The following is a 105947-nucleotide window of genomic DNA, read 5'->3' on the forward strand; positions in this document are numbered from 1 at the left end:
TGTGTTCTTGCGTTTCCGACTCTATCAGACTCTCTCGGGCCCGATTTCCTCGGTGCTTTCCAGGTCCTGCGCTTTCGCGCTTTTCCTTTCCGGCGGTTCCGACTCTATCAGCGCTTTTCCGTCTCTCCGACCACTCTCCGTTTTGCCGAATGGGCGCACGGAAGAACAGGGAGTTCTGGATCTTTGCTGCTGAGGGGGAATCCCGTCCATCGGATGTTCGCGAGATGTTCACGCGGCACGTCCTGGCGGGAGTCACGACAGTACAGGGCTGCCCCTGCACAGGCAAATCGTTTCACGCGTATGGTCTAGTCCACCGGTCTAGTCCACTAGTCTCCCTGCCAAAGGTCCGTCCGAGTCAGGACCAACATCGGGCGAACCGGTACAGCCCTTGACATATCCTTCTGAAGAGTATGCCGTTCGCGACAGGTAGTGACGGCGACACGATGAAGCCCCACCCCTGGGAGGCCCCCATGACCAGCGTGACGTCCCCACTTGCCGGGACCGCCATCGGACTCGCGGCAGTGCCCGATCCGGTGTTCTCCGGCGCGATGGTGGGACCGGGCACGGCCATTGATCCCGTGCGCGAGCCCTCGGAGGCGGTGTCCCCCGTAGACGGTGTGGTCGTCTCCTTGCACCCGCACGCGTACGTGGTCGTCGACGGCGAGGGCCACGGTGTGCTCACGCACCTCGGCATCGACACCGTCCAGCTCAACGGCGAGGGCTTCGAGCTGCTCGTGAACAAGGGCGACACCGTGACGCGCGGCCAGGGCGTCATCCGTTGGAATCCGGCCGCCGTCGAGCAGGCCGGCAAGTCGCCGATCTGTCCCGTCGTGGCTCTTGAGGCGACTGCCGACTCCCTCTCCGACGTCGTCGAGTCCGGCGACGTGAAGGCCGACGACGCGCTCTTCAGCTGGCGGTAAGCGTCCCCTGCACGGCGGGTCGGACATCCATCGCGGCGGCTGGGGCCGCCGCTCAATCGGAGACGGTGAAATGGAGACAACGCTGCGAGGCGTCGGCGTGAGCCACGGTGTGGCGATCGGCGAGGTCCGGCACATGGGCACGGCGGTCCTCGAACCGCCGGCCAGGCAGATCACCGCGGACGAGGCGGAGCGCGAACAGGGGCGCGCCCGTCAGGCCGTGGAGGCTGTTTCGGCGGACCTGATCGCACGCGGTCAGCTGGCCGGTGGCGAGGCACAGCACGTGCTGGAGGCCCAGGCGATGATCGCCACGGACCCCGAGCTGATGGCTGACGTGGACCGGCGGATCGCCGTCGGCAGCACCGCCGAGCGCGGCATCTACGACGCGTTCGCCGCCTACCGCGTCCTGCTGGCCGGGGCCGGCGAGTACATGGCGGGCCGGGTCGCCGACCTGGACGACGTGCGCAACCGGATCGTCGCGCGTCTTCTGGGCGTGCCGATGCCGGGCGTTCCGGACAGCGACGAGCCTTACGTGCTGATCGCCCGGGACCTGGCGCCCGCGGACACCGCGCTGCTGGACCCGGCTCTGGTCCTGGGCTTCGTGACCGAGGAGGGCGGGCCGACCAGCCACAGCGCGATCCTCGCGCGGGCGCTCGGCGTGCCGGCCATCGTGGCGCTGCCGGGTGCCGGTGAGATCGCCGAGGGCACCCTGATCGCCGTGGACGGCAGCACGGGTGACCTGTTCGTGGACCCGACCGCCGAGAAGCGGGCCGAGCTGGAGGCGTCGGCCGCCGAGCGCAAGGCGGCTCTCGCCGCCTCGTCCGGTCCGGGTGCGACCTCCGACGGTCACAAGGTGCCGCTGCTCGCCAACGTCGGCGGCCCGGGTGACGTGCCGGCGGCCGTCGAGGCCGGGGCCGAGGGTGTGGGTCTGTTCCGCACCGAGTTCCTGTTCCTGGACGACAGCAAGAAGGCGCCGTCCGAGGAGAAACAGATCGAGTCCTACCGCAAGGTGCTCGAAGCCTTCCCCGAGGGTCGGGTCGTCGTGCGCGTCCTGGACGCCGGCGCCGACAAGCCGCTGGACTTCCTGACCCCGGCCGACGAGCCGAACCCGGCGCTCGGTGTCCGCGGGCTGCGGGCGCTGCTCGACCACCCGGACGTGCTGCGCACGCAGCTCACCGCGCTGGCCAAGGCCGCCGAGGGGCTGCCGGTCTACCTTGAGGTCATGGCGCCGATGGTGGCCGACCGGACCGACGCCAAGGCGTTCGCGGACGCGTGCCGCGAGGCCGGTCTGCGGGCGAAGTTCGGCGCGATGGTGGAGATCCCCTCCGCCGCGCTCCGGGCGCGTTCGATCCTGCAGGAGGTCGAGTTCCTGTCGCTGGGCACGAACGACCTCGCGCAGTACGCCTTCGCCGCCGACCGTCAGGTCGGCGCCGTCTCGCGGCTCCAGGACCCCTGGCAGCCCGCGCTGCTCGACCTGATCGCGATGTCCGCGGACGCCGCGAAGGCCGAGGGCAAGAGCTGTGGTGTCTGTGGCGAGGCCGCCGCCGACCCGCTGCTGGCCTGTGTGCTGACCGGTCTGGGTGTCACCTCCCTTTCGATGGGCGCCGCGTCCATTCCGTACGTGCGGGCGACGCTGGCCAAGTACACGCTGGCGCAGTGCGAGCGTGCCGCGGCCGCCGCGCGGGCCGCGGACAGTGCCGAGGAGGCCCGTGTGGCCGCCCAGGCGGTGCTGTCCGGGGAGTAGCCGGACGGTTGGATCGGAGTCGAGGGGCCTTCGCCGGTGGCGAGGGCCCCTCGGCCGTTCAGTGGTGGGGGCCCGGTACGTCGGCCTCGTAGCCCGGGCAGTACTCGACGCCCGGTTCGGGGGCTACGGGCTCGCCCGTGTCGGCGTCCGTGCAGTAGGCGTCGAAGACGGCGGCCGCCGTGAGGGCGACGAGGCGGCCCCGGTCGAGGCGCCAGCCGTGGACGCGGTCGCGGAAGCCGTCGGTGGTGCTGCGGAGCACGAGTCCCCCGGCGCCGCCGAGGGCCAGTCCGGCGGCGAGTACGGTCACGAAGTCCAGGCTGTCGCGGGCCTGCGTCCGGATCGGGCCCGGTGGGTCGCCGGGGATCTCCGCGTGCAGCACGACGACGAGCTGTTCCTGTTCGGTGGGGACGCTGCAGACGAGGTGGTGGTGGCCCGGTCCGGCGCCGGTGAGGAGGCGGTCGACGATGCCGGCGGCCCGTTCGAACGAGGCCTGCCCGATGTCCTGGCCGCAGTCCGCGCAGGTGCCGATGCCGGTGAGCAGCATGGTGGCGCACTCCCAGGTCGCCTGCCGGACGGCCTCGTCCACGAGGAGGGGTACGAGTTCCTCGACGGGTTGGCCGGTGTACGGCAGGGCCGGTCCGCCGCCGGCGAGTTCGGCGGTGAAGCGGGTACGGGTCCGTGCGGTGTCGGGGTCGAGTGCGTGCTCGGCGCAGTAGTCGGCGTACTCCTCGGGGTCGAAGAGGGCGACGGTGGTGTGGATGCCCTGGGCGGCGAGTGACTTCAGGAGCGCTTCGACCTGTCGGAGGTAGTCGCCGTAGTCGTCATGGTGGTCGAAGTCGAAGCTGCGGTACCGCCGCATGGCCGCGAAGTCCCCGGCGTCGGCGAGGAGGCCGACGGTGCTGGGGACCTCGCGGCGCAGGCTGCGGCGGCGGGAGATCCGTTTGCGGGGCGGAGTGCCCGACGTGGTGTCCGGTGTGGCGCCCGATGTGGTGTCCGATGGTCCGGTGTGGTGCGTGCCCGACATGGTTTCCCCCTGAGTGGCGTGACGAATGCTCACTCAGCGTAATCACGGGCACTGACATCGGGCTCCGGTCAGCCGCGGGTGCGGGCGAGGTCCTCGTAGAAGGCGAGGAGCTCGGGGCGGTCGACGGAACCCGGGTTGACGGCCTTGGCGAGGGGGGTGCCCTGGAGGAGGCGCTTGACGGGGACCTCGATGCGCTTGCCGGTGAGGGTGTGGGGGACGGCGGGGACCTCGATGATCTCGTCGGGCACGTGGCGCGGGGAGAGTTGCTCACGGATGGTGGTGGCGATCTTCTTCCGCAGGGCCTCGTCGAGGGTGGCTCCGGGCGCGAGGTGGACGAAGAGCGGCATCCAGTAGCCGCCGTTCGGCTCTTCCAGGCCGATGACCAGGGATTCCTTGATCTCGGGGAGGCGTTCGACAGCTTCGTAGATGTCCGCGGAGCCCATGCGGACGCCCTGCCGGTTCAGGGTGGAGTCGGAGCGGCCGTGGATGACGACCGATCCGTGGTCGGTGAGGGTGATCCAGTCCCCGTGGCGCCAGACGCCGGGGAACATCTCGAAGTAGCTGTCGCGGTAGCGGCTGCCGTCGGGGTCGTTCCAGAAGTGGATCGGCATGGACGGCATGGGGCCCGCGACTACGAGCTCGCCGACCTCCCCGGTGACGGGCTTGCCGGAGGGGTCCCAGGCCTGGAGGTCGGTGCCCAGGCAGGCGGCCTGGAGTTCGCCGATGTGGACGGGCAGGGTGGGGACGGCGCCCGCGAAGCAGCTGCAGACGTCGGTGCCGCCGCTGACGGAGGCGATCCACAGGTCCTCGGCCACCTCGTCGTGGAGCCAGCGGAACCCGTCGGGCGGCAGGGGCGAGCCGGTGGTGGCGACGCACTTGACGGCGGAGAGGTCGAAGTCCCGGGCGGGGTGCACCTCGGCCTTCTTGCAGGCCATGACGTAGGCGGCGGAGGTGCCGTACAGGGTGGCCCGGGTGCGTTCGGCGATCCGCCACTGGGCGCCGGTGTCGGGGAAGCCGGGGCTGCCGTCGTAGAGGACGACGGTGGTTCCCGTGAGCAGGCCGGAGACGAGGAAGTTCCACATCATCCAGCCGGTGGAGGTGTACCAGAAGAAGCGGTCCTCGGGGCCGAGGTCGCAGTGCAGGCCCAGCTGCTTGAGGTGTTCGAGGAGGATCCCGCCCTGGGACTGGACGATGGCCTTGGGGGCGCCGGTCGTGCCGGAGGAGTAGAGGATCCACAGCGGGTGGTCGAAGGGGACGGGCTCGAAGACGGGTTCGGCGTCGCCCGAGGTGAGGTCGGCCCAGGCGAGGGTGGAGTCGGGGGCCGGCGTGCCGAGCAGGGGGATGTGGACGACGGCGCGCAGGGAGGGGAGTTCGGCGCGCAGTTCGGCGACGGTGTCGCGGCGGTCGTGCTGCTTGCCGCCGTAGCGGTAGCCGTCGACGGTGAAGAGCACGACGGGTTCGACCTGCTGGAAGCGGTCGAGGACGCTGCGGGCGCCGAAGTCGGGGGCGCAGGAGGTCCAGACCCCGCCGACCGCGGCGGTGGCGAGGAAGGCGACGACCGCTTCGGGGATGTTGGGGAGGTAGCCGCTGACGCGGTCGCCGGGGCGGACTCCGAGGGCGCGCAGTTCGGCGGCGAGGGATCCGACCTGGCGGCGGAGCTCGGCCCAGGTGAGGGGGACGGCCTCGTGGGTCTCGTCCACGGAGAGCAGGGCCGGGTCCGCGGCGCGGGCGGGGTCCTCGGCGGCGCGCAGGGCGTGCTCGGCGTAGTTGAGGGTGGATCCGGTGAACCATCGGGCGCCCGGCATGGAGCGGTCGGCGAGGACCTGCTCGTAGGGGGTGGTGAACCGTACGTCGAACCATTCGGCGACGGCCTGCCAGAAGACGTCGAGCTCGTCGACGGACCAACGGTGCAGGGCGGGGTAGCCGCCGTCGGTTGGGGCGCCGAACCGTTCGGCCGCCCAGGCCTGGAAGGCGGTGATCCGGGCCTTCGCGATCCGGTCGGGGGCCGGGGACCAGAGGGGTTCCGGCTGGGTGGCTGAGGTCATGGGTCGGCTCCCGGTCAAGTCTGTGGCTCGCGCTTCGTGTGCGTACGGTGCCACCGCGGCGTGGGTGTTCGCGCGACGGCTCACAGGGACGATGCCATGTGATCGACATACGCACCAGAGCTGTCCTGTGCGGTCGGGGTCGGTCCCCGTCGCGGGTGAACGGCAGCTGAACGCCGCCCGCTCGGACCGGGGCCGGTGGCAGGGTGATCCGCATGGACGGTAGTGATCTGGTGCGTGCGGTGAAAGAGATCGGTACGGCGCGCGGGCGGCGCTCCTGGCGCGCGGCCCTGCGCCACCGCCGGGCCGACGCGGTGGCCCTGCCGCGGCGGGGTGCGGAGCGGGCGCGGGTGCCGGGGCTGCTGGTGGGGACGCGGGCGCTGCCGGGCGGGGGCGTGCTGCGGTTCGCGCGGTCCGAGCTGCTGGTACGGGTGACCGTGGGCGGGGCGGTGTTCTGGGGCTGGGACGGGGCGGAGCCGGGGCCGTCGTACGCGGTGGTGGGCGGTGGGCCCGAACCCGATCCCCGGGCGGTGCTGGAGCCGGACACCGGGGGCGGCTGGCGGGTGGTGTCGGAGCGGGTGACGGTGGCGGTGTCCCGGCACGGGGCGCTGGAGGTGCGGACCCCGGGCGGGGCGGTGCTGCGGCGGGAGTTGCCGCCGCGCTGGTGGGACCCGGTGGGGCCGGGCGGGCGCGGGGAGGTCGACCCGGGCGGGCGGGAGGACGACGGGCCGGGAGGGGTCGGGGGCGACGGGCCGGGCGGCGCGGAGGCGGGCGGCGCGGGAGGGAGCGGGGGTGGGGGCGCCGAGGGGCCGCGCAGGCTCCAGCGGTCGGAGGTGTCGGCGGACGCCCGGTTCTTCGGGCTGGGCGGGCGGGCGTCGGGGCCCCGGCTGCGCGACGGGACGTACCGGTTGTGGAACACGGATCCGCGGGGCGGCTTCGGGCCGGGCGACGACCCGCTGTACGTCACGATGCCCGTCCAGGTGGTGGTCGCGGACGTGGGCACGCACCTGGCGTTCTACGACAACTCGTGGGACGGGCGGATGGTGTTGCGGGAGGGCGAGGAGGGCGCGGGTTCCGGCGTGGACCGGCCCGGGACGAGCGAGCTGCGGCTGGAGGGCGGGCCGGCCCGGTGCTGGGTGCTGACGGGGACCCCGGCGCGGGTGCTCCAGGGGTGGTCGGGGCTGACGGGAGCGGCGGCGGTGCCGCCCGAGTGGGCGTTGGGGTACCAGCACGCGCGGTGGGGGTTCGGGAGCGCGGCCGAGGTGCGGCGGGTGGTGGCGGGGTACCGGGAGCGCGGGTTGGCGTTGTCGGCGGTGCACCTGGACATCGACCACTACGACGCGCACCGGGTGTTCACGGTGGACCGGGAGGCGTTCCCCGACCTTCCGGGTCTGGCCGGGGAGCTGGCGGCACAGGGGGTGCGGCTGGTGTCGATCGTGGATCCGGCGGTGAAGGCGGGGGACGCCGTGCACGCGTCGGGACTCGCGGTGGGGGCGCGGGGGGCGTTCGTGCGGGACGCGCGGGGCGAGGAGGTCCGGGGCGAGGTGTGGCCGGGTGAGTGCGCGTACCCGGACTTCACGGATCCGGAGGTGCGCCGGTGGTGGGGCGGGCTGTACGAGGAGCGGCTCGCGCAGGGGTTCTCGGGTTTCTGGCACGACATGAACGAGCCGGTCTCCTTCGCGCCGTGGGGGGACGCGACGTTGCCGAGGTCGGCCCGGCACGCGATGGACGGGGCGGGCGGGGACCACCGGTCCGGGCACAACGTGTACGCGCTGGGGATGGCGCGGGCCGGCTGGGAGGGGCTGGTGCGGCTGCGGCCGGACGAGCGGCCGTTCCTGTTCTCGCGGTCGGGTTGGGCGGGGATGCAGCGGTACGGGGGCTCTTGGTCCGGGGACGTGGAGAGCAGTTGGGAGGGGCTGCGGGCTTCGCTGGCGCTGGTGTTGGGGCTCGGGCTGTGCGGGGTGCCGTACTCGGGTCCCGATGTCGGGGGCTTCGGGGGTTCGCCGTCGCCGGAGTTGTACCTGCGGTGGTTCCAACTGGGGTCGTACCTGCCGCTGTTCCGTACGCATTCGGCGCTCTGGGCGGGGCGGCGGGAGCCGTGGGAGTTCGGTCCGGAGGTGGCGGAGGCGGCCGCGGAGGTGCTGGCGGAACGGGAGCGGCTGCGGCCGTACTTCGTGACGCTGGCGCACCTGGCGCGCCGGACGGGGGCTCCGTACGTGCGGCCGCTGTGGTGGGGGAACCCGGAGGACCGGGTGCTGCGCGACTGCGAGGACGCGTTCCTGCTGGGGGACGCGTTGTTGGTGGCGCCGGTGCTGGAGTGCGGGGCGGACCGGCGGGCGGTCCGGCTGCCGCGGGGGCGCTGGTACGACACGGTGACGGGGGCGGCGTACGAGGGACCGGGGCAGGTGCTGCTGGATGCTCCGCCGGGCCGGGTGCCGGTGCTGGCGCGGGCGGGGTCGGTCCTGCCGGTACGGGGTGCGGACGGGTCGGTGGTGCTGGAGGCGTGGGCGCCGGCGCGGGGGCGGACGGGGGGCGGGGTGGTGATCCGGGACGCGGGGCCGGGCTTCGGGGCGGGCACGGTGGAGCGGTACGCGGTGCGGTGGGCCGGGGAGTCGGTGGTGGTGGAGGACGAGGCGGGCGGGCTCGTGCGGGACGTGACGGTACGCGGCCTGTGAGGTGGGTGGGGGGATTGCTGGGTTCGGGGCTGTGGCCGCGCTGTGGCGGGACTTCAGGGGGACGCGCCACGGTGGTTCGAACGGGGCGCGGACCGGGGACGGGACAGGGGCGGGAAGGAGGCCGGCGATGGTCTGGACGAGCCCGGTGAGGGTGGTGGGGCCGGTGGGTCGACGGTGGCGGCGGGCGGGGTGGCCGCGGGTGGGGTGGCCGGGGTGGGACGCGGCTGCGGGAGCCGAGGCCGTCGGTGCCTGGCAGGGGCTGACGGTGTGGGCGCTGCTGCTGGTGCTCGGGGACCCCGCCGGGTTCACGGCCGGGTCCCTGCTGGAGCCGGCCGTGGAGGCGGCGGCTGCGGGCGGGGCCGGGTTCCTGCACGGGCTGCTGCTGGTGCGGCCGGTGGCCGCGCTGGGGAGGTGGGGCGCAGGGCGCGGCGGCGGGCCGGAGCCGGTCGTCGTCGGCGTGCTGCTCGCCCCGGCGTCGGCGGCGGTGGCCGTGCCGGTGTGCTGGGGTCTGGGGTCCTGGGCGGGCGGGGCCGCCGGTGCGGGGCCGGGGTTCGGTGCGGTGTGGGCGTGGACGGCGGCGGCCGCCGTGCTGCCGCTGCTCGTGGGGGCGTTCCTACGGTCCTGGCCGGTGGCGACGGGCGCGGTGTGGCGCGGGGGTGCGGTGGCGGCGGGGACGGTGGTCGGGGTGGTGACGCTGGCGGGGGCACTGACGGAACTGCGGTTCTAGGCGGTCCCGCTCGGATCCGGCGGTGCGGTACGGGTCGGCGCGGGTCGGCGGGCGGCCGGGCGGATCGGGCAGGCGCGGGGCCGGCGGTAGGGGTCGGGCGGGCTGCGCGGTCGGGGATGCGGACCGCAACGGCCCCGGGGCTGTTGCGGTCCCGGAGGCGGACACGCGCGCGCCGCCGGGGCTGCGGTGGACCGCCGCACGCGGGGTCGGGCGGACTCAGGAGGGCTCCCCCGCTCTGTGCGCGTCGCAGGCCGTTCCCTCGCGGGACGGCCGAGGCGGTGGGGACAGCAGGCTCCCATGCCTTGGGCGGCTGGGGCGGGCGAGACCGCAGGCTCCCGCCCCGTGCGGCCAAGGCGGTGGAGACTCCCGACTCCCCGTGCTCCGGGCGGCCGGAACGGAGGAATCGCCCGGACTCCCGCCCCGAGCGAGCCGGGCAACGGAGGTGTACCCGTGGAGCCGGAGCGAAAGAAGCAGGCAAGGCCGCTCCCACCCGGAGCGGCCGGGGCGGAGAAACCGCCCGGCTCCCGGCAAGGGGCAGAGGGGACGGCAGGCTCCCGCCCGTGCCACCGGCCGTACGGGCGCGCCGGCCTCCCGTGCCCCATCCGGCCCGGGGCGGAGGGCACCCCGGACTCCCCGGCCCCGGGCGAAGGGGATGCGCCCGTACGGCCGGAGCGCAGAGGCCGGGCAAGGGCGTTCACGCCCCGGGCGGCCGGGACCGCGCGAACCTCGGCTCCCCCGCCTCATGCAGCCCGGGCGGAGGGCGGGTCAGGGTTCGTGCCGCGGGCTGCCGGGGTGGAGGGGGCGGCGGGCTCGCGGTCCGGGTGGTGGGCACGGCAGGGTCCTGCTCTGCCGCTCGGGCGGGTTGCGGCCGGTCAGGTGTATTGGCCGGCGAACCAGTTGGCGGTCGCGCGGGTGTGGAGGGGGAACGCCAGTTCCGAGGGGGTGCGCAGGACGTGCCACCCGGTCGTCTCGTCGGTCGGGGCGGACGGCGGGAGTGCGGCGACGGGGCGCGGCGGCAGGAGGCCGAACACCAGCAGGTGGCCGTGCGGGGAGGACATCACGTCGGCGAGCGCGACGTCGGAGGCCGGGGCCTCGATGCCGGTCTCCTCGCGGAGTTCGCGGGCGACCGCCTCGCGCCAGTCCTCGCCGAAGTCCACGAACCCGCCGGGCAGGGCGACGCCGCCGAGGGCCGGTTCGATGGTGCGGGTGATGACCACGAGGCCGGTCCCGGACTCGTCCTCGACGGGGAGGAGGACGATGGCCACCGGGAGCGGGTTGCGGTAGGTGGTCGTTCCGCAGCCTGCGCACTTGCGGGGCCAGTCTGACGTGTCGAACGGGGCTCCGCAGGTGGAGCAGTGCGAGTCCCTCAGGTGTTCCGGCATGCGGCGATGGTATGCCAAGGGGCATGAGGATGCGGTGGGTTGCTGCGGTGCGGGTGGTGGCGGCGGTGTTGGTGGCGCGGGCGGTCCTCGTGGTGCCGGCGGACGCGATCGGGGCGGTGCACGCTGCCGGTGCGGCGGGCCCGGGCGGTACGGTGCACGCTGCCGGGGCGTCGGGCCCGGTCGGTGCGGTGCACGCTGCCGGGGCGTCGGGGGCGTCGGGTTCCGTGGCGCGGCTCGCCGGGTTCGTGGCGTTGCGGGACATCGATCCGAGCGTCGTCGAGGACATCCGGTACGCCGGTGCGCGGAACTTCACGGGTGCGGTGGTGGACGGGTACGAGGAGCCCGTGTGCCTGCTCGCCCGGCCGGCCGCCGAGGCGTTGCGGCGGGCGCAGCGGGAGTTGTTGCGGTCGGGGTACTCGCTGAAGGTGTTCGACTGCTACCGGCCGCAGCGGGCGGTGGACCGGTTCGTGCGCTGGGCCGGGGACGCGGCGGACCAGTCCACGAAGGCCGAGTTCCATCCGGGGGTGGACAAGTCGCGGCTGATCCCGGAGGGGTACATCGCCGCGCGGTCGGGGCACAGCCGCGGGAGCACGGTCGACGTGACGGTGGTGCGGCTGCCGGCGCGGCGGGAGTTGGACATGGGGACCGCGTTCGACTTCTTCGACTCCCTGTCGCACACCGACGATCCGCGGGTGTCGGGGACCGTGCGGGAGAACCGGGGGATGTTGAAGGGGGTGCTGGGGGCGCAGGGGTTCGTGAACCTGCCGGAGGAGTGGTGGCACTTCACGTACCGGCCCGAGCCGCATCCGGACACGTACTTCGATTTCCCGGTCGCTGTCGCCACGGTCCGCCCGTGAGTACCGTGCCCGCATGACTTTCAGCTCGTACGAGGAATTCTGGCCGTACTACGTCGCGATGCACTCCCGCGCCGCCACCCGCTGGGTCCATCTCACCGGCACGCTCACCGGGCTCGCGCTGAGCGTCTACGGGGTGGCTCGGGGTCGCGGGCGCTACCTCGCCGCGCTCCCCCTGATCGGGTACGGGACCGCCTGGCCGGCGCACTTCCTGATCGAGGGGAACAATCCGGCGACCTTCGGTCATCCGGTGTGGTCGCTGCGCGGGGACGCGCAGATGATCCGGATGATGCTGGCCGGTCGGGACGCGGAACTGGGCGTGATCGCCCGGAAGTGGCTCGCCGAGAACCCGTGCCAGGGACGGCCTCCCGTGACAGACTTCTGACGATCCGTCAGAAATCATATCGGGGAGGGGCCTTGGAACGCACACGCACGCCCGTCGTGAACGGGTGGTTCACCGAGGACGGTCCGGACGGCGGCTTCCGCCTGCTCGGCACCCGCTGTTCGGCCTGCGCCGCCGTGTTCTTCCCGCGCGAGGACGCGTACTGCCGCAATCCGCACTGCGCGGGGGACGGCGAGCTCGTCGAGGTGCCGCTGTCCCCCCGGGGCCGGGTCTGGTCCTGCACGGACGGGCGCTACCGGCCACCCGCACCGTACGTGTCCGACCCCGACGTGCCCTGGGAGCCGTACACCCTGGTCGCGGTGGAGTTGGAGGCCGAGGGGATGGTCGTGCTGGGGCAGGCCGCGCCCGGTGTGGGGGTCGCCGATCTGGCGGTCGGCACGGAGGTGGAGGTCGTGGTCGGCGTACTGGACGAGGACGCCGAGGGCGTGCGCACCACCTGGCGGTTCAGGCCCGTGGGAGGGGACGCGTGAGCGCCGACGTCGCCGTCCTCGGGGCCGGCATGCACCCGTGGGGCAAGTGGGGCCGCAGCTTCGTCGAGTACGGGCGGGCGGCCGCCGTCGCGGCGCTCGCCGACGCGGGCCTGGAGTGGACGGACGTCCGGTCGATCGTCGGCGCCGACACGGTCCGCTCCGGCTACCCGGGCTACGTCGCCGGCGCCACCTTCGCACAGGCCCTCGGCTGGCAGGGCGCCCGGGTGACCAGCGTGTACGCGGCCTGCGCCTCCGGGGCGCAGGCGATCGGGGCGGCCCGCGCCCAGATCCTCGCGGGGCTGGCGGACGTGGTGCTCGTGGTGGGCGCCGATGCCGCGCCCAAGGGGTTCTTCGCCCCGGCGGGCGGCGAGCGGCCGGACGATCCGGACTGGCTGCGGTTCCGGCTGCTGGGCGCCACGAACCCGGCGTACTTCGGGCTGTACGCCCGCCGGCGGATGGCCCTGTACGGGGACACCGGCGAGGACTTCGCGTTGGTCAAGGTGAAGAACGCGGCGGCGGGGGCGCTCAACCCGAACGCCCGCTACCGCAAGGAGGTGACCGTCGAGGAGGTGGCGGCCTCGGCGGTGGTGGCCGATCCGCTGCGGCTGCTCGACATCTGCGCGACCTCGGACGGGGGCGCGGCCCTGGTGTTGAGCAGCATGGAGTTCGCCCGGGCGCGGGGGGTCGCGGAGCCGGTGCGGATCCGGGCCGTCTCCACGGTGACGCCCACGTATCCGCGTACGGTGCTGGACCTGCCCGACATCGCCACCGACTCCACGGTCGCCGTTTCGCCGTCCGGGGAGTCCTTCCGGGCGTCGATCGCACGGGCCGCCTACGAGGAGGCGGGGATCGGCCCCGGCGACCTGTCGCTCGCCGAGGTGTACGACCTCTCCACCGCGCTGGAGTTGCAGTGGTACGAGGACATCGGGCTGTGCGGTGAGGGCGAGGGGGCCAAGCTCGTGCGCGACGGGGTGACGGCGCTCGGCGGGCGGGTCCCGGTCAACGCGAGCGGGGGTTTGGCCTCCTTCGGGGAGGCGGTGCCGGCCCAGGCCATCGCCCAGGTGTGCGAGCTGACGTGGCAGTTGCGGGGGACGGCCGGGGCGCGGCAGGTGCCGGGGGCGCGGGTCGGGGTCACCGCGAACCAGGGGTTGTTCGGCCACGGTTCGGCGGTCGTGGCCGTGCGGTGAGGCGCGGGGCGGTCCGTGAACAGGGTGTGTTGTCGGAACGCTTGACGACCCCGGATGGCGGGTTCACACTCTCCCCACGGTCCCGCGCCGCGACCGGGACCTCCTCGATCCCCCCATGAGAGCTGCGGTCCGTACCCCAGTCGGCGGGGGTACGGGCCGCCTCCATGTCGGGCGCCCGCCGGGGCGCCCCGGTCGTCGGACTCCTCCGTCGGACTCCCCCGTCGGACTCCCCCGTCAGGCTCGCGCCGTCAGGCCGCGTCGGCGTTCCCGGGCGAGGGACATGGCGTGTTCCACGACTCCGACCAGGACGTCCTTGACGGACTCCCGGTCGCGGGCGTCGCAGAGCAGCACCGGCACTCCCGGGTCGAGGTCGAGCGCGTCGCGGACGGTGACCACCGGGTGGCGGGCGGCGCCGTCGAAGCAGTTGACCGCGACGACGAAGGGAATGCCGCGCCGTTCGAAGTAGTCGATCGCCGCGAAGCAGTCGGCGAGCCGGCGGGTGTCGGCGAGGACCACGGCGCCGAGCGAGCCGTGCGCCAGCTCGTCCCACAGGAACCAGAAGCGGTCCTGTCCGGGCGTGCCGAAGAGGTAGAGCACGAGGTCCTCGCGCAGGGTGATGCGGCCGAAGTCCATGGCCACGGTGGTGGTGCTCTTGCCCTCCACCCCTTGCGTGTCGTCGATGCCGACGCCCGGCTCGGAGAGGCGTTCCTCCGTGCGCAGGGGTCGGATTTCGCTCACCGCACCCACCAGGGTGGTTTTCCCCACCCCGAAACCGCCCGCGACCAGGATCTTCAGGGTCAGCGGCTCGACCGGCGACACGGCGTGCATCGCGCCGGTGCGGCTAGAGCGCCCGAAGGCCATTGATCACCTCACGCAGTATGGATTCGTCGGGGAGTTCGGCCGGTGGGACCGGCCGGGTCACGTGGACCAGTTCTTCGTCGACGAGGTCCCCGATGAGGACCCGGACCACGCCGATGGCGAGGTCGAGGTCCGCGGCGAGTTCCGCGACCGACTGGGGGCGTTCCCGGCACAGCCCGAGGATGTGGGCGTGTTCCGGGGCCAGGGTCTGGTCCCAGATCGGATCGTCGGCCGCCGGTTCGGCGATGACGAGCGCGATCAGGTCGAGCCGGTGCCGGCCGGAGTGGCTGGTCCGACCCCTGGTCATGGCGTAGGGACGTACGACGGGACCCGCGTCGTCGTCGAACCAGTGGGGATGGCCGGGCTCGGACGGAGCGTCGGGGTTCCCCGGGGTGCTCAGGGCGTCGGTGGGGTGGTCCTGTCCTGAATCGCTCATCCGGTCCGACTCACCCTCCGGCTGGCAGTCCGGTGCGCGGGGCGGTCGCCAGGTGGTCGCCGACGCGCTTCACCATGAGGGTCATCTCGTAGGCGACCTGACCGACGTCGGATTCGGAGTCGGCCAGGACGGCCAGGCAGCTGCCGTCGCCGGCGGCCATCACGAACAGGAAGGCCTCGTCGAGTTCGACGACGGTCTGGCGGACCCGGCCGGAGTCGAAGTGCCGGCCGACGCCCTTGGCGAGGCTGTGGAAACCGGACGCGACAGCGGCCAGGTGCTCGCTGTCCTCCCGGGTGAGGTCCTTGGAACTGCCCGTCGGCAGGCCGTCCCCGGAGAGGACGACCGCCTTGCGGATGCTGGCCACCTTGTCGACGAGCTCGTCGAGGAGCCAGTTGAGCGGGCCGCGGCCCCTGCTGTCGTTTCCGGTCTGCGGTGCGGTCATCGACCGTCCCCTTCGTTCTCGTGCGCGGGACCGGTGGCGGCGGGGGTGCCTGTCCCGGTCTCGGACTGCTGCTGCGCGTGCTGGTTGCGGCCCGCGGTCCAGCCCCGTTGGAGGGCGGACATGCGGGTGCGTACGTCTTCCGCGTCGCGGTCGATCACCTGGTCGGTGGTGGCCTCGGCGGCGGCGGCTCCGGGTCCGTTCCTGAGCTGGGGCGCCAGGTTGGCCTGGCGGACCCGGCGGGGCAGGCCGCCGGGGTCCGCGGCGGGCTGCGTACGGCCGGCCTCGGGTCCGGCGCCGGTTCCGGCGGCCGGATCCGCGCGTACCGCACGGGGTTCCACGCGGCGGCCGTGCTCGGCGACGAGGGTCGGGGTGGGCCGGCGGCGGGGCAGGGGGACGGTTCCGTCGGGGCGGGCGGTGTCGGGGCGGGTGCGCTCCATGCGGACCGGGCCGGTCGAGGCCGGTACCGCCCGCTCCGCGGCGGCGCCCCGCGAGCGGTTGCGGCCGCCGTCGGCCTCCGGATAGGGGCCGTCGCCGCGGTCGCGGTGCCGGTCGGCGCTGCGGTCACCGATCCGGTCGCCCTTCCAGGCGGAGCCGCGCTCCGGGTGCCGGTCGCCGTGCGGCCGGTCGGCCGAGCGCAGGCCGAGCAGGGCGCTGCGGGGGATGCCGCCGGGCGGGGTCTCGTCGTCGAGGGTGGCCATGGGCGGGCGGGCGCCGGCCGCGGCGAGGTCGTCGGCGGCGCCCGGGCCGTCGAGTGCCTCCAGGCCGAGGACGCCGAGCGGGCCCTCCAGCTCGACCGGGCCGTTGAGCACGCCGGCGGGCAGCGGGTGGGGCGGCACGGCCCGGTCGACGGCCAGGGGCGCCGGACGGCGGGGGCCCTTGCCGACGGGGCCGCCCTTGACGCCCTTGGCGGTCTTTCCGCCGCCCACTCCCCCGAGGCCGTTGAGGCGGATGCCGGTGCCGTTGGTGTCGGGGGCCTCGGTGAGGAGTTCGGCCGGGAGGAAGACCACCGCGGTGGTGCCCCCGTACGGGCTGGGCTGGAGGACGACCTTCACACCGTGGCGGCGGGCCAGCCGGCTGACCACGAACAGGCCCAGGCGGTCGGTGTCGGAAAGCTCGAACTCGGGGGTCTCGGCGAGCCGGAGGTTCGCGTCGAGGAGGGCCTCGGGGTTCATGCCGAGGCCGCGGTCGTGGATCTCCAGGGTGAAGCCGTTGGCCACCCGCTCGCCGTGGACCTGGACGGCGGTGTGCGGGGGTGAGAACACGGTGGCGTTCTCCAGGAGTTCCGCGATGAGGTGGGTGGCGTCGGCGACGGCCGGACCCTCGATGCCGAGGCGCGGCAGGCGGCGCACCTCGATGCGCTCGTAGTCCTCGACCTCGGCCACGGCGGCCCGGACGACGTCCATCAGCTGCACGGGCTTGCGCCACTGGCGGGAGGGTGCGGCGCCGGAGAGGATCACCAGGCCCTCGGCGTGGCGGCGCATGCGGGTGGTCATGTGGTCGAGGCGGAACAGGTCGGCGAGTTCGTCGGTGTCCTCGGTGCGCCGTTCCATGGTGTCGAGGAGGGTCAGCTGGCGGTGCAGGAGGACCTGGTTGCGGCGGGCCAGGTTCACGAACACCTCGGAGACGCCTCGGCGCAGTTCGGCCTGCTTGACGGCGGCTTCGACGGCGGCCCGCTGGAGCGAGTTGAGGGCGAGGGCCACCTGGCCGACCTCGTCCTTCTCGAACTCCAGCCGGGGCGCCTCGGTCTCCACGTCGACGGTCTCGCCGGCCGCCAGGCGGCGCATGACGCCGGGCAGGCGGACGCCGGACGCCTCGTGGGCGTCCTTGCGGAGCCGGGACAGGTCGCGGATCAGGTCGCGGCCGATGCGGACGGACAGGACGAGGGAGACGGCCAGGGCGATGAACCCGAGGACACCGGCGACGGCGGCCTGGACCAGGACGCCCATCGCGACCGGTTCGACGCGCTCCTGGTAGCGGTCGCCCGCCGCGGTGCCCATCCGGGCGAGGTCGTCGAGGACCTTGCCGGAGGCCTCGTCCCACTGGGCGGCGGTGACGGTGCGCGGGGGCTTGACGGCGCCCCCGACGATGAACCGTTCCTCCACGTCACGCAGGGCCTTGGTCTCGGGGCCCTGCCAGTACTGCTCGAAGAGGCCGCGGTCCTCGGCCGGGAGGATCGCGAGGTTGGACTCGTACAGCAGGGTGCGGTTCGCGGCGAAGCCGGACACCCGACGGACGTCCTCGGCGGTGACCCGGCCGGCCGCGAGGGCGGAGGCGATGACCGCGTCCTCGCGGGAGAGGGCCTCGCGGGCGCGGGTGATGCCGACGAGGGCGCGGCCCTGCTTGTCCATTTCCACGTCCTCCAGGGCGTGGAGGTTCATCAGGAAGGCGTAGCAGGGGTCGACGAGCCGGCTGTACAGCTCCAGTGCCTGGCCCGGGTCGAGGGCGTTGCGGTCGACGGAGTTGCGCAGCGCCGAGATGCCGTGGAAGGCGTCGAGGATCGAGCGCAGTCGCTCGGCGGACCGGGGGGCGAGTTCGTCGGTCACCTCGGGGTCCGCGGCGTTCTCGGCGAGGCGGCGGAACATCGCGTCGGTGGCCGCCCGGCTCTTGGTGAGTTCGGTCGTGGCGGTGGACGCGCGGGGGTCGCCGATGACGACGAGGCTCTGCCGGCGCTCCTTCTGGAGGACCCGTGCGACGTCCTCGGCGGGGTAGCCGACCTTCTCGATCACGTAGGCGACGTCGAGCAGTTGCACGGCCTGCCGGCCGGTGATGACCGTCGCGAAGCCCCAGAGGGCGGTCAGGGAGACGAGCGGCACCAGGAGCAACGCCACGATCTTCCGGCGGATGGATTTCCCGCGAAAGCGCATGGCCTCCCCAGCCTCCCCCAGCTCAACCCGCTTTTCGGGGGTCGGTGTTCCGTCATTTAAACGGCGTGAGCCTACTACTGACAGGGAGCCGCCCCGAAGGCATGTCCGGACGTTTTCGGCCTGACCTCCTTGCAAAGATCACCAGTTATCCGATACTTCCGGTCAAGTCAGGCCCGATTTGTGGCAGATGACACTCCATGGGGTGTCGGTTCCCTTCACACGACGGATGGCTGGAATTCTTCGTTCCGGGTGGATGGGCGGCGACGACCGTGTCCGGGATGCGGGAATCTCCTGGCGACCCCGTACGTCAGACAGACGTGTGGGCGCGGGTGTGGCGGGCAGGCGTGGGAGCAGGCTTGGCAGACCGCGCGGTGGGGAGTGGGCGGACCATGAGGATGTACGAAGAGGACGGCGCGACGACCGACGCGCCCGGACGCGGCCTGTGGGTGGAGGAACCCGCGCGGCGCCCCCGGATGCCCGATCCCGTCCGGGCCTCCGCGGTCCGGGCGGTGCTGATAGTGGCGGTCACCCTGACCGAGGCCACGATCACGTTCTTCCTCGCGCTGACGGGCTCCTGGCTGGCCTTCCCGATGGTGATCTGCGGCGTCGCCGGGACCGTCGTGGCCACCTGGGGCGTGCTGGACGTGTGGATCACCCGGCAGATGTGGCACCAGCGGCACGGGGTGGTGTCCGCGCCGAGCAGCGCCGCCTCACCGGGCCGGAGCTGGGGCGAGGGCCGGGGCCCGGTGCGGGTCGCGCGTCCGCGGTAGGGCGGCGGGGATCGTGCCCCGGTGCGCGGCGGAGCCCGCACCGGGGCTCCGCCGCGCTCGCGGGGGTCTCAGGAGGAGGCGCGGGGGTCTCAGGCGGAGGCGCCGCGGCGGAACATGCGGGTCGCCGTGATCTCCCCGTGGATCGTCTCCCCGTCCGGTGACTGCTGGGGCAGTCCCGGGCGCAGGTGTTCCTCGACGCTGATGTACTTCAGGCCCGCCCTCAGGTCGGCATCGTTGCGCAGCCGGATGACCAGCGGGAACTCGGCGAGGGCCGTGGTGTCGAAGAGACCCGTGGTGTACAGCAGCTGGACTCCGAGGGCGTCGGAGACGGCCCGCTGGAGCTCCAGCAGGTAGGTCGCGTTGGCGCGCCCGATCGGGTTGTCGAGGAAGAGCGTGCCCGCGTGGCGGTGCTTGTCGCGGCCCCGGTCGTTGCTGCGCAGCGCGGCCATCGTGCAGTAGAGGGCGATGGCGGCGGTCAGGAGCTGTCCGCCGGAGAACACGTCGCCCATCTGACCGACCGGGACCCGCTCGGCGCGCAGGACCGCGTCCGGCTTCAGGATCTCCACGGCGATGCCCTTGGGTTCCAGGGCCGCCTGGACGCCGCGCAGGAGCAGGGACATGCCGTCGCGGCGGCCCTCCCCGAAGGAAGCGGTGCTGTTCTTCTTGACGGCGGCCCGGGTGGCCTCGTCGATGACCTCGCCGAGCCGATCGGTCAGGACGGCCTGGTCGGGCTCCTCGAAGCGGATCCTCAGGAACTCCTGGCCCGACCACTCCCCCAGGCCCTCGGGCAGCTGGGACAGGCGCTGCGCCGAGCGCAGGGTGGCCAGGGCCGACTCCACGAGGCCGCGCAGCCGGTCGACGATGCTGTCGCGGTTGCGTTCCAGCTGGGCGAGTTCGTCGGTCAGCACGCGCAGCCGGGGCGCGAAGGCGGTGGCCCAGGCGGCGGCGTGCTCCGGCAGGGCGGAGGCGGGCAGTTCACGGATCTGCTGGCGCGCGGGGGTGCGCACCTGCTCGTAGCGGTTGGCGTTGGCGTGCCGGACGAGTACGTCGCTCGCCTCGCGGACGGCGGCCTCGGCGGCCGAGAGGTCCGCCGAGCAGGCGCGCAGGGAACGGCGGGCCTCGGCGGCGGACTGCCGGGCCTCCTCCAGGGTGCCCGGGTGGGGCACCGGCTCCTGCTCGTCGTCGGGGTGGGTGTGGTCGCGCAGCAGGTCCCGCAGCAGGGCGGCCGTCTCGTCGAAGCCGCCGGCGCCGTCCTCCGCGGCGCGGTGGGAGCGCAGCAGGTCGGAGTGGGCGGAGCGGGCTCCGTCGACCGCGGCGCTGTGGGCGGCGAGCTGGGCGGTGGCGGTGCGCAGGAGGCCCTGCGCCTGCTCGACGTCGGCCGGGATCAGTTCGTCGGGGAGCTCGGTGTGCGCCTCGCCCTCGGCGGGGGCGTGCCGTTCGGCCTCGCCGCGCAGCCGGCCGAGCTGCTCGCTCGCGGTGGACGCGCGCGTCTCCAGCATCTGTACGAGGGCTTCGGCGCGGGCGGCGGCGGCCTGGCGGGAGGGGCCGTCGGCGCCGTCGGTGCCTTCGAGGAGCTGGGCGGCGCGGGTGCGCACCTTGTTGGTGAGCCGGTCGAGTTCGGCGAGCGCGCCGCTCTCGTCGCTCTCGGCGCGGGCCTGTTCGGCACGCAGGTCGGCGCCGACGCCGACCTTCTCGTAGAGCCGGGAGGCGGCGCGGTAGGCCTCGCGGAGCTCGGGCAGCGGGGCCTTGGCTGCGCCCTCCGCCTCCTCGGGGAGGGGTTCGGGGGCGCCGGCGATCTCGGCGCGTTCGGCGCGCAGCGCGCGGGCGGTGCGGCGGGCGTCGTCGGCGGCGCGCTGGGCGGCGCGACGGTCCTCGTCGGCGGCGCGGGCCCGGTCCAGGCAGACCTCGGCGCGGGCCTCGGACTCCGCTGCCTCGTCGGCGAGTTCGCGCAGCCGGGCCTGCCAGCCGGCGCGCTCGCGCAGGCGGTGGGCGAGGCCGGACAGGACGTCGGCGACGCGGCGGGCGCGCTGGGCGCTCTCCTGGCGGTCGTCGCGCACGCGGGTGGCGTCCGCGGCGGCCTCGTCGGCCTCCGCCCGGGCGGTACGGGCCTCCGCGAGTTCGGCGTCGGCCTCCTCGGCGAACGTCCGGGCGGCGGCCGCCTGCCCGGCGAGCTCGGCGAGCCGGCCGGGCGGGCAGCCGGTGCGCCAGGAGGCGAGGCGGGCGGCGAGCTCCCGGTCGCCGGAGAGGCGGGCGGCGAACCCGCGGATCTCGGTGTCGCGGGCGCTGGCGCGGGCGCGGAGTGCCTGGCGTTCCTCGTCGGCGGCGTGCTCGTCGTGCATGGCCGGGTTCGGCGGGACCAGGAAGACGTCCGGGTCGCCCGCGGGGCCGGCGGCCGGCGGGACGGGTGCCAGCAGGGCGGCGGCGGTGCCGACGGCCACGGTGGAACGGGGCAGGAGGGCCGCGCCGGTGAGGACCTCGCGGGCCCTTGAGTGCGTGTCGGGGTCGGTGATCACGACGCCGTCGACGAGTTCGGGGCGGGCCGCGAGGACGGCCGCGTGGTCGGCGGGGTCCACGGACTGGGCGAGGTAGCGCCAGCCGGGAAGCGCGGGGATGCCGTGTTCGCCGAGGTACTCGACGGTCGCGAGGACGTCCGGTCCGGGCGGCAGCAGGCCGCCGTCGCCGAGGGCGCCCAGGATGCGGGCGTCGTCGGCGGCCGCGGTGCGCAGCTCGAACAGGTGGCGTTCGGCGGCGGCCACCCCGTCGGTGAGGAGGCGGTGCAGCTCGTCGGCGTTGCGGTCGAGGTCGGCGACCGTGAGCGCCCCCTCGCCGGCCGGGCGGCCCGGGCCGTCCCCCGCGTCGGTGGTCTCGGAGGCGCGGGGGTCCGGCACGGTGGCCGGGCCGGGGTGCGCCGGCAGGCCCAGCAGTTCGGCGAGGCGGGGCGAACCGGCGAGGGAGGCGGCGGCGCGTTCCTCGGCCCCGTGGGCGGCCTCGGCGGCGTCCGCGGCGTCCGCGGCCCGGGCGGCGGTCAGTTCGGCGCGGGATTCCGTGGCCGCGGCCTCGCGGGCGGCGTCGGACGCGCCGCGGGCGGCCTCGCGGGCCTCGTCCCAGGCGGCGACGGCGGTCTTCTCGGCGTCGCTGGCGGCGAGGGCGGCGCGCGCCGGGTCGGCGTCGGGAGCGGAGTCGTCGAGCCAGCCGGCCCGGACGGCCTCGGCGGTCTCCTGCTGGACCTCGGCGAGCCGGGCCCGCAGGTGTTCGGCCTCGCTGCGGGCCCGCTGGGCGGACGTGGCGGCGGACGTGGCGTCGCGGTGGGCGCCCTCACCGAGGCGCTGGAGCTCGGCGGAACGCTCCTCCTCCTCGTTGGCGGCCCGCTCGCCGTGCTCGGCGGCGGTGTGCAGGGCCCGTACGAGGGCGGTGGCGGCCGTGGCGCGCGCGGCCAGTGCCGGGGCGGCGTCCCGCTCGGCCTCCAGGATGGCGGCGGCGACGCGCGTGGAGCGGTCGGCGGCGGCCCGGTGGCGCAGGACGGTTTCGGCGGCCTGCCAGGCGGCGTGCAGGGTACGGGCTTCGAGGAGCTCTCGACGTTGGGCGGCGGCGGCCTTGTCGGCGACGGTCAGGGCCAGCGAGGCGTGCCGGTAGGCGAGTTCGGCGGAGACTGCGGCGCTGCGGGCCCGCGCGGACTCGGCGGCGGTGACCTCGTGGGCGGCCGCGGTGACCCGCTGCGCGAGGTCGGCGGCGCGGACGCGTTCCCCCGTCGCGCGGGCGGACAGCCTCCGGGCGAGGGTGCGCGTACGGCGCTCGGCGCCGGCGTGGACGTCGCGGAGCCGGGAGCGGGCGGCGGCGGCCTCGACGATGCGGGTGAGCAGGTCGACGGAGCCGGCGGTGAAGTCGCGTTCGGCCATCAGCTCGGCGCGGCGGCCCAGTTTGTTGCCGAAGCCGTGGACGAGGTCGGCGAGGCCATCGGTGTCGCGGGTGTCGGTGACGGCGCGCAGCAGCAGGTCGGTGAAGTCGGAGTCCTTCTTGACCGCGAAGAGGCCGGCGGCCTCACCCTCGTCGGCGTTCATCTCGCGCTGGTAGCGGAAGAGTTCGGGGTCGAGGCCGACTTCGGTGAGGTGTTCGTTCCAGCGGTCGTGGATCTCCTCCCAGTACACCTCCAGGTGCGGGTACGCCTTCCCGGCCTCGGTGAGGGCGTCGCGGAAGCCCTTCATGGTGCGGCGGCGGCCCTGGGCGCCGGAGACGCCCTCGACGGGCGGGCGCACCGAAGTGGCCTCGGCGACCGGGAGGTTGTCCAGGCTCAGGCCCGGTCCGGGGCGGAAGGAGTACCAGGCCTCGGCGAACTTGCGGGGGTCGTTGGAGACCTGGCGACCGCGCCATTCGCTGACCTTGCCGACGACCACGCACTCGCCGGTGCGGGTGTGCTGCCATTCCAGGGCGACGTGGCCGCAGTCGTCGGCGAGCAGGAACTTGCGCAGCACGCCGGAGCTGGCGCCGCCGAGGGTGTTGCGGTGGCCGGGGAGCATCACCGAGAAGATCAGCTTCAGCAGGACGGACTTGCCGCCGCCGTTCTCCAGGAAGAGCACGCCCGCCGGCGCGGGTCGCCGGGGCGGGCCGGTGGGCTCCTCCTCGAAGAACTCCGCCTGGGCGGGCGCCGGGTGGGGCACCGGTTCGCCGACTCCGCGCAGGTCGAGCACGGTGTCGGCGTAGCGCGCGCCGGCGGGCCCGATGGAGTAGAGGCGGATCCGGGACAGCTCGTACATTTCGGCGGACTCTCGTGGTCTCTGGTGGGTCGTACGGAGGGCGGGGTGGGGCCTGGGGGCGGCTCAGGCGTGGAAGGGGAGTCCGGCGTCGGCGGCGAGGTCCAGGTCGTCGCCCTCGGGCGGCGGCAGGAGGGTGGGCGAACCGTCGCCGACGGGGACCACGCCGAGTTCCAGGAGCTCGGCCATGGCCGAGCTGCCCGCCATGTCGCGGACCTGGAGCTGGTAGCGGGGTGTGGTGCGGTAGGTGCCGCCGGAGTCGTCGCCGGTGCGCTGGAGGAAGCCGGATTCGGTGAGGAACGCGGCGGCCTTGCCGACGATGCCGGTGGTGGAACCGGCGAGGCGGCGGGCGTCCTTGGTGGCTCCGGTCGCGCTGCGGCGGGTGTAGACGCGCCAGGCCGCCTCCAGGCCCGGGGCGTCGGAGGCCGGGTCGGTGTTCTCGCCGAGTTCTCCGGCGCGTTCCTCCAGGCGGCGGCAGGTCTGCCGGACGAAGGAGTCGACCCCGTTGACGGTGATGCGGCCGATGTAGCCGTCGTCGGCGAGGTCCTCGGGACGGGGGAAGGCGAGGGCGGCCACGGCGAGGTGTGCGAGGCCGTGCAGGAAGCGGTCGCCGCCGTCGGCGGCGGTGCGGCGGGCGTAGTCGCCCATGCGGACCGCGAACACGGAGTCCTCGCCGGCGGCGACGGCCATGCCGGCGCGCGGGGACACCTCCAGGACGACGAGTCCCAGTCCGGTGGCGACGGCATCGGCGAGGCGGCCGAAGCCGGGGTCCTCGCGGTAGCGGCGCAGCAGTTCCGCGTACTCGGCGTCACGGGCGGGCAGCAGCTTGGGCTGCAGCCCGAAGGCGACGAGCCGGGCCGCGTCCGCGGCGTCGGCGGGGGTGAGGGCCCCGGAGGAGACGGCCGCGACGGGCGCCGACGCCGCGTCGGGCTCGGTCCACGCGGGGTGCTCGGCGTGGTGGTCGCTCACGGGTGGGTCTCCTCGGCGGTGCGGTGGTGGATCCGTGCGGTGGCTGCGTGCCCGGTCGTCCGGCCCGTACGGGGCTCCGGGACGGCGGGCCGCAACGGTGCGGCCGTGGCGGCGTTCCGAACCGGTGCGGCCGGTGCGGTCCGGCCCCCGTGCGACGGGCCCGACCGGGACCGGGCGGCCACCGCCGGCCGCCGCGGCGCGGCGGGGGGCACGTGAGGCGCGTACGCCGTGTGAGGCGCGTGCGCGACGTGTGCCGCGTGCCGCCCGTGCGACGCGTGAAGCCGGCGCACCACGTGAAGCCCATGCACGACACGCGCCGCGTGGGGCCCGTGCATCGCCTGCGGCCCGTGCGCCGTGTCCCGGTCGGACCCGGAGGCCGGGTCGGCGGCGCGGGGGGTCCGGTCGGTCGGGGTGGGGGTCATGCCGCCTCCGAGCGGTCCGCGGCCATTCCGGCGGCGTCCAGGAGGGCGGTGCCGACGATGAGGTCGGCGCCGCCGAACTCCGGGTCGTCGAGGACGGTCCCGTCGTCCACGGCGAACAGCAGTCGCTCCTCGCCCTGCCGGTACGCCGTCCCCACCGCGGGACTCGCCGCGTGGACGGCCAGCAGGGCGACCAGGTACGGCAGGTCCGGGTCGCTGCGGCGGGCCTCGGCCAGGAGTCCGGACAGGCGGCGCGGGGCGTCGTGGGGCAGGTCCAGGAGCCGGGTCGCGGCGGCGAGCTGCTCCTCGCTGAAGCGGCTGTCGTCCGGGGTGGCGATGAGGTCGGGCTCCGGCATCTCCACGCCGAGGTGCTCCCGCTCCTGGGGCGGGGTCAGCAGGATCTCGACGAGGTCGGCGACGCGGACGGAGACGGGCGTGCGCAGACCGGTGCCCGCCGCGAAGAAGGCGTCGGTGACGCGGACGGCCTGTTCGAGCGGCAGGGGCAGCAGGGGGGCCACCAGCTGGCCGTACAGGTCGATCCCGGAGCGCGGCGCGGGTGCCGCGAAGGCCTGCCGGTCCTGCTCGGCGCGGAACAGCGGGCCGGCGTCCAGGAGTCGGGACTGGAGCTGGGTGTGGCGGCGGATGCAGTCCTTGACGATGTCGACCAGCTCGGCGGCGCGCCGCTTGTTGTCGGGGTCCTCGGCCTCGTCGCGGGCCTTGCGGATGTTGGTGAGGATCGCGTTCTCGTGGCGGTAGCGGTCGGCCACGTGGTCGAGGGCCTCGGCGATCATGTCGGGAACGGCCTGGAGCCAGTCGACGGCCCGGACGTTGCGCCGCGTCGCGTCGAGCGTGCGGCGCAGGGTCTCCGCGTACTGGACGGTCCGGTAGCGGGCCTGCTCGGCGGCGAGCTGGGCGTCGGCGAGCCGGCCGCGGCTGATCAGCACCTCCAGCTTGACCTCGGCGGCGATCTGCGCGCTGGTGACATCGGTGTCGAGTGCTCCGACCAGGACGTTGACCGCCTCGTCCGTGGTGCGCAGGTACACCGCGCCGCCGTAGCCGGGCACCTCCTCGATCAGCTTGAAGTCGTAGTCGCGGCGGACGTAGACGCCGTCGGGTCCGAAGGTGCCGTAGATCGCGCGGAACCCGCGGTCCACACTGCCGACGTTGATCAGGTTCTCCAGCACCCAGCGGGCGACCCGCTCGTGCTCGGCCGCCGGGCGGGACGGCGCCTGGGCCGCGACCCGCGGCAGCAGCCTGGCCACTATCTGCTCGGCGTCCGCGCCCGTGTCGAAGTCCATGTTCAGCGTGACCAGGTCGATCGCGGACAGCGCGACCTCCGCCATCGCGTAGACCCCGTACTCGCCCGCCAGATTGGCCTTGCGGACGTCGAGGTCGTGGAGCGGGGCGGTGCAGGCGAGGGCGCGCAGCCGCCGGGCCAGGCCCTCGTCGGCGGCCGGGCCCGGCGCCGGGGACGGAAGGGTCTTCGCCGGGGCGGGGAGAGTCACGACGGAAAGACTAGGCGGTGACACGGACAACATCCCAAACGGCATGGTTCGGCCGGATCGTCCCCGGCGCCGTGGAGGGTCGGGGGTGCGCTGTTCTACGCTCGCGGCATGGCTTCCATGATCACACCCTCAGCGGCCGCGATCGACCTCAACGCCGACCTCGGCGAGGGCTTCGGGAGGTGGACGCTGACCGACGACGAGGCCCTGTTGTCCGTGGTGACGAGCGCGAACGTGGCCTGCGGCTTCCACGCCGGCGATCCGTCGATCATGCGCCGGGTGTGCGAACTGGCCGCCGAGCGGGGCGTGCGGATCGGCGCGCAGGTCTCCTACCGCGACCTGGCCGGCTTCGGGCGCCGGTCGATGGACGTGCCGCCGGGCGAACTGGCGGACGAGGTGGCGTACCAGATCGGGGCCCTGGAGGTGTTCGCGCGGGCCGCCGGTTCCCGGGTGTCGTACGTGAAACCCCACGGCGCGCTGTACAACCGCACCGTCCACGACGCGGGCCAGGCGGGCGCCGTCGTCGCGGGGGTCCGCCTCGCGGCCGGAGCCGCGGGCCTGCCCGTCCTGGGCCTGCCGGGCTCGCTGCTGCTGGCCGCCGCCCGCGACGCCGGTCTGGACGCCGTCGCGGAGGCCTTCGCCGACCGGGCGTACACGCCCCTCGGCACCCTGCTCCCGCGCGGCGAGCCGGGCGCGGTGCTCCACGACCCGGACGCGGTGGTGGCCCGGGCCGTCCGGATGGCCGCCGAGGGCGCGGTGACGGCCGCCGACGGGACCCCGGTCGCGGTGGCGGCCCGCTCGCTGTGCCTGCACGGCGACACCCCGGGCGCCGCCGACCTGGCCCGCCGGGTGCGCGAGGCCCTGGCCGGCGCCGGGGTCGCGGTGGAGGCCTTCGCATGAGGATCGACGTGCTGCCGGTCGGGAACTCCGCCCTGCTGATCGAGGTGGAGTCGGCGGCGGACGTGGCCGCGCTGCACGCCGAGGTGCTGCGCCGCCGGGACGCGGGCGAGCTGGAGGGCGTACGGGACGTGGTGCCCGCCGCCCGGACCGTGCTGCTCGACGGGGTGCGCGACCCCGTGCGGCTGGCCGGGCGGATCGCCCGCTGGCGGGTCCCGCCGCTCGCGGGGACCGACGGGCCGCTGGTCACCGTCCCCGTCCGGTACGACGGCCCGGACCTGACGGAGGTGGCCGCCGGGTGGGGGGTGTCGCCGGACGAGGTCCCCGGGCTGGTCGGCGGCATCGTCTTCCGGGTGGCCTTCTGCGGGTTCGCCCCCGGCTTCGGCTATCTGACCGGGCTGCCCCCGCACCTGCGCCCGCCCCGGCGCGCCACGCCCCGTACGGCCGTCCCGGCGGGCTCGCTCGCGCTGGCCGGCGAGTACGCGGGCGTCTACCCCCGCTCCTCCCCCGGCGGCTGGCAGCTGATCGGCTCCACCGACGCGGTGCTCTGGGACCCCGCACGGGAACCGGCGGCCCTGTTCGCACCCGGGGTACGGGTCCGGTTCACGGAGGTCGGCGCATGAGCGGGCTGCTGGTGCTGCGCCCGGGGGCGCTGACCACCGTCCAGGACCTCGGCCGGCCCGGGTACGCCCACCTCGGGGTGCCCCGGTCCGGCGCGCTCGATTCCGGGGCCCGCGACCTGGCCAACCGGCTGCTGGGCAACCCGCCGGACGCGGCGGTCCTGGAGACCACCCTGGACGGCGTCGCCCTGCGCGCCCTGGCACCGGTGACGGTGGCGGTGACGGGCGCGCCCTGCGCGGTACGGGTCTGCGGGCGCCCGGCGGCCTGGGGTGCGCCGGTCCGGCTGCGTGCGGGGGCGGAGCTGGACGTGGGCCGGGCGGAGTCGGGAGTGCGCGGCTACGTCGCGGTGCGGGGAGGGTTCCGCGTCCCGCCGGTGCTGGGCAGTCGCTCGACGGACCTGCTCTCCGGGCTGGGCCCGGCCGTCCTGACGGCCGGCGCGGAGCTCCCGGTGGGCACCCCGGGCCCGGATCCGGTCCACGGGGCGGACGCCCTGCGGGTGCCGGGTCCGCCGGCCGAGCTCGTCCTGCCGGTGAGGCTGGGCCCGAGGGCCGACTGGTTCACGGTGGCCTCCCTGCGGGCGCTGCTGACCGCGACCTACCGGGTGTCGGCGGCATCGAACCGGATCGGCCTGCGCACGGAGGCCGGCCCCCCGCTGGCCCGCCGCCGGGCGGGCGAGCTGTCGAGCGAGGGAATGGTCCTCGGGGCGGTCCAGGTCCCGCCGGACGGCCTCCCGGTGCTGTTCCTGGCCGACCATCCGGTGACCGGCGGCTATCCGGTGGTCGGGGTGGTCCCGGAGGGCCCTCCCCTGAACGCCGCCGCCCAGGCCCGCCCGGGCACACGGGTGCGGTTCGTGGGGGCCTAGGCCCCCCGACCGGGGCCCGGGCCCCCCACCGGCCGCACCTGCCGGCCGAGACCGCGGACCCGCCCCCGCAGGGGCCCTGCTACATCGCCGATTCCGGTGTGATGCGGCTACGGACCGCCGACTGGACGTCCTCCTCCTCCGCCGGGTCCGTCGCCAGGCGGCGCAGGCGCGGGGTGACGCGGGCGTCGGCGGTCTCCGCGTGGCGGGCCGCCACCTCGCGGGTGGTCTCCTCGCAGTCCCAGAGGCATTCGACGGCGAAGCCCGCCGCGAACGTCGGGTCCGTGCTGGCCAGCGCCCGGGCGGCGCGGCCGCGCAGGTGCGAGGAGGCCGTCTCGCGGTAGATGTGGCGCAGCACGGGGGCGGCGCAGCCGATGGAGAGTCGGCCCGCGCCGTCCACGAGGGCGAAGAGGCGGACCGTGTCCGGGCCGGAGCCCCGGACGGTGGAGCGCAGGGCTCCGAGGACGAGTGCGGCGTCCCCGGGGCCGCCACGGGCCGCGAGGAGGGCCGCGGCGGCCGCTCCGAGGGCGTCGGGGCGGTGGACCCACAGGCGGGCCCGGTCGAGGGCCGCGGGCCCGCACATGCGCTCGTAGGCGGCGACGGCGGGCTCGTCCCCGGCGGCTTCGATGAGGTCCAGGACGGCCGGGTTCTCCGGTTCGGCGAGGACCAGGTGGTGCAGGGCGGTGGCGCGGGCGGCCTCGCCGGAGGCTCCGGCCGCGGCCGCGAGGATGGCGGAGCGGTCCTCGGGCGCGGCCACGGCGGCGAGGCAGCGGGCGGCGGGCACGTGCAGCGGGGTGCCGCGGCGCAACCCGTCGGCGGCCCAGTCGAAGACGGCCTGGACCCCCCAGCCGGGTCGGGGGCCGCTGGGCGTCATCTGGCGCTGCCACCGGTCGAAGGAGCCCTGCTGCCGGGCGGCGCGCAGGCGCTCCCCGTACGGGGGCAACTCCTCCCACAGACACCACGGGCGGGGCTCGTAGGCGTCGCGCACGGCGGCGGCGAGCCGCGCCTCGCCCTCGGGGTCGGCGGGGAACCGGGCCAGTACGGGTGCGGCGAGCGAGCGCAGGCCTTCGTCGTCGTCGCGCAGGGCGAGTTCGTCGAGGGCCCACGCCCAGTTCGCGCCGGTGGCGGCGTACCGGCGCAGCAGCATGAGCGCGTCGTCGCGTCCGTAGGAGGCCAGGTGGCCGAGGACGGACAGCGCGAGGCCGGTCCGGTGGTCCTCCTCGTCGAGGAGGTCCTCGGCGCCGAAGAGGTGGGTCTCGATGGCGCCGAGGGGGCCGTCGAGGTCCAGGTACAGGCGGGCGTAGTACAGCGAGCGGTTCTCGACCTGCCAGTCCTGGCGCGGGTCGCGGAGCACGCACTGGTCGAGGGCCGCGAGGGCCTCGGGCCGGGGCGCCGCGAGGGCGTGCAGCGTGCCGTCGCCGCGGCCCCGCTGGAGGAGCCCGAGCAGCGTGCCGCTCGGCGCTATGACTGGTTCGAACATGGGAATGGCCTCAAATCAAGCTGGGGACGCAACCGGGAATCGGGATTCACAGGGCCGCGTAACAGCATGTGAGGACGTTCGCCGTCATGTTCCGCTCGATGTAGACCATTGCCTTCTCACTCTCGTCGGTGTCCGCGACCGTGGCGTCCGGTGGCGGCAGGGGTGGGTATCGACACCCTTCGTGTCCAGCCCGCTCCTGCCCGTCCGTCATGTCCGCGAATCGAATCCGACGCCATGATGACCCAGGCGGTTTGTGTGCCGCGACCACATTTAAGGCCGCCGTGACCAACCCGTGAGGTCGCGGGCCGGTCCTGGCCGGGGCTGCGCCCCGGAAAAAGTGGATTACTTGGCTCCGAAGAGTTCCAGCAGGTCGGCCTTGGCGAACATGCGGGCCGTGTCCACGGCGGAGGGCGTTCCGGCGTTCGGGTCGGCCCCGCCGGCGAGCAGCGCGCGGATGACGGCCTCCTCGCCCTTGAAGACGGCGCCGGCGAGCGGTGTCTGGCCGCGGTCGTTGGCGCGGTCGGCTTCGGCGCCGCGGTCCAGGAGGGCCGTGACGGCCTCGGCGTGCCCGTGGTACGCGGCGAGCATGACGAGGGTGTCGCCGCGGTCGTTGGTGAGGTTCGCGGGCACGCCCGCGTCGAGGTAGGCGGCCAGGCTCTCGGTCTCACCCTGACGGGCGAGGTCGAAGATCTTGGTGGCCAGTTCGATGACGTCCTCGTCGGGAGCGTCCTGGTGCTCGCTCATCGGTCGTACCGCCTTTCACTCGCTGCTTGCTGGCAAGAGTTTCCCCAGGCCGCGGGGCAGGGGGATGCACGGCACTGCGTCCGTACGGGTGAATCGCCAGGGTAGCGCCCGTTCCGGGACATGGTGGGGGCGTCTCAAGGCAAGGATCCCGGCCGACACCCTGCGGGGCGGACGCGCCAGCCGGGAGGGGCCGGTCAAGTGAAAAACGTCGGGATTCACTCGTATGCACCTTTTGTCGCATTGATACTTGCTGTGAGCCTGGAAGAACTGATGGTGACCGTCCCCACCCACCAGGAGAACTGCAATGGTCCTGTCCATCTCAGGTGTCGTCCTGCTCGGCATCATCTGCTTCCTCTTCTTCAAGAAGGACGGGATGAAGCTGACGCACGCGTTCGTCTGCGCGCTCTTCGGCTTCTTCCTCGCGGGTTCCGCCATCGCGCCGAGCATCACGGCGAGTACGGCGAGCCTCGCGAGCCTTCTCGGCGGGATCAAGCTCTAGGGGCCGTCGTCGAAATCGCGTCGTCGCCCGGAGGGCGGCCCCGCGGTGTCCGGTGCGTGCTCCCGGCGTGCCGGGCGGAAGCCGGTGCACCGGACGTACTCGCGCTTTCGCCCGGTGCGGCGGGAGTGCGTGCCGGGCACCGCGGGGCAGACGGGAGTTCGGCGACAGCCCCATGGCCCGGCAGGGCTCGGATCCCCGACAGCATCGTCCTTACGATCCACGAATCCAGGAGACGACCGTGGCACGGCGCCCACTCCCCCGAATCCTCAGCAGCGGCGCCCCGTCGCTGGCGCGGGGCCGCGACCTGGCTCGCTCGGCCGCCGACAACGCCACGGACGTCCTCCATCCGCTCCTCGTCATCGGACGAGGGCTGCGCGTCCTGGCCTCCACCGGGCGGCGCAAGTGGGCCGACACCCCCAAGGACAAGCGCGGTCCCGCGCTGTTCCTGGGGGCGGCCTGCGCCCTCGCGGTCGGCCTCGTCCCCTACGGACCGCTCCTCGCCCTGATCACCCTCATGGCGGCGGCGGCCTGGCACGGGCGCGACCGCACCCCCGTGAGGACGGGTCCCAGCGACGCCGAGGGCGAACGCCTCGGCTCCCTCTACGAAGCCCTCGTGCCGTACTTCTCCATTGCCGAGGACCCGAGCCCGCTGTTCTCCCACGGCGGGAACTGGGACGAGGCCTTCAGCGGCTACGAGTTCGACGGAGCCGGCCGCCTCACCCGGCTCCGCATCCGCTACCCCGCCTACTTCACCGACGGCGAGGCCGCCTCGCGGGCCCGGATCGAGGCGCTGCTGCACGCCAAGTCCGGGCGCGGCCGGGAGTACCTCTTCGATTGGGACGAGGAGGGCAACCAGCTCTGCCTGAGCGTGCTGACGGCGCTGACGACGGGCATCGTCGCCCAGCCGTTCGTGACCTCGCCCGGCGAGACGGTCCTCGGCTTCACCGACGCCGGCGCGGTGCAGCGCACGCTGCCCGTCGTGGAGGGCGACGAGCCCCGCGACGTGCCGCCGGTGCTGTGGCGGACGGGCCCCCGTTCCACCGAACCCCACCTGCTGGCCGTCGGCACGCCCGGCAGCGGCACGTCGAGCCTCCTGCGCTCGATCGCCCTGCAGGCGCTGCGCCACGACGGGGACGTCCTCGTCGTGGAGGGCGGCGGCAGCGGCGAGTACACCTGTCTGACCGGCCGGGAGGGTGTCCTCGCCGTCGAGTGCGGTCCGACCGGCGCCCTGGCCACCCTGGAGTGGGCGGCGCAGGAGACCGAGCGGCGTCTGATCGCCACGCACCGGGCCCGCGAGGCGGGCCGCCCCGCCCCGGAGGACACCCGGCGGCCGCTGTGGGTGCTGCTGGACCGGCCCAGCGTCCTCGCGCACCTCGCCGCCGCCGACGGGCGGCCCGATCCGCTGGCCCAGCTCCAGGTGCCGCTGCGGCACGGTCGCGCCGCGCACATCACGGTGGTGGTGGCCGAGCAGTTCGAGCACCTGGAGCTCCTGAACGACGCCGTCTGGCAGCACACCCGGGCCCGGGTCGTCCTCGGGCCGGCGACCGTGCAGCAGATCACCGACGTCCTGGGGCTGCCGCCGCACACCACCCCCACCGCGCAGGTCCCGCCGGGGCGCGGTTACGCCCGGCTGGGCGTCGGGCCGGTGCACCGCCTCCAGGTCCCCGCGACGCCGGATCCGTACGACGACGCCGCCCACCCGGCCCAGCGGCAGGCGGTGCTGGAGCTGCTGCCGGAACGTCGGGGTGCGGGCTCCGAGGGGGCGTCGGACCGGCAGGAGGCCCTCCCGGAGGGAACCCGCGAGGAGCACGTCACCCTGTCCCGGCAGCTCCAGCCGCAGCCGCCCGCGCAGGCGCAGGGCCCGTCGATCGACGCCTCCGAGATCCCGGAGGTCCCGGCCGACGCGCCGTGAGGACCCGGCTCAGGCCACGAACGTACGGGGCGGTTCCGCACCGCCTCCGCCCGCCCCGGTACCGACCAGGCGGGCGGCCGCCGCCAGCCGCGCGGCGGCCTCGTCGGCCACCGGGCCGCCCACGGTGAACGGCAGTCGGACGTAGCCCTCGAAGGCCCCGTCGACGCCGAACCGTGGCCCCGAGGGCACCCGGACGCCGACCCGCTCCCCGACCTCGGCGAGCCGCGACCCGGAGAGGCCGCCCGCCCTGGCCCACAGGGTCAGCCCGCCCCGGGGCACCTCGAACTCCCAGTCGGGCAGTTCCCGGCGTACGGCGGCGACCAACGCGTCCCGGTTGCCCCGGGCCTGCTCCCGGCGGATGCCGACGGCCTCCTCCCAGCCCCCGGTCCGCATCAGCCAGTTCACCGCGAGCTGTTCCAGCACCGGGGTGCCGAGGTCGGCGTAGGCCCGGGCCGCGACGAGGCTGCGGATGACGTCGGGCGCGGCGCGGACCCAGCCGATCCGCATGCCCGCCCAGAAGGCCTTGCTGGCGGAGCCGACGGTGACCACGGTGCTGCCGGCCGGGTCGAAGGAACACACCGGACGCGGCATCTCCTGCTCGGGGTCCAGGCGCAGCTCGGCCATGGTCTCGTCGGCGATCAGGACGGTCCCCGCGGAGCGGGCGGCCTCGACCATCGCGCGCCGCTGGTCGTCGGAGGCCAACGCCCCGGTCGGGTTGTGGAAGTCGGCGACGACGTAGGCCAGGCGCGGCGCGGAGTCCCTCAGGACCTGCCGCCACACGTCCATGTCCCAGCCCGTCAGTCCTTCGGCCATGGCGACGGGCACGAGGCGGACCCCGGCGGCGCGCATGAGCTGGAGGATGTTGGCGTAGGACGGGGACTCGACCGCGATCCGCTCGCCCCGGCCCGCGAAGAGGCTGCAGATGGCGTCGATGGCGCCCATGGCCCCGGTGGTGACCATGATCTGTTCGGGCATGGTCGGGATGCCGCGTTCGGTGTAGCGGTCGGCGAGCATCCGGCGCAGCGCGGGCAGCCCGGCCGGGTAGTCCCCGTGGGTGTGCGCGTACGGCGGCAGTTCCTCCAGGGCGCCCTGGACGGCCTTGGTGAGCCAGGGCTCGGGGGCCGGGAGCGCGGCGCAGCCGAGGTCGATCATCGAGCCGAGGGATTCGGGCGGCAGGGGTTCCAGGCCGCGGGCGGGCAGCGGGTTGCCCGCCGGTACGGAGGTCCAGCTGCCCGCGCCGCGGCGGGATTCCAGGAAGCCCTCCCCGCGCAGGGCCTCGTAGGCGGCGGCGACGGTGGTCCGGCTGAGGGACAGGGCGACGGCGAGTTCCCGTTCGGCGGGGAGCCGGGCGGCGACGGGTACGCGGCCTTCGAGGACGAGCAGGCGGATGCCGTCGGCCAGGGTGCGGTACGCGGGCGCCTTGCGGGTGCCCGGTGCGCCGGGGCGCTCCTGTTGCGAGCCGATGAGCCGGGCGAGCTGCGCGGCACCGACCGCTGAGGTCCACTGAGCCATGGCGTCGGGTCCACCTTTGTCGAATTGGCCCCGTCGGGCGGGGTTCGGGGCCGGTATTGGATTGGTTGCGCGGGCCCAGGGTGTCACGGGGCGGTCCATTCGGGCCAGGTGGGGGCGTGCGTTCACCGTGCGGCCATGCGGCTGCTGCCGGCCCGGGGGGTCCAGGAGGCATACTGCGGCCGTGACTCACGTACGCCTTCGCCACCCGTATCTGGACCACCCGGCTCCGATTCCCTTCGCCCATCGGGGCGGGGCCGCCGACGGGCTGGAGAACACCGCCACCGCCTTCCGCAGGGCGTCCGCCGCCGGGTACCGCTACTTCGAGACCGACGTGCACGCCACGGCCGACGGGAAGCTCGTCGCCTTCCACGACGCGACCCTGGACCGGGTGACGGACGGGAGCGGCAGGATCGCCGAGCTGCCCTGGAAGCGGCTGCGGGAGGTCCGGGTGGCGGGGAGCGAGCCGCTGCCGCTGTTCGAGGAGCTGCTGGAGGAGTTCCCGGACGCCCGCTGGAACATCGACCTGAAGGCCGAGTCGGCGCTGCACCCGCTGGTCAACCTGATCGCCCGCGCCGGGGTCTGGGACCGGGTGTGCGTGGGGTCGTTCTCGGAGAGCCGGGTGGCCCGGGCGCAGAAGGTCGCCGGCCCGCGACTGGCGACCTCGTACGGGGTGCGCGGGGTGGTGGGGCTGAGGCTGCGCTCGTACGCCATCCCGGCGGCCCTGCGGGTCGGGGCGGTGGCGGCGCAGGTTCCGGAGGTCCAGGCGGGGATCCGGGTGGTCGACCGGCGGTTCGTGCGCACGGCGCACGAGCGGGGGCTCCAGGTGCACGTGTGGACCGTGAACGAACCGGAACGTATGGAAGCGCTGCTCGACCTGGGTGTCGATGGCATCATGACCGACCGGATCGACATCCTGCGCACGGTCCTCGACCGGCGCGGCGCCTGGGCCTGACGTGCCCCGGACCGCCGTGCCCGGGGCGGCGGGCCGGGCGGTACGGGGACCAGCGAGGGGGCGCGCATGAGCGAGCGGACGGACAGCAGAACGGAACCCGGCGCGGGGGACGGCGCGGCCGCCGCCGCGCGCAAGCGGGAGCAGCACGGCTGGTACGTGTACGACTTCGCCTGCTCGGTGTACTCGACGAGCGTGCTGACGGTGTTCCTCGGGCCGTACCTGACCGCGGTGGCGAAGGCCGCCGCGGACGCCGAGGGCTACGTCCATCCGTTGGGCGTACCGGTGCGGGCCGGGTCCTTCTTCGCCTACTCGGTGTCGGCGTCGGTGATCCTGGCCGTACTGATCATGCCGCTGGTGGGCGCCGCGGCGGACCGCAGCGGACGCAAGAAGCCGCTGCTGGCGGTGGCCGCGTACACGGGTGCGGCGGCGACGGCCGGCATGTTCTTCCTGGACGGTGACCGCTATCTGCTGGGCGGTCTGCTGCTGATCGTCGCGAACGCCTCGTTGGCGGTCTCGATGGTGCTCTACAACGCCTTCCTGCCCCAGATCGCCACGCCGGAGGAGCGGGACACCGTCTCCTCGCGGGGCTGGGCCTTCGGCTACACCTCGGGCGCCTTCGTACTCCTCCTGAACCTGGTGCTGTTCCAGGGGCACGATTCCTTCGGGCTCTCCGAGGGCGAGGCGGTCCGGATCTGCCTGGCCTCGGCGGGCGTGTGGTGGGGCGCGTTCGCGATCGTCCCGCTGCGCAGGCTGCGCGACCGGGCCGTGGTCAAGGAGGGCGCCGGCGCTCCCGCGGTGAGCGGCTGGCGGCAGCTCGTCGCGACGCTGAAGGACATGCGGCGCTATCCGCTGACGCTGTCGTTCCTGTTGGCCTACCTGGTCTACAACGACGGGGTCCAGACCGTCATCTCGCAGGCTTCGGTCTACGGCTCGGAGGAGCTGGAGCTGGAGCAGTCCACGTTGATCGTGGCGGTGCTGCTGGTCCAGGTGCTGGCCGTGGCGGGGGCGCTGGGCATGGGGCGGCTCGCCCGGACCCACGGGGCCAAGCGGACGATCCTCGGTTCGCTCGTCGCGTGGACGCTCACCCTGGCGGCCGGGTACTTCCTGCCGGCCCGGACACCGGTGTGGTTCTTCGCGCTGGCCGCGATGATCGGACTGGTGCTCGGCGGCAGCCAGGCCCTGTCGCGCTCCTTGTTCTCGCACCTGGTGCCGGCGGGCAAGGAGGCCGAGTACTTCTCCGCGTACGAGATGAGCGACCGGGGGCTGAGCTGGATCGGACCGCTCGTCTTCGGGCTCACCTTCCAGGTCACGGGCAGCTACCGGGACGCGATCATCTCGTTGGTGGTGTTCTTCGCACTGGGTTTCGTGCTCCTCGCGAGGGTGCCGGTGCGGCGCGCGGTGGAGGCGGCGGGGAATCCTGTTCCCGAGCGGGTCTGAGGGACGGATCCGACCTGGACGCGGATACGAATTCGGAACGAATTTCGACGTTGAAGCGAAGGGCCGGTAGTGTACGCCTTTGGCCTGCCAGCCGGACCGTTACTGCGCGCTCAAGAAGTGTGGACGTTGGGTGACATCTGCTGCCAGATGTGACAAAACGGGCAGTGGTGGGTACAACAAGGGGCGGCACGACGGGCGACGCACGACCCGGAGCGGGAATCTATACCGCCGACCGGACGTTGACCGGATGACGACGACAGCGACACCTGTCCTGTGGGCGACAAGCCCGGGAGGCACGATTCATGAGTGAGCGAGCTCTCCGCGGTACGCGGCTCGTGGTTACCAGCTACGAGACGGACCGCGGCATCGATCTGGCCCCGCGCCAGGCGGTGGAGTACGCATGCCAGAACGGACATCGATTTGAGATGCCGTTCTCGGTTGAGGCAGAAATTCCGCCGGAGTGGGAGTGCAAGGCGTGCGGCGCCATGGCACTCCTGGTGGACGGGGACGGGCCCGAAGAGAAGAAGGGCAAGCCTGCGCGAACGCACTGGGACATGCTCATGGAGCGACGCACCCGCGAGGAGCTGGAGGAGGTGCTGGCCGAGAGGCTGGCCGTCCTGCGTTCCGGCGCCATGAACATTGCCGTGCATCCGCGGGACAGCCGCAAGTCCGCCTGACAACGGACGAGGATCACGCAACAAGCCGAGGGGCCCCGCCACACACAGTGGCGGGGCCCCTCGGCGTACCCGTTGTCGGCCGTCCGCGCACGGGCCGTCGACCTTCGACGTGCGTGCGGGCCCGCACGCACCTGGCGTGCGGGCCCGGGCGCCCGTCCTACGGGTTCAGCGGCGGGTGGAAGGTGGTGTCGGGGCCCTGCCGCTGCCCGGGGCCGTCCTCCCGGACGACCTCGCCCGGTACGACCTTGCCGTCGGGGCGGTGGATGCGGGCCTGGGTGAAGGCGTCGCCGAGGCCACCGGGGGCGGAGGCGGCCATCCTGCGCTCCACGGCGCGCTCGGTCCGGCGGGCGATCAGGGCGCGCACCGGCGGGAGCAGCAGGAGCAGGGCGGCCACGTCGGAGAGCAGGCCGGGCAGGATCAGCAGCAGCCCGGCCAGCATGGTCAGGCCGTTGCCCGAGCCCTTGGTGGGCTGCGGGGAGGGGACCTGGCCGGCCATGGCCTGCTCCTGGGCCTGCTGGAAGGTCCGCGTCAGGTTCTGGAAGGCGCGCCGCCCGGCCCGCTTGATGAGCACCACGCCGAGCACCATGGAGCCGGCGATGAGGGCCGCGACGGTCAGGCCGCCGGCCGCGTCGGCGACCAGGCCGAGCAGCCAGATCTCCAGGATGAGCCAGGCGGCGACCGCCAGGGGGATGAAGGTACGGGCGGGCGAGCGCCGCCGGGGGGCCGTCGAAATGCCGGTCGTCATACCACCCAGTGTGCCCGGACCGGGTTAAGAACGAGCTCAGTCGGAGGTACCGGACATCCCCTAGGGGACGCCCGGACCCACCGGCAAGGGGCCGGACCTGCGGAAACGGCGCTGGACACGGTTCCGCGGGGCCCGGACGGATTCAGGAGGGGCGCTTGCCCGTCAGCTTCGCCGCGCGCTCCTTGAAGCCCCACTGCGTGACCCGCCACAGGGCCTCGACCACGATGTCCTTGCTCATCTTGCTGTCGCCGAGCTCGCGCTCGACGAAGGTGATGGGCACCTCGACCACGCGGAAGCCCTTGCGGACGGCGCGGCGCGCCAGGTCGACCTGGAAGCAGTAGCCGGCGGAGGCGACCTCCTGCAGGCCGAGGCCCTCCAGGGTCTCGCGGCGGAACGCGCGGTAGCCGCCGGTGACGTCGCGGATCGGCACGTCCAGCATGAGCCGGGAGTAGGTGGACCCGCCGCGGGACAGGAACTCCCGGCTCTTGGGCCAGTTCACCACCCGGCCGCCCGGCACCCAGCGGGAGCCCAGGACGAGGTCGGCGCCCTGGAGCGCCGTCAGCAGGCGGGGCAGTTCCTCGGGCTGGTGGGAGCCGTCGGCGTCCATCTCGACGATGACCCCGTAGCCGTGCTCCAGGCCCCAGGCGAAGCCCGCGAGGTAGGCGGCGCCGAGGCCCTCCTTGCCCTTGCGGTGCAGGACGTGCACGTGCTCGTCGTCGGCGGACAGCTCGTCGGCGAGCTTGCCGGTCCCGTCGGGGCTGTTGTCGTCCGCGACGAGGATGTGGGCCTCGGGGACCGCGGCGCGCACCCGGCCGACGATGAGGCCGATGTTCTCCGCCTCGTTGTACGTCGGAATGATCACCAGGGTGGTGCCGAGCGGTCCGTTGGTCCGCTGTCCGCCGTCGCTCACTTGGTCCCCTTGCATGTTCTTCGCGTCCAGCCCGCCTGGCACGTCCCGTCACTACTGGATGATTTTAGAACAGCGATCGGGGCCGGCGGGCCTTCGGGCCGGCTCGGCGCCCGCTGGCTGCGGGTCACCGTGACCGTTGTCTACTGGACCGCCGGGCCCCGATCCGGAGCCACCTGCCGCACGGCGAAACCTTCCCTCGCCCCCGAGGCGCGGGTGCGCTGAGCAGACGGCTCCGTCCGGTACGGGCGTCCTGCGGTGGACCGGGCCGAACCTATCCGGCCCCGGGCGCCCGGACCGAACCGAGGCCGGGCGGATCACCCCTGTGGCCGTACGAATGCCTCCCGGCCGCCGACGACCGTCGCGAGGCACACCGGCAGGTCGGCGCCGGAACTCAGATCGGGCAGGCCGGGGGTGCCGGAGCGCGGGTCGGTGGACCAGCGGGCGACCCGGTCGTCGGGGGCCTGGACCACCAGCTCCCGCGTCTGCCAGATCGCGTAGTCGGCCGGGGCGCCCGGGACGAGGACGCCCGCGTCGTCCCGGCCCACGGCCCGCCAGCCGCCCCGGGTGTGCGCGGTGAAGGCGGCGCGGACGGAGATCCGGTGCTCGGGGGTGCGGTGGAAGGCGGCCGCGCGGACCGTCCCCCACGGGTCGAGCGGGGTCACCGGCGCGTCCGAGCCGAAGGCGAGCGGGATGCCCGCCTTGAGCATGGCCGCGTACGGGTTCAGGGTCCGCGCGCGGTCGGCGCCCAGCCGGTCCGCGTACATCCCGTCCTCCCCGCCCCAGGCAGCGTCGAAGGCGGGCTGCACGGAGGCCGTCAGGCCGAGCTCGGCGAAGGCGGCGATGGTCGCCGGGGTCATCATCTCGGCGTGCTCGACGCGGTGCCGGGCCGCGCGGACCCGGGCGAGGCCGACCTCCTCGGCCGCGGCGCGGACCCCCTCGACGACGGCAGTGAGGGCGGCGTCCCCGATGGCGTGGAACCCGGCCTGGAGGCCGGCCCGGGTGCAGGCGGCGACGTGCGCGGCGACCTCGGGGGCGCCCAGGTAGCCCGTCCCGGTGTGCGGGGCGTCGGTGTACGGGGCGTGCAGGCAGGCCGTGTGCGAGCCGAGGGCCCCGTCCACGAACAGGTCACCGGCGGCGCCGACCGCGCCGAGCGCCTTCGCCCGGTCCAGGTCGCGGTCCGCCCAGTAGCCGAACACGCGCGGTCCGGGGCGCTGCGCCGCCAGCTCCAGCAGGGCCGCGAAGTCCTCCTCCGAGGAGATGTCCGGGCCGCCGCACTCGTGCACGGAGCCGATGCCGAGGGACGCCGCCCGGTCCAGGGCGGCCCGCTGGGCCTCGGCGCGCTGGGCGGGGGTGACGGCGGCCAGGGCGGCCCGCCGTACGGCGTGGTGGTCGTCGCGGGTGAGCGGCTCGTCCCCGTCGGGCCGCACCGCGGGCACCAGTTCGAGCAGGGCGGTGGTGACGACGGCCGAGTGGACGTCGATCCGGCTCAGGTAGAGCGGCCGGCCGCCGGTGGCCGCGTCGAGTTCCGTCCGGCGCGGGGCGCGGCGTTCGGGCCAGCGGGCGGCGTCCCAGCCGTGCCCGAGGAGGACCCGGTCGCCGGGCCGGGCCGCGGCGTACGCCCGTACCAGCTCCAGCGCCTCCGGCAGCGAGCGGGCGCCCGTCAGGTCCAGGCCGGTGAGGGCGAGTCCGGCGGAGGTGGTGTGGACGTGGGCGTCGGTGAAGGCGGGGGTGACGAGCGCCCCGTCGAGGTCGACGACCTCGTCGACCCCCCGTGCGAAGGCGTCGGCGGCGCCCTCGGAGCCGACCCAGGCGATGTGCCCGCGCTCGACGACCATCGCGGTGGCGAACGGGTCGGCGGGGCTGTGCACCTCACCGCCGCGCAGGAGGACGGTACGGGCGGGTGCGGTGGCTCCGGCGGCGTCGGCGGAGGCGGCGGTGCGGTCAGTCATGCGGACCAGTCTGGCCCCTGCGCCCGACCCGCCGGGACCCGGGTGCGCGGCCGGCCCCGGCCGGGGGTCAGACCCGGGGCGGGCGGGCCTCGTAGGGGGTGGAGAGGACGACGGTCGTACGGGTGGAGACGTGGGCCAGGGCGCGCAGTCGGCCCAGCAGGTCCTCCAGCTCCAGCGGGGTGGCCACCCGGACCTTGAGGATGTAGTTCTCGTCGCCGGCGACGCTGTGGCAGGCCTCGATCTCGGGCACGCCGGCCAGTCGGTCCGCGATGTCGTCCGGGGCGCTGGGGTCGAACGGCTTGACCGAGATGAACGCGGTCAGGGGCAGCCCGACGGCCTCCGGGTCGACCACGGCCGCGTATCCGCGGATCACTCCGCGCTGCTCCAGACGGCGTACTCGCTGATGGACCGCCGACGTGGACAGGCCGGTGGCCTTGCCCAGGTCCGTGTAGCTCATCCGCCCGTCCCGCACGAGCAGATCCACGATCTGGCGGTCCAGCTCCTCCATTGCGCTCATAGCCGCTCAACCTACGGCCCAGAACCGCTCCAGGCACAGCGCTGTCCACGCAGAAGTGGCACCTGCGGCGGGCATGTGACGAATGCCACAGGCGTGTACGGGCGTATACCGCGCGCGTGTGGTTACTCGTGCCGCGCGACGGGAAGTGCTTGCTGTGGCCGTGGCCGAAGAACCTGACCGCCCGGCCCATCCAAGGGGGAATACATCCATGCTGAACACCAAGCGCGCCGGTCGCACCGAACCGGAGCCCCTGGAACTGCTCGACGGCGCGTACGCCGAGGACGACGACCACCTCGAACCCGAGGACTTCGACGTCCACCACGCGGTCTGCCCCGACTGCGCGCAGTCGATCGCCCTCGTCGCGGACGAGGAGCACCTGCCGCAGCACGCGCTCTGCCTGACGCCGTGGAACCCGTTCGGGCTCACGGTGTGCGCGGGCACCGGGCGGCCGGTCTCGGACGCGCTGCCCATCCTGGGCCTGCTCCAGTCGGAGCTGGAGGCCGTCGTCCGCATCGACCTGCCGCAGGGCCTGGACTGGCGGACGCAGCCCTTCTCGCACGTGGGCGGTCCGGGTTCGCGCCCGGTGCGGCCGGAGGCGGCCCCGCTGCCGCAGATGCGCCGGCACGCGCAGGCCGCCTGAGGCCGACTACCAGTACGTCCCCTGCACCATGGCGGCGAGTCCGGCATGGTGCAGGATCAGGCCGTCGGGATCGGCGGGAACCTCGACCTCCCCGAAGTGCGCCTGCCGGTAGGCGATGCGCAGCATCACGATCCCGTGCCGCAGGGCGGCGTACAGCGTGTGGAACTCCATGTCCCGCGGTACGTGGCCGGTCAGCTCCGCGTAGCGGCGTTCCAGGTCCTCGCGGCGCAGGAAGTCGGGCAGGCCGGGCTGGCCGAAGCCGACGGTCAGGTCCTGGAAGAAGCGGTGCAGGAACACGGTCCAGCCCAGGTCGACCTCGCGCGGGGCGCAGGCGGCCATCTCCCAGTCCAGGACCGCGACGGGTTCGAAGCCGTCCGGCTGGTAGATGACGTTCCCGATGCGGGCGTCCCCCCAGTTGAGGACGGGGTCCCCCTCGTCGGCGGGCCAGAGTTCCTCCAGCCGTTCGAAGGCGCGCTCCACGAGCGGCGAGCGGGCCAGTCCCTCCACCACCCACTCGTAGTAGGCGCGCTGCGCGTCGACGTGTCGGCGCAGTGGACTCCCCTCCCCCGGCGGCAGCAGGAACGCGGCCTCCTCGGCCGGGAACCCGTCGTGCAGGCGGGCCAGCAGGGAGATGCTCGCCTCCTGGAGCGTGGCGCGTTCGGCGTCGGTCGCGGCGTGCAGCCAGTTGCCCTCGTACGTGTAGGGCATCACGTCCGGCGGTACGCGGCCCTCGGCTCGGGCCATGACGAAGAACGGGGAGCCCAGCGGCGCCGGGTCCTCCTCAAGCCACTGCACGCGCGGAACGGGCACGTCCGTGTGGCGGGCGACGAGGTCCATCACCCGGTGCTGACGCGGCATGTCGTAGGTGGGGAAGACGGTGTACGCGGCCGGATCCGCGGCGAGCCGCAGGGCGCACTCCCGCAGCGGGGTGCTCGGGTGTTCGATGTCGAAGAGGAGGGTCTCGCTCGACATGCCGTTGGAGCCCGGGACGTGGACGTTGGTGACGCGGGCGCCGGGGAGCCGTGCGTCGAGCCAGGCGGCGAGGCGCCGGGCGAGTTCCTCGGGCTCGCGGGTTGAGGTGCGGGGACGTGGAGCGGTGGCGGCCATGACCGGCCCTTCCTTCGGGGCTGCGGGCAGCGGGGGTCAGGGGGCGACGGAGGTGTGGTCCGTGAAGCCGGTGGGGTCGTGGCGGCCGAAGCTGCCGTGTTCGAAGATCCCGTGGCCGATCCGGCCGTCGAGGGTGAAGCGGGCCGAGTGGTCGGTGACGCCGAAGGCGGCCATCGGGTGGGCGGCGGGATCGGAGAGGTCGTAGGTGCGGCGGTCGGTCCAGCCGCGGCCCTGCCAGGTTCCGTGCTGCCAGTCGGTGGCGGGCGGGTAGCCGGCGCCGACGGCGAGCGGGGAGGAGGCGAGGATCTCCACGCCCAGTTCCAGGGGCTTGCGGGAGGGGTCGGTCAGGTGGACGACGGCGCTCTGCGGGTGCCGGGTGCCGGGCCGGTAGCGGATCTCGGTGTGCGGCCAGCCGAGCTGGACGTCGCGCCGGCCGCTGTCCTCGGGGAAGACCTGGACTGCCTCATTGAGGGTGCGGTGGCCGTCGGCGTCCTCCTGGGCGATGACCATGAGGAAGCGGTCCTCGAACCGGACCGGGATCCAGAGCCAGTGGAAGCCCTCGGGACGGTGCTCCCGCTCCGCGCGCCCGCCGTCCTCACCGGGGATCGGGCGGACGCCCCAGCTGCGGTCGCGGGTGCCGGTCCACTCCCCCGGGGCCAGGGTGATCTCCTCGCCGCCGGTCCGGATGCGGCCGGTGACTTCGCCCGCCTGGACGAAGCGGCGGCCCTCCAGCATCAGGCGGTCGCCGCGGCGCTGGACGTGGTGGGGCTCCCAGACGGCGGGGAAGGCGCCGGTCCAGGTGAGGTCGTAGGAGAGCCCGTCGGGATCCGCCGGATCGGGTTCGCACCTGAGGGTGAACCTGCGGAGCGGGACGTCGACGGTGACGGACAGCGGGCCGACGGACAGGTTCATCCGGTCGTCCGTGAGGGCGTCGGAGGCACGCACCGCGCGGAGTTCGTCGCCGGTGCGCAGCGTGGCGTAGGCGTCGATGACCCCGGCGTTGGGATAGACCCCGAGGCCCAGGATGAGGACGGCCCGGCCGGCGTGGTCGAAGACGTGGAAGATGCAGCGGTCGTAGGCGTTGCGGTCGCCGCTGACGAGGTGCTTCATCGACAAAGGGGCCTGGTGGATGGGGTATTCGTCGAGCGGAACGGGACGGTCCGCGGGCATGGCAAACCTCCGGGGCACGGGGGCGGGGTGCTGCACGGCGGATATGACGGTACGTCAGAATCTGGACCCGGGGCCAGAGTTGTGGCACATCCTGACAACCCGGCACGGCCGGCCACCGACGACCGCGGCTCGCCCGGCCGCGCCCCGCGCCGCCGGGGCGGTGGTCGTGCGCGGGGGCGGCCGGTGGGAGGGGTCGAACGGATGGGCGGGACCGGGTGGCGATTACCCGGGGCGGACGCCCGGCGTTGCCCCTGCATGAGCACGGTTGAGTCCTCCCCGTCACGGACGGGACGCCGCAGGCGGGCTGCACCACCCGGATTCGAGGAATCGGTTCAGCAGGCGGACCGCCACCTCGGGGACCGGCCACCGGCGACGGACCGGTCACAGGCCGAACGCCACCAGGCCGAACGTCTGCAAGCCGAACGCCTCCAGGCCGAGCGCCCGCAGGCGGGCCGGTCGGTGGCGGACCGGCCGCGCACGGAGGACCGGCAGGCGGGCCGGCCGCGACACCCCGACCCGCCCATCTACCGCGACCTGGTCGCCCGCTGGACCGAGGCGGGCCGCACCCTGCCCGGGCGACGCGACCCCGAGTGGCACCGGGTCGCCTCGTCGCCGATCTGGCCCAGCGGCCCCCTGTACGGCGGCTGACCCCGCGGGCCGTGGGCCGCGCGGGGTCGGGTGGGGGCGGCCCCCGCCGGATCCCGGGCGGGGCGGGCGGGGTCGCGGCCCGCGGGGGTTCGCGGAATCGCGGCCCGCGGGGGTCGCGGCCCCTTCGTTCAGCGGGTCTCGGGGCCGGCCAGGTGCCGGGCGATGACCATGCGCTGGATCTGGTTGGTGCCCTCCACGATCTGGAGCACCTTCGCCTCGCGCATCAGCCGCTCCACGGGGAAGTCGGCCGTGTAGCCGTAGCCGCCGAGGACCTGGACGGCGTCCGTGGTCACGGCCATCGCCGCGTCCGTGCAGAACAGCTTCGCCATCGCGGCCTGCCGGGAGAACGGCTTGCCCGCGTCCCGCAGGCGCGCGGCGGCCAGGTACAGGGCCCGACCCGCCTCGATCTTCGTGGCCATGTCGGCCAGCATGAAGCGCAGGCCCTGGAAGTCGGCGATCGGGTGCCCGAACTGCTTGCGGCCCAGCGCGTACGCGAGGGCCTCGTCCAGGGCGGCCTGCGCGACGCCGATGGCGCAGGCGGCGATGCCGAGCCGGCCCGCGTCGAGGGCGGCCAGCGCGATGGAGAAGCCCTGGCCCTCGTCGCCGATCCGCCGCGCGTCGGGGACCCGTACGCCGTCGAAGTGGAGCTGGGCGGTGGGCGAGCCCTTCATGCCCATCTTCTTCTCGGGGACGGCCGCCGTCAGGCCCGGGGCGTCGCCGGGAACGAGGAAGGCCGTGATGCCCTTGGGGCCAGGCACGCCGGTGCGCGCCAGGACGGTGTAGAAGTCGGCGACCCCGCCGTGGGTGATCCAGGCCTTGGTGCCGGTGATCACCCAGTCGTCGCCGTCGCGGACCGCCTTGGTGGTGAGCGAGGCCGCGTCCGAGCCGGCGGCCGGCTCGGACAGGCAGTAGGCGCCGAGCAGCCCGCCGCCGAGCATGTCGGGCAGGTGGGCGCTCCGCTGCTCCTTGGTGCCGTAGCCGGCGAGGCCGTGGCAGGCCAGGGAGTGGACGCTGACGCCGAGGCCGACCGTCAGGCGGGCCGCCGCGAGCTCCTCCAGGACCTGGAGGTAGACCTCGTACGGCTGGTCGCCGCCGCCGAACTCGCCGGCGTACGGGAGGCCGAGCAGCCCGGACTCGGACAGCAGGGTGAAAACCTCGCGGGGGAACCGGCCGGCTTCCTCCTCGTCCGCGGCCAGGGGGCGGATCTCCCGCTGGGCGATCTCGCGCACGAGCGCCAGGAGGTCGCGGGACTCCTCGGTGGGCAGCTGACGGTCCACCGTCTGTGGGGCGCGGTCGGTCATGGCGGCGCTCTCCTCCCTGGTCGGGCGCGGCGGCGACGCGTGAGGTGTGGGACGCGCCGCCGGGTTGTGGTGCTCTCACAGCCGACACGGCCCTCCCGGGTCACGGAAGGGCTCGAAGAGCGGCTGCGGCGGCTTGAGTATGCCCGATCAGACGCTTTCCGTCACCGGTGCTTGATCATCACCGTCGCCGAGGGGCTTCGACGCCGTGTCCAGGACCGCCGGAGGGGCGGGACACTGCGGGACGAACTCCTCGATCACGGTCAACGTCGCACGGAGCTGGCGTACGAGCAGCGCCCCGACGGCGTCCCGGTCGGGCTGCCCGTCCGCCTCCAGGGCGCCGATCCAGTCCAGGGTGACGCCCTCGACGCCGGAGAGCCAGCCGACGAGGGCGAGCCGGGCGAGGGGCGGGACGGTACGGGTGCCGTAGGCGCCCTCCGCGATGGTGGCCGTCAGCTCCTCGCGCACGGCGTCCCGGATCGCGAGCACCTCTGCGTCCGAGCCGACGCCGCCGGTGACGATGGTGCGGTAGGCGGCCTGGTGGTGCTCGGCGTAGTGGAGGTAGCCGTCGATGGTGCGGCGGACGCGCTCGGCGCCGGGGAGGTCCGTGTCCCGGCCGGCGCGGGCGACGAGATCGGCGACGGAGTCCTCGACGATGGCGAGGTAGTATCCGCGCTTGCTCGTGAAGTAGTAGTAGATCAGTCCCTTGGCGACGCCCGCGTGCTTGGCGATGTCGTCCATGGAGAGGGCGTCGTACGAGGTACCGGCGAACAACTTGCGTCCGATGGCTATGAGTTCGGCCCGTCGAACCTGCGAACGGCTGGTCCCGCCCCGCTGTTGACCACTACTCAAATCCAGTCCCAGCCTCGAACTGCCACGGAATGCCCGCAGTATGGCAGACCCGCGCGCCCGAGCCGGCTCGACCGCATCCCTCCGGACGGCGACGTCGAGCGGGTCGGGGCGCCGCACGGGGCCCGGTCACCTCGGACGTGATCGTCACCGACGGTTGTGCCCGGCGGCCTCGTGGCACGCGGCCTCCGGCGGGACCTACATCCAGCCGACCTGGGTGACGAACATGGCGACGACCACCACGAGGGTCCAGCCGAGCACGTGCTCCAGCCACGAGGAGCCCTCGTCGGGCCCGCCGGTGGCGACGGTGCTGGGGGTGGCGGCATTGAGGGCGGGGCTGTCTGCGGTCATGCCGTCCAATGTGCCGGCGTACGCGGCTTTTGTGGTGGAGACGATCGTCACTGGTGGCGCGCGTCACGCCGCCGGGCCCCGGCCGGACCCGCTCGCGCGGGCTTCGACCGGGACCCGGTGACGGGTACCGCGTACGTCAGGTCATGCCGTCCCGGCGGCGGCCGCCCATGGCCACCATGGCCAGACCCAGGCAGAGGGCGACGGCTCCGGTGATGACGTTGCTGACCACGCTGCGGGTCGTGTCCATCTCACCGGCGATGACCCACGGGGCGATGATCGTCCAGGCGCCGATCGCGACGGCCGTCCAGGCCATCGCGTGCGTGCGCTCGTACGCCGACCCGAGTCCGCCCATGCACAGGCAGAACGCCAGGCCGGCGATGAGGTTGTTGATGGCCAGCGGCGAGAGCGCGCTGAACCCCGCGATCCACGGCGAGGCGGCCAGGTACAGGCCCGTGATCAGGGCCAGCGCCTCGACTGCCTGCGCCGCGGGAGTGCTGGTCATCCGCTCGAACCTGGTCCGCATTTCGGCGAGGTCCGGGTGGCTTTCGATTCTCGGATGGGTGGTCATGGCGGGCTGCCTCCTATGAGAAGCCTTACGTGCCCTTTATGCCCATATTCCGACTTTTAAGCCGTTCGTGCCAGAGCGATTTCACAACACTCCGACCGCCTTCAACGCGGCGGCCTGGACCGGGCCCGGACGGGCCGGACCGTAGAGGTAGCAGATGCCCCCGGTCCCGGAGACGGTCTTCCCGGCGGCGTTGTGGCGCTTGGTCCGCAGCCAGTTGTTCTCCCACTCCCGACGCTTGTAGACGCGTCGGACGGCGGGGTTGTCGCGCGAGTTGGGGTCGTTGGCGATCACGTCGCCGGCGGCGGTGAAGCCGATCACGGTCATCAGGTGGCCCGCCGTGCCGTAGCCCGCGCCGGTGAGTTCCTCGGCGCGGAAGGACTGGGAGGTGATCACCGGGATCCCGGCCCGGACCAGGGTCTCCAGGTCGGTGAGGGACGTGAGGCGGGTGACGACGCCCGCGAGGCCCCGGTAGGTGGCGGCGTAGGCGGCGTTGAAGGGCCAGTTGCCGCAGCCCTTGTACGCGGCGTCGTAGGTGGAGCGGGCCGCGTGGCAGACCTGGGGGTCCTGATAGCCGGGCTTGACCCAGGACAGCGCCTTCGCGGAGGCGCGGCCGCCCCAGAACTCCACCACCATCTGCGAGGAGGTGGGGCTGCACCAGGCCTCGCCGCCGTTGTCGTACTCCGGGTACCGGCCGGCGTGGACCTCCTGCGAGTAGCGCGGGACCTTCAGCTCGTGGGCCTTGCCGGAGGGCGTGGAGGCGGCGACGGCGAACCGGTCGGGGACGTCGGAGACCATCGCGCCGGCCAGCCAGACGGTGGGGCCCCGGTCGGCGCCGGGCTTGCGGTACAGGGTCAGGCGCAGCTGCCAGTCCTTGATCCGGACGCCGGAGGCCGGGTTGTCGACGGCGAGGCTGTCGGTCCACACGGTGGTCCGGCCGTCGGTCTGGCCGTCGACGGAGCTGCGGCGGATGTCGCCGTCCCCGGCGGCCCAGCGGCCCATCACGTACCAGGGGGTGGCCTTGCCGTCGGTGTAGGTGCCGCGCAGTTCGATCCGGATCCAGGTGCCGGCGGGCGTGCGGGCGTTCCAGGAGGCGACGGCCTCGGTGGCGGGAACCGTGGAGCGGTGGACGGGCGAGGTCCAGGTGGCGTACTCCCAGGTGGCCTTCCTGGCCGTGTGGGGGTCGGTGTCGACGGTGCGACCGACCGGGGTCGCGATCTCCAGGCCGGGGCGGGCGCCGCCGACGGCGGTGGTGCCGTTGTGGGCACCGGCCCGCCAGTGGGCGAGGGAGTACCAGAACCGGTTGTCGACGGTCCGCGTGGTGGCGGTCGCGGCGGCGTCCCCGCCGGCGGCGGGTGCGGGTACGGGTCCGGTTCCCGGGACGGAGGACGGGGCGGCCGAGGCCCGTCCCCCGGGGAGGCCGACCGCGGTGGCGGCGGCGAGGGCGACGGCCAGGAGGGCCCGGCGCGGCGTGGGTGCGGTCATCGGCGTTGGCCCCCAGGGGTCGGTGCGGGTGGATCGGCTCGTCCACCCTTCCAGTTCCCGCGGGCCGGGGGCCGAAGCCACGGGCACGTGTCGGGGTGAACGACCCCCTCCGGACGGGCCGCCTAAGCTGGCCGGGTGGAACCACAGCAGTCGCTTGAGTCACTCGCGCGGGAGCTCGCCGCCCTGCCGCCCTCCCTCGGCCCGGTCCGGCTGATCGGGGTCGACGGGCACGCCGGATCGGGGAAGAGCACCTTCGCCGCCGGGCTCGCCGGGGCCCTGGGCGGTGCGCCGGTGCTCCACCTCGACGACGTGGCCACCCACGAGGAGCTGTTCGACTGGTGGCACCGGCTGGACGCGCAAGTGCTGGAGCCGCTGGCGGCGGGCCGGGCCGCGCACTGGGCCCCGTACGACTGGGTGGAACGGCGCTTCGGGCCGGAGCGGGTGCTGGAGCCGGCGCCGGTGGTGCTCGTCGAGGGGGTCGGGGCCGGCCGGCGGGCCCTGCGGCCGCGCCTGGCGCGGCTGCTGTGGATGGAGACCGCCCGTGAGACCTCCTGGGGGCGCGGGAGGAACCGGGACGGGCGTGAACTTTCCGACTTCTGGGACGGGTGGGAGCGCGCCGAGCGCGCGCACTTCTCGGACGACCCTTCGCGCCCCTTCGCCGACACCCTGGTACGCCAGAGCGGTACGGGATACGAGTGGACTTCAGGGGCTGCTGCGACCCCGGGAACGGCCACTTCCGTCACCGAGAGCGACGGGCTGCCCCAGGCCTGATCGGCCCTGCGGAACGGCGTCCACGGGCCCCCTTCCGACCCGCTTGACCACCGCCCGACGGCGGCCTTACGTTCTGAATGCGCGCTCCGCGAAGGCGGTCGCGGCCGTGGAGCCCCCGGTTGTTCCCCCGTGACCGGGGGCTTCGCGCTGCCCCCGGCGCGGCTCACGACCGGCGCCCGGCGGGCCACTCCCCCACGGATCCTCACCGTGCGTTACCATGCGCGTCCGGAGCGCACGCGCGACCCGTCCCCGTCGCACCCTGGGTAAGGTGCGTCACCGCAGGTACGATGCAGCCCTGATTTCATCGGCGGGGTGGACAACTCGCGTGCCCAGCACGGGGGTTGCCGCGTACCACGGGGCTGGCTTGTGGGGGATGTGATGGACTTCGGCATGCCGGGCAGCGCACACGCCCCGGCCGAACTCGCCTGGCTTCGCGGGGTGGACGCCTGCACCATGGGTGCCTATCCGCAGGCCGAGGAGGAGTTCCGGTCGGCCGTCAGGTTCGATCCCACCATGGCCGACGCCTGGTTGGGCCTGCACGCGCTCCGCGTGGACACCACCAACGCCCTGCTCCGCATGTACGCGCACCGGGACCGCTTCGGCGAGCAGCGGGCGCGGCACCGGCGGACGCTCAACTCCTGGTACTGGTTGGGCTGGTGGGTGCAGCCGGTGCTGGAGAGCCGGCGCGACCTGCTGTTGGCCCACGCCTCGCACTGGCTGGACGGCCGGCACGTACCGGAGCTGGACCAGGCCCTCGCCGCGCTGCCACCGGTGGACGCCGATCCGCAGGTGCGGTTCCTGCACGCCTGCCGCGCCTACCTGGTCAAGGACTGGGAACAGTTGGTGCGGCACACCGAGCCGCTGGTGGACGATCCGCTGCTGGGCATCGAGGCCGGCCTCTTCGGCGGCATGGCCCGGGTCCGGTTGGAGATGTACGGGCAGGCCGAGCCGATGCTGTCGGCGGCGCTGATGCGCTGCCGCAGCGAGCAGCCGCAGCGCAAGGAGCTGCGGTACTGGTTGGCGCGGGCGCACGAGGGAACCGGGCGCAGCGCGGCCGCGCTGCCGCTGTACCGGGCGGTGCACCGGGTGGATCCGGCGTTCATGGACACCGCGGCCCGGCTGACGGCCATCGCGGACAGCAGCGACCCCGACGACATGGCCGGGTACGCGGGGCTCTCCGGGCACGTCACCGAGGGGTTGGCGGGGCACGGCCTGTCGACGGCCGGTGGGGACTACGCGGCGGTGGCGCTCGGCGGGGGTCCCTACCAGGACGTCGCGGCGGACGGCCAGGTGGATCCGGATCCGCCGACGCCGCTGGACCCGCCCGAGCAGCGCTTCGTGCCGTCGGCGGGCGGGGGCGGACTGGAGGGCGTGCGGCACAAGGTGTCCGTGCCGCCGCAGGGTGCTCCGTCCGGGCTGCCGGCCGGGCCCGCCGATCCGCAGGCGCTGGCGGAGGCGCTGGCGGAGCTGGAGCGGATGGTGGGCCTGGATCCGGTGAAGCGGCAGGTGAAGGCCCTGTCGGCGCAGCTGCACATGGCCAGGCTGCGGGCGGCGCAGGGGTTGCCGGTGCAGCCGCCGAAACGCCACTTCGTCTTCTCGGGCCCCTCGGGCACCGGCAAGACCACGGTGGCGCGGATCCTGGGGCGGGTGTTCTACGCGCTGGGGCTGCTCGGCGGCGACCATTTGGTGGAGGCTCAACGCGCCGATCTGGTGGGCGAGTTCCTCGGGCAGACCGCGGTGAAGGCGAACGAGCTGATCGATTCGGCGATCGGCGGGGTGCTGTTCGTCGACGAGGCGTACAGCCTGTCGAACTCCGGCTACAGCAAGGGCGACGCGTACGGGGACGAGGCCCTTCAGGTGCTGCTGAAGCGGGCCGAGGACAACCGGGACCACCTGGTGGTGATCCTGGCCGGCTATCCGGCGGGGATGGACCGGCTCCTCGGCGCGAATCCCGGGCTGTCCTCGCGGTTCACGACCCGGGTGGACTTCCCCAGCTACCGGCCGCCGGAACTGACCTCGATCGGCGGGGTGCTGGCGGAGGCGAACGGCGACCGGTGGGACGAGGAGGCCGTGGAGGAGCTGCGCAGCATCAGCGGGCACGTCGTCGAGCAGGGCTGGATCGACGAGTTGGGCAACGGCCGCTTCCTGCGCACCCTGTACGAGAAGAGCTGCGCCTACCGGGACCTGCGGCTGGCGGGCTTCGCCGGGGACCCCTCGCGGGACGACCTGGCGACGCTGCGGCTCGCGGACCTGATGCAGGCGTACGGGGAGGTCCTGTCGGGCCGCGGCCCCCAGGATCGGCCGGAGTCGCCGCCGCTCTAGGGCCTCGCCCCGGCGGGTTCGCCGGGGTGTTGCCCGACCGTGACGGCTTCGGGGCCGGGCGTCGTTCCGTAGTGTCCGGCGAGTGCCGCGGCGCGCTCGCGCAGGGAGGCGCGCAGCCACTGCGGGGTCAGGGCCTCGGCGTGCGCGGCGAGCTGCCACAGCGCCCATTCGGCGTGTCTCGCGTCCTGGAAGGTGACCGTCAGCCGTAGCCGGCCGTCGGGGTCGCTCTCCTCGTCGAGGACGGCCAGCACGGTGTCCAGCAGGTCCTCCCGCCGCGCCGGGTCCAGCCGGAGCAGCACCGTGACCTGGTCGCCGCCGGTCCGGAACCGCGAGCTGCGGTCCTGCCAGGCCCGGTCCAGGTCGATCCGGTCCGGTCGCTGCGCGGGTTCGTCGAGTTCCTCGGCGGCCCGGACCCGGGACAGCCGGTAGGTGCGGTCCGCGCCCGCTCGCGTGGCCAGCAGGTAGCCCCGCTCCCGTACGGTGACCAGGCCGATCGGGTCCACCGTGCGCCACCGGGCCGGGCGGTCCGTCGCCGCGTAGTGGATGCGCAGCTTGTGTCCGGCGAAGACCGCGCGCCTGATCTCGGACACGACCGGGTCGGACAGCTCCTCGGCGACCACGCGGCGTGCGAGGAGGTCGGTCTCCGGGTCGATGAGCAGGCGCTCGGCCACGCCGGTCGCGGCGTCCCGATGGCTCTCGGGCAGCGCGTCGACCACTTTGAGCATGGCCGAGGCGAGCGCCGAGCCGAGGCCAAACGCCTGCGCGCCGCGCCGAGATCCGGCGACCAGCAGTGCGAGGGACTCGTCGTGGTTGAGTCCGGTGAGCTCGGTCCGGAACCCGGGCAGCAACGCGAAGCCGCCGTGCCGGCCGCGCTCGGCGTGGACCGGGACGCCGGCCGCGGACAGCGCCTCCATGTCGCGCAGCACCGTGCGGGTGGACACCTCCAGCTCGCGGGCCAGCGTCGCCGCGGACAGCCGACCGCGCCGGCGCAGCAGCAGCACGAGGGAGACCAGCCGATCGGCGCGCATGTGAAAACCCTACCGACATACACGACAGAGGGTGTCGTGATTCGTTGCGAGGCTTTCCGTACGACGTCGAGGACGGCCGGCCACCGGGCCGGCCGACGGACGGACGTGCTTGCGGTCGACGCATCGAATGGAGCGGACATGACGATGGAACGCACGGCGGTCAACCCGTGGACGTGGTCGGTGGAACTGGGCTACAACCAGGGCGAGGTCGTCTCCGGTCAGACCCGGACCCTGTACTGCGCGGGGCAGACCTCGATGAGCGGGGACGGCAAGCCCCTGCACGACGGTGACATGGCGGCGCAGTTGGCGCTGAGCCTGGACAACCTGGAGGCCGTGCTCGGCGCGGCCGGCATGTCCCTCGGGAACCTGGTGCGGCTCAACGTCCACACCACGGACGTCGACCTGCTCTTCCGGCACTACGCCGTGCTGGCGGGGCGGTTGGGCGCCGCCGGCGTCGCGCCTGCCACCACGATGCTCGGGGTGTCCCGGCTGGCGATCCCCGGCCTGTTGGTCGAGCTGGAGGGGACCGCCGTCGCGTGACGCGGGCGCGCACACGCCACCGGCCCGGCCCCGGCGCCCCGGGGGGCGGGCGGGGTCGGGCCGGCGTCGGCGCGGTCCGGGCCGCGGGTGCTACGCGCTGCGGGCGTAGCTGCGGTGGGCGGGGTCGCGGACCTCGCCGACCAGCATCTCCAGGACGTCCTCCAGGGCGACGAGGCCGAGGACGCGCCCGGCCGGGTCGGCGACCTGCGCCAGGTGGGTGGCGTCGCGCCGCATGACGCTGAGGGCGTCGTCGAGGGGCAGGGTGGAGCACAGCGTGGTCATCCGGCGCCAGACCCGCTGGGGAACCGCCCGCTCGCGGTCCTCCAGGTCGAGGACGTCCTTCACGTGCAGGTAGCCCATGAAGGCGCCGGTGTCGGAGCGGACCGGGAAGCGGGAGTAGCCCGTACGGACCGTCAACTGCTCGATCTGGCGGGGCGTCACCGCCGGACCGACGGTGACGAGCCGTTCCCGCGGCAGCAGGACGTCGGTGACGGGGCGGCTGCCCAGTTCCAGTGCGTCCTCCAGCCGCTCCTGTTCGACGGACCCGAGGAGCCCGGCCTGCCGGGAGTCCTCGACGAGCCGGCCGAGCTGGGCGGAGGTGTAGACGGCCTCGACCTCGTCCTTGGGCTCGACCTTGAAGAGCCGTAGGACGAGCGCGGCGCAGGCGCCGAGGGCGGCGGTGACCGGGCCGCACACGCGGGCGAAGGCGACCAGACCGGGGCTGAACCACAGGGCGGTCCGTTCGGGGGCCGCCATCGCGAGGTTCTTCGGGACCATCTCGCCGATCACCAGGTGCAGGAAGACCACGGCGGACAGCGCGAACGCGTAGCCGAGGGGGTGGATGAGGCCCTGCGGGACGTGGACGGCGTGGAAGACGGGCTCCAGCAACCGGGCCACGGTGGGCTCGGCGACCGCGCCGAGGGTGATCGAGCAGAGGGTGATGCCGAACTGGGCGGCCGCCATCATGCGCGGCAGGTTCTCCAGCCCGTACAGCACCTGGCGGGCCCGCTTGGATCCCGCCGCCAGCGGCTCGATCTGGCTGCGTCGTACGGAGACGAGTGCGAACTCCGCTCCGACGAAGAAGCCGTTGGCCAGGACCAGGAGCAGGGCGAAGAGGAGTTGGAGGGCGTTCACCGGGCAGCGCCTTCCAGCTCGGCCGGGGCTCCGGCGGTGTCCGCGGTGCGGACGGGCTCGGACCGGGCGCCGCGGTCGGTACCGTCCCGGTGGGCCCCGGGAAGGGACCCGTACGGGCCGCCCGCGGGGACCGTCGTCAGACGGACGAGGCGGACGCGTTCGGCGCGGTTGCGGCCGACCTGACGGACGGACAGCTTCCAGCCGGGGAGCTCGGCCCGGTCCCCGGGTGCGGGGATGCGGCCCAGCAGGTCCGCGACGAGACCGGCGACGGTTTCGTAGGGGCCCTCGGGGACCTCCAGGCCTATGCGGCGCAGGGTGTGGACGCGGCAGCTGCCGTCGGCCTCCCAGGAGGGGCGGCCGTCCTCGGGGGGCGCGGCGGCCAGTTCGGGGCGGCCGTCCTCGGCCAGGTCGTGCTCGTCGCGGACCTCGCCGACGAGTTCCTCCACGATGTCCTCCAGGGTGACCACGCCGGCGGTGCCGCCGTACTCGTCGACCACCACGGCCATCGGCTGTTCGCTGCGCAGCCGCTCCAGCAGGGGCTGGACCGGCAGGGAGCCGGGCACCAGCAGCGGGGCGACGCAGATCCCGCCGACGGGGGTGCGGGAGCGCCGGCCCTCGGGTACGGCGAGGGCGTCCTTGAGGTGGACCACACCGGTGATCTCGTCGATGCGTTCGCGGTACACGGGGAAGCGGGACAGTCCGGTGGCCCGGGTCAGGTTGAGCACGTCGGCCGCGGTGGCCGTGTGCTGGAGGGCGCTGACCTTCACGCGCGGGGTCATGACGTGCTGGGCGGTGAGCCCGCCCAGCGACAGGGTCCGTACGAAGAGGTCGGCGGTGTCCTGTTCGAGGGCGCCGGCCTGGGCCGAATGGCGGACCAGGGAGACCAGTTCGCCGGGTGTCCGGGCGGAGGCCATCTCCTCGGTCGGCTCCACTCCGAGGGCCCGTACGAGACGGTTCGCGACGGAGTTGAGGCCGGCGATGACGGGCCGGAAGGCCCGGGAGAACGCCTGTTGGGGGCCGGCGACGAAGCGGGCCACCTGGAGCGGGCGGGAAACGGCCCAGTTCTTCGGGACGAGCTCGCCGACGACCATCTGGACGGCGGAGGCGAGCAGCATGCCTATGACGACGGCGATGCCGGGGACGGCGCCCCGGGGCAGGCCGGTCGCGGCGAGAGGCCCGGACAGCAGGGCGGCGAGGGCCGGTTCGGCCAGCATGCCGACGACGAGGGAGGTGATGGTGATGCCGAGCTGGGTGCCGGAGAGCTGGAACGACAGCTCCCGCAGGGCGTCGACGACCGTGCGGGCACGGCGGTCCCCCTCGGCGGCGGCGCGTTCGGCCTCGGGTCTCTCCACGGTGACGAGGCCGAATTCGGCCGCCACGAAGAAACCGTTGGCGAGGATCAGGGCGAAGGCCGCCAGGAGCAGGAGTAGCGGGGTGGTCATGCCGCCGCCTCCGGGGGGAGGGCGGCGCGGGTACTACCGGACGATCCGTCCATTGCTGGAGGGAGTCACTCCTCTGGTCGCAGGTGCCCACGGGCCTCGGGGTCCCGGGGCGTGTGGGAGGGCGCGCGGCCGCGCCCCGCCACCAGGGTAGTCATTGGGATCGCGGCCGCAATGGGACGCAGCGGCGAGGCCGGGTGGGCTAGCGGTCGTTTGCGCCGGTTCCCCGGGTTTCGGCCAGTGCGCGCAGGGCGCGGGCGTCGCCGATCGCCTGGGCCTTGGCGACGCCGGGCTGGATGCCGAGGACGGGCAGGCTGGTGCCGTCGCTGAGGTCCAGGAACACCCACGGGTCGCCGGGGCGGAGGTTGACGCGCAGGATCTGCGCCCACTCCAGGCGGCGGGTGGTGGTCAGGTTGATGACCGTGACCCCACCCTCATCGGCGACCACCTTGGGGCGGCTGAGCAGGACGAGGACCGAGCTGAGCAGGGCGGCGGTGAAGACGAAGCTGACGCGCTCGCCCGCGCTGAGCTTCTCCAGCAGCAGCGCGACGGTGGTGATCGTCGCGAACATGGCGAGCCCGACGCTCAGCAGCACGACCCGCGTCCGGTTCGGCCGGAAGGTGACCGGCAGGGTGGGCGTTGCGGGCTGGGCGGCGGACTCGGCCATGGGTGCGCTCGGTTCTGCGAGGAGGTGGGGGGACGTCTGCTGCCGGGGGCAGCAGGTGTCAGAGGCGGCAGGCGTGGATCGAGGTGGTGAGGATCGCGCGCGCGCCGAGCTCGTACAGGTCGTCCATGATCCGCTGGGCTTCCTTGGCGGGAACCATCGCGCGGACGGCGACCCAGCCCTCGTTGTGCAGCGGGGAGATCGTCGGCGATTCCAGGCCCGGGGTGAGGGCGACGGCGCGCTCCAGGTGCTCGGCGCGGCAGTCGTAGTCCATCATCACGTAGCTGCGGGCCACCAGGACGCCCTGGAGGCGGCGCAGGAACTGCGCGACCTTCGGGTCGTCGGCACCGGCTCCGGTGCGGCGGATGACGGTCGCCTCGGACTTGAGGATCGGCTCGCCGATGACCTCCAGGCCGGCGTTGCGCAGGCTGGTCCCGGTCTCGACGACGTCCGCGATGATCTGGGCGACGCCGAGCTCGATGGCGGTCTCTACGGCGCCGTCGAGGTGGACGATGGAGGCGTCGATGCCGAGCTCGGCGAGGTGCTTGGCGACGATTCCCTCGTACGAGGTCGCGATCGTCATCCCGCCGAAGTCCTCGGGGCCCTTCGCGGTGCCGGGCTTGGTGGCGTAGCGGAAGGTGGAGCGCCCGAAGTTCAGCGGGAGGATCTCCTCGGCGTTGGCCCCGGAGTCCAGCAGCAGGTCACGGCCGGTGATGCCGATGTCGAGCTTGCCCGACGCGACGTAGATCGCGATGTCCTTCGGGCGGAGGTAGAAGAACTCGACCTCGTTCTCGGGGTCGACCGTGACGAGTTCCTTGGACTCCTTGCGCTGGCGGTAACCGGCCTCATGGAGCATCGCCGACGCCGCTCCGGAGAGTGAGCCCTTGTTGGGGACGGCGATGCGCAGCATGGGGCTTCCTTTGGTGCGTAGGTGCTTGGTTGCTTACGGGTGTGCGTGAGCGGGGGCGCGGGGGGCCCGCGGCGGGGCTCCGGGCCTAGAGGTGCGCGTAGACGTCGTCGAGGGAGATCCCGCGCGCCACCATCATCACCTGGACGTGGTAGAGCAGCTGGGAGATCTCCTCGGCGGCGGCTTCCTTGCCCTCGTACTCGGCGGCCATCCAGACCTCCGCGGCCTCCTCGACGACCTTCTTGCCGATGGCATGGACGCCCTTGCCGACGAGCTCGGCTGTGCGGGAGGTGCTGGGGTCGCCGGTGGCGGCCTTGAGCTGGAGCTCGGTGAAGAGCTCTTCGAAGGTCTTGGAGGTGTTCGCCATGATGGTCCTCAGAATAAGGGGTCCCCCGCTGCCACTCAGCGCCAGGGTTCGCTGACCGTCCGCAGGGTCATGGCGGTGGAGACGGCGGCGGTGACCGCTTCGTGCCCCTTGTCCTCGTTCGACCCCTCAAGCCCGGCACGGTCCAGCGCCTGCTCGTCGTTGTCGCAGGTCAGAACGCCGAAGCCGACGGGAACTCCGGTGTCGATCGACACCTGCACCAGGCCCTGGGTGACGCCCTGGCACACGTAGTCGAAGTGGGGGGTGCCGCCGCGGATGACCACTCCGAGGGCGACGATGGCATCGTAACCGCGACCGGCGAGTACCTTCGCCACGACCGGGAGCTCGAAGCTGCCGGGGACGCGGAGCAGGGTGGGCTCGTCGATGCCCAGCTCGTGCAGGGCCCGCAGGGCGCCGTCGACCAGTCCGTCCATGACCTTCTCGTGCCACTGGGCAGCGATCACGGCGACCCGGAGGTCTCCACAGTTCTTCACGCTCAGTTCGGGTGCGCCCTTGCCGCTCACAGCTCTGCTCCTCGGTGGTTCGTGTGTCGGTGTGCACGTGGTGTGGGTGTGCGGTGTTGCGGGTCGTGCGGTGGTGCGGGTGGTGCGGTGTTACTGGTTGCCGCAGGCGGAGGTGGTCACGGCCCCCTCCAGCCAGGGCAGGTCGTGCCCCATCCGGTCCCGCTTGGTGCGCAGGTACCGGAGGTTGTGCTCGCCCGCCTCGACGGGCATCGGCTCCCGGCCGGTGACCTCGATGCCGTGCCGGACCAGCGCGGCGGACTTGTCGGGGTTGTTCGTCAGCAGCCGGACGCTGCGGACGCCGAGGTCGGCGAGGATCTGGGCGCCGGCGCCGTAGTCGCGGGCGTCGGCGGGAAGTCCCAGTTCCAGGTTGGCGTCCAGGGTGTCGCGGCCGCGCTCCTGGAGCTCGTAGGCGCGCAGTTTGGACAGCAGTCCGATGCCGCGGCCCTCGTGCCCGCGCAGGTAGACGACGACGCCGCGGCCCTCGGCCTGGATGCGGCCCATGGAGGCGTGCAGCTGGGGTCCGCAGTCGCAGCGCTGGGACTGGAAGATGTCGCCGGTCAGGCACTCGGAGTGCATGCGGACCAGGACTTCGGAGCCGTCGCCGATGTCGCCGTGGACGAGGGCGACGTGCTCGACGCCGTCCACGGTGGAGCGGAAGCCGTACGCGGTGAAGGCGCCGAACGCGGTCGGCAGGCTGACCTCGGCCTCGCGGCGCACGGTGGGCTCCGCGGAGCGGCGGTACGCGATCAGGTCCTCGATGGAGATGATCGTCAGGCCGTGCTTGCGGGCGAAGGGGATCAGCTCGGGCAGTCGCAGCATGACGCCGTCCTCGCCGGCGATCTCCACGATGGCGCCGGCCGGCCGCAGGCCCGCGAGGCGGGCGAGGTCGACGGCGGCCTCGGTGTGGCCGTTGCGGACCAGCACGCCACCGGGCTTGGCCCGCAGCGGGAAGACGTGACCGGGGCGGACGAAGTCGGACGGCTCGCTCGTGCCGTTGGCCAGCAGGCGCAGCGTCGTCGCCCGGTCGGCCGCGGAGATGCCGGTGCTGACGCCGTGCGCGGCGCTCGCGTCGACGGAGACGGTGAAGGCCGTCTGCATCGACTCGGTGTTGTTGTGGACCATCTGCGGGAGTTCCAGCCGGTCCAGCTCGGGGCCCTCCATGGGGGCGCAGATCAGGCCGCGGCACTCGCTCATCATGAACGCGATGATCTCGGGGGTGGCCTTCTCGGCGGCGATGACGAGGTCGCCCTCGTTCTCGCGGTCCTCGTCGTCGACGACGACGATCGGCCGCCCGGCGGCGATGTCGCGGATGGCCTGCTCGACCGGGTCGAGTCGGAAGGTCTCCCGCGGCTCGGCCTCGGGCACGTCCGGCACGGGCTTGAGGGTGGTCATGCCGTTGCTCCTTCGAGGGCCGGGGCGGGGGTGGCGCGCGAGCGCTGGTACCAGTCGTACGCGCCCCACAGGACGAGGGCGAAGTAGACGACGTACACGAGGCCGGAGAAGGCCAGGCCGCTGTTGAAGGCGAGCGGGACGCCCACCAGGTCGACGAGCAGCCAGGCGAACCAGAACTCGACGAGGCCGCGGGCCTGGGCCACCATCGCGACGATGGTGCCGACGAAGATGTAGGCGTCGGCCCACGGGCTCCACGACAGCGACGGGACGAGCGTGAACAGGCCGCCGACGGCGAGGGTGCCGGCGACCGCTCCGGCGAGGAGCAGGCCGCGCTCCTTCCAGGTTGCGGTGCGCACGGCGATGGAGCCGTCCTGGGCCTTCTGCCGGCCGAGCTGCCAGGCGCGCCAGCCCCAGATCGCGACGGAGATCACCAGGAGCTGCTTGCCGATGCCGCCCGCGAGCTGCGCGGAGGCGTAGGCGGCCACCAGGATCAGGCCGGAGAGGAGCTGGGCGGGCCAGGTCCATATGGAACGCCGCCAGCCGAGGGCGAGGGCGGCCAGGCCCATCAGGTTGCCGATCATGTCGGACCAGATGACCTTCTGGTCGAAGACCTCGAAGGCCTCCGCGTTGAGCCAGGTCAGGGCGCTCACCGCTGTTCCCCCTCGCCGTGGAGCGGGTCGACGCCGGCGGCCAGGAGGCGTTCGACGTACTTCGCGAGGACGTCGACCTCCAGGTTGACCCGGTCGCCGGGCTGCTTGATGCCCAGGGTGGTCAGTCCCAGCGTGGTGGGGATGAGGCTGATGGTGAAGTGGTCGGCGGCGGCCTCGACGACGGTGAGGCTGACGCCGTCGACGGTGATCGAGCCCTTCTCCACGACGTACCGCGCCAGGTGCGCCGGGAGGGCGACCTTGACGAGTTCCCAGTGCTCGGAGGGGGTGCGGGAGAGGATCTCGCCGGTACCGTCCACGTGCCCCTGGACCAGGTGGCCGCCCAGGCGTCCGCCGAGGGCCATCGGGCGCTCCAGGTTGACCCGGGAGCCCTGGACGAGGGATCCGAGGCTGGAGCGGTTCAGGGTCTCCTGCATGACGTCGGCGGTGAACTCGCCGTCGGCGGTCTCCACCACGGTCAGGCAGACGCCGTTGACGGCGATCGAGTCGCCGTGCTTGGCGCCCTCGGTCACGACCGGGCCGCGCAGGCGGAAGCGGGAGGCTTCGGCGAGCGGCTCGACGGCGGTGACCTCGCCCAGTTCTTCGACGATTCCGGTGAACACTCAGTGCTCCTTGGGGGCGGTGGGACGGGAGGGGTGGGTGGGTGTGGCGGTGATGCGGATGTCCGTGCCGAGGCGGGTGGTCCCGGTGAGGGTGAGCCGCAGGGCCTCGGTGATGGTCGTGATCCCGGCGTCGGCGAGGGCGGCGGGGCCGGCCCCGAGGAGTACGGGGGCGAGGTAGCCGACGACCTTGTCGACGGCTCCGGCTGCGACGAAGGCGCCCGCCAGGGTGGAGCCGCCTTCGAGGAGGACGGAGCGCACGCCGCGTGCGTGCAGTTCGGCGAGGAGGGCCTCGATCGACAGTCCGCGCCCGTCGTGGGGCAGCCGGACCACGTCCACGCCGGGCAGGTGCTCGGTGTCGGCGTCCTTCCCGACGGCGATCAGGGTCGGGGCGGCGTCGTCGAGTACCCGGGCGGTGGGCCGGACGCCCGCGTGGGTGTCGAGGACGACCCGCAGCGGCTGGACCGCGCCCTCGACGCCGCGCACGGCGAGGTGCGGGTCGTCGGCGCGCAGGGTTCCGGCGCCGACGACGACGGCGTCGGCCTCGGCGCGCAGCCGGTGGACGTCGGCGCGGGACTCGGCGCAGGTGATCCAGCGGCTGGTGCCGTCGGCGGCGGCGGTGCGGCCGTCGAGGGTGGCGGCGTACTTCCACAGGACGTGGGGGCGGCCGAGGCGCACGGAGGTGAGCCAGGCGGCGTTGCCCTCCTCGGCCTCGTCCGCGAGGAACCCGGCCTCGGTGTCGATCCCGGCGGCGCGCAGGGTCGCGCCACCGCCGCTGGCCTGCGGATTCGGGTCGGGGACGGCGTAGACCACGCGGCTGACGCCGGCTTCGACGAGGGCCTGGGCGCAGGGGCCCGTACGGCCGGTGTGGTTGCAGGGTTCGAGGGTGACGTACGCGGTGCCTCCGCGGGCGGCGTCGCCCGCGGCGCGCAGGGCGTGGACCTCGGCGTGCGGGCCGCCGGCCCGCTGGTGCCAGCCCTCGCCGACGACGTTGCCGGCGGGGTCCGTGATGACGCAGCCGACGACGGGGTTGGGGCTGGTGGAGCCGAGCCCGCGGGCGGCGAGCTCGATGGCCCGGCGCATGGCGGTGACGCTCTGGTCGGGTGCTGCCTGCGCGGCGTGTGTCGCCACCGGATCCTCCTGCCTCATCGGGCACGGACTCCGGGGCCTGTCGGGATACGACAGATGAAGCGGGTAGCACACGCGGGAACGCCGGGGCCGGAAAACACGGTCCGTTTCGAGACGTATCCGCTGGGATACGCCGATGGACCGCCGACGGCGGCGTACCGGTGACTGGCCCGCCGCGCACTGCCTCCCATCCGGACTTTAACCGTCGGTCCAGGAATTTCACCTGGTCAACCGGCCGCTGGATGCGGACGGGTCGCGGACTATAACCGCCGGTTCGGAATTGCACCGACCCCGGAGTGCGCTGCTACTGGTACTAGGGCCAGTGTGCCACGGGTGATCCGAGGCCAAGCGAGTGAATCGCTGTGGCCTGGGTCACAAACAAGCCGTTCTTGAGCGGTGGCGGCACGTGGCGTGCAGTCCACGCGACGGCGCCGACACGCACGCCCCGCCACCGACCCGCACGCGCCGCCGGCGTCGAGCCCGCGCCACGCCGGCGTGACGGCCGCGTCCCGCCCGCGCCGGACCGGCACTCCCGAACGCCTTTGGTCCAGACCTATTGACGGGTTGGTCTAGTCCTCTTAACGTTCCCTTCATCTTCCCCGGGAGCCGGCCCTGCCGACGTGCGCACGTCCCAGGCCAACCAGCGCCACTTTTCTGCTTGTTGCTGCACGTTGTGTCCTGCCATCCTCCCCTCCCCAGGAGGCACAATGCTGTCCCCCACTCGTACGAGAGCGATGCTGCTGGCATCCGGTGCCGTCATCGCCGGCCTGCTGGTCGGCGGGCTCTCCGCGGGCGTCTCGCACGCCGCCGACAACGAGAGCTGTCGCCCCGACGGCCTGTACAAGACCCCCGGGGTCGACGTCCCGTACTGCTCGGTCTACGACTCCGAAGGCCGCGAGAAGATGGGCGCCGACCACCAGCGCCGCGTCATCGGTTACTTCACCGGCTGGCGCACCGGCAAGGACGGCACTCCCGCCTACCTCGCCAACAACATCCCGTGGTCGAAGATCACCCACATCAACTACGCCTTCGCGCACGTCGGTTCCGACAACAAGCTCTCCGTCGGCACGGACAACGCGAACAACGCGGCCACCGGAATGACCTGGCCGGGCGTCGCGGGTGCGGAAATGGACCCGTCGCTCCCCTACAAGGGCCACTTCAACCAGCTGACGAAGTTCAAGAAGCAGTACCCGAACGTCAAGACGCTCATCTCGGTGGGTGGTTGGGCCGAGACCGGCGGCTACTTCGGTGACGACGGCAACCGGGTCAACTCCGGCGGCTTCTACTCGATGGCCACCAACGCCGACGGTTCGGTGAACCAGGCCGGCATCGACACCTTCGCGAACTCCTCCGTCGACTTCATCCGCAAGTACGGGTTCAACGGCGTCGACATCGACTACGAGTACCCGACCACGATGAAGGACGCGGGCAACCCGCTCGACTGGCAGCTCGCCAACGCCCGCCGCGCGGGCCTGGTCAAGGGCTACGACGCCCTGATGAAGAGCCTGCGCGAGAAGCTCGACCGGGCCGGCGCCGCCGACGGCAAGCACTACATGCTGACCGTCGCCGCCCCCTCCTCCGGCTACCTGCTGCGGGGCATGGAGACGTTCCAGATGCAGAAGTACCTGGACTACGTCAACATCATGTCCTACGACCTGCACGGCGCCTGGAACGAGTACGTCGGCCCGAACGCCTCGCTCTTCGACGACGGCAAGGACGCCGAGCTGGCCGCCGCGAACGTCTACGGCAGCTCGCAGTACGGCGGCATCGGCTACCTCAACACCGACTGGGCGTACCACTACTTCCGCGGCTCGATGCCGGCCGGCCGCATCAACATCGGCCTGCCCTACTACACCCGCGGTCACAAGAACGTCCAGGGCGGCACCGACGGGCTGTGGGGCAAGGCCTCCGCGACCACCTGCCCGGCCGGCGCGGGCCTGACCAAGTGCGGTGACGGCGCGACCGGCATCGACAACCTGTGGCACGACAAGGACACCAACGGGGTCGAGTCCCCGGCGGGCTCCAACCCGATGTGGCACGCCAAGAACCTGGAGAAGGGGATCGTCGGCGACTACGTCACCAAGTACGGGTTCCCGGCGAACACCACGCTGACCGGCACCTACGTCCGCAAGTACGACTCGACGCTGGTCGCGCCGTGGCTGTGGAACGCGCAGAAGAAGGTCTTCCTGTCCACCGAGGACGAGCAGTCGGTCGCCGCGAAGGCGGACTACGTGGTCAACCGCGGCATCGGCGGCACCATGGTCTGGGAGATGGCGGGCGACTACGGCTGGAACGCCGCCAAGGGCCAGTACGAGATCGGTGACACCCTCACCACGCTGATGTACGACAAGTTCAAGGCGGCGACGCCGTACGGCGCGAAGAAGTCCAACACCGCGCTGCCGACGCAGGCCGTGGACGTGAAGGCGGAGTTCACCGAGTTCAAGCTCGGCGACTCCAACTACCCGCTCACCCCGAAGGTCAAGATCACCAACAACACGAAGTCGGCGCTGCCGGGCGGCACCGAGTTCCAGTTCGACTACTCGACGGCCGCCCCGGGCAACGCCTCGGACCAGTCGGGCTTCGGCACCAAGGTGATCAAGAGCGACCACACCGGCAGCAACGTGGGCGGTCTGAAGGGCGACTTCCACCGGGTCTCGCTGAAGCTCCCGGCGTGGCAGTCGCTCGCCCCGGGCGCCTCGGTCGACCTGGCCTTCAACTACTACCTGCCGGTGTCCACCCCGTCCAACTGGACGGTGAACATCTCCGGCACGACGTACGCCTTCGCCGGTGACCTGGCGCGCGGCACGACGGTCGTGGAGCCGGGGGGCACGCAGCCGCCGACCACTCCCCCGACGACCCCGCCCACCACGCCGCCGACGACCCCGCCGACCACGCCTCCGACGACCCCGCCGGGCGGCACCTGCACCAACCCGGCGTACGTGGCCGGCCAGGTGTACAACAGCGGCAACGTCGTCTCGCACAACGGCCGCAACTGGAAGGCCCAGTGGTGGACGCAGAACGAGGCTCCCGGCACCACCGGCGAGTGGGGCGTCTGGAAGGACCAGGGCGCCTGCTGACACCGGTGCCCGAGCACCACTGAACACCGTGCACGAGACCCGGTGGCCCGGCGGCCACCGGGTCCTCGTGCGTGCGGGGCCCTTTCCGGGTTCCTCCCGCGGGGCTGTCACGTTCGGCGGGGCCGTTCTGTCCCACTGGTGTACGCACACCCTCGGGAAGGACGGACACACCATGAGCACGATCCTCGTCACCGGAGGCACCGGGAACCTCGGAGCCCTCGTCGTGGAGCGGCTGCGGGACCGGGGCCACGAGGTCCGGGTACTGAGCCGGCACGCGCGGGACTTCCCGGTCGACCTGCGGGACGGCCGGGGACTGGCCGCGGCGATGGCCGGCGTCGACGTGGTCGTGCACTGCGCGAGCAGTCCGCGCGGGGGCGACGAAACGGCCGCCCGGAACCTGGTCGCGGCGGCCCGGCGGGCGGGCGGCGTCAGCAACCTCGTGTACGTCTCGATCGTCGGGGTGGACGTGGTGCCGCTCGGGTACTACCGGTCGAAGCTGGCCGTGGAACGGCTGCTGGAGGCCTCCGGGCTCGGGATCACGATCCTGCGGGCCACCCAGTTCCACGACCTGGTGGCGCGGTTGGTGGACGCCTCGGCGAAGCTGCCGGTGGTCCTGCTCCCGAGGGGCGTACGGGTGCAGCCGATCTCCGCGGCGGAGGTCGCGGACCGGCTCGCGGAACTGGCGGTCCCCCGCCCGGCGGGCCGGGTCCCGGACATGGGCGGCCCCGAGGTCCGCGGCCTGGCGGAACTGGGCCGCGCCCGCCTCACGGCGACCGGGCGCCGCCGCCGGGTGGTCACGGTCCCGCTCGCCGGGAAGACGTACGCCGCCTTCCGCGAAGGCGGCAACCTCGCTCCGGCCCACGCGGTGGGCCGAACCACCTTCGCCGAGTACCTCCTGCGCGGGCGGGACTGAGCACGGCCCTCATGCGCGGCCGGGACCGAGCACGGCCCGACCGGCGGCCCGCGCCCGGTCCGCGGACGGGGCCCCGCCGGAGCCCGCGGGCGGGATCCCGCGGAGCGGATCGGCCGGCGGGACCGTGCGGGAGTCCCGGCCGGGCGGGCCGCACCGGACCCGGTCGGGAACCGCGACGGAGTCCGTCAGGTGCCGAAGAGGATCGTCTGGGCGGCTTCGCGGGCGGCCAGCAGGGCGCCCTCCATGACGGCCGGTCCGCCGAGGGCGGTGGCGCGGACCGCCGTCGGGACGGGGGTCAGCGTCGCGAGGCGGCGCTCGACGCGGGCGGCGAGTGGGGCGCCGCCCGCCCGGCCCAGCTCGCCGCCCAGCACCACGCAGCCCGGGTCGAGGATCGCGGCGACGGCCGCCGCCCCGAGCGCGAGCCGCTCGGCGAGGGCGTCGAGGAAGGGCTCCCCCGCGGCCCCGGCGACGGCCTCCTCCACCGGGCCGGTGAAGCCGTGTTCCGCCGCGAGCGCCTCCACGCCCGCGCGCCCCGCAAGGGCGTGGAAGCCTCCGCCGCAGTCGGCGGCGGAGGGCAGCCCGGCGGTGCCGGGCACCGGGAGGAAGCCGATCTCGCCTGCCCCGCCGGAGGCGCCCCGGCGCAGCCGTCCGTCCAGGACGACGGCGGCGCCCACCCCGGCGCCGAGCCACAGCAGGACGAAGGAGTCCAGGTCCCGGGCGGCGCCGACGCGCTGTTCCGCCAGGGCCGCCAGGTTGGTCTCGTTCTCCACCACCACCTTGGCCGGCAGCCGCAGCTGGAGGGCCGTCACGAGGTCCCGGTGCCAGGACGGCAGCCCGATGGTGTCGCCGAGCTCACCGCTGGCCGGCGCCACCAGGCCCGGCGCTCCGACGACGACGGTGTGGAGCCGCTCGGCACCGGCCTCGCGGGTCAGGGCCTCCAGTCGCGCCACCGCCTCCTCGACGGCGTCGACCGGCAGGGCGGCCCGGGCCAGGGGTTGCCCCAGCAGATCGGTGACCACCGCCGTCGCGCTGTCCGTCCGTACGTCCAGCGCGGCGAGGTGGGCCCGGCGGGCGACGATCCCGTACAGGCGGGCGTTCGGGCCGCGCCGCTGCTCGCCCGACTCCCCCACGACCTCGATCAGCCCCGCGCCGGCGAGCCGCTCGACGAGGTCGGCGACGGAGGGCCGGGACAGACCGGTCAGCTGTTTGAGCTGGGCCGCCGTCAGCGGCCCCTCGGCCTGGAGGAGTTCCAGCGCGAGCCGGTCGTTCATGGCCCGGGCCGTGCTCGGCGAGGCGGGGGACGGGGCGGCGGCGGTCGTCAGCACCTTGGCAGGGGTCACGGCGCCCATCTTAGGGAGGTTCACGGCACTAACCATTAGGAAGGGTCCCTGATAGTTTACGTCCATGACCGGGGACACCGACCTCAGCCCGGCGCGACTGCGCCACGCCCGCTTCGCGATCGCCGCCGTGTTCTGCACGCACGGCGCCGTGACCGGCTCCTTCGCCACCCGCATCCCGTGGATCCAGGACCACGCCCAGCTCGGCTCGGGCACCCTGGGTCTCGCCCTCGCCTTCCCCGCCCTGGGCGCGGCGCTGGCGATGCCGCTGGCCGGGCGGATCAACCACCGGTTCGGCGCGCGCACCGCCCTGCGCGGGCTGCTCTGCATGTGGACCCTGTCCCTGATCCTGCCCGCCCTCGCCCCCAACCTGGTCGCGCTGTGCGCGGCGCTCTTCGTGTACGGGGCCACGGCGGGCATGTCGGACGTGGCGATGAACGCGCTCGGCGTGGAGACCGAGAACCGCCTCGGCCGCTCGATCATGTCCTCGTTGCACGGCATGTGGAGCGTGGGCGCGCTGCTCGGTTCGGCCGCCGGAACGGTCGCCGCGCACCTGGGGGCCGACGCCCGGCTGCACCACGCGGTGGTCGCGCTCGCCCTGACCGCGGCCGGGCTGGTCGCCGTCCGGGGCGTGCTGGACCTGAAGGGCGATCAGGAGGCGGAGGCGCCGCCGCACTTCACGCTGCCGCCGAGGTCGGCCCTGCTGATCGGTGCCATCGGCTTCTGCGCCGTCTTCGCGGAGGGGGCGAGCCTGGACTGGTCCGCGGTGTACCTGCGGGACGTGCTGCACACGGACGCGGGCCTGGCCGCCGCCTCCACCACCGCCTTCGCGCTGACCATGGCCGTGGCGCGGCTGGTCGGCGACCGGGTCGTGGACCGGTTCGGCGCGGTGCGCACCGTCCGGGCGGGAGGCGTACTGGCCACCCTGGGCGGAGTGTTGGTGGTCGCGGTCCGGCACCCCGCGGGCGCCCTGGCCGGCTTCGCGCTGATCGGATTGGGCATCGCGGTGGTGGTTCCGTTGGCCTTCGCGGCGGCGGGCCGCAGCGGTCCGGCGCCGGCCCAGGCCATCGCGGGCGTCGCCACGATCACCTACACCTCGGGCCTGATCGCGCCGTCGGCGATCGGCGCGGTGGCCGACGCGACGTCGCTGGTCGTGTCGTTCGGGCTGGTCACGCTGCTGGCCTTCGCGCTGGTCCTGGGGGCCGGCGTCCTGCGCGCGAAGCGGACGGCTGGTCCTGCCGATCCCGCCAATCGGGACGAACCAGCGCCTATCCGCCCGTAATATGGCGGCTGGCGCGCCGCGGTGAGCGAGCGGCGGACCGCCAGGATGCTTGACGGGCCGCAGGAACGGAAGTGGTGGAACATGGGCTTCGGCGTGGGCTGGACCCTGCACGGGGACGGGCGGACCCCCGCCCCCGGCGCGGTGGTACGGCCGGACGAGCGGCTGTCGTGGCCGCGCACCGCCGGGCTCGGGGCCCAGCACGTCGTCGCGATGTTCGGTGCGAGCTTCGTCGCCCCGGTCCTGATGGGCCTGGATCCCAACCTGGCCATCATGATGTCCGGCATCGCGACGGCCATCTTCCTGCTCGCCACCCGCGGCAGGGTTCCCTCGTACCTCGGCTGTTCGCTCTCCTTCGTGGGCGTCGCTGCGGCGATCCGGGCGGGCGGCGGTGACAGCGCCGTCGTCACGGGCGCGGTGTTCGTGGTCGGCGCCGCGCTGTTCCTGGTGGGCCTGGCCGTCCAGCGGTTCGGCGCGCGGATCATCCACGCGGCCATGCCCCCGGTGGTGACGGGCGCGGTCGTGATGCTGATCGGCTTCAACCTGGCGCCGGTCACGGCCGCGACGTACTGGCCGCAGGACCAGTGGACGGCGCTGCTGACCATGCTGTTCACCGGTCTCGCCGTGGTGTGCCTGCGCGGTTTCTGGTCGCGCATCGCGATCTTCCTCGGGCTGGTCTTCGGGTACGCGATCTCCTGGATCTTCGACCTGGTCCTCGGGCGGATCCACTCGCCGATGGGCGGGGCCGAGGCGGTCGACCACTGGCGCCTCGACCTCTCCGGCGTCGGCAAGGCCGAGTGGATCGGGCTGCCGTCCTTCCACGCCCCCGCCTTCGAGTGGTCGGCGATCCTGATCGCCCTGCCGGTCGTGATCGCGCTCATCGCGGAGAACGCCGGGCACATCAAGGCCGTCGGCGAGATGACCGGCGACCCCCTCGACGACAAGCTCGGCACCGCCATCGCGGCCGACGGCGCGGCGTCGATGCTGTCCACGGCCGTCGGCGGCCCGCCGAACACCACCTACTCCGAGAACATCGGGGTGATGGCCGCCACCCGCGTCTACTCCACCGCGGCCTACTGGGCGGCGGCCGGGTTCGCGCTGCTCTTCGGCCTGTGCCCCAAGTTCGGCGCGGTCGTCGCCGCGATCCCGGGCGGGGTGCTGGGCGGGATCACCGTGATCCTCTACGGCATGATCGGCCTGCTCGGCGCCCAGATCTGGCTGAGCGGCCGGGTCGACCTGCGCAATCCGCTGAACCTGGTGCCGGCCGCCGCGGGCATCATCATCGGCGTGGGCGGGGTCGAGCTGCAGATCACCGACAGCTTCGAGCTCGGCGGCATCGCCCTCGGCAGCATCGTGGTGATCACCGGGTACCACGCGCTGCGCTACTTCGCCCCGGCCCACCTCAAGGAGCAGGAACCGCTGCTCGACTCCGGCACCTCCGCGTACGACGGCGACTCCGCCGGGGACCCCGGCGACAAGCGGGGTTGACGGAGTTTCGCCCGAACCGGGGAAGCCCACGGCCAAGTTCCCCGCAGGGCCCGCCCGGGCTGCGACGCTGCCTCACATGGAAGCGGTACTCGCGCGGATGCGCGCCCTCGACGAGCGGCTCCCCGCGCAGGACGGCGTCGCCGTCTTCAACCGGGTCTACCTGACGGTGACGCAGACCCTGCACCACCGCATCGAGCGCGGGGAGTTCCCCGCGCCCCGGGCCGCGCGGACCCTGAGCGTACGGTTCGCCGAGCGCTACCTGACGGCGGTGGAGGCGGACCGGGCTCCGGCCTGCTGGCGGCCGCTGATCCAGTACCGCCGCCACCCGGGGGTGCGGCCTCTCCAGTACGCGCTGGCCGGGATCAACGCGCACATCGGCCACGACCTGGCACTGGCGGTGGTATCGACGTGCCGGGCGCTGGACTGCCCGCCGGCCGCCCTGGAGGCCGACTTCGACCGGGTCGGGGACACCCTGGTGGCCCTGGAGGAGCAGATCCGGGAGGACCTGATGCCGGGCCCGGACCTGCTGGAGGTCGCCGATCCGCTGACGCACCTGCTGGGGTCGTGGAGCCTGGAACGGGCCCGTGCCGGGGCCTGGTCGGCCGCCCGGCTGCTGTGGACGCTGCGCCGGGCCCCCGACCTGGCGGAGGAGTTCCGCGAGTCCCTCGACGCCGGCGTCGGCCTGGTGGGCCGCTGCCTGCTGACCCCGACCGGCGTGCGGATCCGGCGCGACCCGTGGGTTCCCGCCCTGCGCTGAGCCCGGTGACGGCTTCGCCGCGCACCGCCGACGGGCGCACGACACCGGGCTACCGCCCCACCGCCCCCGTCGGCCCCGCGCACCTGCCCGACGTGGGAACGGGCCGCCCCCGCGCTGTTCGCGCGGGGACGGCCCGTGGTCGGGGGCGGAGCGGGGCCGCTCAGTCCTCCGGGAGCTCGACCGGGGAGATCTCGTCGTAGACGTCGCCCGGGCCCGGGTTCGTGGCGTCGGTGGAGCCGCCGAGGTGGTGCATGACGCCCCACACCGCGTTGAGGGCGGTCTGGACGGCGCCCTCGGCCCAGCCGGCCGTCCAGGAGATGTCGTCGCCCGCGAGGAAGATGCCGCGCTTGTCCTCGGGGAGGCGGTCCTGCATGAAGTGGGTGAACAGGCGCCGCTGGTAGCGGTAGTGGCCGGGGAGGTTGGCCTTGAACGCGCCCATGAAGTAGGGCTCGTTCTCCCAGGACACGGTGACCGGGTTGCCGATGATGTGGCGGCGGATGTCGACCTTGGGGTAGATCTCGCCGAGGGACTTCAGCATGACCTCCATCCGCTCGTTCGCGGACAGCGGCAGCCACTTCAGGCTGTCGTCGCACCAGGTGTACGAGAGGCAGATGACGGCGGGCTTGTCCGGGCCGTTGTCCAGCAGGTAGGTGCCGCGGGTCATGCGGTCCGTCAGGGTCATCGACATGACGTCGCGCCCGGTCGGGTTCCCGGCGTCGTCGACGGCCTTGTCGAGCCAGAAGGGCCGGTCGACGGGGATGAAGAGCTTGCTCGACTCCATGTAGTGGGTGCGCTCGATCGCCGTCCAGTGGTCGATCGGGAACAGCGTGTCGTCGCACGCGATCTTGGAGAGCAGCATCCAGGACTGGGCCGTGAAGATCGCGGCGCGGTAGGTGCGGATGTCGCCGGACGCGTCCGTGACCGTGATGCGGTTGCCCGCGGTGCGGTGCAGGCGGGTGACCGCCGGGCGCGGGGTGCCGTCGTGCAGGGTGGACAGCGAGGTGCCCTGGGCCCAGTGGACGATCTTCTCGGGCTCGCGCTCCCACAGGCGCAGCGGGAGCTGCTGCGAGCCGCCGACGATGCCGCGGTGGTGGTCGTCCGCCTCGGTGTAGACGACGCGGAGGATCTCCAGGATGGAGTTCGGGAAGTCGGTGTCCCAGCCGCCGGTGCCGAAGCCGACCTGGCCGAAGATCTCGCGCTTGCGGAAGGACTGGAAGGCCTCGGACTTGCAGAGGAAACCGTAGAACGTCTCGTCGTCGAGCTTCTCGACGAGCTTCGCCCAGATCTCGCGGATGCGCGGGACGTCCCGCTCGCGCATCGCGGTGTTCATGTCGGAGAAGTCGGCGCCCTCGTCGAGACAGGCGTTCCACGCGGCGGCCACGTCGCGGTAGACCTGCGGGAGGTCGGCGATGGTCTCGGCGTAGTGGGTCTCGCCCTTGAGGTCGACGACCGTCGAGGGGGTGGCCTCGGCGAGCGGGTTCGGGAAGGGCTCGGTGACCAGGCCGACGAGGTCGATGTAGTGCTGGAGCGCGGTGGAGGACGGCGGGAAGCGCATGGCGCCCATCTCCGCGGTCAGTTCCTCGGTGCCGGCGCCCTCGAAGCCGACGGTGCGCAGCCGGCCGCCGATCTGGTCGGCCTCGTACACGACGGGCTTGAGGCCCATCTTCATCAGCTCGTAGGCGGAGATGATGCCGGACAGCCCGCCGCCGATGACGGCGACCTCGGTGCCGAGCTCGGTCGCCGGTATCTGGCCCAGGCCCGCCGGGTGGGCGAGGAAGTCGTCGTAGGCGTACGGGAAGTCCGGCCCGAACATGGTGATCGGGGGCTGGCCGTCGCTGTGCGGGACGGCGGTGGTGGGCACCGTGGACGTCATGGGGGTACGTCTCCTTGCGGGCTGAGCAGGCAGGGCGGGGAAAAGGGGGGTCAGACGAGGGAGGCGTAGAGCCCGGGACGGCGGTCGCGCAGGTAGGGGTTGGTCTCGCGCGAGGCCGCCAGCAGCTCGGGGTCGACCTCCGCGCACGCGAGTTCCCGGCCGCGGCCGGCGCGGGTGCGGGTGACTCCGTCGGGGCTCGCGAGGCAGCTGAGGCCGACGAACTCGAACTCGCCCTCGGGGCCGGTCCGGTTGACGTACGCGATGTACATCTGGTTCTCGAAGGCCCGGACGGGGACCAGCTGTTCGGCGACGAACTGGAACGGGTGCATCTGCGCGGTCGGAACCAGGAGGAGGTCGGTTCCGGCGAGCGCGTGCGCCCGGACGTTCTCGGGGAACTCCACGTCGTAGCAGATCATGATGCCGACGCGGAGGCCGTGCAGGTCCGCCTGGACGACGGGGACGTCGCCGGGGGTGAAGGCGTCCCGCTCGAAGCCGCCGAAGAGGTGGGTCTTGCGGTAGTTCGCGAGCGCGGTCCCGTCGGGGCCGATGAGCTGCGCCGCGTTGAAGACCGCCCCGTCGGCCGCCAGCTCCGGGTAGCCGTACAGGACGGCCAATCCGTGCCGGCGGGCGATCTCGCCGACGGCGACGGCGGACGGGCCGTCGGCCGCTTCGGCGAGACCGGGGACGTCCTGGAGGTCCAGCGCGTAGCCGGTCAGGAACATCTCCGAGGTCACGAGGAGCCCGGCCCCGCCCTGTGCGGCGCGCGCCGCGGCCTCGTCGAGCTCCTTGAGGTTCTCGGCGGTGTCGCCGAGCCGTCCGGAGCTCTGGAGGAGGGCGGTGCGCAGCGGGGGCATGGGCGTACCTCTGTGACAGGTGGGGTGGGGTCGTAACACGGTACGTTCGCGCGTTCGACCGCGACAAGCCGTCACCGTTGCGCTGGACGCATCGATTCGTTGCGCGTTCGGCGGCCCGTACGGCGATTCGTTGCGCGGCCACCTCCCCGGACGCCCGGGGGCCCCCGGACCCCCCGGTCAGGCGGCCCCGCCGAAGGCCGGGTGGGCCCGCAGGCGACGTACGTAGGACCGGGCGTGCGGCCCCGCGGCGGGCAGCACGGCCGGGTCGAGGAGGGCGACCCACAGGTCCACGTCGGCGAGGGTCGGCCGGTCCCCCAGAGCGTACGGGTGCAGGGCGAGGCGGCGGTCCAGGAGGTCCAGGGCGGCGGACCGCCCGGCGGGCGGCGCGGCCCCGTCGAGGAGGACCCGGACGGCCTCGGCGTGGCGGGCGGGGACGGGCGGGCTCAGGTCGGGGCGGCCGGCGAGCCGGACGGCGAGGTCGTCGAGGATGTCGGGGGTGTGGTTGCTGACGACGCGGCCGCTCCAGGTGTCGCACAGGGCGGGCACGGCGAGGGCGCCGTCGTAGTGGTGCCCGGCGGCCTCGTAGGCCCGGCGCAGCGCAGCGTGGGTGGCGGGCGGGCCGAGCAGGGTGGTGCCGACGCAGCCGGTCAGGCCCAGCAGGGCGAGTGCGGTGCGGACCCGCAGGGAGCGGGGACAGCCGGTGGAGAGGTAGAGGTGGTAGCGGTGCGGGGCCGGGGAGAACCCGGCACCGATCCGACCGCGCGGGGCCGGCACGGGGGCGGTGCGGGGCATGAGCATCGGAACCATGACGACATCTCCTGTTGCCCTTCCCCTGACCGGGGCGGGACCTGGACGTGGCGGGGACCTGGACGTTTCGGGGACCTGTGACGTTGCGGGACCTGTGACGCGGCGGGTTCTGGACGTGGCGGGACGGACACGGGCGGTGCCGGTGGTGGCGGGATCGGACGGGGCGGAGCGGGACCGGGCGGACGGGCTGCCGGCGCGGGCGGGACGGGACGGGACGGGTGGTCGCGGACGGGACGGGACGGGACGGGACGGGTGGTCGCGGGCAGGGCGTGGCGCCCGTCCCGGTGGTGGTCCGGTGGGGCGGCGCCATGTGGTCGTCCGGGCCCGCGGGGTGGCGTGCCCTTCGTGCCGGGGCGTGACGGGTGGACCGGCGCGTCCGCGGGTGCCGGGGCGCGACCGGACGTGCCGGGGCGCGACCTGGTCCGGCGCCGGGCGCGGACGGCCCCGCAACCCGGCGGGTGCCGGAAGGCGGGGGTGTGGCCCGGGAGCCCGGCGGGAGCCGGAGAAGGGGTGCGGTCGGTCAGCGACGCGGAGCGGCGAAGGCGCTGCAGACGCGGAGCAGGTCGATGTGGAGGCGCCGGGTCAGCCACCAGCGCCGCGGGGTACGCGCCCCCGCGCCGGGTGTGCCGGTCGTCTCCACCGCTCGCATGTCACCTGCTCCTCGGGGCCCGGGCATAACCTGCCCGTCGCGGGCGCTGACGGCAACGGCCGTCCCCCGCAGTCTCCTGGCGTCGTGCGGGGGCCGTCAAGAAGGCGGACGCAGCGGCCCACGTTCCGACGGAAGGATCCGCGCACCCCATGCCCACCGACAACTCCCCATCCCCGCTGGACAATCCGGTCTGGGCGGCCCTGACCGGAACCCACCGCCGGTTCGCCCAGTTCGCCGGTGCCGACCCCTCCGACCCCGCCGGCGCTCCCGGCACGGGCGGGCTGGCCGCCCGCTACCTCCCCGACGCCAACCCGTTCTCGGCGCTGGCGGACCCGGACGACCCGCGTTCCTGGACGGCGCTGGCCGAGCTGTCCGGTCCCGGTGAGGTCGTGTGGCTGACCGGGCTGCCGACCCCGCCGCCGGACTGGGAGACCGTCGCGTCGATACCGGGCGTGCAGCTGGACGGTCGGGCGGTGGCCGCCGAGTCCGCGCCCGAGGCGGTGCGGCTCGGGCCCGCCGACGTCCCCGAGATGCTGGAGCTGGTGCGGCTGACCGAGCCGGGGCCGTTCCTGCCGCGCACCGTGGAACTGGGCACGTACCTCGGGATCCGGCACGAGGGCCGGCTCGTGGCGATGGCGGGCGAACGCCTGCGGCCGCCCGGCTGGGCGGAGATCAGCGCGGTGTGCACGCACCCCGAGCACCGCGGCAGGGGCCTGGCGGGGCGCCTGGTCCGGGCGGTCGCCGCCGTCGTCCGGGAGCGCGGGGACAGCCCCTTCCTGCACGCGGCCGCGGCCAACACCGGCGCCGTCCGGCTGTACCGGTCGATGGGCTTCGTCCTGCGCCGCGAGCCGGTCTTCATCGGGGTGCGCACTCCGGGCGGCCCCGGCCCCGTCGATCCGGCAACGAAGGCTTAACACGGCCTTCATTGAGTGCGGCGGGGCGCCGGCATAGCGTCTGACGGGACGGGAGCGTGGGCGGCGGACGGCCGGCCGGGGCGGTGAACACCCAGCAGATCAGTGGTCGTTCGTCCGTCCGCCCCGCTCCCGTACTCGCGCCGGGCGGACCGGTCCTGCCGTGCGCGCGCCCCGCGCGCCGCCCCGTGGGGGCCGCCGGGCCGCGCCCGTACCGCGTCCCCGAACGCTCCGGCCGACTCGATCGGACGGCGTCCCCCGACGGCGGGTTTCAGTGGGTTCCCAGTGGTCACACGCGGGAGGACAACCCACGGAAAGGAAACCCCGTCATGAACGACGTCCACCGGCTGCCCGGACCCGCGCACCACAACTGGGACTGGCAGTCCCGCGCCGCCTGCCGGGAGCTGGGGTCCGCCCCGTTCTTCCACCCCGCGGGCGAGCGCGGCGAGGAGCGCGAGTCGCGGGACGAGGCCGCGAAGCGGATCTGTGGGACCTGCCCGGTGCGGACGGCCTGTCTGGAGCACGCGCTGCAGACCCGCGAGCCGTTCGGGGTGTGGGGCGGACTGACGGAGGAGGAGCGGCGCGCGATGCTCGGCCGTCCCGCCCGCCCCTCCCTCGTGTGAGCTACGGGTCCTCGTGTGAGCTACGGGTGCGCCCGGTCCCAGGCGCGGGCGAACATCTCGTGCACCGGCGCCGGCGGCAACAGCCGCAGGAGCGGGGCGTGCAGGTCCTTCAGCGAGGCCGAGACCCGGTGGTCCGCCAGTTTGGCGCTCTCCAGCGGAAGGTGCGGGGCCTTGAGGTCCGTCCACCGTCCCGGCAGGAACATCGTGCGGCCCGCTCGGGCCCGCTTGGCGGTCTCCACCAGACCGGTCGCCGACAGCTCCGCCTGCGCGGCCTTGTGCCGGGCCGCCGTCCAGCCGTTCCAGCGGCGGACGTTGCGGTCGGTGGGCCGGGCGAGCGTCAGCAACTGGAGGTACAGGGCGGCGGCGTCGGCGCCGGTGCCGAGGGTCCGCGCGGCCCGCGCGACCAGATCGGGGACGCCGAGCGCCGGGTTGTTCTCGTAGCCGCCCGGCGGGACGGGTGTGGTGGCCGCGCGGTCGGCGAGCCCGCCGAGTCCCTCCAGGAGCGCGCGCAGTGCGCGCAGGTCCGTGAGCAGCCAGGGCCGGTCCACGCCGGCGGCCAGCCGCTCCGCCCGGAGCAGCCGCGCGGGGTCGGCGAGGGCCGCGGGCCGGACGAAGGTGCTGCCGGCGGGTACGGCGACCACGAACAGTCCGTCGTCGACGGCCGTGGAGGTCTCGGTGACGTGCTCCCCCAGCGGGTGCGGGCAGGGCAGCACCGGGCCGCGGTACGGGATGAAGAGCGGGTCGGCGGCGGCCGTACGGGCCAGGTCCTTGAAGCTGCCCATGGGGACGAGGGCGTCGGGTCCGTCGAGCTGGGTCCGCAGCCGCTCGTGCAGGGCGAGCGCGCCCGTGGCGGCGGGGCTCGCGACGGGAAGTTCCGTGAGGGCCCAGGTGATGACGGAGGCGGCCGTGCGGTGGGCGGGGTCGGTGGACCGCACTTCCCGGCCGGCGGCGCCGTCGGGCCCCGCGTGGTGCAGGCCGAGGCCGCCGACGCGGTTGCCGACGAGGACGAAGCCCGCCTCGCCGAAAGGTTCCTCGGCGGGGGCCCGGCCGGCGGGCAGGCCGCGGGCCCATCCGTCGCCGAGGCCCAGTTCCGCGTCCAGTGCGGCGGCGAGCTCCTCGTCGGCGTGTTCCTCGGCGCCCAGCAGGCCGGTCCAGGCGGCTGCCATCCGGGCGGCCGCCTCGACGGCCCCCTCCGGTTCCCACAGCGCGGCGGGGTCCCGGGGCACGCCCGCCGCGAGGACCGTGCGGCGCCCGGTCTCGCCGAGACCGCGGCAGAGGGAGTCGTACTGCTCGATCAGGGGCTTCTTGACCTTGTGGGGGGCCGCGCCGAGCAGGGTGAGGTGTTCGCCGTAGTGCTCGCGGCCCGGGAATCCGGCGAGGACCAGGACCGCCACGGCGGCCCGTACGCCGGTCAGGCGGGTGAAGGTGTCCACCGCGGCGGGCGGGACGGGGACCGGTCCGCGGCCGGCGAGGAGTTCCAGCAGGCGGGGCAGGCGGGTGGTGTCGTCGTCGGTGACGGTGGAGGTCCGGCAGTCCTCGGCGCCCTCGGGCGCCGGGTCGCAGGCGCGCTGGAGGAACCGGGCCGTCCCGTTGCGGACGGCGCCGGAGGCAAGGGTGTGGCCGGCGGCGCGGTGGGCGGCCAGGGCCGCCGGGGCGGCCCGGCCGGTGCGCCAGGTGCCGCCCGCCTCCGCGAAGGGCTGTCCGCTCCAGGTCTCCAGCAGGGCGGCGAGGGCCTCGCGTTCCCCGGCGGGGGTGGGGGCGACGACCGCCCGCCAGGCGGCGGCCCCGATGCCGCCGACGAGGACCTCCCAGTCGTCGGGATCGGCGGGCCGGGCGAGGGTGCGGGTCTCGTCGTCGATCTCCCCGCGCAGGTGGCGTCCGTCGGCGGCGACCGCGGTGAGCAGCGCGGGCTGGGGTTGGGGCACGGGGCCCTGGTGGCGGCGGTGCTCGGCGAGCAGTCCGTACAGGGCGGGTGTGAGGACGGTGTCCGGGACCTCTGCGGTCAGGGTGACGGCGGGCTCGGCACGCATCAGGGCGACGCGCCGGGTGAGTTCGCGGCGGCGGCGCAGCAGGTCGGCGGCGAGTCGGGCGGCGCGGGCCACGCCTCGCGCGACGCGGGGTTCGAGGTGCCCGGGCAGGGCGGGCTCCGGGTCGTCGCGCAGGGCGGCGTCGAGCAGGGCCCGTACGGCGGTGTCGTCGACGGTGCGCAGGGTCTTGGAGGAGGCCTCGTCGCGCGGGGTGAGGAAGTGCCAGAAGGCGGGCGGCGGGACGGGGCCGGCCGCGTCGCCGAAGCCGGGGGTGCGGCGCCGGTCGGAGCCGGGGAAGCCGTGGACCTGCCAGAGCAGTGAGTTGTCCTCGGCGGCGTGGGCGCGGATGGTCTCCTGACCGGCGAGCACGGCGTCCTCGCCGCCCAGGGGCATCCGGACGATCGCCCAGGGCCGGCGGCCGAAGCGCGCGGTGCGGTACCCGGCGGTGCGGCCGTCGACACCTTCGAGGAGGAACTCCCGGGGGGAGGGCCCGGGGTGGGGGGTGCGGTTCAGGACGCGGAACCCGACGAGGGCGCCGGCCTGGCCGAGGGGGGAGGCGGGGGCGCCCTCGGGCATGGCGGCGAGGGTCTGCAGATCGCCGAAGAGTTCGGTGCCGGGAGGGGGTTCGGTGGCGGTGTGGAAGGCCGGCGGGACGTGGTCCGCGGTGCGGGCGCCGGTGACGGGGTCGAGGCGGGCCCAGCCGTTCCATCCCTTGAAGACGTCGGAGCCCCAGAACCGGCGGCCGTCGCCCATCTGGACGTCGGTGGAGCCCATGCCGCTGCGGTCCCCGGGGCGCAGGACGCGGGTTCCGTCGTGGCGGCCGGTGCCGTCGGGGGTGGCGAAGTGGTAGCCGAGGCCGCCCTGGGTCATGCCGCCGTAGCGGCGCAGGCCGAGCTTGTCCTCGGGTTCGAAGACCTCGTCGGGGCGGTCGGCCCAGAAGGCGTGCTCGCCGAAGCCGCCCTTGGGGGTGGTGCTCCAGGCGACGAGGAACTGTCCGCCGACGTGGTGCACGGTGTGCGAGGTCGCGCCGTCGGGGAGGCGGAAGGCGCAGCGGTGGCGGGGGCCGGCGTGGTCGACGGTGACGGCCCGGTCGGGTCCGTGGACGGTGAGCAGGGGCCAGGTGCTGGTGACCCCGGTGATCCGGTCCGGTCCGCCGAGTTCCGCCACGGCGTCGTCCAGGGCGGGCCAGCCCCATTCCTCGGGGAGTCCGGCCCGCAGGGCGCGGGTGAGGGGGCCGGTCAGGTCGAGGGCGCCGAGGGCTTCGTCGATGCCGTCGAGGGCGCGGGCGGTGGGCCGGTCGAGCAGGGTGTGCAGTTCGTCCATGGCTTCGTCGGCCGCCGCGAGGCCGCCGCCGCGCAGGGCGGTGAGCAGGTCCTCGACGCGGCTGCGGACCTCGCCGGCGATGCCGGGGTTCTCCGGGAGCCGGGTGATGGCGGTTCCGGCGGCGCGCAGCCCGGCGTGGACGGTGCCTTCGAGTCGGGGGCCGAACACGGGGTCGGCGGCGAGGGCCCGCAGGTCGCGCAGCGGCCCGGGGTCGCGGAAGACGAGCTCGACGGCGCTGCCGGGGTCCTCGACGGGGAGGTTCTCGGCGAGGCACGCGTCGAGCAGTTCGGCGTCCAGGCCGGGCCATCGGTGGCGGTCCTCGTGGAGGCGCAGGGGTGTGGCGGCGGCGCGCGTCCGGGGGGCGAAGCGGGTCAGCAGGTCGAACAGTTCGGGGGGCATCGGCTGCCGCATGACGCCCCCGCCGCCGGCGGGGCGGTGCGAGTAGCGGCGGGTGAACCGGCCGAACCAGGCGGCGAAGCCGCCCTCGGGGGTGATGCGTCCGGCGGTCGCGGCGTCGGCGGCGCCGCAGGCCAGCAGGAGCCGCAGCCAGCCGGAGGCGTCGTTCCGGGACTCGGGGAACAGGTCGAGGAGCAGGGCGTTGACGTCGTCGCCCGGGGGGTGCGCGGCGAGCAGGTCCCGGGCGGCGTCGAGGAGCCGGTCGGGGACGTCCTTGCCGCGGGCGGCGCCCAGGACGAGGCCCATGACGCGGGCCTCCTCGGCGGGGTCGGCCCCGGCGCCGCGGGCCGAGAGCCGGATGCGGCGGGCCAGATCGGCGGGGAGTCCGGCCGGCGAGGCGGCCCAGGCGGTGAGGACGCCCACGTACTCCTCGTGTGCGGCGGGGCCGTCCAGGGTGGCGGTGAGCCAGGCCTGGTGGCCGCTGAGCTCCGCGACGGGCAGGGCGCCGGCGCGGGCGAAGAGGAGGAGGTTCGCGCGGTGGTGGTCGGGGTCGACGGGGAGCGCGTGGGTGCGTTCGGCCGTGCGGGCCAGGGCGTAGGCGCGGGCGGCGGAGCGCGGGTGCCAGGCGATCAGTCGGTGGCCGATGGTGTCCCAGAACCAGGGCAGGTGGGCGGGATCCAGGGTCCGTACGCGCCGCTCCAGGCCGTCCAGGAAGCGGCCGGGCTTCTCGTGGGCGACGTGGAAGCCGCCGAGGGCCTCGTCGAGCAGCGCTACGGCGGTCGCTTCGGCCGCCGGGTCGTGCGCGCGGGCCCAGTCGGTGTAGAGGACCGAGGTGCGCGGAAGGGCCGGCAGCGGGATCTGGATCTTCATGCCGCCGATCCTGGCACGGCCCGGTGACAGGCCCCGGCCCGAGGGGGCGGGGCCGGTGGCGGGCGGCGGGGCGGCGCCGGCGGATCAGGCCGGGGCGCCCGAGGTGAAGCGGCGCAGCAGCGGGGAGAGGACGAGGACGGACTTGGTGCGTTCCACGAAGGGTTCGCCCGCGATGCGTTCCAGGACGCGTTCGAAGTGCCTCATGTCGGAGGCGAAGACCTGGACGAGGGCGTCCGCGTCGCCGGTGACGGTCGACGCGGACACCACCTCGGGGTACCGCTCCAACCCTCGCCGGATGTCGTCCGGCGAGGTGTTGTGGCGACAGTAGATCTCGATGAAGCCCTCGGTCTCCCAGCCCATCGCGGCGGGGTCCACGCGGACCGTGAAGCCGGTGATGGCTCCTTCGGCCCGCAGCCGGTCGACGCGGCGCTTGACCGCGGGGGCGGAGAGTCCGACCTCGGAGCCGATGTCCGCGTAGGAACGGCGGGCGTCCTCGGCGAGGGCGTGCACGATGCGTTCGTCGAGATCGTTCAGTCGCACTGCGGGTGGATCACTTCTCTGCTGTGGCCAGTCGGGAGCGGCGGATGCCGTACAGGAAGTAGAACACGAGGCCCGCGACCATCCAGCCACCGAAGACCACCCACGTCGGGGTGTCCAGGCTGAACATCATGTACCCGCAGGTGATGAGGCCCAGGATCGGGGTGACGGGGAACAGCGCGACCTTGAAGGTGCGCGGCATGTCCGGGCGGGTGTAGCGCAGGATGACGACGGCGACGTTGACGAGGCCGAAGGCGAAGAGCGTGCCGATGCTGGTGGCGTCGGCGAGCTTGCCGAGGGGGATGAAGGCGGCGAGGGTGCCGCAGAAGAGGGAGACGATCACCACGTTGGCGCGGGGGGCGCCGGTCTTCGGGTTGACCTTGGCGAAGACCTTGGGGACGAGGCCGTCGCGGGACATGGCGAAGAGGATGCGGGTCTGGCCGTAGAGCACGGCGAAGACGACGGACGCGATGGCGACGACGGCGCCGGCGGCGAGGACGACGCCCCAGAAGGTGTGGCCGGAGACGTCGGTCATGATCTGGGCGAGCGCGGCCTCGGTGCCCTCGAAGTCCTGCCAGGGCATGGCGCCGACGGCGACGAAGGCGACGAGGACGTAGAGCACGGTGACGATCAGCAGCGAGAGCATGATCGCGCGGGGCAGGTCGCGCTTGGGGTTCTTGGCCTCTTCACCGGCGGTGGAGGCGGCGTCGAACCCGATGTACGAGAAGAACAGCGTGGCCGCGCCGGCGCTGATGCCGGTGATGCCGAGCGGGGCGAGGGGGGCGTAGTTGCCGGCCTTGATGCCCAGGAAGCCGATGCCGATGAAGAGCAGCAGCGTGACGATCTTCACCGCGACCATGATCGTGTTGATCCGGGCGCTCTCCTTGGCGCCGCGCATCAGGAAGACCATGGCGAGGAGGACCACGACCAGCGCGGGCAGGTTGATGAAGCCGCCCTCGCCGAGGGGCGCGGAGACCGCCTCGGGGATGGTGACGCCTATCGTGCCGTCGAGGAGTTCGTTGAGGTACTCGCCCCAGCCGACGGCGACCGCCGCGACGGACACGCCGTACTCCAGGACCAGGCACCAGCCGCAGACCCAGGCGACGAGCTCGCCCATGGTGGCGTAGGAGTACGAGTACGAGGACCCGGAGACCGGGACCGATCCGGCCAGCTCCGCGTAGGACAGGGCGGAGAAGAGCGCGGTCAGGCCCGCGATGACGAAGGAGATCGTCACGGCGGGGCCGGCCTTGGGCGCGGCGGTGCCGAGGACGACGAAGATGCCGGTGCCCAGGGTCGCGCCGATGCTGATCATCGTCAGCTGCCACATGGTGAGGGAGCGGCGGAGCGAGCCGCCCTCGCCCTGTCCGCCCTCGGCGACCAGCTGCTCGACCGGCTTGCGGCGCAGCAAGGGATGGGCAGGCTTGCGCGGCTCGGAGGTGAGCGGTGGCGCCTGGCCGGTTTCGAGCACGGGGGGACTCCTTCGATGCTGCGGGTGGGGATTCAGGCGTCGACCGCAGCGGTCCGGAGCAGGAGCAGGCCGACGGAAAGCCGGTCTGGGCATGGGGGACCGCCGAGCAGGCGGTCCACGCCACTCCACGTACAGCGAGTGAGCCTACGAGCTGAGTGATACCGCCCGTAATGCACCATCCTTGCACATTGGCGAACGATCGTTGCGCGAATCTGTCCGGGATGGTCCTTTGTTGCGCGCGGATGATCGATCACTGCGCGAGGGACCTCGGAGCCGTTTCTTGACACTTCGTCAGATCTGTCGGACCGTGCCGCCGGGACGCACCCGCGCCCGTGCGACCCGTACGCCGGCCACGGTCGGAACGGGCCACTCCGGGGTACGGGTCAAACGAGTGACCCCGGCACCCCGCCGGGACCCGGCGGCGCCGCGCACCCGCACCCGCACCCCATCCGCACCCGACCGGAGGCGAAGAGTGAGCGAACCGAGCCCGGGCCCCGACGCACCGTGGCAGGACCCCGAGCCCTTCCTGCGCGGGGTCGCCTGGCTGGACAAGGGGCGGCCCGTGCGCGCCGACCCGGCGGACACCATGCGGCTGCCCTGGGACACCGGGGAACGCGCCACGCTCCCCATAGGCGTGCGCCTGGAATTCACCACCCGCTCCGCACGCGCCGTGGAGGTCCGCTACCGGGCGACCGTCCCCGGCCCCACCGACGCGCTGCGCGACCTCGCGCACGGCTTCGCCCTGTGGAACCGGCACGGGCTGCTCGGCGAGGTCTTCACCGAGCCGGCGGCCGAGTCCGTCGTGCGCCTCGAACTGCCCCACGGAGCAGGCCCCTTCACACTGCACCCGCCCGAGACCCAGTCCCCCCGGATCCTCGGCCTGCGCGGCGTCGGGGGCGCCCTGGCGCCCGCCCCCGCCGCCCCGCGCTGGGTCGTCCACGGCGACTCCATCACCGAGGGCTGGTGGTCCACCCGACCCGCGCACGGCTGGCCGGCCGTCACCGGTCGGACCCTGGGCTGGGACACCGTCAACCTCGGGTACGCGGGAGCCGCCCGCGGCGAACTCGCCACCGCCGAACAGCTCTCCGCGCTCCCCGCCGACGTCCTGACCCTCGCCTTCGGCACCAACTGCTGGTCCCGCGTGCCCTACTCGGCCCCGCTGCTGTACGAGACCACCCGCGCCTTCCTCGACCTCATCCGCCAGGGCCACCCCCGGACCCCGCTGCTGCTCGTCTCCCCGCTGCTGCGCCCCGACGCCGAGCGAACCCCGAACCGCCTCGGCGCCACCCTGGGCGCCCTGCGCGACGCGATGGAACGGGCCACCCGCGACCGGATCGCCGCCGGCGACGGCCGACTGGCCCTGCTACCGGGCCGTGACCTGCTGGGATCCGAGCACCTCGCGGACGGCCTGCACCCCAATGACGCCGGACACCAGGTCCTCGGCCTCGCTGTGGTCACGGCCCTGCGGCGGGCCGGGTTCGACGGCGGGTGAGTGAAACAGGTCATACGGATCGGACTGAACGGATCGCTCCCCCGACCCCGTGTCCTCCACAAGTTGCCGCGGTCCGGCGACGGACACCCGGCAGACACGACACGTGGGAGAGATCAACATGGGCATCAAGCGCGGAACTTCCCTGGCTGCGGTCGCGATCGTCGTCACCCTCGCGGCGACGGCCTGCGGCGGAACGGACAAGGCGGCCGACAACACCAAGCCGGCCGGAGCCGCCGCCGCAGCCCCGGCTCCCGCGTCGGACCCGTACGGCGACGAGCAGCCCGCCCAGGACGCCCCCGCCAACGCCCCCAAGCCCGCCGGACAGCTGAACTCCTCCACCACCGAACAACTGGGCTCCGTCCTCACCGACAGCGCCGGCTTCACCCTCTACCGGTTCGACAAGGACACCGCCAAGCCGCCGGCCTCGAACTGCGACGGCGACTGCGCCAAGGCCTGGCCCGTGGTGCCCGCGGGCGACGCCACGGCCGCGTCGGGCACGGACGCGTCCCTGCTCGGCGAGGTCGTCCGCAAGGACGGCAGCAAGCAGCTGACGGTGGGCGGCTGGCCCGCCTACCGCTTCGCCAAGGACACCAAGCCCGGCGACCTCAACGGGCAGGGCGTCGGCGGCACCTGGTTCGCCCTCGCCCCCGACGGCAAGAAGGCCGCGAAGGGCGCCGCCGCGGCTCCCGCCCCGGCCGCCGCCACCGGCGCCCTGACCGTCGCCAAGGACCCCAAGCTCGGTGACCACATCGTCGACGGCAAGGGCATGACCGTCTACCGCTTCAAGCCGGACTCCGCCTGGCCGATGATCTCCAAGTGCACCGGCGACTGCCTCGCCAAGTGGCCGGCCGTGCCCCCGGTCGAGAAGGGCAACGCCAAGGGCATCATCGAGAAGAACTACCTGGTCCTCGACCGCCCGGACGGCGTGAAGCAGCAGACCGTCGACTGCTGGCCCGTCTACACCTTCACCGGTGACAAGAACCCCGGTGACACCAACGGGCAGGGCGTCGGCGGCACCTGGTACGCCGTCTCCCCCGACGGGAAGCTCATCACCGTCAAGTAGCCCGTCCCCGGACCGCGCGGCCCCCGCCCACCTCCCCCCTGGGCCGGGGCCGCGCACCGTTCCCGCCGGGCCGGCCGCGAGCCCGGGGCCCGCCCGACCCCGCCCGTGACGGGGGCCCGACCGTAGAATCGGCGCATGCTGCGCGCCCTGGCCGTCGACGACGAGAAGCCCCTGCTGGAGGAACTCCTCTACCTGCTGCGCTCGGACCCCCGGGTGAGCAGCGCGGAGGGCGCCTGCGACGCCACCGAGGCACTGCGCCGCATCACCCGGGCGCTGGAGAGCGGCCCGGAGGGCCCCGACGGCATCGACGTGGTGTTCCTGGACATCCAGATGGCAGGACTGACCGGCCTCGACATCGCCCGGCTGCTGGCCGGGTTCGCCCGGCCCCCGCTCATCGTGTTCGTCACCGCCCACGAGGGCTTCGCCGTACAGGCCTTCGACCTCAAGGCCATCGACTACGTGCTCAAGCCGGTGCGCCCGGAGCGGCTCGCCGAGGCCGTCCGCCGGGCCCGCGCCCAGCTCGGCGACCCCCCGCAGCCGGCGGATCCCACGGCCTGCCCGGCGCTCCCGGACCCCCCGGCGGCCTCCGCCCGCGTCCCCCTTCCCGCTCCCGCGGCCGCCGTCGGGACCCCGACCGCGCCGGGACCGCGCCGACCGGCCCCCGAGGTGACCGTCGCCGACCGCACGTCGGACCAGATCGCCGTCGAGCTGGGCGGGGTCACCCGGTTCGTCGCCATCGCGGACATCGCCTACGTCGAGGCCCAGGGCGACTACGCCCGGCTGCACACCGACGGTGCCAGCCACCTCGTCCGGATCCCGCTGTCGACGCTGGAGGAACGCTGGGCGGCCCGGGGGTTCGTCCGGATCCACCGGCGGCACCTGGTGGCACTGGGCCGCATCGACGAACTGCGCCTGGACTCGGGCACCACGAGCGTCCGGGTCGGCTCGGCGGAACTCCAGGTCAGCCGGCGGCACGCGCGCGAGCTACGGGACCTGCTGACGCGCCACGCGACCGGCTGACCCGCTCCCGGCATCCGGACCCCGTCGTCGCGGCTCCCGACGCCCGAGCACCCGCGGCGCCCCGGTAACCCCCGGCGACCGTACGACCGTCCGGCGTGCCGGGGCGCCGTTCGTCGCGCCGGGACGGGCGTACGGCGATCCGCCGGGCCCGTCGGCCGCACCGGCCCCCTCCGAGCGCCGGATCCGCGGTCGGCCGCGCGTATCGTGGATCTTCCGGCCGGGAGGAGCGACATGTCCGAGATCGAGGCGCTGCTGGACGCGCTGACCGGACTGCCCCGGACCCGGGCGGCCGGCCCCGCCGAGGCCGAGGCGTTGCTGGCCCGGCTGCGCAGCGCGGCCGCCCGCTGGGCCGACGTCCTGTACGAGGCCCGCGAGGGCACCCGCCAACAACTGCCGCCGCGCGCGGAGGCGGCCCTGACCCTGGCGTTCCGGCGCGCGGAGGAGTCGTACGTCGAGTTGGAGATCGCCCTGCGGGACTGCGCGGAGCACCGCGACCCGGCCCGCTGAGCCCCCGCCCCGGACGGGAGGCCGACGGAAGGTCCCGCCCCGGCGGGGGCCGCCGCATCGCGCCGGACGGTACCTGTCGCCCGGCGACGGGCGGTACATAGACTCCGGTCAGCCCTCCCCCGTCGAAGGAACACCGGTGAACCAGACCTACGCGCTGACCGCGGTCACCGTCGTCGTCCTGGTCACCGTCCTCGTCGGGGCTCTGGGCCTGCGGATATCGCGGACCACTTCGGACTTCTACGTCGCCTCGCGCACCGTCGGCCCCCGCCTCAACGCGGCGGCCATCAGCGGGGAGTACCTCTCCGCCGCGTCCTTCCTCGGCGTCGCCGGGCTGGTGCTGCTCCAGGGGCCGGAGATGCTCTGGTACCCCGTCGGGTACACCGCCGGCTACCTGGTGCTCCTGGTGCTGGTCGCGGCCCCGTTGCGGCGTTCGGGCGCCTACACGCTGCCCGACTTCGCCGAGGACCGGCTCCAGTCGCGGGCGGTGCGGCGGATCGCGGTGCTGTTCGTGCTCGGCGTCGGCTGGCTGTACCTGCTCCCGCAGTTGCAGGGGGCCGGGCTGACCCTGGAGATCTTGACCGGCGCCCCGCACTGGGCCGGCGGGGTCGTCGTCGCCTTCGTGGTGACGGCGGCCGTCGCCGCGGGCGGCATGCGCAGCATCACCTTCGTCCAGGCCTTCCAGTACTGGCTCAAGCTCACCGCGTTGTTGGTGCCCGCGTTCTTCCTGATCGCCGCGTGGGCCGGGGACGGCGCCCCGCGCGCATCCTTCGACGCCCCCGCGGTGTTCCGCGAGCACACCTCCGTCACGCTCGCCGAGGACGTCCGGCTGTCACTGGACGCGCCGCTGACCGTGACGGTGACGGGCCGGATCGACGGGACCCCGTACACGGCCGCCCCGGTGACCCTGGCGGCCGGCGGTCACACCGCCGAAGCCCGCACCCGCCTGGAGTTCGTCCCGGGCAGCGCGGTTCCCGGAGCCCGCGCGGGCACCGACGGCGACGCCGAGCCCGGTTGGTCGGCGCCGCTGTCCGGGGAGGGGCGCGAGCACCGGCTGTACGCGACGTACGGGCTGATCCTGGCCACGTTCCTCGGCACGATGGGCCTGCCGCACGTCGCGGTGCGCTTCTACACCAGCCCGGACGGGCGGGCCGCCCGGCGCACCACCCTGGTCGTGCTCGGCCTGCTCGGGGCGTTCTACCTGTTGCCCCAGGTGTACGGGGCGCTGGGCCGGATCTACGCGCCCGAGCTGGCCCTGACCGGGGACGCGGACGCGGCGGTCCTGGTGCTGCCCGAGCGGATGCTGGGCGGGCTGCTCGGTGAGCTGCTGGGGGCGTTGCTGGCCGGGGGCGCCTTCGCGGCGTTCCTGTCGACGGCCTCGGGGCTGACCATGGCCGTGGCCGGGGTCCTGCACCAGGACGTGCTGCCGGGGCGCGGGGTGGGGACGTTCCGCTGCGCCGTGGTGCTCGCGATGGCGGTGCCGCTGGCCGGCTCCGTGGCGGCCACGCAGGTCCCGGTCGCGGACGCGGTGGGGCTCGCCTTCGCCGTGTCGGCGTCCTCGTTCTGCCCCCTGCTGGTGCTGGGCATCTGGTGGCGCGGACTGACCCCGCCGGGCGCCGTCGCCGGACTGCTCACCGGGGGCGGGGCGGCGCTCGGCGCGGTCCTGGCGACCCGGGTCGGGCTGGCCCCGACCGGCTGGTCGCACGCCCTGCTGGCCTGGCCGGCGGTGTGGTCGGTGCCGCTGGGGTTCCTCACGATGGTGCTGGTGTCACTGCTGACCCGGTCCCGGATCCCGGCCGGTACGGCGGCTTCCCTGGCCCGGCTGCACCTGCCGGAGGCCGTGGCCGTCGACCGGGGCGCGGGGGGCCCGCGGTGAGCGGCGCGGTGCTCGCGGTGCTGGCCCCGGTGGGCGGGGCGCTGCTCCTGGGTCTGGGGTGGGCCGCCGGCCGGTGGCACGCGGCGCGCGGGGAGCGGGCGGCCGGGCTCGACCTGGGCACGCCCGTCGAACGGGCCACCTTCCACACGCTGCACACCGCTTCGCTGGCCGCTCCCCCGTTGCGCGCCGGCCTCACGGAGGACGCCGCCCGCAAGGCGGCGCGGCGGCTGCGGTCCCTGCTGGGCACGGAGGCCCTGTGCCTGACGGACCGGGAGTCGGTGCTGGCCTGGGACGGTCCGGGCGCCGACCACCACGAGCGGCGGGCGATGGACCGGGTCGCGCAGGTGCTGGAGTCGGGGCGCAGCCAGAGCGTGCGGACGGACTGCCAGCGGCTGGAATGCCCCCTGAAGTGGGCGGTGTTCGCGCCGCTCACCGGTGAGGACGGGACGCTGGGGGCGCTCGTCGCCTACGGGTCGCGGGAGTCGGCGGTGTTGGTGCGGGCCGCGACGGAGGTGGCGCGCTGGGTGTCGGTGCAGTTGGAGCTGTCGGAGCTGGACCGGGCGCGGACCCGCTTGATGGAGGCGGAGATCAAGGCGCTGCGGGCGCAGATCTCCCCGCACTTCATCTTCAACTCCCTCGCCGCCATCGCCTCGTTCGTGCGGACGGATCCGGAGCGGGCCCGGGAACTGCTGCTGGAGTTCGCGGACTTCACCCGGTACTCGTTCCGCCGGCACGGGGACTTCACGACGCTCGCGGACGAGCTGCGTTCGATCGAGCAGTACCTGGCCCTGGCGGGGGCCCGGTTCGGGGACCGGCTGAAGGTCACCTTGCAGGTGGCGCCGGAGGTGTTGCCGGTGGCGCTGCCGTTCCTGTGCGTCCAGCCGCTGGTGGAGAACGCGGTGAAGCACGGGCTGGAGAATTCGACCGGGGAGTGCCGGATCACGATCGCCGCCCGGGACGCGGGCTCGGAGGCGGTCCTGACCATCGAGGACAACGGCGTCGGGATGGATCCGGGCCTGTTGCGCCGGATCCTGGCCGGGGAGTGCCCCGGCCCGGTCGGGATCGGGCTGCCCAACGTCGACGAGCGGATGCGGCAGGTCTACGGGGACGACCACGGGCTCGTCATCGAGACGGCCGTCGGCGCCGGCATGAAGATCACCGTGCGGATTCCCAAGTACCGTGCGGGCGTCCACAGTTCGGGCCCCGGCGGCGGACGCCCCGGACGCGGCGACGGGCGGGCGGGCCGCCCCGACGACGGGCGACGCGGGTCGGTGTGACCGGAGTGCGCCGGTGGCCCCGGCCCCGACCCCTCGCGGGGTGGGGCCGGGGCCACCGGCGGTACGGGTGGGACTAGCTCCAGCTGGCGTGGAGCGGCTTGCCCTCGGCGTAGCCGGCCGCGGACTGGATGCCGACGACGGCCTTCTCCTCGAACTCCGCGAGGGAGCCCGCGCCCGCGTAGGTGCAGGAGGAGCGGACACCGGCGATGATCGAGTCGATCAGGTCCTCGACGCCCGGGCGGGTCGGGTCGAGGAACATGCGCGAGGTGGAGATGCCCTCCTCGAACAGCGCCTTGCGGGCGCGGTCGTAGGCGGACTCCTCGGAGGTGCGGTTGCGCACGGCGCGGGCCGATGCCATGCCGAAGGACTCCTTGTAGAAGCGCCCGTCGGCGGACTGCTGGAGGTCGCCCGGGGACTCGTACGTACCGGCGAACCAGGAGCCGATCATGACGTTGGACGCGCCGGCGGCCAGGGCCATGGCCACGTCGCGCGGGTGACGGACGCCGCCGTCGGCCCAGACGTGCTTGCCGTACTTCTTCGCCTCGGCGGCGCACTCCAGGACCGCGGAGAACTGCGGGCGGCCCACGCCGGTCATCATGCGGGTGGTGCACATGGCGCCGGGGCCCACACCGACCTTGATGATGTCGGCGCCGGCGTCGATGAGGTCCTTGACGCCCTCGGCGGCCACGATGTTGCCGGCGACGATCGGGACCTGCGGGTCCAGCGCGCGGACGGCCTTGATCGCGTTGATCATCGATTCCTGGTGGCCGTGCGCGGTGTCGATGACGATGGTGTCCGCGCCGGCGTCGAGCAGCTGCTTGGCCTTGGCGACGAAGTCGCCGTTGATGCCGACGGCCGCGGCGATGCGCAGCTTGCCGTTGGCGTCGGTGGCGGGGGTGTAGAGGGTGGCGCGCAGGGCGCCCTTGCGGGTCAGGATGCCGACCAGCTTGCCGTCCTTGTCGACGGCCGGGGCCAGCTTGCGGTGGCCCGCGTCGAGCTGGTTGAAGGCGTCGCGCGGGTCCATGTCGGCGTCGATGAGCAGCAGCTCCTTCGACATGACCTCGGAGAGCTGGGTGAAGCGGTCGACGCCGGTCAGGTCGTGGTCGGTGACGACACCGAGCGGACGTCCCTGGTCGTCGACGACGACGCCGGCGCCGTGGGCGCGCTTGGGCAGCAGGGAGATCGCGTCGGCGACGGTCTGGGTGGGTGCCAGCGTGATCGGGGTGTCGAGCACGAGGTGGCGGGTCTTCACCCAGGAGATGACGTCGGTGACGACCTCGATCGGGATGTCCTGCGGGATGACGACGATTCCGCCGCGGCGGGCGACGGTCTCGGCCATCCGGCGGCCCGCGATGGCGGTCATGTTGGCCACGACCAGTGGAATGGTGGTGCCGGTGCCGTCGGGCGAGGACAGGTCGACGCCCTGGCGGGAACCGACCGCGGAGCGGCTCGGCACCATGAACACATCGTCGTACGTCAGGTCGTACGGCGGCTTCAGGTCATTGAGGAAACGCACGTGCTGAACATCCCAGTCGTTCGAAGGATCCTTCTATGGCCTCGACAGGGCAGTCGAGGAAACGCACGTACTTCATTCTCCCATGACCGGGGGTTCACGCCGCCCGGGCCGATCGTCCAGGACATTCCGGACCGGCTGGTCCTTTCCTACGGGACCTTGGTCCCGCGAGGACGCCGTCCGGGCCTCCCCCCACGACCAGCCGGCTCCTTCGCCCCGCTCTCCCGTCGGGAACGGTACGCGCGCGGGGCCGGGACGTCACGAAGTCCGGGTCCGCACGGCCCGGGTGCCTACCGGACGCGCGCGATCCACGCAAAGGTGGCCGGGACGACCTGAACCCGGGGAGAGGCACGCACACCATGACCACGACCGTCGAATACATCCGCTACCGGATCGCCCCGGCCGACCGGGCCGCGTTCGAGGAGGCGTACGCCCGCGGGGCCGAGGCCCTGGCGGCCTCGCCCGAGTGCCTCGACTACGAGCTGGCCCGCTGCGAGGAGGAGCCGGAGCGCTACGTCCTGCGGATCCGCTGGACGTCGATCGACGCCCACCTGAACGGCTTCCGCAAGGGCGAGCACTTCCCCGCCTTCTTCAGCGCGATCCGTCCCTACGTCACGGCCATCGAGGAGATGCAGCACTACCTCGTGACCGGCGTGGCCGGTCCGGGAAAGGCCTCCGGGCACGCGTGAGCACCATGCCCACGGTCCGCGAAAGAACGGGCCACCAAAGGACGGGCCACGAAAGGACGGACCCTGACCGGACGGGCCCGGAAGGGGCGGCGGTCCGCCCCACCGACCGCTGCTGACCGCGCGGGGGCGGCCTGCCCGCCCCCGCGCGCAGGGGGGCCGGCCGTCAGCTCCCGGCGCCGCCGGGGCGCGTCCGGCCCGGGAAGGCCGTCGCGGGTCCCGCGAGCAGCACGGTGAGGGGCGGCCGGCCGTCGTCGTCCTGCCGCCAGAAGTCGACGGCCTCCTCCAGGACCTCCCGCAGGGTCTCCCAGTCCGTCGGACGGGCCTCCGCGTACTCCCGCCAGGACGTGACGGCGAGCAGCCGGCCGGGGGCCGGGGGCAGCCAGGAGAGGTCGGTCAGCACGTCGGCGAGGGCGTCCCAGTTGGCGCCGAACCACTCGGGGGCACGCAGCGCCCGTCCGCAGCGGCGCATCAGCGCGGTCTTGCTCCGGACGCCCTCCAGGTCGAGCCGTACGGTCGTCCAGCCCGCCTCCTCGGCGGCGGCGAGGGCGGGGGCGAGCGGCTGCGGGTCCAGGGTCATCGGAGAACCGCCTTGAAGGTCTCGTAGTGGTCGTCCGTGTAGTAGAACTCCCCGCCCTGCCCCGTCACGATCCGCCGGGCCCCGCGGTCCCGTTCGCCCGGTGTCCTCACGGTGAACTCGTGGTAGTAGCCGCGCTTCTGCTTCGGCAGGACCTTCTCGAAGTTCCCGAAGACGGTGCCGTCCTGCCGGTACGCGTACGGTCCGCCCTTGTCGATCAGGGCGAGCACTTCGCGCGCCTGCTGCGGCAGCGCGTCGGCGCGTACGGTCGCCATCCCCTTCGCCCACCCGGGCAGCGCGGGGCGTCCCGTGGGCTCGCCGCCGGAGGAGGCCTCGGCGGTGGCGGGCGGGGCCGGGGCGGAGTCACCGCCGCAGCCCACCACACCGGCCAGCGCGGCACAGAGGAACAGCGCCCCCAGCACGCGCAGCAGTGATCGGGGCACGCTCCGAAAGATCATGCACCGATCGTGCCAAATATCCGATTCGCTCGCGAATCGCCCGGTCGCCTCAGAGAGCGGCCATCTTGGTGTACGGACTCAGGACGCGGCACTGGATCGAACCGAAGTCGACGAGAACGGCGATTCCCTCCTCAACACCGACGACACGGCCGAGGCCGTGCTCGTCGTGAGTCACCCGGTCGCCGACGCTGAACTGCCGGAGCGGCGGTTCCACGGGGGCCTTGAACGGGCTGGACGGCAAATGGCGGCGAGGTACTGCTGACTTAGTCATTGAATCCAGTATGCGCCCCCGGGGGCGCCTCGCGGTCCGCTGTTCGGGTCTCGATTCCGGCACCATCCCGATCACGCGACCGGGAAGCGCGCCCGGCCGGCCCGGTCAGTCGTCGGGGTCGGCCCGGTCCAGTGCCGGCCGGAGGCCCGGAGCGGACTCGGTGAGCAGGTAGTCGGCGACCGCGGTGTCGGTGACGAGGCTGGTCACCAGGCCCGAGCGGAGCACCGCGCCGATCGCGGAGGCCTTGCGCAGCCCGCCCGCGATGGCCACCACCTCGGGGATCCGACGCAGCCGGTCCGCCTCCACGGTGATGCACCGCTCGCCCAGGTCCCGCCCCACCCGACGCCCGTCGGCATCGAACAGATGGGCGGACATTTCGGCCGCCACGCCCAGCGAGGCGTAGTGCGCCCGCTCCTCGTCGGTCAGCATGTCGTGCACGGTGGAGATGCCCGGCTCCCAGGAGCCGATCGACACGGCCGCGACGGTCACCTTGTCGAAGTACTCGAAGGCCCGCGCGATCCCGGTCTGACCGCGCAGCGCGGCCGCGGTCGCGGGGTCGGGCAGCAGCATCGGCGCGTAGATGGGGTGGGCGTCGCCGCCGGACACCTGCGCGGCCCTGCGCACGGCCTCGACCGACCCGCGCTCGGCGGTGCCGGCGTCGTACACGCCGGTCAGCTGGACGACGGTGCACGGGGGCAGTCGGTGCAGTGAGGCGGCCATGTGGATGGTGGAGCGCCCCCACGCGAGGCCCAGCACGTCGCCCTCGTTGACGAGCTCGCCCAGCAGGTCGGCCGCGACCGCGCCGAGGTTCTCCGGGTCCGGGGCGTCCTCGGTGGCGTCGGCCGGCGATTCCACCACGACGGCGTGCCGCAGCCCGTAACGGGCGCGCAGCGCGTCGGAGCGCTCCGCGTCCAGTTCGGCCGGCACCCGGATCTCGATGCGTACGAGGTCGCGTTCGAGGGCGGTCTCCAGGACCCGGGCCACCTTGAAGCGGCTCACGCCGAACTCCTCGGCGATCTGGATCTTGGACTTGCCCTCCAGGTAGAAGCGGCGCGCCATGGCCGCCGCCTGCACCAGCTCCGCGGGTCCCATCCGCAGGGCTGACCGTCCCGCCGACATTGCAGACACCGCGTTCTCCTCACTGCTGTTCACACTGTCGTGTTCACACTCTCGACTCGCCGTTCATCCTGTCAGATCCGACGGCCGTTGATCAGCCCGGACGGCTTCCGTTCACCGAGCTGTTCATCAACGCTTGGCTCAGTGGTCGCAAGCCCACGGCGCGGCGGCGATCGCCGCGCCCGCCTGCTCGCGCAGGGTCCGCACGGCGGCGGCGGGATCGACGGCTCCGTAGACGGCGCTACCGGCCACGAACACGTCCGCGCCGGCCTCCGCGACCCGCTCGATCGTCGAGGCCGAGACCCCGCCGTCGACCTGGAGCCACAGGTCCAGGCCGTGCTTGGCGATCAGCTCACGGGTGCGGCGCACCTTGGGCAGCATGATGTCCAGGAAGGACTGCCCGCCGAAGCCCGGTTCGACCGTCATGATCAGCACCATGTCGAGCTCGGGGAGGATGTCCTCGTACTGCTCGATCGGGGTGCCCGGCTTGAGCGCCATGGCCGCCCGGGCGCCCTTGGCCCGGATCTCGCGCGCCAGTCGCACCGGCGCGGCGGCGGCCTCGGCGTGGAAGGTCACCGACCCGGCGCCGGCCTCCACGTACTGCGGGGCCCAGCGGTCCGGGTCCTCGATCATGAGGTGCAGGTCCAGCGGGATGTCCGTGGCGCGGCTGAGCGACTCCACGATCGGCACGCCGAGGGTCAGGTTCGGGACGAAATGGTTGTCCATGACGTCGACGTGCAGCCAGTCGGCGCCCTCGACGGCCCTCGCCTCCTCGGCGAGTCGGGCGAAGTCGGCGGACAGGATGCTGGGATTGATCTGAACGGCCATGCCCCAAGCCTGCCATGCCCTCGGCCACTTCCGGCCATGGCCCCGGAACTCGGTTTCGTGGTAGCGACGCTTAAGTGATCATGAACGATTTTTCACTTGCCCTTCGGTGTGACACCAGTCCAACGTTGTGTCCATGACAGTCGCCACCCGGCGGCGCCCGGCCACCCAGGAGGAGTCCCACCCGGCATGGCATCCGCTCCCTCACCGGCCGACGGCGGCGCCCCCGTCTCACCCGGCAGTACGGCCCCCGGCACGACCGGCACGCCCGCCCCCGTCCCGCCGCCCGGCGGCCCCTGGCGCAGCAAGGACTTCCGCGCCCTCTTCGGCGCCACGACCCTCGACCAGTTCGCCGCCAACTCCGGACACGTCGCCGTCCCCCTCCTCGCCCTCACCGCGCTGGACGCGAGCGCCGGCCAGGTCGGCGCCCTCGCGGCGCTCTCCACCGCCGCCTTCCTCCTCATCGGTCTGCCGGCCGGCGCCTGGGTGGACCGCCTGCGCACCCGCGAGGTCCTCGTGGCCGCCGACCTCGCCCGCGCCGTGCTCCTGGCCTCCCTCCCGCTGTCCTGGTGGCTGGGCACCCTGGCCCTCCCCCAGCTGTACGCGGTCGTCCTGCTCACCGGCTGCGCCACCGTCTTCTCCGACGTCGGGGCGCAGAGCGTGCTCCCCCGACTGGTCGGCCGGGACGGCCTGGTCCGGGCGAACGCGGCCGTCGTGACCCTGATGGCCGTCGCGAACATCGCCGGGCGGGGCGCCGGCGGGGCGCTGATCGCCCTCCTGACCGCGCCCGTCGCCCTGGCCTGCTCCGCCGCCTGCCACCTCGTCTCCGCGATCGGCCTGCTGCGGATCCGGCCCGCCCCGGCGCCGCCCGCCACCGGGCGGACCCCGCTGCACACCCGGATCACCGAGGGCCTGAGACACGTACTGGGCCACCCGGAGCTGCGCGCGCTGGCCCTGGCGGCGGGCCTGAACAACCTGGGCGGGGCCGTCATCAACGCCATGCTCCCCGTGCTGTTCGTACGGGAACTCGGACTGTCCGCCGCCGCCCTCGGGGCGTTCTGGGCCGCCGGCGGTGCCGGGCTGCTCCTCGGCGCCCGCCTCGCCCGCCCGCTGTCCGCCCGGGTCGGCTACGGCCGCGCCCTCGTACTGACCCTGACCCCGGCGGCCCTGCTGGTGCCCCTGCTGGACCGGGGGGCGTGGCTCTGGCTCGCCGGGGCCGGCTGGCTGCTGTGCATGGCGAAGATCGGCTGCGACAACGTCCTGGGCGTGAGCCTGCGCCAGCACCTCACCCCGGACCCGCTCCTGGGCCGCATGAACGCCACCTTCCGCTTCATCCTGACCGGCGCCCTCGCCCTCGGCTCCGCCGCCTCGGGCCTCCTCGCCGAACTCACCACCCTGCACACGGCCCTGTGGGCCGGCGCCGCCGTCCTGTCCCTCTCCTGCGTCCCGATGCTCCTGTCCCCGCTCCGCGAGCGCCGTACCGGCCCGCAGGGGACGCCCGCGCCTCGGAGCACCCACCCCTTGCGCACCACGAACACGGAGGACGACCACCGTGCACAACCGCCCGCTGGGAAGCAGTGACCTGTCCGTTTCCGAGATCGGCTACGGCGCCTGGGGCATCGGCGGCGCCGGCTGGTCGGGGGCCGGCGAGGACGAGTCGGTGCGCGCCCTGCACCGGGCCGTCGATCTCGGCGTGAACTTCGTCGACACCGCGCGCGGTTACGGGGAGAGCGAACGGATCGTCGGCCGCGTGGTCCGCGAACGCTCCGGCGACCAGGTGTACGTGGCGACCGAAGTGCCCCCGAAGAACGGCCTGTGGCCCGCTCCCGGGGGCATCGACCCGGCCGAGCCTTCCCCGGCGCGCACATCCGCGCGAGCCTGGAGAGCAGCCTGTCGGCCTCCGGCCTGGACCACTTCGACGTCCTGCAGTTCCACGTCCGGAGCGACGAGTGGGTCGACCGCGGCGACTGGTTGGAGACCGTCGCCGACCTGAAGCAGCGGGGGTACATCCGGCTGTTCGGCGTGTCCGTCAACGACCACCGGCCCGAGAGCGCCCTCGCCCTCGTCCGCAGCGGCGTGGTGGACACCGTGCAGGTCATCCACAACGTCTTCGACCAGTCACCGGCCGACGCGCTGTTCCCCGCCCGCGAGGAGCACGGCGTCGGCGTCATCGTCCGGGTGGCGCTCGACGAGGGCGGCCTCACCGGCCGCGTCACCGCCGGCACCACCTTCCCCGAAGGGGACTTCCGCGCCCGCCACTTCCGCGGCGACCGGCCCGCGCGGGTCCAGCGGCCCGTCGAGGCCATCACCGCCGACCTGGGCATCACCACCGAGGAGCTCGCGGAGACCGCCCTGCGCTTCGTCCTCAGCTCCCCGGCCGTCTCCACGGTCATCCCCGGCATGCGCACCGTGCGCAACGTGGAGCGCAACACCGCCGTCGGGGACGGCCGGCCCCTCTCCCCCGAGCAGCTCGCGATCCTGGCGAAGCACCGCTGGGAGCGCGACTTCCACTCCTGACCCCCACCCGCCGCCCGCGGGCGGCGACCGACCGGCCGTTACGCCGTGCGTCGCAGCAGCGCCAGGTACATGGCGTCCGTGCCGTGCAGGTGCGGCCACAGCTGGACGTCCGGGCCGTCGCCCAGCGCCGGTACGCCCGCCATGTAGGGGCGGGCGTCGATCAGTTCGGCCGCCACCGGCGCCGCAGCGGCGCCCCGGCCCTTCAGGACGTCCTCCACGACCACCCGGGTCTCCGCCAGGTGCGGGGAGCAGGTCGCGTAGCCGACGACGCCGCCCACCCGCACCGCTGCCAACGCCTGCCGGAGCAGCCCGCGCTGGAGCGGCGCGAAGCCCTCCAGGTCCTCGGGGCGGCGCCGCCAGCGGGCCTCCGGGCGGCGCCGGAGCGCGCCCAGCCCGGAGCAGGGGACGTCCACCAGGACCCGGTCGAAGGAGCCCGGCAGCCACGGGGGCCGCGTGCCGTCGGCCGCGATCACCTGGTACGGGCCGGGGTTGCCGGCCAACGCCTGCCCCACGAGCCGCGCCCGGTGCGGTTGCTTCTCGGAGGCCAGCAGGAACGCCCCGCGCTGCGCGGCCAGCGCGCCCAGCAGGGCCGCCTTGCCGCCGGGGCCGGCGCAGCCGTCGAGCCAGCGCGCGTCGCGGCCCTCGACCGGCACCGCCGCCAGGGCCATCGCCACCAGCTGGCTGCCCTCGTCCTGCACGCCGGCGCGTCCGTCGCGGACCGCCTCCAGCGCGCCCGGCTCGCCGCCCTCGGCCATCCGGACGGCGTACGGGGACCAGCGACCCGGCAGCGCCGAGTCCTCGCCGACCGCCTCCAGCAGTTCCTCGGGGGTGGAGCGGCCCGGCCGGGCCACCAGCGTCACCTCGGGCCGCTCGTTGTCGGCTTCGAGGAGGTCCTCGATCCCGGCGCGCCCGCCGCCCAGCGCGTCCCACAGCGCGCTGACGACCCAGCGGGGGTGGGAGTGGTACACCGCGAGGTGTTCCTCGGCGTCGTCCTCGTACGGCGGTGCCACCCGCTCCAGCCAGCCGTCCAGATCGTGCGCGGCGATCTTGCGGAGCACCGCGTTCACGAACTTGGCCCGGCCGTCACCGAGCACGACCCGGGCCAGCTCGACGCTCGCCGAAACGGCCGCGTGGGTGGGGATGCGGGTGCCCAGGAGCTGGTGCGCTCCGAGCGAGAGCACGTCCAGCACCGGCGGGTCCACCTCCCGCAGGGGCCGGTCGATGCAGGCCTTGATCACCGCGTCGTAGGTGCCCTGGCGGCGCAGCGTCCCGTAGACGAGCTCGGTGGCCAGCGCCGCGTCCCGCGCCTGGAAGCTCTCGTCCTGACGGGCCTTGCGCAGCAGCGGGGGCAGGACGAGGTTCGCGTAGGCGTCGCGCTCGTCCACCGCCCGCAGCACTTCGAAGGCCAGCATGCGGACGGGGTCCTTCTGCGGCCGGCGGTAGGGCATGGCCTGCTTGCCGGACGGCTTGCCGCCGCCGGCCGGACGCCGGTTGGGCTGACGAGGCTGTTCGCTCACGTGAAAGGTGCTCCGGAGGTACGAGTGCTGCGAATGTGCGGTGGAGGTGCGGAGGGGTCGGACCGGCGGGGTGCGCGGGCACCCGCCGGCGGGGCCGTCACCGCCGGGTTCAGCCTACGTCGGCCCCGCCGAGGCGCTCGCCGGGCGCGATCCGCACCCCGCGGGCCCAGTCGGCGGCCTTCATCGGCTTCTTGCCCTGCGGCTGGACCCACAGCAGCTCGACGGCGTGCGAGCCGGTGCCGACGTACACGTTGTTCTTGGCGGGGGCGAGCACGCCGGGCTCCAGGTCCGTGCGGTCCGCCACCGGGCCGACGGAGATCAGCTTGAGCCGCTCCCCCCGGAAGACGGTCCACGCGCCCGGCGCCGGGGTGCAGCCGCGCACGACCCGGTCGACGCGCAGCGCCGGCGCGGCCCAGTCGATCCGGGCGTCCTCGACGGTGATCTTCGACGCGTGGGACACCCCGTCGGCGGGCTGCTCCACGGCGCGCAGGGTGCCGTCCTCGATGCCGTCCATCGTCGCGGCGAGCAGTCCGGCGCCGGCGAAGGCGAGGCGGGTCAGCAGGTCGCCGCTGGTGTCGGTCGGGCGGACGTCCTCGGTGAGGATCCCGAAGACCGGGCCGGTGTCGAGGCCTTCCTCGATGCGGAAGGTGGAGGCGCCGGTGACCTCGTCCCCGGCCATGACGGAGTGCTGCACGGGTGCCGCGCCGCGCCAGGCGGGCAGCAGGGAGAAGTGCAGGTTGACCCATCCGTGGCGGGGGATGTCCAGGGCGCTCTTGGGGAGCAGCGCGCCGTAGGCCACGACGGGGCAGCAGTCCGGGGCGATCTCGCGCAGCCGGGCCTGGAACTCCTCGTCGCGCGGGCGGGCGGGCCTGAGGATCTCGATCCCGGCCTCCTCCGCGCGCTGCGCGACGGGACTGGCGACCAGCCGGCGACCGCGTCCGGCGGGGGCGTCGGGCCGTGTGACGACGGCGGCGACCTCGTGCCGCCCGGAGGCGAGGAGGGCGTCCAGGGCGGGCACGGCGACCTCGGGGGTGCCTGCGAAGACCAGCTTCACTTGGGTCCTACCTCGCTATCCGGGCTGTCAGCAGCACACCAGTCTATGGGGCCTCCGCGAGGCCGCCCACCTGCGGTCCCGAGGGGGCGTACGCGGACCCGCGCGCCTCTCGCATATGCCGACACGCCCCCGGTGCGTGACCTGGGCGCCGGGTGACGCGTTGGTCAAGAGAGATTGACCGAAACGGGCCGCGCATGAGAACGGTGTCTGCGGCCCCATCCGCTCTTCAGCACCGGTTCGAGAGGCTTCTCCATGGCCGACCACGCCACCCATGACGCCCAAGCACGGGCCAGCCTGCACCTCCTGGTACGGGACATCGAGCGGGTTCGCCGGCAAGTGGACGCTCTGCGTACGCTCACCGCCCAGCTCGGCAACGTGTACCGCCCGCGCCGCTCCGGTCCCTCCACGGGCTTCGTCGTCTACGGCAGGGCACCGGCACCCACCGTCCGCCTCGCGCAGGAACTCCGGGACAGCGTCGAGACGCTGGTCACCGCGGCCGTGGACTTCGACCGCTCCCTCGGATTCTCGTGGGACGCCGTCGGCTCGGCGCTCGGCGTGACCAAGCAGGCGGTGCACCGCCGCTACGGGGCCCGCCGCGCGCAGACCACCGAGGCCGCCGAGCAGCCCGCCGAGGGCACCACCACCCGGACCCTGGGCCCCCTGCCCACGATCCCGGCGGCCCGCTCGGTCCCGCCCCAGCCCGTCCGCGAGGACTCCGCGGCGGGGGCCCCGACCTCGTCGGCCGCGCCGGCCCCGCGGACCCCGGCGTTCCCCGGCCCGCGCAACGGCTGACCCGGAGCCCTCCGCCGGGTCGCCGACCCCCGACGGCCCGGGCCCGGCTCCGCACCACCCGCCCCGGCGGGGTGACCGCACCGGTCACCCCGCCGGGGCGTCGGCGTTCCCGGGCCGCGGGTGCCACCGGGCCGGGTGGCGGCCGGTTGCCCGGTCAGCCGATGTCCGACGGGTCGATGCGGACCCGGACCGCCTCCGCCACCGGGACCCCGCGCGCCATGCGGGCGGCCTGCGCCGACTTGAGGGCCGCGGCCAGCGCGGCCCCGCTCCCGGGCGGGACCCGTACCAGCGCCCGCTCGCCGGGCGAGGGCTCCCCGCGCCGGCCGGGCAGCGGTACGGGGCCCAGGACCTCGGCGTCGGGGGGCAGGGCGGCGGCCGCGAGGAAGGCCTCCAGGGCGTCCCCCCGACCGGCCACCGCCGCCATCCGGGAGACCGGCGGGAACCCCAACTGGGCGCGCTCCGCCAGTTCCCGTACGGCGTGACCCACCGGGTCCCACCGGACCAGGGCCTGCACGGGCCGCAGCGTCGGCTCGGCGACCACCACCACCTGTCCGTCGGGCCGTACCAGGGAGGAGGCGGCGATCCAGCGGCGCAGCGCCTCCTCCCCCGCCCGCAGGTCGGGCCGGGTCAGCATGGCCCAGCCGTCGAGGAGCAGCGCGGCCGCGTAGCCGGCGCCCGTCGCGACCGGCTCGGCGCCCGGCGTGCACACCACGAGCGCGGGCCGGTCCGGCACCTCGTCCAGCACGTGGTCGCGCCCGGAGGTCCGTACGGGCACGGCCGGGAAGGCCCGCCCGAGTTCCTCGGCGGTCCGCCGCGCGCCCACCACCTGGGCCCGCAGCCGGAACCCCCCGCACTCCTCGCAGTGCCAGGCCGGCTCCGCCCGCCCGCACCACCCGCAGTGCAGGTCGCGCTCGTCGGGGGCCTCCAGCGGTCCGGCGCACACCGTGCAGCGGGCGGGGGCGCGACACCGCTCGCAGGCGAGTCGGGGCACGTAGCCGCGGCGCGGCACCTGAACGAGGACGGGGCCGGACTTGAGGCCCTCCCGGACGGTTTCCCAGGCCAGGCTGGGCAGTCGCGCGGCCCGGGCGGCGCCGTCACGGGCGAGGAGTTCGTCGCCCACGGTCCGGATCCGGGGCGCGACGGCGCGGACCGTCTCCCGGTCGGCGGTCAGCGGCCGGGCCCAACCGGACTCGACCAGTTGGGCGGCCTCCACGGTGCAGCTGGTGCTCCCGGCGAGGAACCCGCAGCCGTCGGTGACCGCGCGCAGTTCCAGTACCTCCCGGACGTGCGGGAAGGGTGCCCGGTCGTCGGAGTGGCTGGAGTCGCCGTCGTCCCAGACGGCGACGAGCCCGAGGTCCCGTACGGGGGCGAACATCGCGGCCCGGGTGCCGACGACGGCGCGCACGGAGCCCCGGCTGACGGCCAGCCACTGCCGGTAGCGCTTCTCGGGGCCGGATTCGGCGGTGAGCAGCGCGTGCCGGCCCTCGCCGAGCAGGGCGGTGAGCGCCGCGTCGACCCGGGAGGCGGTGCGCCCGTCGGGGACGACGGCGAGGGCGCCGCGGCCGGAGGCGAGGGCGGCGGCCATCGCGCGGGCCAGTTCGTCCGCCCAGCCGGGGCCCGGCAGGGCGGTCCACACCGCGCGGGGGGTGCCGCCGCCGGCGAGGGCCCGCAGGAAGCCGGGTCCGGCGCCGTACCGCTGCCAGCCGCCCGGGTCGGGCGCGGGGGGCGGGGGCAGGGGCTCGGGCGAGGGCTTCGCCTCGGCGCGGGCGTTGCGCGGCGGCAGGGCGAGCTGGAGGACGTCGGCGAGGCTGCCGGCGTAGCGGTCGGCGACGGCCTGGGTCAGGGCCAGCATGCGGGGGCCGAGGACCACCTCGGGCGAGACGACCTGGGCCAGGGCGGCCAGTGCCCCGTCGTAGTCGGAATCGGCGCGCCGCTCGACGATGAACCCGTCGATGAGGCCGCCGCCCTCGCGGCGGCCGCCGTGCACCCGGTGGGAACCGGCGCCGAACCGGACCCGGACGCGGACGCCGGGCTGCGCCACCTCGGAGAGTTCGGCGGGCACGGCGTAGTCGAACGGCCGGTCGAGGTGGAGGACGCCCTTGTTGACGAGGACCCGGGCGACCGGCAGTTCCTCGGCGAGGGCGGCTCCGCGCCAGGTCCGCGGTTTGGCCTTGGGCGCCTTGGCCTTGGCCTCGGCGACCATCTCCCGGATCAGGGCGAGCTGTTCCGGCGGGGAATCGTTCGCGCTGCTCACACTGCATTCTTACCAAATGCCACCGACAGCGAACGGCCCCGGACCGATGGGTCCGGGGCCGTTCGTCAGGTGCGGTTGGCCCGCGGGGCGACCTACAGGCCGGCGGCGGCGCGCAGGGCGTCGACGCGGTCGGTGCGCTCCCAGGTGAAGTCGGGGAGTTCGCGGCCGAAGTGGCCGTAGGCGGCGGTCTGCGCGTAGATCGGGCGCAG

At 74.0% G+C, this 105947-nt stretch carries 90 protein-coding genes, 1 pseudogene and 1 riboswitch; of the genes and pseudogenes, 39 read left to right on the forward strand and 52 right to left on the reverse strand.

All coding sequences use genetic code 11. The features are described 5' to 3' along the window. The first annotated feature begins 470 nt into the window (after window positions 1–470). Together ACFVS6_RS26995 and ptsP are read left to right on the forward strand one after the other, a co-directional pair. Window positions 471–920 (forward strand): PTS glucose transporter subunit IIA, encoded by a 450-nt coding sequence (locus tag ACFVS6_RS26995; RefSeq protein ID WP_281211107.1) that lies wholly within the window; start codon window positions 471–473, stop codon window positions 918–920. A gap of 70 nt (window positions 921–990) precedes the next feature. Then, the gene (gene ptsP / locus ACFVS6_RS27000) at window positions 991–2661 is read left to right on the forward strand and encodes a phosphoenolpyruvate--protein phosphotransferase (RefSeq protein WP_389707722.1); all 1671 of its coding nucleotides are present in this window, start codon (window positions 991–993) and stop codon (window positions 2659–2661) included. Between the two features lie 58 nt (window positions 2662–2719). Here the strand turns inward: ptsP and ACFVS6_RS27005 are convergent, their stop codons facing one another. Further along, window positions 2720–3685, reverse strand: coding sequence for a hypothetical protein (locus ACFVS6_RS27005; RefSeq protein ID WP_389707724.1), 966 nt, complete (start codon window positions 3683–3685; stop codon window positions 2720–2722). Window positions 3686–3753: 68 nt separating this feature from the next. Then, a complete protein-coding gene (locus ACFVS6_RS27010; RefSeq protein WP_389707726.1) occupies window positions 3754–5730 on the reverse strand; it encodes an acetoacetate--CoA ligase in 1977 nt (658 codons plus the stop codon). A 212-nt stretch (window positions 5731–5942) separates the two neighbouring features. Here ACFVS6_RS27010 and ACFVS6_RS27015 point away from each other — a divergent pair, with 212 nt between their 5' ends. Both ACFVS6_RS27015 and ACFVS6_RS27020 read left to right on the forward strand, forming a co-directional pair. Beyond that, window positions 5943–8402 (forward strand): TIM-barrel domain-containing protein, encoded by a 2460-nt coding sequence (locus ACFVS6_RS27015; protein ID WP_389707728.1) that lies wholly within the window; start codon window positions 5943–5945, stop codon window positions 8400–8402. A 199-nt stretch (window positions 8403–8601) separates the two neighbouring features. Then, window positions 8602–9129, forward strand: a complete 528-nt coding sequence (locus ACFVS6_RS27020) for a hypothetical protein (protein WP_389707730.1) — start codon at window positions 8602–8604, stop codon at window positions 9127–9129. Between the two features lie 872 nt (window positions 9130–10001). Here the strand turns inward: ACFVS6_RS27020 and ACFVS6_RS27025 are convergent. Next, entirely contained in the window at window positions 10002–10511 is a 510-nt protein-coding gene (locus ACFVS6_RS27025; protein ID WP_389707731.1) for an NUDIX domain-containing protein, read from the reverse strand. Window positions 10512–10540: 29 nt separating this feature from the next. Here ACFVS6_RS27025 and ACFVS6_RS27030 point away from each other — a divergent pair, with 29 nt between their 5' ends. From ACFVS6_RS27030 to ACFVS6_RS27045, 4 genes are read left to right on the forward strand one after another with little or no spacing between them, the layout of a single operon-like run. Further along, on the forward strand, window positions 10541–11368 hold the full coding sequence (locus ACFVS6_RS27030; protein ID WP_389707733.1) for a M15 family metallopeptidase: 828 nt from the start codon (window positions 10541–10543) through the stop codon (window positions 11366–11368). 13 nt (window positions 11369–11381) lie between these two features. After that, entirely contained in the window at window positions 11382–11750 is a 369-nt protein-coding gene (locus tag ACFVS6_RS27035) for an Mpo1-like protein (protein WP_389707735.1), read from the forward strand. 32 nt (window positions 11751–11782) lie between these two features. Then, window positions 11783–12238, forward strand: coding sequence for a Zn-ribbon domain-containing OB-fold protein (locus ACFVS6_RS27040; protein ID WP_389707737.1), 456 nt, complete (start codon window positions 11783–11785; stop codon window positions 12236–12238). Continuing rightward, window positions 12235–13425: a lipid-transfer protein gene (locus ACFVS6_RS27045; protein WP_389707739.1), complete on the forward strand. Its 1191-nt coding sequence runs from the start codon at window positions 12235–12237 to the stop codon at window positions 13423–13425. The genes ACFVS6_RS27040 and ACFVS6_RS27045 overlap by 4 nt, the downstream gene beginning before the upstream one ends. Window positions 13426–13659: 234 nt before the next feature. Here ACFVS6_RS27045 and ACFVS6_RS27050 read toward each other — a convergent pair whose 3' ends face one another. Genes ACFVS6_RS27050 through ACFVS6_RS27065 form a run of 4 tightly spaced genes read right to left on the reverse strand, consistent with a single transcriptional unit; the run spans window position 13660 to window position 18025 of the window. After that, on the reverse strand, window positions 13660–14286 hold the full coding sequence (locus ACFVS6_RS27050) for an ATP/GTP-binding protein (protein WP_389707741.1): 627 nt from the start codon (window positions 14284–14286) through the stop codon (window positions 13660–13662). Next, on the reverse strand, window positions 14267–14719 hold the full coding sequence (locus ACFVS6_RS27055; protein ID WP_389707742.1) for a DUF742 domain-containing protein: 453 nt from the start codon (window positions 14717–14719) through the stop codon (window positions 14267–14269). Before ACFVS6_RS27055 ends, ACFVS6_RS27050 begins: the two co-directional genes overlap by 20 nt. A gap of 10 nt (window positions 14720–14729) precedes the next feature. Further along, entirely contained in the window at window positions 14730–15161 is a 432-nt protein-coding gene (locus ACFVS6_RS27060; RefSeq protein ID WP_281210485.1) for a roadblock/LC7 domain-containing protein, read from the reverse strand. Continuing rightward, window positions 15158–18025, reverse strand: coding sequence for a nitrate- and nitrite sensing domain-containing protein (locus ACFVS6_RS27065; protein WP_389707744.1), 2868 nt, complete (start codon window positions 18023–18025; stop codon window positions 15158–15160). Before ACFVS6_RS27065 ends, ACFVS6_RS27060 begins: the two co-directional genes overlap by 4 nt. Window positions 18026–18414: 389 nt before the next feature. Here ACFVS6_RS27065 and ACFVS6_RS27070 point away from each other — a divergent pair, with 389 nt between their 5' ends. Beyond that, on the forward strand, window positions 18415–18795 hold the full coding sequence (locus ACFVS6_RS27070; RefSeq protein ID WP_389707746.1) for a hypothetical protein: 381 nt from the start codon (window positions 18415–18417) through the stop codon (window positions 18793–18795). Between the two features lie 89 nt (window positions 18796–18884). Here the strand turns inward: ACFVS6_RS27070 and ACFVS6_RS27075 are convergent, their stop codons facing one another. The 3 genes from ACFVS6_RS27075 to ACFVS6_RS27085 form a co-directional block, all read right to left on the reverse strand. Next, a complete protein-coding gene (locus ACFVS6_RS27075; RefSeq protein WP_389707747.1) occupies window positions 18885–23546 on the reverse strand; it encodes a hypothetical protein in 4662 nt (1553 codons plus the stop codon). Window positions 23547–23609: 63 nt separating this feature from the next. Next, a complete protein-coding gene (locus tag ACFVS6_RS27080; protein ID WP_389707749.1) occupies window positions 23610–24512 on the reverse strand; it encodes a hypothetical protein in 903 nt (300 codons plus the stop codon). 418 nt (window positions 24513–24930) lie between these two features. Next, window positions 24931–26481, reverse strand: coding sequence for a hypothetical protein (locus ACFVS6_RS27085; protein WP_389707750.1), 1551 nt, complete (start codon window positions 26479–26481; stop codon window positions 24931–24933). A 72-nt stretch (window positions 26482–26553) separates the two neighbouring features. Between ACFVS6_RS27085 and ACFVS6_RS27090 the strand changes: the two genes are divergently transcribed. From ACFVS6_RS27090 to ACFVS6_RS27100, 3 genes are read left to right on the forward strand one after another with little or no spacing between them, the layout of a single operon-like run. Further along, window positions 26554–27333 carry a LamB/YcsF family protein gene (locus ACFVS6_RS27090; protein WP_389707846.1) on the forward strand — a complete coding sequence of 260 codons (780 nt, stop codon included), beginning with the start codon at window positions 26554–26556 and terminating at the stop codon, window positions 27331–27333. After that, window positions 27330–27953 (forward strand): allophanate hydrolase subunit 1, encoded by a 624-nt coding sequence (locus tag ACFVS6_RS27095; RefSeq protein ID WP_389707752.1) that lies wholly within the window; start codon window positions 27330–27332, stop codon window positions 27951–27953. The genes ACFVS6_RS27090 and ACFVS6_RS27095 overlap by 4 nt, the downstream gene beginning before the upstream one ends. Continuing rightward, on the forward strand, window positions 27950–28813 hold the full coding sequence (locus tag ACFVS6_RS27100; protein WP_389707754.1) for a biotin-dependent carboxyltransferase family protein: 864 nt from the start codon (window positions 27950–27952) through the stop codon (window positions 28811–28813). The genes ACFVS6_RS27095 and ACFVS6_RS27100 overlap by 4 nt, the downstream gene beginning before the upstream one ends. A gap of 79 nt (window positions 28814–28892) precedes the next feature. On the opposite strand, the gene ACFVS6_RS27105 is transcribed toward ACFVS6_RS27100, so the two are convergent. Together ACFVS6_RS27105 and ACFVS6_RS27110 are read right to left on the reverse strand one after the other, a co-directional pair. Beyond that, window positions 28893–30290 (reverse strand): HEAT repeat domain-containing protein, encoded by a 1398-nt coding sequence (locus tag ACFVS6_RS27105; RefSeq protein WP_389707756.1) that lies wholly within the window; start codon window positions 30288–30290, stop codon window positions 28893–28895. 342 nt (window positions 30291–30632) lie between these two features. Then, complete coding sequence (locus tag ACFVS6_RS27110; protein ID WP_281205205.1) at window positions 30633–31034, reverse strand: ankyrin repeat domain-containing protein; 402 nt, start codon at window positions 31032–31034, stop codon at window positions 30633–30635. A 304-nt stretch (window positions 31035–31338) separates the two neighbouring features. Here ACFVS6_RS27110 and ACFVS6_RS27115 point away from each other — a divergent pair, with 304 nt between their 5' ends. Together ACFVS6_RS27115 and ACFVS6_RS27120 are read left to right on the forward strand one after the other, a co-directional pair. Further along, on the forward strand, window positions 31339–31533 hold the full coding sequence (locus ACFVS6_RS27115) for a hypothetical protein (RefSeq protein WP_007262923.1): 195 nt from the start codon (window positions 31339–31341) through the stop codon (window positions 31531–31533). 238 nt (window positions 31534–31771) lie between these two features. Next, the gene (locus tag ACFVS6_RS27120) at window positions 31772–33445 is read left to right on the forward strand and encodes a hypothetical protein (protein ID WP_389707758.1); all 1674 of its coding nucleotides are present in this window, start codon (window positions 31772–31774) and stop codon (window positions 33443–33445) included. Window positions 33446–33454: 9 nt separating this feature from the next. Here the strand turns inward: ACFVS6_RS27120 and ACFVS6_RS27125 are convergent, their stop codons facing one another. Continuing rightward, entirely contained in the window at window positions 33455–34957 is a 1503-nt protein-coding gene (locus ACFVS6_RS27125) for a PLP-dependent aminotransferase family protein (protein WP_389707760.1), read from the reverse strand. 181 nt (window positions 34958–35138) lie between these two features. Here ACFVS6_RS27125 and ACFVS6_RS27130 point away from each other — a divergent pair, with 181 nt between their 5' ends. From ACFVS6_RS27130 to ACFVS6_RS27140, 3 genes are all read left to right on the forward strand, one after another. Next, window positions 35139–35909, forward strand: a complete 771-nt coding sequence (locus ACFVS6_RS27130) for a glycerophosphodiester phosphodiesterase (RefSeq protein WP_389707762.1) — start codon at window positions 35139–35141, stop codon at window positions 35907–35909. Between the two features lie 66 nt (window positions 35910–35975). Then, complete coding sequence (locus tag ACFVS6_RS27135; RefSeq protein ID WP_389707764.1) at window positions 35976–37346, forward strand: MFS transporter; 1371 nt, start codon at window positions 35976–35978, stop codon at window positions 37344–37346. A gap of 302 nt (window positions 37347–37648) precedes the next feature. Beyond that, complete coding sequence (locus ACFVS6_RS27140) at window positions 37649–38023, forward strand: RNA polymerase-binding protein RbpA (RefSeq protein WP_007262928.1); 375 nt, start codon at window positions 37649–37651, stop codon at window positions 38021–38023. A gap of 157 nt (window positions 38024–38180) precedes the next feature. Here the strand turns inward: ACFVS6_RS27140 and fxsA are convergent, their stop codons facing one another. From fxsA to ACFVS6_RS27160, 4 genes are all read right to left on the reverse strand, one after another. Beyond that, entirely contained in the window at window positions 38181–38768 is a 588-nt protein-coding gene (fxsA, locus tag ACFVS6_RS27145) for an FxsA family membrane protein (protein ID WP_389707766.1), read from the reverse strand. Window positions 38769–38910: 142 nt separating this feature from the next. Further along, window positions 38911–39693: a polyprenol monophosphomannose synthase gene (locus ACFVS6_RS27150; protein ID WP_389707847.1), complete on the reverse strand. Its 783-nt coding sequence runs from the start codon at window positions 39691–39693 to the stop codon at window positions 38911–38913. 299 nt (window positions 39694–39992) lie between these two features. Beyond that, window positions 39993–41627 carry an amidohydrolase gene (locus tag ACFVS6_RS27155; protein ID WP_389707768.1) on the reverse strand — a complete coding sequence of 545 codons (1635 nt, stop codon included), beginning with the start codon at window positions 41625–41627 and terminating at the stop codon, window positions 39993–39995. A 67-nt stretch (window positions 41628–41694) separates the two neighbouring features. Next, window positions 41695–42135, reverse strand: a complete 441-nt coding sequence (locus ACFVS6_RS27160) for an Lrp/AsnC family transcriptional regulator (protein WP_030011705.1) — start codon at window positions 42133–42135, stop codon at window positions 41695–41697. Window positions 42136–42352: 217 nt separating this feature from the next. Between ACFVS6_RS27160 and ACFVS6_RS27165 the strand changes: the two genes are divergently transcribed. Next, window positions 42353–42784, forward strand: a complete 432-nt coding sequence (locus tag ACFVS6_RS27165) for a hypothetical protein (protein ID WP_389707769.1) — start codon at window positions 42353–42355, stop codon at window positions 42782–42784. Window positions 42785–42790: 6 nt separating this feature from the next. Here the strand turns inward: ACFVS6_RS27165 and ACFVS6_RS27170 are convergent, their stop codons facing one another. Together ACFVS6_RS27170 and ACFVS6_RS27175 are read right to left on the reverse strand one after the other, a co-directional pair. Then, window positions 42791–43891 (reverse strand): phosphotransferase family protein, encoded by a 1101-nt coding sequence (locus ACFVS6_RS27170; protein ID WP_389707771.1) that lies wholly within the window; start codon window positions 43889–43891, stop codon window positions 42791–42793. 36 nt (window positions 43892–43927) lie between these two features. Further along, a complete protein-coding gene (locus tag ACFVS6_RS27175) occupies window positions 43928–45061 on the reverse strand; it encodes a hypothetical protein (protein WP_389707772.1) in 1134 nt (377 codons plus the stop codon). Between the two features lie 255 nt (window positions 45062–45316). On the opposite strand from ACFVS6_RS27175, the gene ACFVS6_RS27180 reads away from it, so the two are divergent. Further along, window positions 45317–45709: a hypothetical protein gene (locus tag ACFVS6_RS27180; RefSeq protein WP_389707774.1), complete on the forward strand. Its 393-nt coding sequence runs from the start codon at window positions 45317–45319 to the stop codon at window positions 45707–45709. Window positions 45710–45837: 128 nt separating this feature from the next. On the opposite strand, the gene ACFVS6_RS27185 is transcribed toward ACFVS6_RS27180, so the two are convergent. The 5 genes from ACFVS6_RS27185 to ACFVS6_RS27205 all read right to left on the reverse strand — a co-directional run bounded on the left by ACFVS6_RS27185 (window position 45838) and on the right by ACFVS6_RS27205 (window position 50257). Then, a complete protein-coding gene (locus ACFVS6_RS27185; RefSeq protein WP_389707776.1) occupies window positions 45838–47010 on the reverse strand; it encodes an acyl-CoA dehydrogenase family protein in 1173 nt (390 codons plus the stop codon). Window positions 47011–47157: 147 nt separating this feature from the next. Further along, window positions 47158–47859, reverse strand: a complete 702-nt coding sequence (locus tag ACFVS6_RS27190) for a TetR/AcrR family transcriptional regulator (protein WP_389707778.1) — start codon at window positions 47857–47859, stop codon at window positions 47158–47160. A gap of 195 nt (window positions 47860–48054) precedes the next feature. Beyond that, entirely contained in the window at window positions 48055–48207 is a 153-nt protein-coding gene (locus ACFVS6_RS27195; protein WP_281205189.1) for an SCO1431 family membrane protein, read from the reverse strand. A 136-nt stretch (window positions 48208–48343) separates the two neighbouring features. Beyond that, window positions 48344–48775 carry an SPW repeat protein gene (locus ACFVS6_RS27200; RefSeq protein ID WP_389707780.1) on the reverse strand — a complete coding sequence of 144 codons (432 nt, stop codon included), beginning with the start codon at window positions 48773–48775 and terminating at the stop codon, window positions 48344–48346. Window positions 48776–48856: 81 nt separating this feature from the next. Then, the gene (locus ACFVS6_RS27205) at window positions 48857–50257 is read right to left on the reverse strand and encodes a peptidase C39 family protein (RefSeq protein ID WP_389707782.1); all 1401 of its coding nucleotides are present in this window, start codon (window positions 50255–50257) and stop codon (window positions 48857–48859) included. A gap of 135 nt (window positions 50258–50392) precedes the next feature. Between ACFVS6_RS27205 and ACFVS6_RS27210 the strand changes: the two genes are divergently transcribed. Beyond that, window positions 50393–51028: a uridine kinase gene (locus tag ACFVS6_RS27210; RefSeq protein ID WP_389707783.1), complete on the forward strand. Its 636-nt coding sequence runs from the start codon at window positions 50393–50395 to the stop codon at window positions 51026–51028. A gap of 378 nt (window positions 51029–51406) precedes the next feature. Further along, window positions 51407–53350 (forward strand): AAA family ATPase, encoded by a 1944-nt coding sequence (locus tag ACFVS6_RS27215; protein ID WP_389707784.1) that lies wholly within the window; start codon window positions 51407–51409, stop codon window positions 53348–53350. Here ACFVS6_RS27215 and ACFVS6_RS27220 read toward each other — a convergent pair. Further along, the gene (locus tag ACFVS6_RS27220) at window positions 53347–54378 is read right to left on the reverse strand and encodes a helix-turn-helix transcriptional regulator (RefSeq protein WP_389707785.1); all 1032 of its coding nucleotides are present in this window, start codon (window positions 54376–54378) and stop codon (window positions 53347–53349) included. The genes ACFVS6_RS27215 and ACFVS6_RS27220 overlap by 4 nt on opposite strands. 144 nt (window positions 54379–54522) lie before the next feature. Between ACFVS6_RS27220 and ACFVS6_RS27225 the strand changes: the two genes are divergently transcribed. Next, window positions 54523–54918: a RidA family protein gene (locus ACFVS6_RS27225; protein ID WP_389707849.1), complete on the forward strand. Its 396-nt coding sequence runs from the start codon at window positions 54523–54525 to the stop codon at window positions 54916–54918. Between the two features lie 90 nt (window positions 54919–55008). On the opposite strand, the gene ACFVS6_RS27230 is transcribed toward ACFVS6_RS27225, so the two are convergent. The 10 genes from ACFVS6_RS27230 to ribD all read right to left on the reverse strand — a co-directional run bounded on the left by ACFVS6_RS27230 (window position 55009) and on the right by ribD (window position 63692). Further along, window positions 55009–56052, reverse strand: coding sequence for a hemolysin family protein (locus ACFVS6_RS27230; protein ID WP_389707787.1), 1044 nt, complete (start codon window positions 56050–56052; stop codon window positions 55009–55011). Beyond that, the gene (locus ACFVS6_RS27235) at window positions 56049–57494 is read right to left on the reverse strand and encodes a hemolysin family protein (protein WP_389707789.1); all 1446 of its coding nucleotides are present in this window, start codon (window positions 57492–57494) and stop codon (window positions 56049–56051) included. The genes ACFVS6_RS27230 and ACFVS6_RS27235 overlap by 4 nt, the downstream gene beginning before the upstream one ends. 199 nt (window positions 57495–57693) lie before the next feature. Further along, window positions 57694–58158, reverse strand: coding sequence for a PH domain-containing protein (locus ACFVS6_RS27240; protein WP_389707791.1), 465 nt, complete (start codon window positions 58156–58158; stop codon window positions 57694–57696). A 58-nt stretch (window positions 58159–58216) separates the two neighbouring features. Next, window positions 58217–59065 carry an ATP phosphoribosyltransferase gene (gene hisG / locus ACFVS6_RS27245; protein WP_389707793.1) on the reverse strand — a complete coding sequence of 283 codons (849 nt, stop codon included), beginning with the start codon at window positions 59063–59065 and terminating at the stop codon, window positions 58217–58219. 85 nt (window positions 59066–59150) lie between these two features. Next, entirely contained in the window at window positions 59151–59429 is a 279-nt protein-coding gene (locus ACFVS6_RS27250; protein ID WP_281205179.1) for a phosphoribosyl-ATP diphosphatase, read from the reverse strand. A 35-nt stretch (window positions 59430–59464) separates the two neighbouring features. Continuing rightward, window positions 59465–59950 carry a 6,7-dimethyl-8-ribityllumazine synthase gene (gene ribH, locus ACFVS6_RS27255; protein ID WP_007262951.1) on the reverse strand — a complete coding sequence of 162 codons (486 nt, stop codon included), beginning with the start codon at window positions 59948–59950 and terminating at the stop codon, window positions 59465–59467. A 90-nt stretch (window positions 59951–60040) separates the two neighbouring features. Continuing rightward, window positions 60041–61342 (reverse strand): bifunctional 3,4-dihydroxy-2-butanone-4-phosphate synthase/GTP cyclohydrolase II, encoded by a 1302-nt coding sequence (locus ACFVS6_RS27260; RefSeq protein ID WP_389707796.1) that lies wholly within the window; start codon window positions 61340–61342, stop codon window positions 60041–60043. Continuing rightward, window positions 61339–61992: a nicotinamide riboside transporter PnuC gene (locus ACFVS6_RS27265; protein ID WP_389707798.1), complete on the reverse strand. Its 654-nt coding sequence runs from the start codon at window positions 61990–61992 to the stop codon at window positions 61339–61341. The genes ACFVS6_RS27260 and ACFVS6_RS27265 overlap by 4 nt, the downstream gene beginning before the upstream one ends. Continuing rightward, the gene (locus ACFVS6_RS27270; protein WP_389707799.1) at window positions 61989–62612 is read right to left on the reverse strand and encodes a riboflavin synthase; all 624 of its coding nucleotides are present in this window, start codon (window positions 62610–62612) and stop codon (window positions 61989–61991) included. The genes ACFVS6_RS27265 and ACFVS6_RS27270 overlap by 4 nt, the downstream gene beginning before the upstream one ends. Further along, window positions 62613–63692 (reverse strand): bifunctional diaminohydroxyphosphoribosylaminopyrimidine deaminase/5-amino-6-(5-phosphoribosylamino)uracil reductase RibD, encoded by a 1080-nt coding sequence (ribD, locus tag ACFVS6_RS27275; protein ID WP_389707851.1) that lies wholly within the window; start codon window positions 63690–63692, stop codon window positions 62613–62615. A 218-nt stretch (window positions 63693–63910) separates the two neighbouring features. After that, a riboswitch (FMN riboswitch) is annotated at window positions 63911–64041 on the reverse strand. A 403-nt stretch (window positions 64042–64444) separates the two neighbouring features. Here ribD and ACFVS6_RS27280 point away from each other — a divergent pair. Beyond that, a complete protein-coding gene (locus ACFVS6_RS27280) occupies window positions 64445–66814 on the forward strand; it encodes a chitinase C-terminal domain-containing protein (RefSeq protein WP_389707801.1) in 2370 nt (789 codons plus the stop codon). A 172-nt stretch (window positions 66815–66986) separates the two neighbouring features. Continuing rightward, complete coding sequence (locus ACFVS6_RS27285) at window positions 66987–67727, forward strand: SDR family oxidoreductase (RefSeq protein WP_389707802.1); 741 nt, start codon at window positions 66987–66989, stop codon at window positions 67725–67727. A gap of 185 nt (window positions 67728–67912) precedes the next feature. On the opposite strand, the gene ACFVS6_RS27290 is transcribed toward ACFVS6_RS27285, so the two are convergent. After that, window positions 67913–69076 (reverse strand): ROK family transcriptional regulator, encoded by a 1164-nt coding sequence (locus tag ACFVS6_RS27290; protein ID WP_389707853.1) that lies wholly within the window; start codon window positions 69074–69076, stop codon window positions 67913–67915. Between the two features lie 55 nt (window positions 69077–69131). Between ACFVS6_RS27290 and ACFVS6_RS27295 the strand changes: the two genes are divergently transcribed. The 3 genes from ACFVS6_RS27295 (at window position 69132) to ACFVS6_RS27305 (ending at window position 72588) form a co-directional block, all read left to right on the forward strand. After that, window positions 69132–70346 carry an MFS transporter gene (locus ACFVS6_RS27295; RefSeq protein WP_389707803.1) on the forward strand — a complete coding sequence of 405 codons (1215 nt, stop codon included), beginning with the start codon at window positions 69132–69134 and terminating at the stop codon, window positions 70344–70346. 81 nt (window positions 70347–70427) lie between these two features. Further along, a complete protein-coding gene (locus ACFVS6_RS27300; RefSeq protein ID WP_389707854.1) occupies window positions 70428–71831 on the forward strand; it encodes a uracil-xanthine permease family protein in 1404 nt (467 codons plus the stop codon). A gap of 76 nt (window positions 71832–71907) precedes the next feature. Beyond that, window positions 71908–72588: a DUF5995 family protein gene (locus tag ACFVS6_RS27305; RefSeq protein ID WP_389707805.1), complete on the forward strand. Its 681-nt coding sequence runs from the start codon at window positions 71908–71910 to the stop codon at window positions 72586–72588. 160 nt (window positions 72589–72748) lie between these two features. Here ACFVS6_RS27305 and ACFVS6_RS27310 read toward each other — a convergent pair whose 3' ends face one another. The 4 genes from ACFVS6_RS27310 to ACFVS6_RS27325 all read right to left on the reverse strand — a co-directional run bounded on the left by ACFVS6_RS27310 (window position 72749) and on the right by ACFVS6_RS27325 (window position 76771). Further along, window positions 72749–74461, reverse strand: coding sequence for a flavin monoamine oxidase family protein (locus tag ACFVS6_RS27310; protein ID WP_281205172.1), 1713 nt, complete (start codon window positions 74459–74461; stop codon window positions 72749–72751). A gap of 50 nt (window positions 74462–74511) precedes the next feature. Beyond that, window positions 74512–75315, reverse strand: coding sequence for a carbon-nitrogen hydrolase family protein (locus ACFVS6_RS27315; RefSeq protein WP_389707807.1), 804 nt, complete (start codon window positions 75313–75315; stop codon window positions 74512–74514). Window positions 75316–75492: 177 nt separating this feature from the next. After that, a complete protein-coding gene (locus tag ACFVS6_RS27320) occupies window positions 75493–76122 on the reverse strand; it encodes a glutathione S-transferase C-terminal domain-containing protein (protein ID WP_389707809.1) in 630 nt (209 codons plus the stop codon). A gap of 520 nt (window positions 76123–76642) precedes the next feature. Next, window positions 76643–76771: a hypothetical protein gene (locus ACFVS6_RS27325; RefSeq protein WP_389707811.1), complete on the reverse strand. Its 129-nt coding sequence runs from the start codon at window positions 76769–76771 to the stop codon at window positions 76643–76645. A 149-nt stretch (window positions 76772–76920) separates the two neighbouring features. Between ACFVS6_RS27325 and ACFVS6_RS27330 the strand changes: the two genes are divergently transcribed. Together ACFVS6_RS27330 and ACFVS6_RS27335 are read left to right on the forward strand one after the other, a co-directional pair. Continuing rightward, entirely contained in the window at window positions 76921–77685 is a 765-nt protein-coding gene (locus ACFVS6_RS27330) for a GNAT family N-acetyltransferase (protein WP_389707813.1), read from the forward strand. Window positions 77686–78011: 326 nt separating this feature from the next. Then, a complete protein-coding gene (locus tag ACFVS6_RS27335; protein ID WP_389707815.1) occupies window positions 78012–78305 on the forward strand; it encodes a WhiB family transcriptional regulator in 294 nt (97 codons plus the stop codon). Between the two features lie 20 nt (window positions 78306–78325). On the opposite strand, the gene ACFVS6_RS27340 is transcribed toward ACFVS6_RS27335, so the two are convergent. The 3 genes from ACFVS6_RS27340 to ACFVS6_RS27350 form a co-directional block, all read right to left on the reverse strand. Continuing rightward, window positions 78326–82921 carry a hypothetical protein gene (locus ACFVS6_RS27340; RefSeq protein WP_389707817.1) on the reverse strand — a complete coding sequence of 1532 codons (4596 nt, stop codon included), beginning with the start codon at window positions 82919–82921 and terminating at the stop codon, window positions 78326–78328. Window positions 82922–83005: 84 nt separating this feature from the next. Further along, a complete protein-coding gene (locus tag ACFVS6_RS27345) occupies window positions 83006–83461 on the reverse strand; it encodes an Lrp/AsnC family transcriptional regulator (RefSeq protein WP_007262967.1) in 456 nt (151 codons plus the stop codon). 10 nt (window positions 83462–83471) lie between these two features. Further along, window positions 83472–84926, reverse strand: coding sequence for an amino acid transporter (locus tag ACFVS6_RS27350; RefSeq protein ID WP_389707819.1), 1455 nt, complete (start codon window positions 84924–84926; stop codon window positions 83472–83474). Window positions 84927–85398: 472 nt separating this feature from the next. Here ACFVS6_RS27350 and ACFVS6_RS27355 point away from each other — a divergent pair, with 472 nt between their 5' ends. The 6 genes from ACFVS6_RS27355 to ACFVS6_RS27380 all read left to right on the forward strand — a co-directional run bounded on the left by ACFVS6_RS27355 (window position 85399) and on the right by ACFVS6_RS27380 (window position 92158). Next, a complete protein-coding gene (locus ACFVS6_RS27355; protein ID WP_389707821.1) occupies window positions 85399–86418 on the forward strand; it encodes a GDSL-type esterase/lipase family protein in 1020 nt (339 codons plus the stop codon). 118 nt (window positions 86419–86536) lie between these two features. Further along, a complete protein-coding gene (locus tag ACFVS6_RS27360) occupies window positions 86537–87481 on the forward strand; it encodes an SCO0930 family lipoprotein (RefSeq protein ID WP_389707856.1) in 945 nt (314 codons plus the stop codon). A 135-nt stretch (window positions 87482–87616) separates the two neighbouring features. Next, entirely contained in the window at window positions 87617–88501 is an 885-nt protein-coding gene (locus tag ACFVS6_RS27365) for a LytTR family transcriptional regulator DNA-binding domain-containing protein (RefSeq protein ID WP_389707823.1), read from the forward strand. Between the two features lie 231 nt (window positions 88502–88732). Further along, window positions 88733–89008, forward strand: a complete 276-nt coding sequence (locus tag ACFVS6_RS27370) for a hypothetical protein (RefSeq protein ID WP_389707825.1) — start codon at window positions 88733–88735, stop codon at window positions 89006–89008. 136 nt (window positions 89009–89144) lie between these two features. Next, window positions 89145–90881: a cation acetate symporter gene (locus ACFVS6_RS27375; protein ID WP_389707826.1), complete on the forward strand. Its 1737-nt coding sequence runs from the start codon at window positions 89145–89147 to the stop codon at window positions 90879–90881. After that, entirely contained in the window at window positions 90878–92158 is a 1281-nt protein-coding gene (locus tag ACFVS6_RS27380; RefSeq protein ID WP_389707828.1) for a sensor histidine kinase, read from the forward strand. The genes ACFVS6_RS27375 and ACFVS6_RS27380 overlap by 4 nt, the downstream gene beginning before the upstream one ends. 73 nt (window positions 92159–92231) lie before the next feature. Here ACFVS6_RS27380 and ACFVS6_RS27385 read toward each other — a convergent pair whose 3' ends face one another. Beyond that, a complete protein-coding gene (locus tag ACFVS6_RS27385; protein WP_389707830.1) occupies window positions 92232–93674 on the reverse strand; it encodes a GuaB1 family IMP dehydrogenase-related protein in 1443 nt (480 codons plus the stop codon). Between the two features lie 356 nt (window positions 93675–94030). On the opposite strand from ACFVS6_RS27385, the gene ACFVS6_RS27390 reads away from it, so the two are divergent. After that, complete coding sequence (locus tag ACFVS6_RS27390; protein ID WP_389707832.1) at window positions 94031–94360, forward strand: putative quinol monooxygenase; 330 nt, start codon at window positions 94031–94033, stop codon at window positions 94358–94360. Between the two features lie 163 nt (window positions 94361–94523). Here the strand turns inward: ACFVS6_RS27390 and ACFVS6_RS27395 are convergent, their stop codons facing one another. The 5 genes from ACFVS6_RS27395 to rpe all read right to left on the reverse strand — a co-directional run bounded on the left by ACFVS6_RS27395 (window position 94524) and on the right by rpe (window position 97607). Then, a complete protein-coding gene (locus ACFVS6_RS27395; protein ID WP_389707834.1) occupies window positions 94524–94937 on the reverse strand; it encodes a barstar family protein in 414 nt (137 codons plus the stop codon). Next, a complete protein-coding gene (locus ACFVS6_RS27400) occupies window positions 94934–95392 on the reverse strand; it encodes a ribonuclease domain-containing protein (RefSeq protein WP_389707836.1) in 459 nt (152 codons plus the stop codon). The genes ACFVS6_RS27395 and ACFVS6_RS27400 overlap by 4 nt, the downstream gene beginning before the upstream one ends. A gap of 49 nt (window positions 95393–95441) precedes the next feature. Beyond that, a complete protein-coding gene (locus ACFVS6_RS27405; RefSeq protein ID WP_281205152.1) occupies window positions 95442–95663 on the reverse strand; it encodes a CarD family transcriptional regulator in 222 nt (73 codons plus the stop codon). Between the two features lie 105 nt (window positions 95664–95768). Beyond that, complete coding sequence (locus ACFVS6_RS27410) at window positions 95769–96782, reverse strand: sugar-binding transcriptional regulator (protein ID WP_281205210.1); 1014 nt, start codon at window positions 96780–96782, stop codon at window positions 95769–95771. Window positions 96783–96920: 138 nt separating this feature from the next. Continuing rightward, entirely contained in the window at window positions 96921–97607 is a 687-nt protein-coding gene (gene rpe / locus ACFVS6_RS27415) for a ribulose-phosphate 3-epimerase (RefSeq protein ID WP_266578278.1), read from the reverse strand. 186 nt (window positions 97608–97793) lie between these two features. On the opposite strand from rpe, the gene ACFVS6_RS27420 reads away from it, so the two are divergent. Both ACFVS6_RS27420 and ACFVS6_RS27425 read left to right on the forward strand, forming a co-directional pair. Further along, entirely contained in the window at window positions 97794–99185 is a 1392-nt protein-coding gene (locus tag ACFVS6_RS27420) for an MFS transporter (RefSeq protein ID WP_389707838.1), read from the forward strand. Next, window positions 99157–100121: pseudogene (locus ACFVS6_RS27425) on the forward strand (aldo/keto reductase). The gene ACFVS6_RS27420 and the pseudogene ACFVS6_RS27425 overlap by 29 nt, the downstream one beginning before the upstream one ends. 38 nt (window positions 100122–100159) lie before the next feature. Here the strand turns inward: ACFVS6_RS27425 and ACFVS6_RS27430 are convergent. After that, entirely contained in the window at window positions 100160–101569 is a 1410-nt protein-coding gene (locus tag ACFVS6_RS27430; protein WP_389707858.1) for an RsmB/NOP family class I SAM-dependent RNA methyltransferase, read from the reverse strand. A gap of 178 nt (window positions 101570–101747) precedes the next feature. Beyond that, window positions 101748–102692 carry a methionyl-tRNA formyltransferase gene (gene fmt / locus ACFVS6_RS27435; RefSeq protein WP_389707840.1) on the reverse strand — a complete coding sequence of 315 codons (945 nt, stop codon included), beginning with the start codon at window positions 102690–102692 and terminating at the stop codon, window positions 101748–101750. A 252-nt stretch (window positions 102693–102944) separates the two neighbouring features. Between fmt and ACFVS6_RS27440 the strand changes: the two genes are divergently transcribed. Continuing rightward, window positions 102945–103484 (forward strand): hypothetical protein, encoded by a 540-nt coding sequence (locus tag ACFVS6_RS27440; RefSeq protein ID WP_389707842.1) that lies wholly within the window; start codon window positions 102945–102947, stop codon window positions 103482–103484. Between the two features lie 154 nt (window positions 103485–103638). Here ACFVS6_RS27440 and ACFVS6_RS27445 read toward each other — a convergent pair whose 3' ends face one another. After that, window positions 103639–105738 (reverse strand): primosomal protein N', encoded by a 2100-nt coding sequence (locus ACFVS6_RS27445; RefSeq protein WP_389707844.1) that lies wholly within the window; start codon window positions 105736–105738, stop codon window positions 103639–103641. Between the last annotated feature and the right edge of the window lie 209 nt (window positions 105739–105947).

It is taken from the genome of Streptomyces sp. NPDC057939 (genome assembly GCF_042887545.1).
Lineage (GTDB): Bacteria > Actinomycetota > Actinomycetes > Streptomycetales > Streptomycetaceae > Streptomyces.

Excerpts from the sequence above, each read along its gene's own strand:
- ACFVS6_RS26995 (WP_281211107.1), top strand. The coding sequence starts at position 471 with ATGACCAGCGTGACGTCCCCACTTGCCGGGACCGCCATCGGACTCGCG.
- ptsP (WP_389707722.1), top strand. The coding sequence starts at position 991 with ATGGAGACAACGCTGCGAGGCGTCGGCGTGAGCCACGGTGTGGCGATC.
- ACFVS6_RS27005 (WP_389707724.1), bottom strand. The coding sequence starts at position 3,685 with ATGTCGGGCACGCACCACACCGGACCATCGGACACCACATCGGGCGCC.
- ACFVS6_RS27010 (WP_389707726.1), bottom strand. The coding sequence starts at position 5,730 with ATGACCTCAGCCACCCAGCCGGAACCCCTCTGGTCCCCGGCCCCCGAC.
- ACFVS6_RS27015 (WP_389707728.1), top strand. The coding sequence starts at position 5,943 with ATGGACGGTAGTGATCTGGTGCGTGCGGTGAAAGAGATCGGTACGGCG.
- ACFVS6_RS27025 (WP_389707731.1), bottom strand. The coding sequence starts at position 10,511 with ATGCCGGAACACCTGAGGGACTCGCACTGCTCCACCTGCGGAGCCCCG.
- ACFVS6_RS27030 (WP_389707733.1), top strand. The coding sequence starts at position 10,541 with ATGCGGTGGGTTGCTGCGGTGCGGGTGGTGGCGGCGGTGTTGGTGGCG.
- ACFVS6_RS27035 (WP_389707735.1), top strand. The coding sequence starts at position 11,382 with ATGACTTTCAGCTCGTACGAGGAATTCTGGCCGTACTACGTCGCGATG.
- ACFVS6_RS27050 (WP_389707741.1), bottom strand. The coding sequence starts at position 14,286 with ATGGCCTTCGGGCGCTCTAGCCGCACCGGCGCGATGCACGCCGTGTCG.
- ACFVS6_RS27055 (WP_389707742.1), bottom strand. The coding sequence starts at position 14,719 with ATGAGCGATTCAGGACAGGACCACCCCACCGACGCCCTGAGCACCCCG.
- ACFVS6_RS27060 (WP_281210485.1), bottom strand. The coding sequence starts at position 15,161 with ATGACCGCACCGCAGACCGGAAACGACAGCAGGGGCCGCGGCCCGCTC.
- ACFVS6_RS27065 (WP_389707744.1), bottom strand. The coding sequence starts at position 18,025 with ATGCGCTTTCGCGGGAAATCCATCCGCCGGAAGATCGTGGCGTTGCTC.
- ACFVS6_RS27070 (WP_389707746.1), top strand. The coding sequence starts at position 18,415 with ATGAGGATGTACGAAGAGGACGGCGCGACGACCGACGCGCCCGGACGC.
- ACFVS6_RS27075 (WP_389707747.1), bottom strand. The coding sequence starts at position 23,546 with ATGTACGAGCTGTCCCGGATCCGCCTCTACTCCATCGGGCCCGCCGGC.
- ACFVS6_RS27085 (WP_389707750.1), bottom strand. The coding sequence starts at position 26,481 with ATGCCGTTTGGGATGTTGTCCGTGTCACCGCCTAGTCTTTCCGTCGTG.
- ACFVS6_RS27090 (WP_389707846.1), top strand. The coding sequence starts at position 26,554 with ATGATCACACCCTCAGCGGCCGCGATCGACCTCAACGCCGACCTCGGC.
- ACFVS6_RS27095 (WP_389707752.1), top strand. The coding sequence starts at position 27,330 with ATGAGGATCGACGTGCTGCCGGTCGGGAACTCCGCCCTGCTGATCGAG.
- ACFVS6_RS27100 (WP_389707754.1), top strand. The coding sequence starts at position 27,950 with ATGAGCGGGCTGCTGGTGCTGCGCCCGGGGGCGCTGACCACCGTCCAG.
- ACFVS6_RS27105 (WP_389707756.1), bottom strand. The coding sequence starts at position 30,290 with ATGTTCGAACCAGTCATAGCGCCGAGCGGCACGCTGCTCGGGCTCCTC.
- ACFVS6_RS27110 (WP_281205205.1), bottom strand. The coding sequence starts at position 31,034 with ATGAGCGAGCACCAGGACGCTCCCGACGAGGACGTCATCGAACTGGCC.
- ACFVS6_RS27115 (WP_007262923.1), top strand. The coding sequence starts at position 31,339 with ATGGTCCTGTCCATCTCAGGTGTCGTCCTGCTCGGCATCATCTGCTTC.
- ACFVS6_RS27125 (WP_389707760.1), bottom strand. The coding sequence starts at position 34,957 with ATGGCTCAGTGGACCTCAGCGGTCGGTGCCGCGCAGCTCGCCCGGCTC.
- ACFVS6_RS27135 (WP_389707764.1), top strand. The coding sequence starts at position 35,976 with ATGAGCGAGCGGACGGACAGCAGAACGGAACCCGGCGCGGGGGACGGC.
- ACFVS6_RS27140 (WP_007262928.1), top strand. The coding sequence starts at position 37,649 with ATGAGTGAGCGAGCTCTCCGCGGTACGCGGCTCGTGGTTACCAGCTAC.
- fxsA (WP_389707766.1), bottom strand. The coding sequence starts at position 38,768 with ATGACGACCGGCATTTCGACGGCCCCCCGGCGGCGCTCGCCCGCCCGT.
- ACFVS6_RS27150 (WP_389707847.1), bottom strand. The coding sequence starts at position 39,693 with ATGCAAGGGGACCAAGTGAGCGACGGCGGACAGCGGACCAACGGACCG.
- ACFVS6_RS27155 (WP_389707768.1), bottom strand. The coding sequence starts at position 41,627 with ATGACTGACCGCACCGCCGCCTCCGCCGACGCCGCCGGAGCCACCGCA.
- ACFVS6_RS27160 (WP_030011705.1), bottom strand. The coding sequence starts at position 42,135 with ATGGAGGAGCTGGACCGCCAGATCGTGGATCTGCTCGTGCGGGACGGG.
- ACFVS6_RS27165 (WP_389707769.1), top strand. The coding sequence starts at position 42,353 with ATGCTGAACACCAAGCGCGCCGGTCGCACCGAACCGGAGCCCCTGGAA.
- ACFVS6_RS27170 (WP_389707771.1), bottom strand. The coding sequence starts at position 43,891 with ATGGCCGCCACCGCTCCACGTCCCCGCACCTCAACCCGCGAGCCCGAG.
- ACFVS6_RS27175 (WP_389707772.1), bottom strand. The coding sequence starts at position 45,061 with ATGCCCGCGGACCGTCCCGTTCCGCTCGACGAATACCCCATCCACCAG.
- ACFVS6_RS27180 (WP_389707774.1), top strand. The coding sequence starts at position 45,317 with ATGAGCACGGTTGAGTCCTCCCCGTCACGGACGGGACGCCGCAGGCGG.
- ACFVS6_RS27185 (WP_389707776.1), bottom strand. The coding sequence starts at position 47,010 with ATGACCGACCGCGCCCCACAGACGGTGGACCGTCAGCTGCCCACCGAG.
- ACFVS6_RS27195 (WP_281205189.1), bottom strand. The coding sequence starts at position 48,207 with ATGACCGCAGACAGCCCCGCCCTCAATGCCGCCACCCCCAGCACCGTC.
- ACFVS6_RS27200 (WP_389707780.1), bottom strand. The coding sequence starts at position 48,775 with ATGACCACCCATCCGAGAATCGAAAGCCACCCGGACCTCGCCGAAATG.
- ACFVS6_RS27205 (WP_389707782.1), bottom strand. The coding sequence starts at position 50,257 with ATGACCGCACCCACGCCGCGCCGGGCCCTCCTGGCCGTCGCCCTCGCC.
- ACFVS6_RS27215 (WP_389707784.1), top strand. The coding sequence starts at position 51,407 with ATGGACTTCGGCATGCCGGGCAGCGCACACGCCCCGGCCGAACTCGCC.
- ACFVS6_RS27220 (WP_389707785.1), bottom strand. The coding sequence starts at position 54,378 with ATGCGCGCCGATCGGCTGGTCTCCCTCGTGCTGCTGCTGCGCCGGCGC.
- ACFVS6_RS27225 (WP_389707849.1), top strand. The coding sequence starts at position 54,523 with ATGGAACGCACGGCGGTCAACCCGTGGACGTGGTCGGTGGAACTGGGC.
- ACFVS6_RS27235 (WP_389707789.1), bottom strand. The coding sequence starts at position 57,494 with ATGACCACCCCGCTACTCCTGCTCCTGGCGGCCTTCGCCCTGATCCTC.
- ACFVS6_RS27240 (WP_389707791.1), bottom strand. The coding sequence starts at position 58,158 with ATGGCCGAGTCCGCCGCCCAGCCCGCAACGCCCACCCTGCCGGTCACC.
- hisG (WP_389707793.1), bottom strand. The coding sequence starts at position 59,065 with ATGCTGCGCATCGCCGTCCCCAACAAGGGCTCACTCTCCGGAGCGGCG.
- ACFVS6_RS27250 (WP_281205179.1), bottom strand. The coding sequence starts at position 59,429 with ATGGCGAACACCTCCAAGACCTTCGAAGAGCTCTTCACCGAGCTCCAG.
- ACFVS6_RS27260 (WP_389707796.1), bottom strand. The coding sequence starts at position 61,342 with ATGACCACCCTCAAGCCCGTGCCGGACGTGCCCGAGGCCGAGCCGCGG.
- ribD (WP_389707851.1), bottom strand. The coding sequence starts at position 63,692 with ATGCGCCGGGCCATCGAGCTCGCCGCCCGCGGGCTCGGCTCCACCAGC.
- ACFVS6_RS27280 (WP_389707801.1), top strand. The coding sequence starts at position 64,445 with ATGCTGTCCCCCACTCGTACGAGAGCGATGCTGCTGGCATCCGGTGCC.
- ACFVS6_RS27285 (WP_389707802.1), top strand. The coding sequence starts at position 66,987 with ATGAGCACGATCCTCGTCACCGGAGGCACCGGGAACCTCGGAGCCCTC.
- ACFVS6_RS27290 (WP_389707853.1), bottom strand. The coding sequence starts at position 69,076 with ATGGGCGCCGTGACCCCTGCCAAGGTGCTGACGACCGCCGCCGCCCCG.
- ACFVS6_RS27295 (WP_389707803.1), top strand. The coding sequence starts at position 69,132 with ATGACCGGGGACACCGACCTCAGCCCGGCGCGACTGCGCCACGCCCGC.
- ACFVS6_RS27300 (WP_389707854.1), top strand. The coding sequence starts at position 70,428 with ATGGGCTTCGGCGTGGGCTGGACCCTGCACGGGGACGGGCGGACCCCC.
- ACFVS6_RS27305 (WP_389707805.1), top strand. The coding sequence starts at position 71,908 with ATGGAAGCGGTACTCGCGCGGATGCGCGCCCTCGACGAGCGGCTCCCC.
- ACFVS6_RS27310 (WP_281205172.1), bottom strand. The coding sequence starts at position 74,461 with ATGACGTCCACGGTGCCCACCACCGCCGTCCCGCACAGCGACGGCCAG.
- ACFVS6_RS27315 (WP_389707807.1), bottom strand. The coding sequence starts at position 75,315 with ATGCCCCCGCTGCGCACCGCCCTCCTCCAGAGCTCCGGACGGCTCGGC.
- ACFVS6_RS27320 (WP_389707809.1), bottom strand. The coding sequence starts at position 76,122 with ATGGTTCCGATGCTCATGCCCCGCACCGCCCCCGTGCCGGCCCCGCGC.
- ACFVS6_RS27325 (WP_389707811.1), bottom strand. The coding sequence starts at position 76,771 with ATGCGAGCGGTGGAGACGACCGGCACACCCGGCGCGGGGGCGCGTACC.
- ACFVS6_RS27330 (WP_389707813.1), top strand. The coding sequence starts at position 76,921 with ATGCCCACCGACAACTCCCCATCCCCGCTGGACAATCCGGTCTGGGCG.
- ACFVS6_RS27335 (WP_389707815.1), top strand. The coding sequence starts at position 78,012 with ATGAACGACGTCCACCGGCTGCCCGGACCCGCGCACCACAACTGGGAC.
- ACFVS6_RS27340 (WP_389707817.1), bottom strand. The coding sequence starts at position 82,921 with ATGAAGATCCAGATCCCGCTGCCGGCCCTTCCGCGCACCTCGGTCCTC.
- ACFVS6_RS27360 (WP_389707856.1), top strand. The coding sequence starts at position 86,537 with ATGGGCATCAAGCGCGGAACTTCCCTGGCTGCGGTCGCGATCGTCGTC.
- ACFVS6_RS27365 (WP_389707823.1), top strand. The coding sequence starts at position 87,617 with ATGCTGCGCGCCCTGGCCGTCGACGACGAGAAGCCCCTGCTGGAGGAA.
- ACFVS6_RS27370 (WP_389707825.1), top strand. The coding sequence starts at position 88,733 with ATGTCCGAGATCGAGGCGCTGCTGGACGCGCTGACCGGACTGCCCCGG.
- ACFVS6_RS27390 (WP_389707832.1), top strand. The coding sequence starts at position 94,031 with ATGACCACGACCGTCGAATACATCCGCTACCGGATCGCCCCGGCCGAC.
- ACFVS6_RS27395 (WP_389707834.1), bottom strand. The coding sequence starts at position 94,937 with ATGACCCTGGACCCGCAGCCGCTCGCCCCCGCCCTCGCCGCCGCCGAG.
- ACFVS6_RS27400 (WP_389707836.1), bottom strand. The coding sequence starts at position 95,392 with ATGATCTTTCGGAGCGTGCCCCGATCACTGCTGCGCGTGCTGGGGGCG.
- ACFVS6_RS27405 (WP_281205152.1), bottom strand. The coding sequence starts at position 95,663 with ATGACTAAGTCAGCAGTACCTCGCCGCCATTTGCCGTCCAGCCCGTTC.
- ACFVS6_RS27410 (WP_281205210.1), bottom strand. The coding sequence starts at position 96,782 with ATGTCGGCGGGACGGTCAGCCCTGCGGATGGGACCCGCGGAGCTGGTG.
- rpe (WP_266578278.1), bottom strand. The coding sequence starts at position 97,607 with ATGGCCGTTCAGATCAATCCCAGCATCCTGTCCGCCGACTTCGCCCGA.
- ACFVS6_RS27420 (WP_389707838.1), top strand. The coding sequence starts at position 97,794 with ATGGCATCCGCTCCCTCACCGGCCGACGGCGGCGCCCCCGTCTCACCC.
- ACFVS6_RS27430 (WP_389707858.1), bottom strand. The coding sequence starts at position 101,569 with ATGCCCTACCGCCGGCCGCAGAAGGACCCCGTCCGCATGCTGGCCTTC.
- ACFVS6_RS27440 (WP_389707842.1), top strand. The coding sequence starts at position 102,945 with ATGGCCGACCACGCCACCCATGACGCCCAAGCACGGGCCAGCCTGCAC.